The organism is Shimazuella kribbensis DSM 45090 (assembly GCF_000428065.1).
GTDB lineage: Bacteria > Bacillota > Bacilli > Thermoactinomycetales > Thermoactinomycetaceae > Shimazuella > Shimazuella kribbensis.
This window is the reverse complement of sequence record NZ_ATZF01000001.1, coordinates 288,358-403,700: the sequence shown is the minus strand read 5'-3', so window position 1 is coordinate 403,700 and position 115,343 is coordinate 288,358. Positions and strand designations below refer to the sequence as shown.

116 protein-coding genes, 2 pseudogenes and 2 riboswitches (2 of these 120 only partly in view) are annotated in these 115,343 nt (G+C 38.6%); of the genes and pseudogenes, 27 read left to right on the top strand and 91 right to left on the bottom strand.

Annotation, left to right across the window (positions count from 1 at the left end):
* The 6 genes from A3GQ_RS23130 to A3GQ_RS23125 form a co-directional block, all read right to left on the bottom strand.
* A protein-coding gene (locus A3GQ_RS23130) for a nucleotidyltransferase domain-containing protein (protein ID WP_037463606.1) crosses the window boundary here: on the bottom strand, positions 1–352 show its 5' portion. The gene continues 320 nt to the left of window position 1, outside the view; only the first 352 of its 672 coding nucleotides appear in the window; it begins with the start codon at positions 350–352; its stop codon lies off the left edge, out of view.
* A gap of 465 nt (positions 353–817) precedes the next feature.
* Positions 818–1,936, bottom strand: coding sequence for a M20/M25/M40 family metallo-hydrolase (locus A3GQ_RS0102290; protein ID WP_028775674.1), 1,119 nt, complete (start codon positions 1,934–1,936; stop codon positions 818–820).
* Between the two features lie 450 nt (positions 1,937–2,386).
* Positions 2,387–3,928: an acyl-CoA carboxylase subunit beta gene (locus A3GQ_RS0102280; protein WP_028775673.1), complete on the bottom strand. Its 1,542-nt coding sequence runs from the start codon at positions 3,926–3,928 to the stop codon at positions 2,387–2,389.
* A gap of 3 nt (positions 3,929–3,931) precedes the next feature.
* Positions 3,932–4,342, bottom strand: coding sequence for a methylmalonyl-CoA epimerase (gene mce / locus A3GQ_RS28340; RefSeq protein ID WP_028775672.1), 411 nt, complete (start codon positions 4,340–4,342; stop codon positions 3,932–3,934).
* 3 nt (positions 4,343–4,345) lie between these two features.
* The gene (locus tag A3GQ_RS28335; protein WP_342664979.1) at positions 4,346–4,783 is read right to left on the bottom strand and encodes a cobalamin B12-binding domain-containing protein; all 438 of its coding nucleotides are present in this window, start codon (positions 4,781–4,783) and stop codon (positions 4,346–4,348) included.
* Positions 4,767–6,332, bottom strand: coding sequence for an acyl-CoA mutase large subunit family protein (locus A3GQ_RS23125; protein WP_083964048.1), 1,566 nt, complete (start codon positions 6,330–6,332; stop codon positions 4,767–4,769). Before A3GQ_RS23125 ends, A3GQ_RS28335 begins: the two co-directional genes overlap by 17 nt.
* Positions 6,333–6,467: 135 nt before the next feature.
* On the opposite strand from A3GQ_RS23125, the gene A3GQ_RS26590 reads away from it, so the two are divergent.
* Positions 6,468–6,644 (top strand): hypothetical protein, encoded by a 177-nt coding sequence (locus A3GQ_RS26590; RefSeq protein ID WP_156877510.1) that lies wholly within the window; start codon positions 6,468–6,470, stop codon positions 6,642–6,644.
* A 163-nt stretch (positions 6,645–6,807) separates the two neighbouring features.
* On the opposite strand, the gene lipB is transcribed toward A3GQ_RS26590, so the two are convergent.
* From lipB to yqiS, 7 genes are all read right to left on the bottom strand, one after another.
* On the bottom strand, positions 6,808–7,452 hold the full coding sequence (gene lipB, locus A3GQ_RS0102255; protein ID WP_028775670.1) for a lipoyl(octanoyl) transferase LipB: 645 nt from the start codon (positions 7,450–7,452) through the stop codon (positions 6,808–6,810).
* A 32-nt stretch (positions 7,453–7,484) separates the two neighbouring features.
* Positions 7,485–8,723, bottom strand: coding sequence for a dihydrolipoamide acetyltransferase family protein (locus tag A3GQ_RS0102250; RefSeq protein ID WP_028775669.1), 1,239 nt, complete (start codon positions 8,721–8,723; stop codon positions 7,485–7,487).
* Between the two features lie 20 nt (positions 8,724–8,743).
* Positions 8,744–9,727, bottom strand: a complete 984-nt coding sequence (locus A3GQ_RS0102245) for an alpha-ketoacid dehydrogenase subunit beta (protein ID WP_028775668.1) — start codon at positions 9,725–9,727, stop codon at positions 8,744–8,746.
* 18 nt (positions 9,728–9,745) lie between these two features.
* A complete protein-coding gene (locus A3GQ_RS0102240) occupies positions 9,746–10,681 on the bottom strand; it encodes a thiamine pyrophosphate-dependent dehydrogenase E1 component subunit alpha (RefSeq protein ID WP_083964085.1) in 936 nt (311 codons plus the stop codon).
* Between the two features lie 265 nt (positions 10,682–10,946).
* Entirely contained in the window at positions 10,947–12,356 is a 1,410-nt protein-coding gene (gene lpdA, locus A3GQ_RS0102235) for a dihydrolipoyl dehydrogenase (RefSeq protein ID WP_028775666.1), read from the bottom strand.
* Positions 12,357–12,565: 209 nt separating this feature from the next.
* Positions 12,566–13,672 carry a Glu/Leu/Phe/Val family dehydrogenase gene (locus tag A3GQ_RS0102230; RefSeq protein ID WP_028775665.1) on the bottom strand — a complete coding sequence of 369 codons (1,107 nt, stop codon included), beginning with the start codon at positions 13,670–13,672 and terminating at the stop codon, positions 12,566–12,568.
* 11 nt (positions 13,673–13,683) lie between these two features.
* On the bottom strand, positions 13,684–14,601 hold the full coding sequence (gene yqiS / locus A3GQ_RS0102225) for a phosphate butyryltransferase (protein ID WP_051271152.1): 918 nt from the start codon (positions 14,599–14,601) through the stop codon (positions 13,684–13,686).
* 226 nt (positions 14,602–14,827) lie between these two features.
* Between yqiS and A3GQ_RS0102220 the strand changes: the two genes are divergently transcribed.
* The 3 genes from A3GQ_RS0102220 (at position 14,828) to A3GQ_RS0102210 (ending at position 16,532) form a co-directional block, all read left to right on the top strand.
* The gene (locus A3GQ_RS0102220; protein ID WP_028775663.1) at positions 14,828–15,121 is read left to right on the top strand and encodes a DUF2627 family protein; all 294 of its coding nucleotides are present in this window, start codon (positions 14,828–14,830) and stop codon (positions 15,119–15,121) included.
* Positions 15,122–15,204: 83 nt separating this feature from the next.
* Entirely contained in the window at positions 15,205–16,164 is a 960-nt protein-coding gene (locus A3GQ_RS26025; RefSeq protein WP_169818230.1) for a superoxide dismutase, read from the top strand.
* A gap of 131 nt (positions 16,165–16,295) precedes the next feature.
* Positions 16,296–16,532, top strand: coding sequence for a hypothetical protein (locus A3GQ_RS0102210; protein ID WP_156877509.1), 237 nt, complete (start codon positions 16,296–16,298; stop codon positions 16,530–16,532).
* A 112-nt stretch (positions 16,533–16,644) separates the two neighbouring features.
* Here A3GQ_RS0102210 and A3GQ_RS0102205 read toward each other — a convergent pair whose 3' ends face one another.
* From A3GQ_RS0102205 to A3GQ_RS26020, 10 genes and pseudogenes are all read right to left on the bottom strand, one after another.
* Positions 16,645–17,790 (bottom strand): hypothetical protein, encoded by a 1,146-nt coding sequence (locus tag A3GQ_RS0102205; RefSeq protein ID WP_028775661.1) that lies wholly within the window; start codon positions 17,788–17,790, stop codon positions 16,645–16,647.
* Between the two features lie 175 nt (positions 17,791–17,965).
* Positions 17,966–18,130: pseudogene (locus tag A3GQ_RS0102200) on the bottom strand (sporulation initiation factor Spo0A C-terminal domain-containing protein); the annotation flags it as partial.
* Between the two features lie 752 nt (positions 18,131–18,882).
* On the bottom strand, positions 18,883–19,659 hold the full coding sequence (gene spo0A, locus A3GQ_RS0102190; RefSeq protein WP_037463599.1) for a sporulation transcription factor Spo0A: 777 nt from the start codon (positions 19,657–19,659) through the stop codon (positions 18,883–18,885).
* Positions 19,660–19,753: 94 nt separating this feature from the next.
* Positions 19,754–19,912 (bottom strand): annotated as a pseudogene (locus A3GQ_RS0102185) (SpoIVB peptidase S55 domain-containing protein); the annotation flags it as partial.
* 66 nt (positions 19,913–19,978) lie between these two features.
* On the bottom strand, positions 19,979–21,601 hold the full coding sequence (locus tag A3GQ_RS0102180; protein WP_028775657.1) for a recombinase family protein: 1,623 nt from the start codon (positions 21,599–21,601) through the stop codon (positions 19,979–19,981).
* A 151-nt stretch (positions 21,602–21,752) separates the two neighbouring features.
* Positions 21,753–21,905 carry a hypothetical protein gene (locus A3GQ_RS26585; RefSeq protein ID WP_156877508.1) on the bottom strand — a complete coding sequence of 51 codons (153 nt, stop codon included), beginning with the start codon at positions 21,903–21,905 and terminating at the stop codon, positions 21,753–21,755.
* Between the two features lie 92 nt (positions 21,906–21,997).
* Complete coding sequence (locus A3GQ_RS0102170; protein ID WP_028775656.1) at positions 21,998–22,240, bottom strand: hypothetical protein; 243 nt, start codon at positions 22,238–22,240, stop codon at positions 21,998–22,000.
* 300 nt (positions 22,241–22,540) lie between these two features.
* Complete coding sequence (locus tag A3GQ_RS0102165) at positions 22,541–23,536, bottom strand: site-specific integrase (RefSeq protein ID WP_028775655.1); 996 nt, start codon at positions 23,534–23,536, stop codon at positions 22,541–22,543.
* 161 nt (positions 23,537–23,697) lie between these two features.
* Positions 23,698–24,102 carry a SprT-like domain-containing protein gene (locus A3GQ_RS23115; RefSeq protein WP_051271112.1) on the bottom strand — a complete coding sequence of 135 codons (405 nt, stop codon included), beginning with the start codon at positions 24,100–24,102 and terminating at the stop codon, positions 23,698–23,700.
* A gap of 380 nt (positions 24,103–24,482) precedes the next feature.
* Complete coding sequence (locus tag A3GQ_RS26020; RefSeq protein WP_245596714.1) at positions 24,483–26,090, bottom strand: GIY-YIG nuclease family protein; 1,608 nt, start codon at positions 26,088–26,090, stop codon at positions 24,483–24,485.
* Between the two features lie 293 nt (positions 26,091–26,383).
* On the opposite strand from A3GQ_RS26020, the gene A3GQ_RS0102145 reads away from it, so the two are divergent.
* Positions 26,384–26,680, top strand: coding sequence for a hypothetical protein (locus A3GQ_RS0102145; RefSeq protein ID WP_028775653.1), 297 nt, complete (start codon positions 26,384–26,386; stop codon positions 26,678–26,680).
* A 294-nt stretch (positions 26,681–26,974) separates the two neighbouring features.
* Here the strand turns inward: A3GQ_RS0102145 and A3GQ_RS0102140 are convergent, their stop codons facing one another.
* Together A3GQ_RS0102140 and A3GQ_RS0102130 are read right to left on the bottom strand one after the other, a co-directional pair.
* Complete coding sequence (locus A3GQ_RS0102140) at positions 26,975–27,211, bottom strand: hypothetical protein (RefSeq protein WP_169818229.1); 237 nt, start codon at positions 27,209–27,211, stop codon at positions 26,975–26,977.
* A gap of 209 nt (positions 27,212–27,420) precedes the next feature.
* The gene (locus A3GQ_RS0102130) at positions 27,421–28,602 is read right to left on the bottom strand and encodes a hypothetical protein (RefSeq protein WP_028775651.1); all 1,182 of its coding nucleotides are present in this window, start codon (positions 28,600–28,602) and stop codon (positions 27,421–27,423) included.
* A gap of 553 nt (positions 28,603–29,155) precedes the next feature.
* Here A3GQ_RS0102130 and A3GQ_RS0102120 point away from each other — a divergent pair.
* Positions 29,156–31,216 carry an esterase/lipase family protein gene (locus A3GQ_RS0102120; protein WP_028775650.1) on the top strand — a complete coding sequence of 687 codons (2,061 nt, stop codon included), beginning with the start codon at positions 29,156–29,158 and terminating at the stop codon, positions 31,214–31,216.
* 53 nt (positions 31,217–31,269) lie between these two features.
* Here A3GQ_RS0102120 and A3GQ_RS0102115 read toward each other — a convergent pair whose 3' ends face one another.
* Positions 31,270–31,473: a hypothetical protein gene (locus tag A3GQ_RS0102115; protein WP_156877506.1), complete on the bottom strand. Its 204-nt coding sequence runs from the start codon at positions 31,471–31,473 to the stop codon at positions 31,270–31,272.
* 315 nt (positions 31,474–31,788) lie between these two features.
* Here A3GQ_RS0102115 and A3GQ_RS0102110 point away from each other — a divergent pair, with 315 nt between their 5' ends.
* Positions 31,789–32,637: an ATP-dependent DNA ligase gene (locus tag A3GQ_RS0102110; protein WP_028775648.1), complete on the top strand. Its 849-nt coding sequence runs from the start codon at positions 31,789–31,791 to the stop codon at positions 32,635–32,637.
* A 649-nt stretch (positions 32,638–33,286) separates the two neighbouring features.
* Here A3GQ_RS0102110 and A3GQ_RS23110 read toward each other — a convergent pair.
* Positions 33,287–33,556 (bottom strand): YolD-like family protein, encoded by a 270-nt coding sequence (locus tag A3GQ_RS23110; protein WP_051271110.1) that lies wholly within the window; start codon positions 33,554–33,556, stop codon positions 33,287–33,289.
* A 197-nt stretch (positions 33,557–33,753) separates the two neighbouring features.
* Between A3GQ_RS23110 and A3GQ_RS0102100 the strand changes: the two genes are divergently transcribed.
* Together A3GQ_RS0102100 and A3GQ_RS27925 are read left to right on the top strand one after the other, a co-directional pair.
* Entirely contained in the window at positions 33,754–34,245 is a 492-nt protein-coding gene (locus tag A3GQ_RS0102100) for a hypothetical protein (RefSeq protein ID WP_028775647.1), read from the top strand.
* Entirely contained in the window at positions 34,239–34,841 is a 603-nt protein-coding gene (locus tag A3GQ_RS27925) for a Shedu anti-phage system protein SduA domain-containing protein (protein ID WP_083964046.1), read from the top strand. Before A3GQ_RS0102100 ends, A3GQ_RS27925 begins: the two co-directional genes overlap by 7 nt.
* Positions 34,842–34,902: 61 nt before the next feature.
* On the opposite strand, the gene A3GQ_RS0102090 is transcribed toward A3GQ_RS27925, so the two are convergent.
* The gene (locus A3GQ_RS0102090) at positions 34,903–35,481 is read right to left on the bottom strand and encodes a hypothetical protein (RefSeq protein ID WP_156877505.1); all 579 of its coding nucleotides are present in this window, start codon (positions 35,479–35,481) and stop codon (positions 34,903–34,905) included.
* A gap of 876 nt (positions 35,482–36,357) precedes the next feature.
* Between A3GQ_RS0102090 and A3GQ_RS0102080 the strand changes: the two genes are divergently transcribed.
* The gene (locus tag A3GQ_RS0102080; protein WP_028775643.1) at positions 36,358–36,897 is read left to right on the top strand and encodes a hypothetical protein; all 540 of its coding nucleotides are present in this window, start codon (positions 36,358–36,360) and stop codon (positions 36,895–36,897) included.
* Between the two features lie 494 nt (positions 36,898–37,391).
* On the opposite strand, the gene spoIVB is transcribed toward A3GQ_RS0102080, so the two are convergent.
* From spoIVB to folD, 11 genes are all read right to left on the bottom strand, one after another.
* Entirely contained in the window at positions 37,392–38,660 is a 1,269-nt protein-coding gene (spoIVB, locus tag A3GQ_RS23105) for a SpoIVB peptidase (protein ID WP_083964045.1), read from the bottom strand.
* A 183-nt stretch (positions 38,661–38,843) separates the two neighbouring features.
* Positions 38,844–40,541 (bottom strand): DNA repair protein RecN, encoded by a 1,698-nt coding sequence (recN, locus tag A3GQ_RS0102070; protein ID WP_028775642.1) that lies wholly within the window; start codon positions 40,539–40,541, stop codon positions 38,844–38,846.
* A gap of 11 nt (positions 40,542–40,552) precedes the next feature.
* Positions 40,553–40,999, bottom strand: coding sequence for a transcriptional regulator AhrC/ArgR (gene ahrC / locus A3GQ_RS0102065; RefSeq protein ID WP_028775641.1), 447 nt, complete (start codon positions 40,997–40,999; stop codon positions 40,553–40,555).
* 11 nt (positions 41,000–41,010) lie between these two features.
* Positions 41,011–41,862: an NAD(+)/NADH kinase gene (locus tag A3GQ_RS0102060; RefSeq protein ID WP_028775640.1), complete on the bottom strand. Its 852-nt coding sequence runs from the start codon at positions 41,860–41,862 to the stop codon at positions 41,011–41,013.
* A gap of 24 nt (positions 41,863–41,886) precedes the next feature.
* Complete coding sequence (locus A3GQ_RS0102055; RefSeq protein WP_028775639.1) at positions 41,887–42,420, bottom strand: hypothetical protein; 534 nt, start codon at positions 42,418–42,420, stop codon at positions 41,887–41,889.
* 33 nt (positions 42,421–42,453) lie between these two features.
* The gene (locus A3GQ_RS0102050) at positions 42,454–43,272 is read right to left on the bottom strand and encodes a TlyA family RNA methyltransferase (protein WP_028775638.1); all 819 of its coding nucleotides are present in this window, start codon (positions 43,270–43,272) and stop codon (positions 42,454–42,456) included.
* 9 nt (positions 43,273–43,281) lie between these two features.
* Positions 43,282–45,168, bottom strand: coding sequence for a 1-deoxy-D-xylulose-5-phosphate synthase (gene dxs, locus A3GQ_RS23100; RefSeq protein WP_037463596.1), 1,887 nt, complete (start codon positions 45,166–45,168; stop codon positions 43,282–43,284).
* A gap of 147 nt (positions 45,169–45,315) precedes the next feature.
* Positions 45,316–46,212 carry a polyprenyl synthetase family protein gene (locus A3GQ_RS0102040; RefSeq protein ID WP_028775637.1) on the bottom strand — a complete coding sequence of 299 codons (897 nt, stop codon included), beginning with the start codon at positions 46,210–46,212 and terminating at the stop codon, positions 45,316–45,318.
* A 69-nt stretch (positions 46,213–46,281) separates the two neighbouring features.
* A complete protein-coding gene (xseB, locus tag A3GQ_RS0102035; protein WP_245596713.1) occupies positions 46,282–46,518 on the bottom strand; it encodes an exodeoxyribonuclease VII small subunit in 237 nt (78 codons plus the stop codon).
* Complete coding sequence (xseA, locus tag A3GQ_RS0102030; protein WP_028775635.1) at positions 46,515–47,858, bottom strand: exodeoxyribonuclease VII large subunit; 1,344 nt, start codon at positions 47,856–47,858, stop codon at positions 46,515–46,517. The genes xseB and xseA overlap by 4 nt, the downstream gene beginning before the upstream one ends.
* Entirely contained in the window at positions 47,858–48,706 is an 849-nt protein-coding gene (gene folD / locus A3GQ_RS0102025; protein ID WP_028775634.1) for a bifunctional methylenetetrahydrofolate dehydrogenase/methenyltetrahydrofolate cyclohydrolase FolD, read from the bottom strand. The genes xseA and folD overlap by 1 nt, the downstream gene beginning before the upstream one ends.
* A 79-nt stretch (positions 48,707–48,785) precedes the next feature.
* Between folD and A3GQ_RS0102020 the strand changes: the two genes are divergently transcribed.
* The gene (locus A3GQ_RS0102020) at positions 48,786–49,964 is read left to right on the top strand and encodes an endonuclease Q family protein (RefSeq protein ID WP_028775633.1); all 1,179 of its coding nucleotides are present in this window, start codon (positions 48,786–48,788) and stop codon (positions 49,962–49,964) included.
* Here A3GQ_RS0102020 and nusB read toward each other — a convergent pair.
* The 4 genes from nusB to accB form a co-directional block, all read right to left on the bottom strand.
* Positions 49,936–50,343 (bottom strand): transcription antitermination factor NusB, encoded by a 408-nt coding sequence (nusB, locus tag A3GQ_RS0102015; RefSeq protein WP_028775632.1) that lies wholly within the window; start codon positions 50,341–50,343, stop codon positions 49,936–49,938. The two genes, A3GQ_RS0102020 and nusB, sit on opposite strands and share 29 nt — an antisense overlap.
* Positions 50,344–50,437: 94 nt before the next feature.
* Entirely contained in the window at positions 50,438–50,830 is a 393-nt protein-coding gene (locus A3GQ_RS0102010) for an Asp23/Gls24 family envelope stress response protein (protein WP_156877504.1), read from the bottom strand.
* Positions 50,827–52,185 carry an acetyl-CoA carboxylase biotin carboxylase subunit gene (accC, locus tag A3GQ_RS0102005; protein ID WP_028775630.1) on the bottom strand — a complete coding sequence of 453 codons (1,359 nt, stop codon included), beginning with the start codon at positions 52,183–52,185 and terminating at the stop codon, positions 50,827–50,829. The genes A3GQ_RS0102010 and accC overlap by 4 nt, the downstream gene beginning before the upstream one ends.
* A 15-nt stretch (positions 52,186–52,200) precedes the next feature.
* Positions 52,201–52,695, bottom strand: coding sequence for an acetyl-CoA carboxylase biotin carboxyl carrier protein (gene accB, locus A3GQ_RS0102000; RefSeq protein WP_028775629.1), 495 nt, complete (start codon positions 52,693–52,695; stop codon positions 52,201–52,203).
* A 274-nt stretch (positions 52,696–52,969) separates the two neighbouring features.
* Here accB and pepF point away from each other — a divergent pair, with 274 nt between their 5' ends.
* Positions 52,970–54,763: an oligoendopeptidase F gene (gene pepF / locus A3GQ_RS0101995; RefSeq protein ID WP_028775628.1), complete on the top strand. Its 1,794-nt coding sequence runs from the start codon at positions 52,970–52,972 to the stop codon at positions 54,761–54,763.
* A 139-nt stretch (positions 54,764–54,902) separates the two neighbouring features.
* Here the strand turns inward: pepF and A3GQ_RS0101990 are convergent, their stop codons facing one another.
* The 14 genes from A3GQ_RS0101990 to A3GQ_RS23090 form a co-directional block, all read right to left on the bottom strand.
* Entirely contained in the window at positions 54,903–55,301 is a 399-nt protein-coding gene (locus A3GQ_RS0101990; protein WP_156877503.1) for a hypothetical protein, read from the bottom strand.
* A 20-nt stretch (positions 55,302–55,321) separates the two neighbouring features.
* Positions 55,322–56,722, bottom strand: coding sequence for a hypothetical protein (locus A3GQ_RS23095; protein WP_037463592.1), 1,401 nt, complete (start codon positions 56,720–56,722; stop codon positions 55,322–55,324).
* A gap of 758 nt (positions 56,723–57,480) precedes the next feature.
* Positions 57,481–57,990: an SRPBCC domain-containing protein gene (locus A3GQ_RS0101980; RefSeq protein ID WP_028775626.1), complete on the bottom strand. Its 510-nt coding sequence runs from the start codon at positions 57,988–57,990 to the stop codon at positions 57,481–57,483.
* A 209-nt stretch (positions 57,991–58,199) separates the two neighbouring features.
* Positions 58,200–58,760: a SpoIIIAH-like family protein gene (locus tag A3GQ_RS0101975; protein ID WP_028775625.1), complete on the bottom strand. Its 561-nt coding sequence runs from the start codon at positions 58,758–58,760 to the stop codon at positions 58,200–58,202.
* 14 nt (positions 58,761–58,774) lie between these two features.
* Positions 58,775–59,356 (bottom strand): stage III sporulation protein AG, encoded by a 582-nt coding sequence (gene spoIIIAG, locus A3GQ_RS0101970; RefSeq protein WP_037463589.1) that lies wholly within the window; start codon positions 59,354–59,356, stop codon positions 58,775–58,777.
* A 15-nt stretch (positions 59,357–59,371) separates the two neighbouring features.
* Entirely contained in the window at positions 59,372–59,992 is a 621-nt protein-coding gene (gene spoIIIAF, locus A3GQ_RS0101965) for a stage III sporulation protein AF (RefSeq protein WP_028775623.1), read from the bottom strand.
* 4 nt (positions 59,993–59,996) lie between these two features.
* Positions 59,997–61,187: a stage III sporulation protein AE gene (spoIIIAE, locus tag A3GQ_RS0101960; RefSeq protein WP_028775622.1), complete on the bottom strand. Its 1,191-nt coding sequence runs from the start codon at positions 61,185–61,187 to the stop codon at positions 59,997–59,999.
* An 11-nt stretch (positions 61,188–61,198) separates the two neighbouring features.
* Positions 61,199–61,588, bottom strand: coding sequence for a stage III sporulation protein AD (spoIIIAD, locus tag A3GQ_RS0101955; RefSeq protein ID WP_028775621.1), 390 nt, complete (start codon positions 61,586–61,588; stop codon positions 61,199–61,201).
* Between the two features lie 16 nt (positions 61,589–61,604).
* A complete protein-coding gene (gene spoIIIAC, locus A3GQ_RS0101950) occupies positions 61,605–61,811 on the bottom strand; it encodes a stage III sporulation protein AC (RefSeq protein WP_028775620.1) in 207 nt (68 codons plus the stop codon).
* Positions 61,812–61,822: 11 nt separating this feature from the next.
* On the bottom strand, positions 61,823–62,341 hold the full coding sequence (gene spoIIIAB / locus A3GQ_RS0101945) for a stage III sporulation protein SpoIIIAB (RefSeq protein WP_028775619.1): 519 nt from the start codon (positions 62,339–62,341) through the stop codon (positions 61,823–61,825).
* Positions 62,329–63,288, bottom strand: coding sequence for a stage III sporulation protein AA (gene spoIIIAA / locus A3GQ_RS0101940; RefSeq protein WP_037463587.1), 960 nt, complete (start codon positions 63,286–63,288; stop codon positions 62,329–62,331). Before spoIIIAA ends, spoIIIAB begins: the two co-directional genes overlap by 13 nt.
* Before the next feature lie 803 nt (positions 63,289–64,091).
* Positions 64,092–65,423 (bottom strand): helix-turn-helix domain-containing protein, encoded by a 1,332-nt coding sequence (locus A3GQ_RS0101935; RefSeq protein WP_028775617.1) that lies wholly within the window; start codon positions 65,421–65,423, stop codon positions 64,092–64,094.
* 278 nt (positions 65,424–65,701) lie between these two features.
* A complete protein-coding gene (locus tag A3GQ_RS0101930) occupies positions 65,702–67,087 on the bottom strand; it encodes a polymer-forming cytoskeletal protein (protein WP_028775616.1) in 1,386 nt (461 codons plus the stop codon).
* 240 nt (positions 67,088–67,327) lie between these two features.
* Positions 67,328–67,729 carry a CD1247 N-terminal domain-containing protein gene (locus A3GQ_RS23090; RefSeq protein WP_051271108.1) on the bottom strand — a complete coding sequence of 134 codons (402 nt, stop codon included), beginning with the start codon at positions 67,727–67,729 and terminating at the stop codon, positions 67,328–67,330.
* 128 nt (positions 67,730–67,857) lie between these two features.
* On the opposite strand from A3GQ_RS23090, the gene A3GQ_RS23085 reads away from it, so the two are divergent.
* The 4 genes from A3GQ_RS23085 to A3GQ_RS0101905 are packed head-to-tail and all read left to right on the top strand — an operon-like array spanning position 67,858 to position 71,133.
* Positions 67,858–69,108: an MFS transporter gene (locus tag A3GQ_RS23085; protein ID WP_051271106.1), complete on the top strand. Its 1,251-nt coding sequence runs from the start codon at positions 67,858–67,860 to the stop codon at positions 69,106–69,108.
* Positions 69,109–69,147: 39 nt separating this feature from the next.
* A complete protein-coding gene (gene comA / locus A3GQ_RS0101915; RefSeq protein WP_037463585.1) occupies positions 69,148–69,915 on the top strand; it encodes a phosphosulfolactate synthase in 768 nt (255 codons plus the stop codon).
* Positions 69,912–70,622 carry a 2-phosphosulfolactate phosphatase gene (locus A3GQ_RS23080; protein ID WP_051271104.1) on the top strand — a complete coding sequence of 237 codons (711 nt, stop codon included), beginning with the start codon at positions 69,912–69,914 and terminating at the stop codon, positions 70,620–70,622. The genes comA and A3GQ_RS23080 overlap by 4 nt, the downstream gene beginning before the upstream one ends.
* 55 nt (positions 70,623–70,677) lie before the next feature.
* Positions 70,678–71,133, top strand: a complete 456-nt coding sequence (locus A3GQ_RS0101905; RefSeq protein WP_028775614.1) for a DUF441 domain-containing protein — start codon at positions 70,678–70,680, stop codon at positions 71,131–71,133.
* Between the two features lie 30 nt (positions 71,134–71,163).
* Here the strand turns inward: A3GQ_RS0101905 and A3GQ_RS23075 are convergent, their stop codons facing one another.
* The 10 genes from A3GQ_RS23075 to aroQ all read right to left on the bottom strand — a co-directional run bounded on the left by A3GQ_RS23075 (position 71,164) and on the right by aroQ (position 80,963).
* Complete coding sequence (locus A3GQ_RS23075; RefSeq protein ID WP_037463581.1) at positions 71,164–71,904, bottom strand: ABC transporter ATP-binding protein; 741 nt, start codon at positions 71,902–71,904, stop codon at positions 71,164–71,166.
* On the bottom strand, positions 71,901–72,527 hold the full coding sequence (locus tag A3GQ_RS0101895; protein ID WP_245596712.1) for an ABC transporter permease: 627 nt from the start codon (positions 72,525–72,527) through the stop codon (positions 71,901–71,903). The genes A3GQ_RS23075 and A3GQ_RS0101895 overlap by 4 nt, the downstream gene beginning before the upstream one ends.
* Before the next feature lie 124 nt (positions 72,528–72,651).
* Positions 72,652–72,942: a thiamine-binding protein gene (locus A3GQ_RS0101890; protein ID WP_028775612.1), complete on the bottom strand. Its 291-nt coding sequence runs from the start codon at positions 72,940–72,942 to the stop codon at positions 72,652–72,654.
* A complete protein-coding gene (locus A3GQ_RS0101885; RefSeq protein WP_028775611.1) occupies positions 72,939–73,940 on the bottom strand; it encodes an ABC transporter substrate-binding protein in 1,002 nt (333 codons plus the stop codon). The genes A3GQ_RS0101890 and A3GQ_RS0101885 overlap by 4 nt, the downstream gene beginning before the upstream one ends.
* Before the next feature lie 60 nt (positions 73,941–74,000).
* A riboswitch (TPP riboswitch) is annotated at positions 74,001–74,111 on the bottom strand.
* 469 nt (positions 74,112–74,580) lie between these two features.
* Complete coding sequence (locus A3GQ_RS0101875) at positions 74,581–75,831, bottom strand: radical SAM protein (protein ID WP_169818228.1); 1,251 nt, start codon at positions 75,829–75,831, stop codon at positions 74,581–74,583.
* Between the two features lie 150 nt (positions 75,832–75,981).
* Entirely contained in the window at positions 75,982–77,214 is a 1,233-nt protein-coding gene (locus A3GQ_RS0101870; RefSeq protein WP_028775609.1) for an MFS transporter, read from the bottom strand.
* Positions 77,215–77,347: 133 nt separating this feature from the next.
* Entirely contained in the window at positions 77,348–78,667 is a 1,320-nt protein-coding gene (locus A3GQ_RS23070; protein WP_037463575.1) for a glucose-6-phosphate isomerase, read from the bottom strand.
* A 203-nt stretch (positions 78,668–78,870) separates the two neighbouring features.
* Positions 78,871–79,428, bottom strand: a complete 558-nt coding sequence (gene efp, locus A3GQ_RS0101860; RefSeq protein WP_028775608.1) for an elongation factor P — start codon at positions 79,426–79,428, stop codon at positions 78,871–78,873.
* Between the two features lie 22 nt (positions 79,429–79,450).
* The gene (locus A3GQ_RS0101855) at positions 79,451–80,521 is read right to left on the bottom strand and encodes a M24 family metallopeptidase (RefSeq protein ID WP_028775607.1); all 1,071 of its coding nucleotides are present in this window, start codon (positions 80,519–80,521) and stop codon (positions 79,451–79,453) included.
* A gap of 1 nt (position 80,522) precedes the next feature.
* Positions 80,523–80,963, bottom strand: a complete 441-nt coding sequence (gene aroQ / locus A3GQ_RS0101850) for a type II 3-dehydroquinate dehydratase (protein ID WP_028775606.1) — start codon at positions 80,961–80,963, stop codon at positions 80,523–80,525.
* A gap of 118 nt (positions 80,964–81,081) precedes the next feature.
* Here aroQ and A3GQ_RS0101845 point away from each other — a divergent pair, with 118 nt between their 5' ends.
* The 3 genes from A3GQ_RS0101845 (at position 81,082) to A3GQ_RS0101835 (ending at position 83,562) form a co-directional block, all read left to right on the top strand.
* Positions 81,082–82,053, top strand: a complete 972-nt coding sequence (locus A3GQ_RS0101845; RefSeq protein ID WP_028775605.1) for a DUF1385 domain-containing protein — start codon at positions 81,082–81,084, stop codon at positions 82,051–82,053.
* 20 nt (positions 82,054–82,073) lie between these two features.
* Entirely contained in the window at positions 82,074–82,340 is a 267-nt protein-coding gene (locus tag A3GQ_RS0101840; RefSeq protein ID WP_028775604.1) for a hypothetical protein, read from the top strand.
* A gap of 169 nt (positions 82,341–82,509) precedes the next feature.
* Complete coding sequence (locus tag A3GQ_RS0101835; protein WP_028775603.1) at positions 82,510–83,562, top strand: hypothetical protein; 1,053 nt, start codon at positions 82,510–82,512, stop codon at positions 83,560–83,562.
* Between the two features lie 54 nt (positions 83,563–83,616).
* On the opposite strand, the gene A3GQ_RS0101830 is transcribed toward A3GQ_RS0101835, so the two are convergent.
* From A3GQ_RS0101830 to A3GQ_RS0101810, 5 genes are all read right to left on the bottom strand, one after another.
* Positions 83,617–84,573 (bottom strand): patatin-like phospholipase family protein, encoded by a 957-nt coding sequence (locus A3GQ_RS0101830; RefSeq protein ID WP_028775602.1) that lies wholly within the window; start codon positions 84,571–84,573, stop codon positions 83,617–83,619.
* 63 nt (positions 84,574–84,636) lie between these two features.
* Positions 84,637–85,098 carry a transcriptional regulator MntR gene (mntR, locus tag A3GQ_RS0101825; RefSeq protein WP_028775601.1) on the bottom strand — a complete coding sequence of 154 codons (462 nt, stop codon included), beginning with the start codon at positions 85,096–85,098 and terminating at the stop codon, positions 84,637–84,639.
* A gap of 151 nt (positions 85,099–85,249) precedes the next feature.
* Positions 85,250–85,705 carry a hypothetical protein gene (locus A3GQ_RS0101820; protein ID WP_028775600.1) on the bottom strand — a complete coding sequence of 152 codons (456 nt, stop codon included), beginning with the start codon at positions 85,703–85,705 and terminating at the stop codon, positions 85,250–85,252.
* A gap of 100 nt (positions 85,706–85,805) precedes the next feature.
* Positions 85,806–86,549: a metallophosphoesterase gene (locus A3GQ_RS0101815; RefSeq protein WP_051271100.1), complete on the bottom strand. Its 744-nt coding sequence runs from the start codon at positions 86,547–86,549 to the stop codon at positions 85,806–85,808.
* Positions 86,550–86,991: 442 nt separating this feature from the next.
* On the bottom strand, positions 86,992–87,789 hold the full coding sequence (locus A3GQ_RS0101810; protein WP_051271098.1) for a lipoate--protein ligase family protein: 798 nt from the start codon (positions 87,787–87,789) through the stop codon (positions 86,992–86,994).
* 129 nt (positions 87,790–87,918) lie between these two features.
* Here A3GQ_RS0101810 and A3GQ_RS0101805 point away from each other — a divergent pair, with 129 nt between their 5' ends.
* Both A3GQ_RS0101805 and A3GQ_RS23065 read left to right on the top strand, forming a co-directional pair.
* Positions 87,919–88,362, top strand: a complete 444-nt coding sequence (locus A3GQ_RS0101805) for a Dps family protein (protein ID WP_028775597.1) — start codon at positions 87,919–87,921, stop codon at positions 88,360–88,362.
* A gap of 453 nt (positions 88,363–88,815) precedes the next feature.
* A complete protein-coding gene (locus tag A3GQ_RS23065) occupies positions 88,816–90,342 on the top strand; it encodes an MDR family MFS transporter (RefSeq protein ID WP_051271096.1) in 1,527 nt (508 codons plus the stop codon).
* Positions 90,343–90,360: 18 nt separating this feature from the next.
* Here A3GQ_RS23065 and gcvPB read toward each other — a convergent pair whose 3' ends face one another.
* Genes gcvPB through gcvT form a run of 3 tightly spaced genes read right to left on the bottom strand, consistent with a single transcriptional unit; the run spans position 90,361 to position 94,255 of the window.
* Positions 90,361–91,812: an aminomethyl-transferring glycine dehydrogenase subunit GcvPB gene (gene gcvPB / locus A3GQ_RS0101795; protein ID WP_028775596.1), complete on the bottom strand. Its 1,452-nt coding sequence runs from the start codon at positions 91,810–91,812 to the stop codon at positions 90,361–90,363.
* The gene (gene gcvPA, locus A3GQ_RS0101790; RefSeq protein WP_028775595.1) at positions 91,809–93,158 is read right to left on the bottom strand and encodes an aminomethyl-transferring glycine dehydrogenase subunit GcvPA; all 1,350 of its coding nucleotides are present in this window, start codon (positions 93,156–93,158) and stop codon (positions 91,809–91,811) included. Before gcvPA ends, gcvPB begins: the two co-directional genes overlap by 4 nt.
* The gene (gene gcvT, locus A3GQ_RS0101785) at positions 93,155–94,255 is read right to left on the bottom strand and encodes a glycine cleavage system aminomethyltransferase GcvT (RefSeq protein ID WP_028775594.1); all 1,101 of its coding nucleotides are present in this window, start codon (positions 94,253–94,255) and stop codon (positions 93,155–93,157) included. Before gcvT ends, gcvPA begins: the two co-directional genes overlap by 4 nt.
* 144 nt (positions 94,256–94,399) lie before the next feature.
* A riboswitch (glycine riboswitch) is annotated at positions 94,400–94,505 on the bottom strand.
* 322 nt (positions 94,506–94,827) lie between these two features.
* Here gcvT and A3GQ_RS23055 point away from each other — a divergent pair.
* Together A3GQ_RS23055 and A3GQ_RS0101770 are read left to right on the top strand one after the other, a co-directional pair.
* Complete coding sequence (locus A3GQ_RS23055) at positions 94,828–96,540, top strand: DEAD/DEAH box helicase (RefSeq protein WP_051271094.1); 1,713 nt, start codon at positions 94,828–94,830, stop codon at positions 96,538–96,540.
* Positions 96,528–97,355 carry a YqhG family protein gene (locus A3GQ_RS0101770; protein ID WP_028775593.1) on the top strand — a complete coding sequence of 276 codons (828 nt, stop codon included), beginning with the start codon at positions 96,528–96,530 and terminating at the stop codon, positions 97,353–97,355. The genes A3GQ_RS23055 and A3GQ_RS0101770 overlap by 13 nt, the downstream gene beginning before the upstream one ends.
* Positions 97,356–97,709: 354 nt before the next feature.
* Here the strand turns inward: A3GQ_RS0101770 and A3GQ_RS0101760 are convergent, their stop codons facing one another.
* From A3GQ_RS0101760 to A3GQ_RS0101740, 5 genes are all read right to left on the bottom strand, one after another.
* Complete coding sequence (locus A3GQ_RS0101760) at positions 97,710–98,456, bottom strand: amino acid ABC transporter ATP-binding protein (RefSeq protein WP_028775591.1); 747 nt, start codon at positions 98,454–98,456, stop codon at positions 97,710–97,712.
* A gap of 12 nt (positions 98,457–98,468) precedes the next feature.
* On the bottom strand, positions 98,469–99,152 hold the full coding sequence (locus A3GQ_RS0101755) for an amino acid ABC transporter permease (protein ID WP_028775590.1): 684 nt from the start codon (positions 99,150–99,152) through the stop codon (positions 98,469–98,471).
* Between the two features lie 106 nt (positions 99,153–99,258).
* Positions 99,259–100,041, bottom strand: a complete 783-nt coding sequence (locus A3GQ_RS0101750; protein WP_028775589.1) for a transporter substrate-binding domain-containing protein — start codon at positions 100,039–100,041, stop codon at positions 99,259–99,261.
* Positions 100,042–100,199: 158 nt separating this feature from the next.
* Positions 100,200–100,460, bottom strand: a complete 261-nt coding sequence (locus tag A3GQ_RS0101745) for a hypothetical protein (protein ID WP_028775588.1) — start codon at positions 100,458–100,460, stop codon at positions 100,200–100,202.
* An 81-nt stretch (positions 100,461–100,541) separates the two neighbouring features.
* Positions 100,542–101,825 carry an anti-phage deoxyguanosine triphosphatase gene (locus A3GQ_RS0101740; protein ID WP_028775587.1) on the bottom strand — a complete coding sequence of 428 codons (1,284 nt, stop codon included), beginning with the start codon at positions 101,823–101,825 and terminating at the stop codon, positions 100,542–100,544.
* Between the two features lie 87 nt (positions 101,826–101,912).
* On the opposite strand from A3GQ_RS0101740, the gene A3GQ_RS26580 reads away from it, so the two are divergent.
* Positions 101,913–102,086, top strand: a complete 174-nt coding sequence (locus A3GQ_RS26580; RefSeq protein WP_156877499.1) for a hypothetical protein — start codon at positions 101,913–101,915, stop codon at positions 102,084–102,086.
* A 188-nt stretch (positions 102,087–102,274) separates the two neighbouring features.
* Entirely contained in the window at positions 102,275–102,946 is a 672-nt protein-coding gene (locus tag A3GQ_RS0101730) for a pyroglutamyl-peptidase I family protein (RefSeq protein WP_028775585.1), read from the top strand.
* 84 nt (positions 102,947–103,030) lie between these two features.
* On the opposite strand, the gene A3GQ_RS0101725 is transcribed toward A3GQ_RS0101730, so the two are convergent.
* The 6 genes from A3GQ_RS0101725 to A3GQ_RS0101705 all read right to left on the bottom strand — a co-directional run bounded on the left by A3GQ_RS0101725 (position 103,031) and on the right by A3GQ_RS0101705 (position 109,348).
* Positions 103,031–103,663 carry an FMN-dependent NADH-azoreductase gene (locus A3GQ_RS0101725; RefSeq protein WP_028775584.1) on the bottom strand — a complete coding sequence of 211 codons (633 nt, stop codon included), beginning with the start codon at positions 103,661–103,663 and terminating at the stop codon, positions 103,031–103,033.
* 217 nt (positions 103,664–103,880) lie between these two features.
* On the bottom strand, positions 103,881–104,393 hold the full coding sequence (locus A3GQ_RS0101720; protein ID WP_028775583.1) for an adenine phosphoribosyltransferase: 513 nt from the start codon (positions 104,391–104,393) through the stop codon (positions 103,881–103,883).
* A 4-nt stretch (positions 104,394–104,397) separates the two neighbouring features.
* On the bottom strand, positions 104,398–106,707 hold the full coding sequence (gene recJ / locus A3GQ_RS23050; protein WP_037463567.1) for a single-stranded-DNA-specific exonuclease RecJ: 2,310 nt from the start codon (positions 106,705–106,707) through the stop codon (positions 104,398–104,400).
* 61 nt (positions 106,708–106,768) lie between these two features.
* Positions 106,769–107,665, bottom strand: a complete 897-nt coding sequence (secF, locus tag A3GQ_RS26010) for a protein translocase subunit SecF (RefSeq protein WP_169818227.1) — start codon at positions 107,663–107,665, stop codon at positions 106,769–106,771.
* Positions 107,655–108,887: a protein translocase subunit SecD gene (gene secD, locus A3GQ_RS26005; protein WP_083964040.1), complete on the bottom strand. Its 1,233-nt coding sequence runs from the start codon at positions 108,885–108,887 to the stop codon at positions 107,655–107,657. The genes secF and secD overlap by 11 nt, the downstream gene beginning before the upstream one ends.
* A 173-nt stretch (positions 108,888–109,060) precedes the next feature.
* Entirely contained in the window at positions 109,061–109,348 is a 288-nt protein-coding gene (locus tag A3GQ_RS0101705) for a post-transcriptional regulator (RefSeq protein WP_051271092.1), read from the bottom strand.
* 152 nt (positions 109,349–109,500) lie between these two features.
* Here A3GQ_RS0101705 and spoVB point away from each other — a divergent pair, with 152 nt between their 5' ends.
* Positions 109,501–111,060 carry a stage V sporulation protein B gene (spoVB, locus tag A3GQ_RS0101700; RefSeq protein ID WP_028775581.1) on the top strand — a complete coding sequence of 520 codons (1,560 nt, stop codon included), beginning with the start codon at positions 109,501–109,503 and terminating at the stop codon, positions 111,058–111,060.
* On the opposite strand, the gene A3GQ_RS0101695 is transcribed toward spoVB, so the two are convergent.
* Entirely contained in the window at positions 111,057–111,740 is a 684-nt protein-coding gene (locus A3GQ_RS0101695; protein ID WP_028775580.1) for a DUF421 domain-containing protein, read from the bottom strand. The two genes, spoVB and A3GQ_RS0101695, sit on opposite strands and share 4 nt — an antisense overlap.
* Before the next feature lie 130 nt (positions 111,741–111,870).
* Between A3GQ_RS0101695 and A3GQ_RS0101690 the strand changes: the two genes are divergently transcribed.
* Positions 111,871–112,254 carry a TIGR04086 family membrane protein gene (locus tag A3GQ_RS0101690; RefSeq protein WP_028775579.1) on the top strand — a complete coding sequence of 128 codons (384 nt, stop codon included), beginning with the start codon at positions 111,871–111,873 and terminating at the stop codon, positions 112,252–112,254.
* Positions 112,255–112,478: 224 nt separating this feature from the next.
* Here A3GQ_RS0101690 and A3GQ_RS0101685 read toward each other — a convergent pair whose 3' ends face one another.
* The 4 genes from A3GQ_RS0101685 to queA form a co-directional block, all read right to left on the bottom strand.
* Positions 112,479–113,108 (bottom strand): hypothetical protein, encoded by a 630-nt coding sequence (locus A3GQ_RS0101685; protein ID WP_028775578.1) that lies wholly within the window; start codon positions 113,106–113,108, stop codon positions 112,479–112,481.
* A 106-nt stretch (positions 113,109–113,214) separates the two neighbouring features.
* The gene (gene yajC, locus A3GQ_RS28590; RefSeq protein WP_083964039.1) at positions 113,215–113,589 is read right to left on the bottom strand and encodes a preprotein translocase subunit YajC; all 375 of its coding nucleotides are present in this window, start codon (positions 113,587–113,589) and stop codon (positions 113,215–113,217) included.
* 10 nt (positions 113,590–113,599) lie between these two features.
* On the bottom strand, positions 113,600–114,736 hold the full coding sequence (gene tgt / locus A3GQ_RS0101675) for a tRNA guanosine(34) transglycosylase Tgt (RefSeq protein ID WP_028775577.1): 1,137 nt from the start codon (positions 114,734–114,736) through the stop codon (positions 113,600–113,602).
* Between the two features lie 85 nt (positions 114,737–114,821).
* Positions 114,822–115,343 carry the 3' portion of a tRNA preQ1(34) S-adenosylmethionine ribosyltransferase-isomerase QueA gene (gene queA / locus A3GQ_RS0101670; protein ID WP_028775576.1) on the bottom strand. It continues 507 nt past the right edge of the window, so 522 of the gene's 1,029 nt are visible here — the last part of the coding sequence; its start codon lies beyond the right edge, outside the window — the gene reads right to left on this strand; it ends in the stop codon at positions 114,822–114,824.

Genomic DNA, 115,343 nt, shown 5'->3' with positions numbered 1-115,343 from the left:
CGCTCACCTTTTCTTTATTAGGTGGATTCAAGGATAAATTACCGTAGGTTACAATGGACTCAAAATATTTAATCGGATCTGTTGAGCCATTATTCAAATATTTACTATAAAAATCGTCTATTGTTAAACATAATGGATAGGATATTTCCATCTTATGACGAGCAAATAAATCTCTACATTCATTCCCTACTTCTAAGAGGAGTGAAGGATTCAGTTGTTCAAAAATAAGATACACATCTAAATCTGATCCCTCCTTTTCTTCTCCTCTTGCATAACTTCCAAAAATGACAACAGCTTGAATCGATTCGAAACGATTAACCATTGTTGATGTAAATGAGTGGATAATGGACAATACTATCTCTCCTATTGTCTTATAAAATTCAATTATATCAAAACTGATAATGTAAATTTGGATATATTAACATTTGTTGGCCCTTCTTCTTTCATCCAAAATAAATCGGATGATTTCACTAGTCCAATCGATTCAACAAATCCAAAATCGCCTGTAAAACTACATCTTGTCGATCAATATGAATCCAACATTACATCGTCATGCCACGACACTTTCTTTGATATCTTGATTTGATTTTTGGTTCAAGAAGCCAAAGGAAGTGTCGTGAGGATCGAAAAAAAACAAGATAATCAACAAATGTGTTATAGATTGAATTATATGTATTGTCAATAAAATTTATATCGAATAGAAAAAAATAAATAGCCAACCCAAAATTCGTTCGGGTTGGCCTTTGTATGAATATATAAGTCCTATTTTTACACTAAAGCAGTAAAGTATAGGAAGCTACGCTAATTCATTCCCAGATTAATGGGCACTTTCTTGCACTAACGCAACGACCAATTCTGCCGCTTTTACCAACTCTGGAATAGACATCCGTTCATTGGTAGTATGAATATTTTCATAGCCAATACTTAGATTCACAGTTGGAATGCCATATCCAGCAATTACGTTGGCATCGCTTCCTCCCCCACTAACTCCCAAGTGAGGAGTACGCCCAACTTTTTTGACACCTGCAATCGCTTTTTGGACAACTAGGTCGTCTGCTGTAAAAGAATATCCTGGATACAATGATTTGGTCTCGACTTCTGCTGTTGCTCCCATTTGCTTGGCAGTTAATTGGAATGCCATCACCATTTCTTCTACTTGGTGAACCAATTTTTTCTCGTTTCTACTTCGTGCTTCTGCAAATATTTTCACATACTCTGGTACAACATTTGTAGCGATTCCACCTTGAAACATTCCGATATTTGCTGTTGTTTCTTCATCTATTCTCCCTAGTTTCATTCGGGAGATTGCCTGACTTGCAACTTGGATCGCGCTAATCCCTGATTCTGGACTAGAACCGGCATGAGCCGCTTTTCCATGAATTGCAGCTTCAATTTTTACTTGTGCTGGTGCAGAAGTAATAATTTCCCCTACTTGCCCTCCTGCATCAAAAGCAAATCCATATTCTGCTTCCATTAATGATTTATCTAAATGACGAGCTCCCACTAAACCTGACTCTTCTCCAACTGTAAATAAAAATTGTAGATTGCCGTGTGGTATATTCTTTTCCCGTAAAATACGTATACCTTCTACAATAGCAGCAATACCAGCCTTGTCATCACTGCCTAATACAGTTGTTCCATCTGTTACGATATAATCTCCGAGTATCGAGGGCTTTACCCTCTTGCCTGGTGCTACGGTATCCATGTGCGATGTGAAGTAGATGGTTGGAGCATCTGCAATACTACCTGTATAACTAGCAATTAAGTTCCCTGCATTATGTTTGGTAAAGGTAGCGGACTGATCCTCCACAACATCTAACCCTAAAGAAGATAATTTCTCCTTCAAAAAATCACAAATTGCGCGTTCATTTCCCGATTCACTGTCTATTTGCACCAAACGAATAAATTCGTCGATCAACCGATTTTTATTTACCACCGTACTGTATGCTACCTTTTAATATAGGATCTTTTTTCCGTTCTGTTTTCCTTGAACCTATATTTTTCCTCTTTCCACGTGTCGCAATACATTGCGTTTGGTGTAACACTCCAGAGGCGTTAATTCCGACAAGTCCTGCCGTATTGTACCTACTTACCTAGTCAAAATAGGTACATGTAGCTCTCCTTTCTTTTTTTGTCTGCTATGACACCAATAACATAGCTTTTATTCCATTTTTTTATTAATAAAATCACGTTCGTTGTCCCCCAATCGAATAGACCATGCTTTCGCAAATACGAATATGCTCCTTTTGTTAGGAGGAGATTTGCTCAGATTTAAAACGGACAAGTACAGTAGTTATTTATGTCAATTTTTGTTTAATTGTTCATCGCAGAAGTTGAAGGACAGCGCTCTTTATTACAGATATATTATACTTATTTTACAGAATTATTACAAGGGGATGTTACCATGTTTTTTATTAGGAGTTTGAACATGTTTGCGCTCTAACATCTCCAGCGATTGTTTTAGTTTAAGCCTTGTCTCTCTAGGATCAATTACATCATCTACCATACCGTACGCAGCAGCAACATAAGGGTTCGCAAATTGATCTTTGTACTCACTTATCTTAGCTTTTCTCGTCTCTTCTGGGGTATTGCTCTCGTCAATCTCACGCTGAAAAATAATATTGGCCGCACCTTCTGATCCCATCACAGCGACTTCCGCAGACGGCCAAGCAAATACAATATCAGCCCCGATCGATTTGCTGTTCAGTGCTACATAAGCACCTCCATAAGCTTTACGGAGAATAACCGTAATTTTAGGAACGGTTGCTTCAGTATAAGCATATAAAATCTTCGCACCATGCCGAATAATACCACGATGCTCTTGACCAACACCTGGAAAAAATCCTGTGACGTCAACAAAAGTAATAAGAGGAATTTGAAAACAATCACAAAAACGAACAAAACGACTTAGTTTGTCCGATGCATCAATATCTAACCCCCCTGCCATAAATTTGGGTTGATTGGCAACTACCCCTACTGGTCTACCATCTAAATGTGCAAACCCAACAACCAAGTTACGAGCAAATTTTTGATGAACTTCTAAAAACTCACCATTATCAAAAATGTGCTCTATTACTTTTTTTACATCATAGGCCTTCATTCCTTCCGTAGGTACTACATTTCTTAAATCTTCTATCCAATCTTCTTGATCTGGCTTTGCGGAAAATTGTGGTAATGTTCTGTTGTTATCTGGTAAATATTTTAATAAACGGCGAACATTTTCAAAAACTTCCACTTCTGAAGGTGAGGTAAAATGTACGTTCCCACTAATACTAGCATGAATATCAGCTCCACCTAGTTTTTCTGCTGATATTTTTTCTTTGGTAACGGTTTCAATTACTTTTGGCCCAGTTATAAACATTTGACTTTTTTGTTCTACCATAAACACAAAGTCTGTTAACGCAGGCGAGTAAACAGCTCCTCCTGCGCAAGGACCTAATATAACAGAAATTTGTGGTACGACTCCAGAATACATCACGTTACGTTTGAATACATGGCCATAGCCATCGAGCGAGAGTACACCTTCTTGAATTCGTGCTCCACCCGAATCGTTTAATCCGATAATGGGAGAGCCGTTTTGAGCTGCTAAATCCATCATTCGAGCGATTTTCATCGCATGCATCTCTCCGAGTGCTCCTCCAAACACAGTAAAATCTTGAGCAAATAAAAATACTACTCTTCCATCTATTTTTCCGCTTCCTGTTACCACTCCTTCCCCGGGTGCCTCTTCTTTGTCCATACCAAACGAAGTAACTCGATGTTTCACAAAGGGATTTAACTCGACAAAAGTTCCTTCATCAACAAGCATCTCAATTCGTTCTCTTGCTGTTTGTTTACCTCGTTTATGCTGAGACGCGATTCGCTTTTCTCCTCCACCAGCCCGAATCATGTCACGTCTTGCATGAAGTTCATCTATTTTTTTCTGCATCAGTTAGTCCTCCTGTGATTGCGATTGACAAAGCTCAGTTAGTACTTTACCAGTAGAAGATGGATGAAGAAAGGCAATAAGGGATTGATGTGCACCTTCTTTTGGTTCCTCATTTATAAGTGATACACCTTTTTTTTGTAAACTGGAAATCGATTGATGGATATTCTCTACCTCGTACGCAATATGATGAAAACCCTCTCCTCTTTTTTGAATGTGCTTAGCAATAGCACTTGTATCATCTACCGGTTCCAGCAATTCAATCCTGCTTTCCCCTATCTGAAAAAAAGCGACACGAACTTTTTCGCTTTCCACCAATTCTTCACCTAAAAAAGGAAATCCCAATGTATCGCGATAAAATGGTATCCATTTTTCTAATGATTCTACAGCAATGCCAATATGACTAATCTTATGCATGGGTTATCCCTCCACAGCGAACAGTTGTCGAATAAAAGAAATAGTCTGTTTTATTGTACTCCCTGGCGGAAAAATTTCTTTTATCCCTAATTGCTTTAGATTGGGAATATCTGCTTCTGGAATAACACCACCTGCAAAAATAGGAATATCCGATGCTCCCTCTTTTTCTAATAAACGAATGACTTCGGAAAATAGTTCATTATGTGCGCCAGAAAGGCAAGAAAGTCCGATCAGATCTACGTCTTCTTGAATCGCTGTCGTGACGATTTGCGCAGGGGTTTGACGGATACCCGTATAAATCACTTCCATCCCATCATCACGGAGTGCTTGTGCAATAATAAGAGCTCCACGATCATGTCCATCCAAACCCGGCTTTGCGATCAATACACGAAGTGGCTTTTGCATGATTGATTTTCTTTCCCTTCTAAACGGTGTATTCACCAAATATTTCTCGTAGTGTGTTGGAAATCTCCCCGATGGTTGCATAAGCTCGTACTGCATCCAAAATAAAGGGCATAAGATTTTCATCACTCGATGCTGCTTGCCTTAAACGATATAGACTCTCTTCAACTACTCTGTTATCTCTTTGAGCTTTTATTTTGTGAAGAGCATCTATTTGCCGTTGTGATAAAGCCGGGTCTACACGAAGTAATTCAGGCACTTTCTCTTTCTCCAGTTGAAACTGATTCATCCCTACAATAATTTGTTCCTTGGATTCGATTTGTCGCTGTGTTGCAAGTGCTGCTTTACGAATCTCTCGTTGCATAAATCCTTGTTCTACAGCAGAGACAGCACCACCTAGTTCTTCAATCTGTTTGAGATAATCAAGAGCACCTTCCTCAATCTGATCAGTCAAACTCTCTACCACATAGGAACCACCAAAAGGATCTACTGTATCCGCAATTCCACTTTCGTGAGCGAGGATCTGCTGGGTACGAAGTGCAATACGAGCAGAATCTTCTGTAGGTAATGCCAAAGCTTCATCTCGCGAATTGGTATGCAAACTTTGTGTGCCTCCCAACACTGCTGCAAGCGCTTGCAAAGTAACCCGAACAATATTGTTATCTGGTTGTTGTGCTGTCAATGTTGAACCTGCCGTCTGAGTATGAAAACGCAATTGCCATGATTTTGGAGACTTAGCATGGAATCGATTTTTCATGATATGAGCCCACATCCGTCTAGCTGCTCGAAACTTTGCTACTTCTTCTAGAAAGTTATTATGGGCATTGAAAAAAAAGGATAACCTTGGAGCAAATTGATCAATATCGAGATTCGCTCGAAGAGCAGCTTCTACATAAGCCATCGCATTGGCAAGTGTAAAAGCAACTTCTTGAATCGCAGTTGATCCAGCTTCGCGTATATGATAACCACTAATGCTAATCGTATTAAAGAGTGGAGTATGTGTTGTACAGTATTGAAAGACATCTGTTATGAGTCTCATGGAAGGTTTAGGTGGAAAGATATAAGTGCCTCGGGCAATATATTCTTTCAAAATATCATTTTGAATCGTTCCCTTTATTTGTTTCGGATCTACACCCTGCTTTTCTGCAGTAACCATATACATTGCTAAAAGAATAGATGCTGGGGCATTGATCGTCATGGAAGTACTTACTTGATCAAGTGGAATACCTTGAAACAATCTTTCCATATCATGCAGTGAGTCTATCGCTACTCCAACTTTTCCTACCTCACCAATACTCATCGAATCATCTGAGTCGTATCCTATTTGTGTAGGCAAGTCAAATGCAACACTAAGGCCTGTCTGACCTTGGTTCAAAAGATAACGATAGCGTTCATTTGTCTCTTCAGCAGAACCAAAACCTGCGTATTGCCGCATGGTCCAAAGTCTACTTCGATACATACTCGGATGAATCCCTCTCGTGTAGGGATATTCACCTGGCGATTTTTCATGTTTAGTAGTATCGGATTCGTCATATACTGTCTTTAATGGAATTCCAGATAGTGTTTCAAAACTCTTTTTACGATCCATAAGTCATTCCTCCATTGACGATTAGAAAACCTTCTCTTCACAAATCTAAAAAATAGTTTTGGGATTGTTTTTTCATTATCATTATGAGTATACTCTTCTATGTGGATGTTTACGGAAAGCAGGTGAAATTAGTTTATGGAATATTTTATGGTCCCACTACTTGTTATCACCAGTGTTCTTGCAATTATAGGTACCATGTACAACAAGCGAACTGGTAATGCTGCAGGCTTTTATATTGGAGGATTATTTACTTTAGGAACAGTAGTTGTTACCCTTATCTCTCTCTATGATCTATTTATTGGCATACAATAAAAGCTCAGACAGAGAATGCGTTTCGGTTTTGTAGATAGATACATACTTATCTACGAACAACCAAAAATGTGTGATAGGAATCGCGGTAAATCTTTTACCGCGATTTCATTTTTACTTGAACGAACAATTAACTTGACACATGTTTCTAGAAATCCATCATTATTTATGTAAATACTTGTTTCATTGCACTCTCTACTTCTACCACTACCTCATCCATTTCCACTTCTTTACCCAAAATACGAGACATAGAAGTGACTCCATAATCCGTTATTCCGCAAGGTACAATGGTCGAAAAATAACGTAAATCTGTATTAACATTTAGAGCAAAACCATGGCTTGTAATGTAACCCTTTTTATGACGAGCTTTATGAAACTTTACCCCAATTGCAGCTACTTTCTCTTCATTTACCCAAACACCTGTATGTTGTTCCATGCGACCAGCTGTAATTCCAAAAGACGATAATGCAAGTATGATTGCTTGCTCTAAATCTCGGAGATAAGAATGTGCATCGTGTTTCTGGTGATCCAAGTAAAAAATAGGATAACCTACTAATTGCCCTGGCCCATGATAGGTCACATCACCACCTCGATCAATTTCTACTACATCGATTCCTTTGGACTGATAATCTTGTGTGGACAGAAGCAAATGATGAATATGGCTTCCTCTCCCTAATGTAACAGTGTGAGGGTGTTCCAACAATAATAACTGATCTTGTATCTGTCCTTCATCTAAAGCTCGAACCATGTTCTTCTGCTCATCCCATGTAGGCTGATAGGCTACCTTTCCAAGTCGCTGCACCTCAAACATGACAAACACTCTTTTCTAACCAAAATTCCCCATTACAAAGGGGTATTTGCTTGATAGGTTTCCAATCTTTCTTTTACTCTGCCTAGAAATTGTCCCGCCGTCACACCATCTAACACACGATGATCAAGCGATAAGCAAAGATTCATCCGTTGCCGAATCGCAATCATATCTTCGATAACCACTGGCTTCTTTACAATGGATTCAAATGATAGGATAGCTACTTGTGGCTGGTTAATTATTGGTTGAGAAGCAATTGAACCAAAGCTACCAGTATTATTAACTGTAAATGTTCCACCTTGTGTATCTGCTAAACCTAAACTTCCATTTCTTGTTTTATGAATCAGATGTTGCAAAGAACGAGCTATCCCAAAAATATTTTTCTCATCCGCTTGATGGATTACAGGTACATAAAGGCCATTATCGGCTGCAATGGCAACAGAGATATTGATATCTTTTTTCAAGATAATTTTATCTCTTCCCCAAATGGAGTTTACATAAGGAAATTCTCTTAATGTATCTACAGCTGCCTTGATAAAAAATGGCATGAATGTCAGTGGTATTCCATTGGAAGCAAATTCATGTTTATATTTATTGCGAAGGGCTACTAAACCACTCACATCTGCTTCCATCATCGTCCAAGCATGTGGAATTTCCGTCTTGGATTTAACCATTCGCTCTGCGATAGTACGCCTAATCCCCGAGACAGGAACCACCTTATCTTCCACCAAAATCTCTGATGGGAATGTCTGACTTTCTTTTTTCGTATTCTCTACTGGAGTAATCACCTGTTGTTTCGCAGGTTCTACTGATTTGGTAGATTTTGTTTCCACTGCTTTTAGGACGTCTTTTCGAGTGATCCGTCCTCCTTTTCCACTTCCTGACAAAGTACGCAAATCAATCTTATTTTCTTCTGCTAGCCGAAGTACAGCTGGAGAATAGCGATGCTTCATAGATGTGGTATCATCTGATAGATTTGTTTCCTTTACTTGAGTTAACTGGGCCTCTTTGTTAGTTACTTCAAAATGTGTTTCGTTCGCTATCTCCAATTGACAAATAATCTCTCCAACAGCTATAGCTTGTCCTTCTTTAGCAAGGATTTGGCCCATTACACCATTATATAGTGATGGTATTTCTGTATTTACCTTATCCGTTTCCACTTCGCAAATAGGTTCATATTCTTCAACAGGATCACCCGGTTTTTTTAACCATCTCGAGATGGTTCCTTCTGTTACACTTTCACCCAACTGAGGCATGACAATATCAATAGTCATCTATTTCCTCTCCTCATCCACTACAGTTCTGCTAGTTCACGAATGGCAGTCGCTATTTTTTCTGGATTTAGCATAAAAGCCTTTTCTAATTTTGAATTGTATGGCATGGATGGCACATCAGGGCTACAAAGCCGACCAATAGGAGCATCCAAATCAAAAAATGCTTCTTCTGCAATGACTGCTGCAACTTCAGCACCAAATCCACTAGTTTTATTATCTTCATGTACGATGAGAACTTTTCCTGTTCGCTTTGTTGCTTCCAATACTGCCTCTTTATCCAAAGGAATTAGTGTACGCAAATCTAATACATGTACATCTATACCTTCTTCTTCTAATTTTTTAGCAGCTTCTAAAGTATAGTGAACCATTAAACCATAGGTAATAACAGTAACATCTGATCCTTCACGTTTCACATCAGCTTTGCCTATTGGAACAGTGTACGATTCACTTGGAACTTCATCTTTAATTAAACGATATAACTTTTTATGTTCAAAGAAAAGAACTGGATCATTATCTCGGATAGAAGATAGTAACAATCCTTTCACATCATAAGGTGTGCTAGGAGCTACGATTTTTAAACCTGGTACTCCAGTAAATAGCGCCTCTACGCTTTGGGAATGATAAAGCGCGCCATGTATACCGCCTCCGTATGGTGCTCGAATGACCATAGGACACTGGAATGTACCATTCGAACGATATCTCATCTTGGCAGCTTCACTTATAATTTGATTCACAGCAGGCATGATAAAATCAGCAAATTGAATCTCAGCAATTGGTCGAAGTCCGTAAGCAGCTGCACCAATGCCTACACCTACAATCGCGGATTCGGTCAATGGCGTATCTAAAACTCGGTCTTCTCCATAAAGGTCGATCAATCCATTTGTAGCACGAAATACGCCACCACGTACACCAACGTCTTCCCCTAAAATAAAGACGCTTTTGTCACGCTCCATTTCGTCCCGCATTGCCTCTGTAATAGCATCAATATAAGAAATTACAGGCATTTTCTCTCTCTCCTCTCATCAAGCATATACGTGTTTGGACAAATCGGTTGGGTCCGGGTGAGCTGCTGATTCCGCAAATTTAATCGCTTCTGTTATTTCGACGTCTAACTCTTTATTTAAAAATTCTTTTTCATCGAGTGTCCATAACTGATGGTCATCCAAGTACTTTTCCAACACAAATAAGCCGTCTCTCTTTTTTGCTTCTTCCACTTCTTCCCGTGTACGATAAGCTAAATCATCGTCATCACTAGAATGTGGAGTCAGGCGATAGGAAACTGCTTCAATGAGCGTTGGACCTTCTCCGGATCTAGCACGTTCTACTGCTTCTTTCATCACTTCATATACGCCAAAAACATCATTACCATCTACTCGAATACCTGGCATTCCATATCCTTGTCCGCGTTCAGCAACATTTCCCCCAGCCAATTGCTTTTCCAATGGAACAGATATTGCATATAAGTTATTTTCAACCAAGAAAATAACCGGTAATTTATGTACCCCTGCAAAATTCAATGCTTCATGCCAATCTCCTTGGTTACTGGAACCTTCTCCACAAGAAGTAAGTACAACATGATCTTCACCCGTTATTTTTCCAGCATACGCTATTCCAACTGCATGAAGGAATTGCGTCGTTACAGGACTTGAGCCAGAAAGTATACGATAACGATGATCTCCAAAGTGATTTGGCATTTGACGACCTCCGCTGTTTGGATCATCTTTTTTGGCAAATGCAGACAACATTTGGTCTTTTGCAGTTTGTCCAAACAAAAGAACCATCCCTAAGTCTCGATAATAGGGACATAACCAGTCTTTTTGACGATCAAGAGCATATGCTATGCCGATTTGCGTGGCTTCTTGTCCTTGACAAGAGACAACAAAAGGCAGCTTTCCGGCACGGTTTAAAAGCCACATTTTCTCATCTACTTTTCTCGCCAACAGCATATACCGATACATCTCTAATACTTGTTCATTTGTTAAACCCAATTCCTGATGCTTCAAACCAATTCCTCCTTTTAAAATATAAATTTTATCTTATCTACAAAGCGAGACTTGTGCCCTAGGTGCATCAGTGCAACTAGGCCTCTATCTGCGCCTTAAAAGGCTTGTAGGTAGGAAGTTTTTTTAGCAGATGTAGATAGGAGAGGAAGGAGATCTCATCTGCATAAGTGCAACTAGGTCTCTGTCTGCGCCTATCAGCTTGCCAATCGCCAAGTTTTCTTTAGATGCTTTGTGTCGCTTCCCCAAAAACTTCTGAAAATGTCGGGTGAGGAAAAATAACTTGTCCAATTTCCCAAGGTGAAGCATCGAGAAACTTTGCCAAACTAGCTGTGGAAATCAATTCTGTAGCTTGTACACCTATTAAATGAACACCAAGTAAATCTTGTGTCTTTTCATCTCCAATTATTTTAATAAATCCATCTGCATTTCCATAAACCAAAGGCTTACCTAGATATCGAAGAGGATATTTGTTGATCACCACATCATAACCTTGTTCCCTTGCAACCTGTTCTGTTAGTCCAATACTTGCTACCTCTGGCCGACTATAAGTACACCTCGGAACTTGATTTGGATTTAGAAGATCTATGTTTTCTCCTAACATATGATTCACTGCTAATATTCCTTCTCGTGAGGCGACATGAGCCAATTGATACCCACCTATTACATCACCAATTGCATAAATATGCGATTCTGCTGTCTGATAAGAACCATTAATGGGGATAACCCCACCTTCTACTTGGATATTGGTATTATCCAAGCCTAGATCTTCTGTGTTCGCATCTCTTCCTACAGATACTAATACTTGATTAATCGTAATGGTATGTACTGTATCTGCATCATTTTGTATAACATTAAGGGTGACTTGTCCATCATCTGTTTGAACACTATCTCCATCTACACGAGAATTGGTCCAAATCGTAACATTCCGGCCCTCTAATATTCGTTTCATCTCCATACTTATATCTTCATCTTCTTGCGGGAGAATGCGGTCGGCATATTCCACTAATACTACTTGCACACCCATGTCACTTAGCATGGAAGCCCACTCTACTCCAATTGCTCCTCCACCTACGATCAACATAGATGCAGGTAAGTCTTGTAACTCAAGTGCATCGTCAGATGTAAGGATATGTGTATGGTCTACTTCCAATCCTCTTAAATGTCGAGGACGAGAACCTGTTGCTAATAAAACAAACTTCGGGACAAGCATCTCTGCTTCTCCTTCCTGTTTTTCTACTGCAATTGTACCACCTGCTAAGGGAGAGAAAATAGATGGCCCCATTAGTCTGCCTGTACCATGATATACATCAACCTTGTTTCCGCGCAACAAGTTATTCACACCTTGGTATAATTTTGCAATTATATCTTCTTTTCGTTTTTGTACTAATTGCATATCTAAGCGTACTTGTTCAGTAGTGATCCCATATGATGTGCTTTCTTTCATTGCATGGTACATTTCGGCGCTTTTCAAAAAGGATTTGCTTGGAATACAACCTTTGTGTAGACATATTCCGCCTATCTTTTCTTTTTCTACTACTGCTACCTTTAAGCCCTTCTTTGCCGCATGTGCAGCTGCTACATACCCGCCAGGGCCTCCTCCGACCACGACTAAGTCATAATGTTGTGCCATGCACCCACTTCTTTCTCTGAATCAAAATTTTCTTCTATTCCATTTTAAAAAAACGATAATCATCAATGTCTTCCAGTCATTCAAAGTTTAAGTTAAACTTATCAAGATAAGAAAAAATTTACAATTATAACTCTTATCTGTGGAAAAAAATACCTTTTACCTAATGAGCCCAATCCTATTTTTAGATTGGGCTGGTTTTATTGTCAATCCTAACGTGTGTTCTTCTCTAAATTTAATGCATGTCTTGCATTTCGGTTAAATCTGCTTCTCACATGTTTCATCTTTGCTATCCGCTCTTCTGCTAAGTGATTTGCTGCTAAATGTGTAGTTAATCCTTCACGTTTGGCAATATCAAAAATATTTAAAACGGTATCGTATATATTGGCTACCTTTTGCATTACTCGATCTTCATTGTAGCCTGTTAACTCATCCGCTACATGGATGACTCCACCAGCATTAATTACATAGTCTGGTACGTACAGTATGCCTTTTTGTTGTAATAATTCACCATGTCTTGGCTGATGCAACTGATTGTTGGCGGCCCCTGCTACTACTTTGCATTTTAATCGATCAATGGTTTTATCATTGATGACGGCCCCAAGTGCACAAGGTGCATAGATGTCACAGTCTACATCATATATCTCGTCCGGAGCAACAGAAGACGCTCCATATTCTACAACTGCTTTAGCCACTTGCTCTTCATGGATATCAGTAACAATCAAATTTGCCCCTTCTTTTGCCAAGTACCCAAGCAAACGAAAAGCTACATTTCCCACACCTTGAACAGCAATCGTCTTACCTTCTAAAGAAGCACTTCCAAACGCTTCTTGGGCAGCTGCTCTTATTCCCTGATAAACACCATAAGCAGTAGCAGGAGAAGGATTGCCGGCTGAACCAGATGCAGAGGAATAACCTGTGACATAACTGGTCTCCAAATGGATCAGTTCCATATCACTTTCTGTAGTTCCCACATCTTCTGCTGTGATGTAGCGGCCATTTAAACCCTCTACATAGCGGCCAAACATACGAAAAAGAGCCTCACTCTTATCTTTCCGTGAATCTCCAATAATAACAGCTTTTCCACCGCCTAGGTTTAAACCAGCAACAGCCGCTTTGTATGTCATCCCTTTTGCTAATCGCAGAACATCTTCAATGGCATCTTCATCTGATTGGTAGTTCCACATTCTCAGCCCGCCCAAAGCTGGACCAAGGGTTGTATCATGGATACAGATGATAGCTTTTAGACCAGATACTTCATCTTGGCAAAATACCAACTGTTCATAATTACTCTCTTGTAAGCGATCAAACAATTTCATGAGATATCCCTTCATTTCATTCGATTTGAATTAGCTGCTTGTACTACTGCTAAAGCAATAGAATATAACTTTGCTTCTGCGGAGTCCGCGCGTGATGTCAATACAATGGGAGCTTTCGCACCTAGCACCAAAGCACCGATCTTTGCATTTGCAAAATACACCATCGATTTGTAGAGAATATTTCCCGCTTCAATATCTGGAACTAATAAGACATCTGCAAGCCCTGCTACAGGACTATCAATCCCTTTATGTGCTGCTGCTTCAACAGATATTGCATTATCCAATGCAAAAGGACCATCGATAACAGCACCTCTCAGCTGTTTCCGACGATTCATCTGTGCAAGAGCTGCTGCATCCAGCGTTGCCTGCATATTGGGATTCACTACTTCTACGGCTGCAAGAGCAGCAATTTTAGGTTCATCACAACCAAGTGCATAACAAAGGTCAATCATGTTTTCTACAATTTGAAATTTCTCTGGTAAAGTAGGTGCTACATTAAGGGCTGGATCTGTTACATGGATTAAACGATTGTATCCAGGTACTTCAAAAGAAGCCACATGACTAAGAACTCTCCCACTTCGCAAACCTTTTTCTTTATGTAGGATAGCCCTTAAAAAATCAGCGGTTTGTACCATACCTTTCATCACAACATCCGCTTTTCCCTCTCTTACCGCAGTTACTGCACCACTGCAAGCGGCTTGGATACTGGAAGTGTCAACGATCGACTCTTGTCCCCCTAGAACAAGGCCGATCTCCTTACAAATACGCTCAATTTCTTTTTGCTTTCCGTACAATTGAAACTGAGCAATACCATGTTTCTTTGCATCTAGTACTGCTTCTAAAACTTCCTGATCATCTGCTGCTGCAACAGCAACTGTTACGGGAGGCAGTGATTCAGCTTTTGCGAGTATTTCTTGAAATGTCGCCAACTTACTCACAACGTATTCCTCTTTTCTCTATCTGGTTTCCATTCATAGGGTTTGCGAAAAAGACTTTTTGAATACCTACATCCTCCTACCCAAGAGAAAACAAGAGAATCAATCACATTTCTTTACCGATTATGTATGGTTAACAGTACAATCCTATCATACCACACAGGTGGATATCGTGGAGTAAATGGAGTAAAATGAAAACGGACTAGGAAGGAGAAACAGCATGCAAAATCAAGTTTTCCAACGAATCATCGCTATTCTTCTCATGTGTGTTCCTGGTGTGATCAGTGTTTATGGTTGGACACTCATGCGAGATATCCTATTTTCGACAGCAGCTGGGGTTAAATTTCCAATCTTTACATTTGCGATCGGCCTTATTCTTTTTTTACTCGGTTTAGCTATCGTAGGTGGATTTATTTTTTATCGGGATAAGAAACGAAATAAAATCCAACCCAAACTGCTTAAGAAATCAGATGAATATAAAAAAGAAAAACATGCTTTTTTGGATAAAGTTTAGATCCTTGGACAACTCGAGGATCTTTTTTTATGCATGTTTTTTACGACAAATGCATATTTTCCTATTGGAGGGGGATTAGATATATGTCCACTTATCAAGAATGGTATGAAAAATGGCTAAAAGAACCTATCCTTGAAACGATACGTTTTCACCAAAATTGGTTGCTACAAGATCCATATGATTTGGAAAATAATTCTCATCAGACCTTAAAGAAAAGACTAAAAAAACTAGAAACAGAAGTCAAAAGTTCTACTCCTAATCCCAATAGTTATTATCAATATCTGCAAAAATTAGTGGAGATTGAGAGAGAATACACCTCATATTTAGAAGAAGATGGATTTGTAAACTTTTATACTGATGCATATGTAAGTAATGAAGGAAATGATGAAGAAATCACGGAAACACATACATATGACCGAGTACCTATCGGAAAACACCAGCTTCCACCACTTCCCTACGCTTACAATGCACTTGAGCCATATATCGATGAGCAAACTATGTACCTTCATCATGATGAACACCATAAAAAATATGTAGATGACTTAAATAAAGCGGAAATAATGCTAGAAAAAGCAAGGATCACCAATCAATATGATCTGGTTAAACATTGGGAGCGGGAACTCGCATTTAATGGAGCTGGTCACTATCTGCATACCTTATTTTGGGAGACGATGAGACCAAATGGCGGGGGAGAACCGACAGGTTCTTTAAAACGGGATATATGCCGTGACTTTGGTAGCTTTCACCAATTTAAAAAGCACTTTTCTGAGGCCGCAGAAAAAGTGGAAGGTGGTGGTTGGACGATTCTTGTGTATAGCCCACGGTCACATCGATTGGAAATTCTTCAAGCAGAGAAACATCAAAACCTTTCTCAATGGGATGCAATACCACTGTTGCCAATAGATATGTGGGAGCATGCTTATTATTTAAAATATCCCAATAAACGAAAAGAATATATCAAAAACTGGTGGAATGTCGTAAATTGGCCAGCCGTTCAAGAACGCTACCGAAAAGCAAAAAAATTAACTTGGAAGCCTTATTAAACCCTATAGAAAAGCCATTTCCTATATAATGAAATTAAACTACAAGAAAAGAAACGTCGCTGGATATGCATCCCATAAATAATAAGGACTACCCAACTATTGCCAAACTATCGATAGAAGGGGTTGGGATGATGAGTAAAAAAAGAAGAACACGTGACAAAGAAAGCCAAAAGAAAGCAAAACCACGCTATACGAACTATGCACATATCTTTTACAAAGAAGAAGTCGCCCCATTGGAACGGGCATATAAGCGAGCTTTATTAGGGGAGCAATACAAAGAAGCTGAAGATATTTTTATGAAAATTCGGGAAGTAAAGAAGAAACATCGAACAATACTGATGCGCAAACAATTTGTAAAAATAAAATGAACAAAAACGTGGGCGGCCGGGCGCATTCCTTTATGGGGAACGAACCCGGCCGTCTTTATGGGATTTTTTCTATCCCTTTTGTTTTTTTATTGTTTCTCTTTCTCTCTATGCACTATGCAGCGAGGTCGACGTTGAGATCAACGGCTCCCTCGGGACGCGGAGGAAGAAGGATCTCCATGGGGATCTTCTCCTTGGGCCCGAAGGCCAGACCCGCGCCAACAAGTCCTCCCTGAGTCGCGTACACGATCTCCTGAAGATGCTTGTACTTCTTGATTCCGGCGAAGTGGTTGCCGTTTTCGCCCTCAAACGCTGCGATACCAGTCATGGAGATGATACCACGACTGGACGACAACTTCTCGCAGTTCTCGGGGATCAGCTCGTTCATGTCGAAGCCCTTCATGAGGGCCCGACCGAACGGGTTGTTGCAGAAGAGCATGTCCTGAATCAGGTAGAAGAGAACCCTCTTAGCTACCTCTTCGCGAGCAAGGATCCGCTGATACTTCTCGAACCCCTGCTCGGGTTCCAGATCCGGGTTGTACCCCTTCTGACGATCGAAACCAAGCTTGCTCGGCGTCTCGAGGATCCGAGCAAACTCCGCAGACTCCTTCGGAATCTTCCGCTTCAGCTTGTTGAGCTGACGTTCCAGCCACCAACCCGATACCTTCCGAGTTGCGAGAAGCTGAATGCGCTTCTTCAGCGTCTCGTGCTTCTTGCGCACGAGCTTGGCGATTGCAGCAGCAATGGCAGCCACCCAGTCATCCAAGTGCATGAAGCAGTCCTTCGTCTTGTCGATCATGTCGAGGAGCTTGAACTCCCCCTTGTGGGTGTCCATGTAACCGAAGTCGCGACGAGCATCCTCACCGAAGAAGGTGAGGACGAAGTAGCAACCGCTCTCGTCAATGGTGGCAGTACCACAGTCCGACTGGATCGCCAACACGATGGACCCGTACTTCGGCATCAGAAGGCTGTAGATCTCCTTCTGACGCCCGATGAAGTCAAGCATCATGTCTCGGCCGATATGCGCCATGCCTTCGAAAAGGCTAGTCACAATCTGGAGAGATTCCTCGTACTCCCGCCGGTTCTTCTTGCCTTCTTCGGCAGAGTAACCATAGCGCTTCTTGTTGAGGTAGATCGCCAGATCGATGATGTCGTGCCCGCTGAGCTTCGGACCAACGAGCTTGAGCGCCTCAAGAACACTCTGCCACGACTGGATGCAGAGTTCTCCCTTGTCGGGCTCAACTACTCCGGGAATACCCATTTACTATTTTCTTTCTACTAAAGTCCTACCCCTGATGGTGAACTTGCTATCATTATAGTAAATCTTTCATTGTAGAAGCAAATTTATTTTCTCGCTATTTACAAAAATTTAAAAAACCCTTCCAAAATTGAAAGGGTATACATTTCCTAATATTTTGTTATTACATTTGTTTTTTTTAAGCCATTTTATGTTCAATCCGCAATTTATCTGCGACCATGGCGATAAATTCGCTGTTGGTTGGTTTTGCTTTTACTACATTTATGGTATATCCAAATAAATTTTTAATTGAGTCCATATTTCCTCTGCTCCATGCCACTTCAATCGCATGGCGAATGGCTCTACGTGTTAAAAAAGATAAAACGATATCCAACATTTATCAGCTTCGATTTTTTCTATTTTGGTTTCACCATCCAAAATCACAAAGAACCAGAAGCACCAACATATAAATAGGAGGCGTTGAAAAAACACGATTAAAGGCAGAAATGAATGGAGACATCGAATCAGTGGTGAGCTATAGCACAATAAAAAATGCGTTCACTAGAAAAAAAGAAATACCAGAAAAAGTATCGAAAACCATGAAAAGTAGTAGTATCAAAAGCTCTTAAAACCTTAATTGATCCTCTCAACTAAGGAGCGTTTTTATTTCGTTTGGGCTTAATATTCTCAATTCCCCTTGCAATATCTATAGTTATTTCTCTTTCCTGATACAAAAAATTAAGAAACACTTTGATATTCCTCAAATAACTTAAAATTATTGTATCGTTAATTGGTTTATTGGGTAATCGTGTCGAATGTGCACAGGAATAAGCTTTTTTACTTCCATTAAGTCAAATTCACGATTTAGATAAATACCAAAAAGCTTTAATGTCTGTTCATAACTTGCTAGGTTTTTCTTGAAAGATTTTTAGCCTAACAGTAGAAGCTAAAATTGTCCAAAATAAAATACACCGTCCTTTTACCAGATATCCCAGTAAAGGTTGGTGTATAGTTAAACCGCTTTCATATATTCGTTGGCAGCAATAGAATATTAGTTGGTATACTTGCGTTAATATTCCAATAATGTTTCTTACCAAAAGTCACGTTATTACTCAGTTACGCCATTTTATGCTCAATCCGCAATTTATCTGCGACCATGGCAATAAATTCGCTGTTGGTCGGTTTTGCTTTTGCTACATTTATGGTATAACCAAATAAATTTTTAATCGAGTCCATATTTCCTCTGCTCCATGCCACTTCAATCGCATGGCGAATGGCTCTTTCTACTCGACTTGGAGTAGTATTAAATTTTTTAGCAATTCGAGGATATAAGGTTTTCGTGATTGCTCCTAGTAAATCCACTTCATTGTACACCATCGTGATGGCCTCTCTCAAATACAAATACCCTTTAATATGTGCAGGAACGCCAATCTCATGTATAACAGTCGTAATATTTGCATCCAAATTGCCAAGACGGGAAGGTACAGGGATGGTTGCCCTTACACGTGATGTTGTAGGTGTAGCTCCGCCAATCATTTGGCGTATTCTTTCCGTTAGCACGTCCATATCAAACGGCTTTAAAATATAATAAGATGCACCGAGTTCAACAGCTCGCTGAGTAATATTTTCTTGACCAAAGGCAGTCAGCATCACGATCTTTGGTTGGGTAGGGAGATTCATTTGTTGAAGTTGTTCTAATACCCCAAGTCCATCGAGATGAGGCATGATAATATCTAACACAAGTACATCTGGTGCATCATCTTTTATTAGCTCCAACACCTCACCACCGTTATAAGCAGCTCCAATTACTTCCATATCTTCTTGGCTGTTAAAGTGTTCTTTTAATAATTGAGTAAATTCTCGATTATCATCTGCGATAATCAACCGTATCATCTTTCTTTCCCCCTTATCTTTCAAAATGGTTGTTTAACATTTTCGACAAATGAACGAACCTTTCCTTCTTCCTATAATTGCCATTTAAAGAATGTCAAGGTTTTCCGCCTCTATAATGGCAGTCTTTAACCAATATGAAAAAAGCGGTACCCTTTAAGGTATCCGCAATGGTTTGTACATCTGCATCCTTTAGCATCCATTCAATAAATGTGCCATAACCGGCAGATGGATCATTCACAAATACATGTGTAACCCATTGATGACCAACTTTCGTTCGCATTTTAGGCGGCTTAAAGTATTTATTAGGATACTCTCTGTTTTATGACAGCACCAAATTCTTTAAAAGTATTCCGTCCTTCAGAACAAAGTCTAATTCCAATATTGGAGGTCTCTCTTTAAATCCTGGTTTTATTTTTTTCACTTCTACTTCATGAAAAATTGCAGAAAGCAAACCATTACGACGCTCATCCGTTTTTGCTTTTTGGTAGTAATCGAGAATCTCTGTGAGGTTTTCTAGAACGTTTTCACAATTTTCAGCATCCATTTCCTTAGACGCACTTGCTTCATCACTTGCCTTCGATATCTGCTGTTCTTGTGAACGTAATTTAATAACCTCAGATTCAATTTCTTTTTTACGTATTAAAAATTCTTCTCTTGTATACTCTCCATCCTCTCTCATTTCTTGGGCTGCACGTAATCTTTTCTTTGCTTTCTCAATCTTCTTTTGAATAATTAGTAGTTGAGCTTCCCTGTGTTGGATTTGAAATTCGTTCAAATGGTTTTCCGTTCGAATGATTTCATTAATATAGATTGAAAACTCTTCTTTATTCATTCCTACTATATCATTTAATCTAGCTATAATTGCTTTTTCTACTGCATTGTACATAATATTGTTATTACATCCGAGAGTTCGGCATCGTAACAAAGCAATAGTTTCACCATTTTTTGGCTGTGAACTCTTATACATGTGTTTCTTACAATTTTTACATTTGATTAAACCTGTTAAAGTGGATATAGCTTGAAATGTATTTCTACCTTTACGATTTTTCGTACTATTGCCTTTGCGTTTTTCTTGTGCATCTTCCCATACTTCTCTTTCAATAATAGCTTCATGGGCATCTTTCACATAGACATGTTCATCTTCTGGTCTTGCTCTTTTCTTTCCTTTCTCTAATTCCTCAGTTCGATTAAAAAGCACATCTCCACAATAGGCTGGATTTGTCAATATACGTTTAATAACTGAGGCATCCCACTTATCTGAACCTCTTGGAGATTTAATCTTCATACGATATAACTCACTCGAAATTGCTTTATCGCCCATACCCTTACCATCTTTACCATCAAGGTATAGTGAGTATATGAGTCTAATTATGTCTGCTGTTTCCTCTAAAACTTCTAATTTTCGAGTCTTTTTATTCAAGGTGTAACCGTATGGTATTGCGTTTCCACCAGGCATCCATTTCCCCATCATGGCGAAAGCTCTTTTAGCAGATTTTACACGCGCTCGGTATTGATTCAACTCTTGCCTAGAAGTAAAGGTCTGAATGTCAAAGATGGTTGCATTGCTTGCATCATTTAAATCATATGTCCCTGTATCAGTTATAACCTTGGTTCTATTTCTTTTAAAAATTAATTCGATATCTGCGAGATCCTGATGTGCACCCCTAGTAATACGAGAAACCTCTTTAACTGCAATACTTTGAAAGTGACCTTCATCTATCAATTCTAGTAGACCTTTAAAAACCGGTCTATCTTCAATAGTTGAACCACTCTGTACCTCTTTGTAAATCTTGTATTCATCAATACCCATTCTTTTTAGAAAATCTTCCATATATACTAGTTGAGCTGTCAGAGTATCTTCTCCAGTTTGCTTTTCTCTGGTTTCATCAGCCCTTGATCGACGAATATAGAGTGCTACTCGTCCATATTCAGCTTCTTTCAATCGTTTTCCCTCCTCACCTTCATGATTTTATCCGTTGTTGGCCTAATGTGTCAACCTATAAGCCAACTTTATTATATTTTATTCTACAAAGAAAATGTCCCGCTGAAAATTCAACGAGACATTTTATCTAGATATGAATTTATTATTTAAATTACATTCCCAATACAATCTTAGCAATTTCTTTAGCCAATCTTTCTCTATTCTTTTTCCTCTCTTTTTCGCTACTTCTTCTATATCTATATGTGGATTTACAATGAGTTGTTTCATTAGTCATAACTACTTGTTCTTCATTTTTATCTTCCATATGAGCCTCCCTTTTTTACAGCTTGTCGTTTTTTTTAACTTTTATACCTAAATGTAGGTCGTTTAATAAATAACATATATATATGATTATATTTAGCTCTTATCATAGCCTAAACTATTTGTTTCTAATCTATTATCACTCTTCAACTTAAAAGCGATAAGTCTTTCTTGTTTTTCTTTATCTTCCGTATCCCAATTGAATAGGTTATTTTTTGGTACCATTATTGGCATTAACATTTCGATAACCAGCTTACTTCCTGCAAAATAATATATATCATTCGAAACGTATATATGGGTTGCTAAAATATTGGTATAAATTAGATTTTCAATTGGCATTCATCATTACCGTCGTGTCATTCTCAAGGGTAATAACTTTTGTCTTATGTGATAAATTTTCCTGCACAGGACAAACATCATATGAAGACTCGAAACAAAATGCTCCTTCCTTATCAGTTTGTTTTGAGTCTTCATCCCACAAGCAAACAGCCATTTATATTATTATTTATTGATTTATGTCAGTTAAATGGGAGAGCGGCGTTATGTATGGTTTTCCTAGCTCTTTCTTATCTAAGGATAATATCTACCTGTTTTGTGGGAGTTTTAAAATAACTACAAAACTTAGCACCCGTGCCTCACTCATCTTGGATACATATTGTTTATAAGATCTTTAGTCAGAAAGCCCTTTATGTTGAAGTATGTATTTAAATTAAAGCGATCAGCGATAATTTTCAAATCAGAGATAGTAACATCCTCATCATTTTGCACAAGTTGACTTGCTAGATATATCATCCCGCTACGCTGTATCAACTTAGCAGTAAAAGATTTAATGCCTAAGTCATCTCCAATTAACTTGATTCTTTTATAAATAACAAATCTATCTGTTGGTTTGTTTATATCTTCAGAGTTTTTAGTGATAGAGGCTCTGACAACATAATCATTTTGAACTAAATCAGTAAAATCTCTCACATTAGATGCTTCTGTCGACATATTTCCATTCTTTTTAATGTATTGCTTTTGATTTATTGCACCTCTTATAAGTTCCATGGCATGATCACTTACTTTGATCGTCCTCTCAGTAAACTTCGATGGATATCCATTCTCATCAACTTCAAGGCTATTAATAAGATGTAAAGAATTTTTTTCAAAATCACAATCACTAACCTTTAAATTCCCAATTTCTGAAACCTGTTTTCCAGATAGGCCTTCAAATAGCAAACGAAAAATAACAGCATCTTGATAATTAGCGCATTTCTCTTCATACCTGCGAAGCTGTTTTTCAGTTATATACTCTTCTTTGTCAGTTATATACTTATCAAAATCGTCCGAACTTAATTTTCTTAGAGGATTCTTGTCTGTAAGCCCTTGTTCCATACTCCAATTTAAATAACTTGAAATTATTCGTCCATAAGATTCAATAGTGTGTCGATTGTTTGCTTTGAAATCATACAGTATCTTTTCTAATTCCTCTATTGAGAATTGATTTATGTCTTTTCCTAAAGATTCTTCATAAACAAATGTATTATAAAAAATCCTAGAATAATATTTAATTGTTCCTTCATTGTTTGTAACAGATTTAAAAAATTCATTTTTTACTTCAGGATTAAATAAAGAAATGTTATTTTCTTTTTTCATAGATTTTTACTCTCCCATAATTCATTTCATCTCTTATTTCTCATAAAAGCAAAAAATAATAGAATCCCTGCGTAAATTTTTTTACTCATATTGGCTCTCTCCATTAAGCAATCTTTATTTCCTTGTAGATTATATTTGCTTTACAACAACTTGAATGATATCTATTGTGTTTTAAATCTCCTTGCACTCTCAGCTATTGTATTTTGACAATGTTCACTTACATATACATGCGTCTTACCCTTAAGTTTCATGACTCCTGTTTTCACAACACCTAATTTCTTTAGTTCTTTCTCAAAATAAGGAACACCATCATCGTATGGCTTCTCTATCATAAAGCAAGCATAATGGACTAACTCATGTTTTAAAACGTCTATTAATTCAACTTCGGTGTAATTAAAAATTAGTTTTTTTGATAATTCGATTCGAACGGCTTTGGTACCTTCATATTGCTTTTTTCTAAATACTGCTCTCCCGAGTGTTCTGGATAACCTACCATTTAACTGGATAGGTATATTCAAATACAATTCATATCCTTCTTGAAGAAAATCGTTTGCAATTTGAGTCATTCTGTTTCATTTCATTAAAAATGTCATTATTTTTAGCTCCTGTCAATAGCCTAACAGAGACTTCTGCATAATAGGGCCTACAACAACACTTCGAACATTAGTATAATTTGCGAGATTAATCAAATTAGGAGCTGTTCGATGACAAACAAGCAAATGAAAGATCATTTCCTATATTTCATCAAAACCCCTATGCTTTGGTGTCATCACATGAATTCCTAATTAAATCTCATTACCTTCTACTTGTTTTATCCTTCCATAGCAACCTTCCATTCGCCTTTCAAAATTTTGTATAAATAACCCCCTTATTCTTCTTCTACACTAATTACTTCCTCATAAAATTAGGATTTTATAAACCAAGGGAGGACTGACCTCCCTTTTTTTTAACTTGCAACCTCTTCTACACTTTGACTTTGACGATATTCTAAGGCCTTCATGGTTTTAATAAATTCAACAGTTGGATCTATTTTTTGTACCAATTTTTCAAGACCAGTAATGTCTGAGTAAAAGAACTCTTTGCGTAAATTGATTTTATTTACCCTTTGATTCCCTATAGCTTTGTGAATTTCTTTTTCTAACCCAACAGCATCTTCACTAAATATCATTGCATGTACGTCAAATTTGAAAGGTACAGAGGCATCTCCAAGCTCGTCAATACGATCTTGTGGATTCAACCTTCTTGTCATACCTATTTTAAATACGTTTTCTCCGAAAGAACCTAGATTTGATATAACATACACATACCCGGCTTTACCATTTGCTCTTTTTACAATTTCTTCTTTTTTCTCTTCTATTTTATCTACTTGTCCTTCTAGTTCTCTTATTTTTGTTTCTAATGCTTGAATCTTTTCAATGCTTTTTTCATTAATTAGCAACTCTTTATTTTTCAGAATTTCCTTAAGATATTTGCCCTCTTCATCCTCCAATTTTTTACGTTCTTGTTCGAGCATTCTTCTTTCTTCTGCCTCCTGCTTCATTTGCTCTTTAATTCTACGTTGCTCTTCTTTCTCTTTTTCTTTCCGAATATAATATCTATATTCAATATCTATCGCATTTTTAAATAATGGCTTTAACTCTGATAAGAATCGAGTAATCGTTGGTAATATACTTGCATTTCCATTGCCACATATTGTTAAATACTTTTCGATTAGATTTTCAGCATCAGACAATGCTTTCTCAAGATTTGTATAGCTAAGTGTATAGAGAATATTCTGTAATTCTGCTTGAAGACCAATTACCATTAAGTGATAAATGGTTTTATTTGCTTTTGTTGTGTATCTTGATTCATATGAAGTAAGCAATTTTTTTATCTCTCGATTGTTTGCATTCATGTCTTTTCTAAGCATTTTTGAGTCTTTATGATGAAAATCTAATTCAACTATGGTGTTCAAAACACCATCCTCACCTAATGATAAATTCAAGACCTCGATTTCTTCTTCAATTAATCTATAATTTACTGCATTTGGGAATTTTTCAATTAACTCTTTTATTCCAACAGATTCGTTTTTAACTTTTTTTATACTATTATTTAGTCTGGTTAATTGTCTGTCCGACTTTTCAATCTGTTCATCTAATTCATTAACTCTCTCTTCCATTTTGTGATATGAGGCGACGCTGTGTGAAAACATCAACTCACTCAACACTATCCCTATTGGTACACTTAATCCCAACACAAACCCCATAAGACCGTACTCCCATTGTGCGTAAACATTAGACCACCCAATCAATATCACACCTAACCCACTTGTGAGATATGCAGGATAACCTGCGGGACGATTCTGGATATGAGAATTGATAATATTCACACATCCCATAAAAAAAACGAGTTCCGTAGCAATTACCGCCGCGAGATCAATCCTCAAAAATGAGAGCAATCCTTCTTGTGCAAAACCTCCTTCTTGAAAAAGTGTGAGAGTGTGATTGAAACTCACATAAATATTGAGGGTCACAATTGCGAAGCTTACAACGATATTAAAAATTCGCATTTTCATCTAAATGTTCTACTCCCCTCCAACTTTTCTCTTTTCCACCTATACCCCTCCTCACACTGTAAAATAAGAGGGCATTGCAGCCTCTCATCAAAAAAATAAGTTAGCAAAACTCTATATAAATCCATCCTTCTTTTGCATACCTCCATAACATAAATCCAATCCTTAAAAAACTCCTAGTTTGTTTGCCAATCACTACCCTCCCTCTTGTTAAATGTTGAATTATAGAAAAATACAGTTTATAATTTGCTTAAGTGGACTGAATTTCTCAGCCAACTAGTTTGAGAGGTAATGCTATGGCAGACATGCGAGACTTCCCCGAGGTGTACACTGTCGAGATCGATGACAACGGCAGGGAGGTCGGACGCCGGGAGCACCAGATCAGTATCGCTGACATGGAGCGCCTCTGTGCCGAGCATCCTGATCGCTACCGTTGCGAACAGCGTGACGGTCGACGGGTCATGGTCCTGAGTGGATTCGAAAAGGACCACTACTACGTGGAGCAGCGCGTCTACCCGCGCACCGACGAGACGCAGCCTGAGACGGTCATGGTGATGCAGGTCACGGAACAGGGTCTTCGCGCCCGTCTCTAGCAACACCACTCAACGCTCATCCCAAGAATGACATAACTTCAAGGGACGAGTGGGTCTAGGTGTTCACACACTTAGACCAGAGAAAACTATCAAATTTGATATAGATAAAACCTTATGAATTGAGCTTTTTAAACTTAATCTACATACACTGTGTTACAATACCTCTGTAGCCCATCCACTGCTCCTTTACTTATTGGTAAAGGAGCTTTCTTATTAAATTGGAAAAGTTAGCACTTCGACAATGTAATCTCACATAAATATTTAGTTATATCATTATTAATTGCTTTTATGAACTTACAGTTCAAATGCTCTTTTTACTACATTTCTAGCACCTTCCAAATGTTCATAGGCACTAAAATATGGGTCAATTGTTGATTCCTTGTAATCATCAGGTATTTTAAGATCATCAAACCAATAAGTTAAATCGGCTGTTGAAAGATGTTCATTCACTATATCCATTAATAACTTCAAGAAATTGACTACCTCTTCATCCATGGCAGTTTCTTCATATTTAGAAAGTAATACATCCAATCCCACTCGAACATTAATTTTCCCATGAGCAAACCCTCTTAAATATGGATCTTTCTCTGTTTGCCCTTCTTTTAAGGGCAGATGTCATTGCTTTGTCGTTCCATTGTCTTAATTCTTTGAGTATCTCTCCTACTAACATTCTGCACATCTCCTCTTGTTAAACCGATTAATCAATTTATATTATACCATTATTTATAGCTTTTGTCAAGCTAATTAAATGTGCATCCATAATATTTCTGCAATTCTCTAATTCTTTGTACATACAATTTTTCAAAGTATAAAGCATAATACCCTTTATCAAAAACAAAATCAGTATCATGTTTCTTGTGAGTAACTTGCTTACCACCAAGCTCTTCTATAAAAGGTTTCTTATATTTTTGTTCGAAAAATCTATTCATTCTTTTCTGTGCTTGATTTATTACATATGTACTTCTCCCATTGTGATAATCTACTTTATTTTCATCCAAAAATAGTTCTTCGTCTTTCTTAAATTGCTCAATGACCTCTCTATTAAACTTCTCTAAGTATCTGATAATTTTTTTCTTCCTAGCTTTCAATATAATGGCATAACTTATATACCAATAATCTAATCCTAACTCATTTCCATTTTCATCTTTTATGCTTTTTAGTTCTACCTTCCATTCCTTTTTGTAATTCTGTACTTTTTTTGCATTTGGAAATTGATTCAAGTACCAATCATTCACATCGTATTTCTCCATTAATTCAGATTGATGAGTCAAGATTCTCTTTACTGTCTCCTCGTGCAAATTAATTGTTTTCCCATTTCTCTCTATATGACCTTTGTACACAGGAAAGTATTCAATAATGTTCGCTTTACTCATTCTATTTAGCGTATTGACTAAATGGTTTTGAATAATTTTTAAATCATATATATAATCATTCAAAATTCTGTCTTCACCTTCAAGGATAATATTATTATCTATTAATTCCTGCAAACAATTTTGCTTATAACCCTCATGATATTTTGCAGGTAATAATTCGTACATTTTTGGTGTAATTAAACCAAAATCCAAACACCATTTACTTAATATTTGGGCCGTTTTTGACACTAAACCTTGCTCCAAAACTGAAACAACCATGATATCCATGTTTTTTGTATATGGAATACTCCAAGCACCATTACTAATGTTACCACCTAACTCTCTTCTTCTTTCTGCTATTTTTTTTCTTTTACTTCCTAAGATATATTTTGTCTTCGTACCACCTTTACCAACCGTTTCAACACTCTCATATCTCTGTTCTAAATCTTTCACAAAACGCAAAAAGACATTCTTCATTAATTTTTTGTTCTTTTCCATGTGACTCTTAATAACCTCGTCCCCTTCAATTGCAACTATTTGTTCTTGGGTAAATTCTATTTTTTGACTCAATAACAAAACTCCTCTCATTCTCAGATTGAAAAAGATACAAAACTCACCTTCAATAATAATTATATTAAATATATATTGTTAGTGACTTTTTTATCTTTTTTTATCAGCATAAGTATATTATATAATTATTTTATGCTTTTGTCAAGTCCACACATCACTATCCCCTTTATTTATAAGCATTTATAACCAAATTAAACTTAAAGGGGGTGCTAAAGCTCCAATTTTCATCCGCCTCGCTCCCGAAAATTTCCGTTGACGCTACCACCCCCTTCGACCCCCTCAGCGTCCGTTTTATATCAAAAATTATGTTTGATAACAAAATCGACTTTCATTATTTGATATTTAAATTCTTTTATTCTTAATTATTGTTCTAATATTTATTTTCAAATATAATGTAATAGTAAGATAAAATTTTCGGGAGTGGTGTTGTGAAAACATCTCAATAATACTGTCAATACTTTTAGTATGGGCAATATTTCCACAAATTTTAATTGCTCAAGCATCGGAAAAAAGAAAAATCAACTCAATAGATTTATTTAAAGATTCAAACTTAATGCTTGAAATTGGAAAAAAAACAAAACAAAATCAAAAAGAACTCCAGTCAAAAGATACTGATACAGACGGTTTGAACGATTCGTTCGAGAAGGAGAACTATCTTAATAGGCAAAAAAAAGATACCAATAGTAACAAAATATTAGATGATAAAGAGGATACTGATAAAGATAAACTAACTAATCTAGAGGAACAAAAATATAATATTAGTGCAATATCAGATGATACTGATTTAGATCAGTTAAGTGATTATGATGAAATAAAAAAATACCACACAAACCCAAATAAATCCGATTCTGATAAAGATAATATTACCGATGGTATAGAAGTAAATAAATTCCACACAAACCCCTTGGTTAAAGAACCAGAAAGTAAATTTACTAATTCAGCAAATCTTCCTAAAAACAAATGGAACATCATAGGAAAAGCCAGTGGTATAGGCGATCTCTCAGGTCGTTATATGATAAGAAATTCCCCTATTCTCCTCATAAATCAAATGAAAACAATTAGCTCTTTTGATTTATATGCATCAACTGATATAAGCTTTGAAATCGACATTCCAGTAAATAGTACTGAAAGCGATCTAAAGTTATATCGATATGTTTATCAAAATCAAACGAAAAAGAAACAAGTAGTATCACTCCAATTGATTCCCGATCAAACATTTGACCCCAAAACAAAAACAATTCATGCTGAATTTAATGGTGGTGACACATTTGTTGTTTTATCTGAAAAAGAAATGACCAATGCATCTCCCAAAAAGATTGAATCACACTCCTCAAAATTAAGCAAAGAAGGGAAGGTAAAAGGTTTACCTAATATAATCATTAATCCATCTCAAATTTCAAAAGATGGCATATTGAGCTTTAAAAAAGAAGTTACAGTAAATACAAAATATACAAGTCTAAAGAATACAGAACCAAAGAATACGAACTCAAAGAAAACAAAACCAAAAACTACAAAACCAAAGACTACAAAAGAAAACTTAATAGCTCAGTATAAAGTTCAAAATGTTGAAACTGAAAATGGGATTGAATATGCAAGCGTAGTGCCTCTCAACCAAGAAACTGGATTAAACAGTTTAATTTTGCTTCATGGTTACAGAGCGCTCGGAGTTGCTGGAGGAACAAGCGAATCTGTCGGTTTTACTAACAACTGGACTCAAAGCGATGAAGATTACACAGAAGCAGAAACCGATATTCCAAGTTCCCAAACACTTTCAGGAGCAACATATCAATCAGGTGATAAGTTAAAATATGATAATCCAGATGTCCAATTTATAACTGGTAATATATCAAGTGAAAAAAATTATCTTGGCCCAGCTTTAGCTGATGTATCAACCATTGGATTAGAAGATTATCCAGACTATACCCCTAACCATGATTTATTCATCTTTGAATATGATAATGACGACGAAAATATCCATAAAAATTCAATTTATCTCAATAGTTATATTCAAAATCTGAGGAATATCGGGAAAATACCTACAGATGCGCATGTCAATATTGCTGCTCATAGTATGGGGGGGTTAGTAGCAAGATATCTTGTTGAAAATCTTGATCTCCAAACGGATAACGATATTGATGTTGGTCTCCTCATGACTATTGGAACGCCGTATTTCGGTGTCTCAGCATTGTCTGATTGGTTTGGTGGAGATATGGATCGATCAACGAGTTGTCTTTGGAATGGAGGTAATACAGAAACAGGATGTGAAGAATTAACTGGAACCCATAGTATTGAAACATCTTACATCGCTTATGCAGGGCAAAATGATGTGGTGGATTCAGGAAACCTAACTTCTCTAATTTACGCTCCTAGTTATTGGGATATTCCAGGTTCATATAATGAGTATTTTCAGAACACACTAAATACAACTAGCGATTTGGATGATAACTTTGTAACCATTGACACTGCACTGGGATCAGATGAAGATTTTGGTAATGTAGATGCTATAGATGTCGATTATAGGTATCTAGTGTCAGGTTATTTAGGCAGCCACAGCGCCATGCTAACCTATGATAGCTTACAATGGAATATCTATCTTGATAGTTATTATAATTGAGATCTCTCACTCTATCAAAGATAAAGATTCGGTTAGAATGGTCAATGAATTTCTCATTGACCATTTTTTCTTCTTAAATAGCAAATATAAACCACTCCAAAAACAATTGAAATCAAGTGACTGATTGCCCAAAGACCAATACCAACTACTTCTAATTCTAAGTGGTCAGATATACTGGTGAACACTACTATTAAAAATAGTGTACTTACAAATAAGAAAATGATCCAAATTGGGATAGACCACAACCAAGGATTCATCGGTTTTTTTATTTCTATTATTTTGACAAATACGAGAACTAATAAGACAGTGGCTATTATATAAATAATAATATTTTCCATAAACAATTTGGAAATACCTAATACAAAATCTTCAATAGATTTTAATATAATCTTCTCCCCAACTCTCCATATTAAAAACGCAACAATAGTTACAAGATATCATTAGTTTAAGTCTATCACAGAAGTTAGCAGTAAATAATCAATCTATTAAAAATGCTGTATAAAGTAGAACTGCCAATAATCCACTAAATACATCACCTATACGCAATGTTAAAATTTGTATAGGTGATAATTATGTACATTTCTCCCATGTTACTCCAAAGAACAGACAAACCACTCAATAACTATGACAATATATGCGAACTCAAAATAGATGGAATCAGACTCATACTCTCCACTGTTGGAGATAAAACAAACCTATACACTAGACACAACACCCCTTGTAATACTCAATTTCCTGAACTATTAGATATCGGCCTACCTCCTGATACCATCTTAGATGGAGAAGTTTGTGTGACTGATAACCAAGGTAAACCTTGCTTCGAATCAGTCTCCAAAAGATTTCAAACCTCTAATACAAAGAAAATAGACATCCTCAAATATCAATTACCTATCCAGTATTGTGTTTTTGATGTCATCAGGTATAAAGGCAAAGATGTTTACAACCTTCCGTTACTAGAGAGAAAAGAAATACTCAACGATATCACTGAGAACAATCACATTTCACTTGTACGATGGATGGACGGAGATAATTCTGAAGAGCTGTTTAATCTAGTAAAACAAGAAGCGTTAGAAGGTATTGTGGTTAAACGCAAAAACTCAAGCTACCAGATAAACAAACGCTCTTGGGATTGGCAGAAGATAGTTAACTATCAATACTACCAAGTTGTTATAATGGGTATTAAAAAAAGAGAGCATGGAGTTTTAATATCATTCCCTAATGAAGCATCAGCAGGAACTATAGAATTTCCCTTTCCTCCAAAAGAACGAAGAGCGCTATGGGGTTTAATTAATCAATTAAAGTTAGATGAAGATAAGAATGTAATCTATCTCGACTCCAAGTTAATGATAGAGGTTAAATCACGAGGTGTAACAAAGAACGGTTACATTAGAACTCCAAGTTTCCATAGATATTGCATTTGAATAAAGCAAAAACCTACTTTTTAAAGTAGGTTTTCTTTTCCACTTGTAATGGGACTACTAGTGAATTGTGAGAATTTGTTTTAACTAAATAGCTCATTAATAGAAGTGGAGTCCAGCCACTTCTATTTTTATCAGGTACTTATGGAGTTCAAATTAGCACTATTTCGTTTAGAATATTAGCAATACGATCTTTGATTGTCAAGATTTGAAAATAGATAATCTAATCTATTAAAAAGTTTATTTAAATAATGCGTCGAAAAATTCCGTTGAGTATTAACATTGAGATAAGTACAATCAGAAATGGCCGTGAGAGCCTCTAGAATCGATTCTAAGCGACGGTCGAGATACTCTAATAAGGACCCGCTCGTTTTTAGATATTCTCCAAATGTAAGTACATAATACTCATGAAACTCTACTACTTCATCTCGAATTCTTGATATATTCTTCTATTACTTTCTTCAACGTTCATATATTTCATTGCCACCCTTCAAATAATATATGCCTATATAATTATTCTTCAAAAGAGTATCATTTACCTATTAATTTTGTATAATGATTTTCAAAAAAATCCCGTCCATTCTAATGAACAGATAGGATTTTTATTATTTTTTTCAAATAAAACTTTGACAGACATACTTCCATTACTGAGTTATATGTACTTTCCTAAAGTATCAATCTTATCGATAAATCCACAAAACTGTTTTTCTTCATATTCACCTGCGTATGTAGCTAGCACTGGTTGTTCTAACTCCAATGCTTCTTGCAAGATATATGACATCTCTTCCAAAGCTTGTTCATCCAATTCAGGTGGAATAAATCTTGCGGCTTCTTTTCGTTGCTTTAGTATAGCCTCTCTGTGCTCAACCAAGAACATTCTGATGCTCTCCCATAAAATATTCGATCTATCTAATTTACTCATCCAGAATATCCCCCAAACGTAGGATTGTATAAAACATTATATACAAACACACGTTCAGAAATTACTGATAATATATTCTGCGTCATTTGCGTTAAGACCGTTTCCTTTCCAAATTCACTTTAATCAATACCATCAGACTTACATATCTGAATAATCTGATATAAGATACCACTATTAAACCAAAAAGGGAGACTAGTATGCAAAGAGATATATTGAGTTATGTGAAATTCTATAAGTATCCAGATTTTATTAAAGGGAAGTTTTATTATTTAGACAGGGATTCAATTGATCATAGATTTAGTTATATGGATATTCCAGAAATTGTAGCATCTCACCCTGATAAAAAAGAGCAAATCTTTTTTCAATATGATCTAGAAAATAAATCGGGACATTATTTATATCCATGTAACAAAGATAAGGAGATAAAAATCTTATTAAAAAATTTGGCTATTTCCGATAAGATATTAGAACTAAGACCGATGATAGACTATTATAAAAAGCTAAAAACAATTCATTCAATTGCTTCTTTTATGGAATGGGAAAACTATCTTGATAACCAAATTGCAATAACAGGTGATCAGTTAGAACCTTTTATAAGAACTAAAGGAACATTATCTATTAGTGAGTACTTTATAAAAACTCTTAGAACTAGAACAAGCGACATTCTGACAATGCCAATCAAATACTAACTGAATTAGCCCTATACAATCATACAATCCTCAAAAATGAAGAGGCAAAACTATCTAGACTTACACAAGAGCTTTTAGATAAAACTATCAATAATGTAATAGATAAAGGTGTTCAGAGGCAACAATATGATTTTCTGATCAGCGAATTTGAAAACAATTTAAGTAAAACACTTTCTGAAAAAGAATGGCAAAATTTTATCTATGAAAATTTCAGATTGCTATTTCCTGAATTTATTAAAATAGATAAAGAGAAAAAATTAACAACTATAGATCAAGATACTAAGTATATTGACTTTATTCTTCAAAACGATACAACCGAATTGCTATTAGAAATAAAATTACCAAATGCAAAAATTATGAGCGATTCCAAGGATAGAAATAATCACTACCTTGTGTCAGGAGTCACAAAAGCAATCCTCCAACTCCAAAGATACATCTCATCATATAGAGCAGAGATATTCAAAACGAGTAAAGAAAAATACTTAAAAGCACTATTGTTAATTGGAGAAGATAAAAATACAGATATAAAACAAAATAACGATTGGAATCTTGCTAGGAACATGTACAAAGATATTGACATAATAACGTATACATAGGTGCTGAAAAAAATAAGAAACATAAGAGATATTTTGAAATAACTTCAAAAGTAGAGTCCCATCATTGGGACTTTTCGTTTTCTTTTAATCTTCGATAGTTCGTTATTAACCTTAGTTCTTCTTGTACTCTTTTCAAACCTTTCTCACTACAAACTCTATATCTTACTTCAGGGCCTCCAGCATAATAATGCAATGTAATAGTATCGTCCTCAAATTCAGGGATGGGAAGTTTCCATAAATCCTGAACGACTTCTATTAAATCCTCATAATTACAAACAAATTCGATAGCACAATATTCTACGCATATCCTAAACCATGTCAACGAATCATCCGTCTCACGATCTCTAAAAAAACGAGCAGCTTTTTCGGGAAATCCTAATGCTAGACCTAGTTGATAAAAGAATTCAGGAGTACCACAGTCTAAATTCTTTATACTTGATAAAAAGTGATCTTTAATATTTTGATTAAGAAAATACATATGTTGTGGTTGAGCTAGACCCATCTCTATATCAAGTACATGCGGATAACTAAGTAATTGAGTTCTTATATCCTCTGTAATCTTCTCATCGTCTACGTTACAAATAAGACTAGGTTTGTAACCCTTTAGGAAAGAAGTCAACGTAGTTAATTCTTCATCCAAAAACATCACCACTCTTCTTCAGTATCATCTTTCTATTTCTTGCTTGACATGTAGTTCATTGTGTCTATGATTTCCTTGGTGTCTACCTCTAGGATTCTTGCTGAATCTCTAATCTGACACCATCTTTTATTCGATTCAATAAATTCTGGAGATCCTTCCACACCAACAATCATATCTATTCCTTGTGATTCCATAATTTGAACAATTGTTTTTGATTTGCGACATTCTTCTTCCCATAGGCTGATACTCACGACTTGCCACGGGAACCTTTTATATCTATTTGGATTATCGGCATAATTGCGTAAATAGCGAATGAAGCTCTCTGTGCGTTTATCTAAATCAGTTAAATACGATTCGGTTAAATCATAAAATAACGAGTAATCAATCTCAATGAATTTAGATATAATAATCGCCTCCTGTATAAGTTAATTATTATACAAAAATTCAGTTAAATACTTTTAAATCGAAATTTCGTTGTAACTCAATTTGGACATAAACATGAAACCAATTTCATAGAATTGGGGCCCAAAACATTTTGTAAAAATCCTACGCTAAGAGATTCAAAATGAAAACAGTCAATTTTCTCTATGCTTAGATGAATCTCCTATCATGTTGGAATAGTTGAGAAATTCATGATTTAATTTCTTTCTCAGTGGTCTGAGATTATGTAAAATAATCATCCGATCAAAGTTAAATTTGTATTCTTCTAAGAGATCATGTTCCACAGTGTGCAGGACCATTTTTTAGATATTGTTCGTAAAAATATGATAGTTCGTGCATTTTCCGTTTGATTATTCCCTTTGTAGTTGAGATAATGAAAATAATTTCAATTCGTCACGTATAGGATGTCAAATAGGCGTCCGGGAAGGTAGAGCCTTGCGTTACAACCTTAAGGCCACACTCAAGTCAATCATCAGGCGGGACGTCAAGGTTGATGTCCACCAGCTTTCTCCCGTTGAGGGTTGGGAGCTGAGTGCCACCGCCACCGCGGAGACACTTATGATCCACTTCGAGTGGGGAGTTCCCGAGGAATTGAAGCCGGAGGAATTGTCCCCGACCATGGTTGTGGTATGGGACGCAGACCACAAGTGGACCAAAGACTCTGTGTTGTACTTGCAGTGTGGGTGTAATGATGAGGACACAGACGGGATCGTTGTGTACGATCTCAAGGACCTGACCATCGGCCAGATCGCGTGGGTCGAGGCCCGAAATGGTCTTGTCATCGTCCAGCGACTGGATGATGACCTGTTCTACCACACTTATGTCCCGAATGTCACTCCCACTCGCCTCTTCTGGAGGGGAAAGGAGCGGTGGCACAACGGTAGCTATCACTATCTGGTGAATCGAGTTCACCGTACGTTCGGAGGGGGATACGACATCTACTCCCCCTGTGTGCCGGAGGTCAAGCCCAACTAGGCATGAGCCGCCCACCCTCACCCGTGAGGTATCAAAGGGCGGGCAGAGCTCCATTCACGCGTGACGCAACGTCCCCGTATGGGATCGTTCCAACCAAGGATCGATTCTCCGTACGGGGATGGCGATTTTTAAGGAATTTTTCCATTCATCGATTTTAAAGTGAATTAAATATCAGATATATAAAATATAGTCCGATAATCATCTGTGGGCTTATTTTTATAGACTTTCATGTCGCTAAGAGCGACACCACAAAGGAATGAAAATAAAGGTTGTCGAATTTCCTGAGCAGAGGCTTAGCGTAGGTTTTTTACAAAATGTTGGCGGCACCCCATGCCCATCAAGTTAAGCGATTGCCAAATCCTTAAACAAAAAAATGAGGACTTTTTTCTGAGTATGCTCTAGAAGAAGCAGATCATTTTTTCACTTTGGGGTATTCATATTTCTTAGCTTGATGGCTATGTGCCGGTACCCCTAATTGAGTACAGACCCATCCATTACGTTCCCAAAGAAAAAAGAGACACTTTATTGAAAATGTCTCTTTTTCCTATTTTGTGTTTTAAAATGGTGCTGCCATAATTGCTAAAAACGCTTGATATTACTGGTCTTCCAAAAGGCGGCTTAAAGTAGTTCACAAATACATGTGTAACCGCACCTATTATTTTGCCATTTTGTATAATTGGACTTCCACTCATCCCTTGCACTATCCCCCCGGTAAGGCTTAAGAGTCGTGGATCAGTCACTTTTAAAATTAGTCCTTTTGTTGAAGGAAATCGCTGTTTGTTCACACTGACAATCTGAATCTGAAAGGATTCTACTTTTTGACCATTAACAACTGTTAAAATACGAGCTGGTCCTTCTTTTACTTCTTCTTGTAATCCTACTGGTATGGGAGCATTGTATAATCCTTTATTTGGTAATTCTTTCATTCTACCGAATATCCCAAACGGAGTGTTGCGTACGATATTCCCGAGAATTTGATCCTCATCTGTAAAAATAGCTCGCTTTTCACCTGGTTCACCTGATTCACCTTTTTGAATCGAAGTAACATGCGAACGAAGGACTTTCCCTTGTCCCACTACAATCGGTTGTCCCGTATCCACATCCGAGATAACATGACCAAGAGCACCATATTTATGTTCAACAGGTTCTAAAAATGTTAATGTACCAACACCAGCAGCACTATCACGGACGTACATTCCCATTCGGTGAATTTGTTCCTTTTGATCCTTAAGGGGCTTTAAGCTGATTTTATGCTTTACATTTTCTCTTAAGATCGTAAAATGAAGCTTTTTGTTGGTTTTCCCCGCTTCTTCTGCCATAAGGCCGATCATCTTGATACTTACTTCAGATTGACCATTCACACTCAGGATCGTATCTCCTACTTGTATCCCCGCTTTTTCTGCTGGCGAAATATTACCAGAGGATGTATGCACCAGATTATAACCAACTACCATAATTCCTTTGGATTTTAATTTGATTCCAATGGATTGACCGCCTGGAATCACTTTTTTAGGAGAAACAACTTGTACCTTTGCGCGTTTTACGGGTATTTTTCCAATGTTTAGGGTAGCATAAGAGATACCCTCTACATCGGTATTATACGCAACAGGTAGATGAGATGTCTTGGTCAATAATTCTCCATTTACCATGCGAACTTTACTTGGAAATGCTAAAAATTCTTGCCATGTAGGTGACAAACTCACAACTGCCAGGAGAAGGACAAATAGAAGACCTAAACATCTTTTTAACCATTTTTGCTGCACATTACCACTCTCCTGCGAGTTCTACCTATTCCTTCGCACTCGAGATGGCTGTGACATTAATGTGCCCGTGAATGAGATCCCTTATAAGTTACAAATGCTTCCTTAACCTATATTTCATTGATTAACATTCACAAATAAGTACATATAAAGGCTGTTTTCATACAACAAGCTCACTCGTCATAATTATTGTCTGGCTTTGACTTTATTGGCTAAGAACAACATTTCTGCTGCATGTTGTTTTGTTCTAGCTGTTACTTCTGCACCCCCAAGCATTCTGGACAATTCCATAATTCTCCCTGCTTTATCCAACTTGGTTACCCCTGAACTAGTTTTTTGTGCTTCGATTTGTTTGGAAACATAAAGATGGACATCTGCCATACATGCGACTTGTGGCAAATGAGTAACACATAAAACCTGGTTTTCTAAAGCCAATGTAGCGATTTTTTCTGCAATAGCTTGCGCAGCTCGTCCACTAACTCCTGTATCTACTTCATCAAAAATGAGCGTCCTTACTTGATCTCGTCCACTAAAGATACATTTAAGAGCAAGCATAATACGAGATAGTTCCCCACCCGATGCGATTTTTGCCAATGAACGAAGCGGCTCTCCAGGTCCAGGTGAGAGTTGAAACTCAACTTGATCCATACCTGTATAGGCAAAAGTTTCTTTTTGATAATGATTTGGATAAAACGAGACATGAAAGACACTAGAACCCATCATTAAATCCGAAAGTTGTTTCTCCACTTGTATTTCTAATTGCGAAGCTGCTTGCTTTCGAAGCCCTGTTAACTTCAAGGCTTTTTCCTGTAGCTGTTCTTTTAGTTGTGCCTGTTTCTCGTAGAGGTGTTCTTTATTTTCTTCTACGTTTAAAAGACGCTCTAACTCTGCCTCTGCTTGCCCTAAATATGTCAAAATCTCCGCTGTTGATTCTCCATATTTACGTTGCAATTGACGGATGACATGTATCCTCTCATGAACTTCATATAAGCGTTCTGGTGAGAAATCCAAATTATCTTGGTACATATCCAAATCTCTTGCTGCTTCTTCTAATTGAAAAGTAGCTGCCTCCATACTGTCCAATGCTTCTTGAATGGTTGAATCCAATTCACCTACTTCTTGAAGGTAAAACACAGCACGACGTAACTGTGTGATGCCGCCGCCTTCAGAAGAAAGAATTTGATACGCACTAGACACACGAGAAGCTAACTTTTCTCCACCTGAAAGTCGCTTTTCTTCTTCATGTAATGCTTCTTCTTCCCCTTCAACCAAACGAGCATCCTTGATTTCGGAAACTTGGAATTGAAGCATATCTACACGTCGTTCCATTTCTTGCTGATCTATATTTAACTGATCAATCATTTTTGTTATTTCTTGATATTGTTGATAATATGCTTGATACTCATCGCGTATAGGTATAATTGCAGATCCACCAAACTGATCCAACCATGCAAGATGCTCTTCAACTTGTAGTAATCCTGTATGTTCATGTTGTCCATGTATATGAATAAGGTAGTTTCCCAACTGCTTTAGCATGGTCAACGTGATCATACGCCCATTTGCACGACATGTGCTCTTCCCGTTTGCTGCAATCTCTCTGCGAATGAGAAGGTATTCCTCTTCACTTTCAATATCCCATTCTTTTAATAGTGTGATTGCAGGATGGTCGGATGGAAAGTCAAAACTAGCCTCAATAACAGCTTTTTGTGAACCATGTCGCACAAAATCACTGGAAGCCCTACCTCCAATGATCAGCCCAAGAGCATCTATCAAGATGGATTTTCCTGCCCCTGTTTCTCCTGTTAATACGTGAAATCCTTGATCAAATGTCAAGTTGATATTTTCTACAATGGCAAATTGATGGATGGACAGTTCTTTTAGCATAACATCTTCTCCTACAACATGTCTAAGAACCGATTCACGATATCTTCAGCTATTGGTTTGGAACGACAAATGACCAATATGGTATCGTCCCCTGCGATTGTTCCCAAAATTTCGTCCCAATCCAAATTGTCCAGCAGTGCAGCAATTGCATGTGCATTCCCAGGCAACGTATTTATTACAACCAGATTTTCTGCGGAATCAATCCCAACAAATGATTCTTGTAACAACCTTTTTAACTTTTGTAAAGGATTAAAACGGCGATCAGCTGGCAAAGAGTATTTATATGCACCATTGCTTAGTGGCACTTTTACCAAATGCAACTCTTTTATATCACGAGAAATCGTTGCTTGAGTAACATTATACCCAGCAAGTTTTAGCTCAGCTACCAGATCATCTTGTGTCTCAATATCTTTACTGGTAATAATTTCTCTAATTCGAATATGACGTTGTGCTTTCATGTAAATCGCTCCTATTGCTCTTGCAATTTTTTGCGGATTACTTCAAAGAAAGTACGTTCTTTCCATTTGATTAAATGTGTGGAACAAGGAGATTTTCTCACGCGAACGATATCTCCGCTCTCTAACGTAAACCCTTCTTGACCATCTATTGTAACACCAATCTCATTATGATTTGCTGTAACTTCCACTTCTAATGTACTTTCAGCCGGCAATACTAATGGCCTTGATGCCAAAGTGTGTGGACAGATAGGCGTTAACAATATACATTCTAAACCTGGCCAGACAATGGGGCCTCCACAAGATAGGGAATACGCAGTTGAGCCTGTAGGTGTGGAAACAATCACTCCATCTCCAGAATAAGTACCAACAAAACTACCATCCATTTTCACGGTACATGTAATCATCCGGCTAAACGATCCTTTGGCTATACCAATATCATTTAAAGAAATACCTCTTTTTATCACTTCATCTTGACGGATGACTTCAGCTTCTAGCATGAGTCTTTTTTCTACACAATACTCACCAGCCAAAATCCGATCAACTGATCCAGAAAGATCTTCTGGTTCAGCTTCCGATAAAAACCCAAGATACCCCAAGTTAATTCCTAAAATAGGTATGCGAGATCCTGCTAATTTTCGAGCAACTCCTAATAGAGTACCATCTCCACCGAGTACAAAAGTACAGTCGACATGAATGGGGAAATCTTCTAACGGAATCCCTTTTTTTTCTTGACCAATTGCCTTAGCCAAATCTATATCTAAGCAAACAGTGGCACCTTTGTATTTGATCAAATTTGTTAATTTTTTAGCTACGATTAATGCAGTAGGTTTTGTCTGATTCGCCATGATGCCTATTGTTTTCATCTGTCCACCTCAAGCTTACTCGTGTCATTTTTGTATTATCCACATAAAAACCATACCTATGAGAAAGGTAACAACATAGCTAATAGGGAATTTTCTCCTCGCTTCGTATAATGGCGGATGAGAGAAATTCACCAGAGAAATTTTATTTTTTGATTTATCTACATAAACAATACCTGCTGGTCGATAAAGCAAAAAAAACGGTAAAAGATGGTCTCGAATTGCCGCTCCAGTACGACGCAGCGGTTTTCTTTCCTTTGCTATCAAAACAACATACAACAAGTCTTCTTTCATTGCCAAATAATCGATAAACATCCTGCTTTCATACGGAGCTTTATCTAATTCAATGGAAATAGGAATTTTTTTCCTACCTTCGATAGGCTCATATCCAAACTCACGGAGCAAATCAGCGATATCTCCTTTAATTGGTTTTGGATCTTTTTTTGATTTATTCATGATCATGTCTTTTGCAAATTGAAAGGAAACCCATTTTCGTACAATAAGAAACAGTATAAAAAGGATGATAAGTACTAAAACAAATGTATCACCTGATTGAGACACACTCTCTCCCCTCCCTTTTAGTATGTTGTTTCTTTATTCTTCTAAGGGTGTAGATCGGTGAGCATCTTGTAATACTTGTTCAATAATGGCATCTGAGTAAAAAGGACGTTCATCCTTTTCCTTTATCAGATACGCTAAAAACTCGATATTTCCTTTTCCTCCTCGTATGGGGGAGGAAGTAAGACCAGAAACCAAAAAACCTTCACGTAAAAACATATCTATTGTCTTTTTCAACACTTGACGATGAATGGCAATATCCCGTATAATCCCCTTTTTCCCTACCTGGTCTTTTCCCGCCTCAAATTGTGGTTTGATCAATGATACCACTTCACTTTGATCAGGAATCAACTTTTTTAAAGTTGGAAAGATATGTGATAGAGAAATGAAGGAAACATCAATCGTAGCAAAATTGGGAGTGGGACCTATTAAATCTTCCGTTTGAAGGTAACGAAAATTCGTTCGTTCCATCACTTTTACTCGATCATCATTGCGAAGTTTCCATGCGAGTTGCCCATATCCAACATCAATGGAATATACATAAGAAGCTCCATTTTGTAAAGAACAATCCGTAAATCCACCAGTAGAAGCTCCGATATCCAAAACCACTTTATTTTCCATTTGTATGGAAAATACTTTTATCGCTTTTTCTAGTTTTAACCCGCCACGACTCACATACGGGTGTATATCTCCTTTAATATGTATCGTACTATCTATCGGATATTTTGTACCAGCTTTCGTATGAGACTCGTTGTCTACAAAAACAAGCCCAGCCATGATGGCCCGCTGGGCTTGTTCCCGACTGGGATAATATCCTTTTTGTACAAGGAGAATGTCTAATCTTTCCTTAGCCATTCGATTACCTCAGATCTTTTGAATATCAGGGACACAACATTTTCTTGCTGCTTCCGCAATCCCTTCTGTAGTTAAACCAGTTTCTGCTCTTTGTTCATTAATACTTCCGTGCTCCACATAATAATCAGGAACACCAAGGACCGATACCTGCTGAACTTTGTTTTGCTCGGCAAAAAATTCCAATACTGCGCTTCCAAATCCACCTATTTTTGTACCTTCTTCAACAGTAACAATTGGCATTCCTTCATGGTGTATAGACAATAGTAACTCTTCATCCAACGGTTTTGCAAAACGAGCGTTGACCACTTTTGCTTGAATACCTTCATTCGCTAACTGGTCAGCTGCTTCCACAGCAAGAGGAACCATATTGCCAAATGCGAGAATCGCTACATGTTTCCCTTCACGAATGGTTTCAAATTTACCAATTGGAATGAGCTCAAACTCTTCATCCATTGACACTCCTACACCTGCACTTTTGGAATACCGCACAGCTACTGGGCCTGATTCGTACTTGGATGCAGTATACAGCATATGTTGCAACTCATTTTCGTCTTTGGGCATCATAATAACAAGTCCAGGTTGAGACCTCATAAAACTGATATCGTAAACACCTTGATGTGTCTCTCCATCTTCTCCAACAAAACCAGCACGATCCACTGCGAAAACTACATTTAAGTGCTGACGACAAACATCATGAATAAGCTGATCATAACCACGCTGTAAAAAGGTAGAGTAAATGGCTAAAACAGGTTTTAAACCTTGGGTAGCTAAACCAGCTGCAAAAGTAGTGGCATGTTGTTCTGCGATACCTACATCAAAACAACGATCCGGGTAAATCTCTTGAAATTTATCCAATTTGGATCCTGTAATCATAGCAGGTGTAATTGCCACTATTTTTTTATCTTTGTCTGCCAGTTTTATCATCGTATCTCCAAATACAGTTGGATACGCTGGAGCTCCTGCCTTCTTCTTTTGAAACGCACCTGATTCGATTTTATACGTTCCAACCCCATGATAATTAACAGAATCTTCTTCTGCTGGTTTATAACCTTGTCCTTTTTTGGTAATCACATGAACAAGAACGGGGCCTTTCGTATTACCTGCTTGACGTAAACACTCCATTAATTCTTCTACATGGTGACCATCTACTGGACCTAAATACGTAAACCCTAGTGTTTCAAATAGAACACCTGAGACAAGCAAAAACTTTAAGCTATCTTTTACACGCTCTAATGTTTTAGCAAAAGGTTGCCCGATCGTAGGTATTTTTTTGAGAACTTGTTCTACTTCAGCCTTCATTTTATTATAATGTCGATGGGTCCGGAGTCTACCTAGATAGTTATGAAGTGCACCTACATTTGGACTAATCGACATTTCATTATCGTTCAATATCACAATTAAATCTTTTTGTTCTTGTCCAATATGGTTCAGTGCTTCTAAGGCCATTCCACCGGTTAATGCTCCATCACCAATAATTGCTACTACTTTGTTTTTGTCTCCTATAATATCTCGAGCAGCTGCCATGCCCATTGCTCCAGATAAAGAGGTGCTACTATGGCCTGTTTCCCAAACATCATGTTCACTTTCACTCATTTTTGGGAAGCCACACAACCCTTTGTATTGCCGCAGTGTAGTAAATTGGTCGCCTCTACCTGTCAACAGTTTGTGTACATAAGCTTGATGACCTACATCCCATAAAAACTTATCTTCTGGGCTGTTAAACAGATAATGCAATGCGATTGTTAGTTCTACCACGCCAAGATTGGATGCTAAATGCCCACCTGTACTAGAAAGACTATTAATAAGAAATTCCCTTATTTCTTCCGCTAGTTGAGGAAGCTGATCCTCTGATAGCTTTTTTAAATCTGCTGGTGTTTGAATATGCTCGAGGAGCAAGAAAGACCGCCTCGCTTTCAAAGTTGTATGTTCCTTCAGAAAAGGCCGGTCTAGGAGAGACCGGTAAAGACGAACATTCCTATGTAGCTATGTCACAAAGGTGTTCAAACTGCTAAATATTAAAATTAATTATAGCATAGGTGAAGGTTACCTGTCCCGCATGAGTAAATAATCGGCCAGTTCTAACAATCGTGTTGGGTTTAAATCTTTTCTGTCTTGGATTGATATTCTTGCTGAATGTATGCACTCTTGCAATCTTCTTTTCGATTCCTCAATTCCAAGTAATGCTGGATAAGTGGCTTTGTGATTGTGCTCATCACTGCCAACTGGCTTACCAATTACAGCTTGATCGCCCACAACGTCCAAAATATCATCTTGAATCTGAAATGCTAATCCAAGTTGATACGAAAAGGTCATTAATGCATCCAAAGTTTCTTTATTTGCTCCAGTGATCAAAGCCCCTATCCGAATAGAAAATGTAATAAGATCACCTGTTTTTCGTCGGTGTACTTCCTCTAATTCTTGAAGGGTAATCGATTTATTCTCATTTCCCATATCTTGTACTTGGCCATTTATCATCCCTCTAGCCCCAGCATATCGAGTAGCATCTTGGATGATTTCCAAAGCTATGGGAGCTGATAAATTCGCGGCATTTGCTCCACTAGCAAGTAAACCAAAAGCTTCTGTTAATAAACCATCTCCTGCAAGTATGGCCATTGCTTCGCCGAATACTTTGTGATTGGTCCATTTTCCTCTACGGTAATCATCATCATCCATAGCAGGCAGGTCATCATGGATTAAGGAATAGGTATGTATCATCTCAATGGCACAACCAAATGGCAATGCAATTTTAGCATCTCCACCCAATGCTTCTGTAGTAGCAATAGTTAGCACAGGTCGAATACGTTTTCCTCCTGCAAGCAATGAATACCTCATAGATTCCTTTAAGTTATTCGGTATGTCTATCCAATTCCTACTCATATGATCCAATTCTTGATGGACCATTTCTGCTGTCTTTTGTATATATGCTTTTGCTTCGATCATCCTCTTATCCTTTCCCTCATCTGACCCCATCATGAGTTAGACAACAATATTCCTCGTAATCCAAAATATCTATGAATTTTCTTCACGAATTGGTTGAAATGGCTTCTTTATCCAGTCACCATTCTCTTCAACCAATATTTCCACTTGTTGCTCCGCCCAATCCAATTTTTTGCGACAAACACCAGCTAATTTGGTTCCTTCACCATAGAGTTGAATAGCTTCTTCCAATGGAATATCCCCTTGTTCCAATTGAGCTACTACTTCTTCTAATCGTTCCATTGCCTTTTCAAATGTTATCTCACTCATTTTTTCTCCTCTTTCTTCCATACTTGACACTTTAGTTTTCCTTCTGCAAACTGTATATCGAGTAAATCTCCTGGATTCACTTGATCCGTTGAGGTAACTAATTCATCTTCTGATAGACGATAAACCAACGAATATCCTCGTTTCATCACTGCAAGTGGGCTAACTGATTCTAACCGGGTAACAAGCTGAGAAAATATCTTTTCTTTTCGCTCTAAAAATTGCTGAAAGAGTAAAGTTTGCTCTCTAGTAGTTTGCTCTAATTTTATTTTTGCATTTACTACTTTCGTTTTCGGCTGATTTGCTTTTAACTGGTGATTCGCTCGCTCTAATCTTCTCTCTTCTCTTGCATAGTTAGTGGTTAAACCCTGTTGCATCCGTCTAGTCAAGTATTGAAATTTTTCTTGATGAGGGATTAATTTCCGATCTGGATGTTGAAAAATAGGGCGTTCTACTAAATGTTTAACATCCATTCTTCTCGTATCGATAAATTTTTTTGGTAACGTGAGCAACCTCGTGTTGAGATTGATAAATCTCATCTTTAGATCATCTTGATTGGGAACCGCTAACTCTGCTGCTGCTGTTGGTGTCGCAGCACGTACATCTGCCACCAAATCACTTAAGGTCGTATCTGTCTCATGACCCACCGCAGAAATAACAGGTAAGGTAGAGTTGGCAATACTTCTCACTACTAATTCTTCGTTAAATGCCCATAGTTCTTCAATAGAACCGCCGCCTCTACCTACGATTAACAGATCCACTTCTGCACGTCGGTTCATTTCGCCTATGGCATGAGAGATCTCCCATGCTGCTACATCTCCTTGAACTTGTACAGGATACAGCAGGACTTTTGCCTGAGGATATCGACGTTGTAACGTTGTAATCATATCTCTTACAGCGGCTCCGTGAGGAGACGTAATCAATCCAATACTTTTCGGATGCAAAGGAAGGCTTTGTTTTTCTTGCTGAAAAATCCCTTCAGCCTCTAATTGCTCTTTCAAGTACTGAAAACGAGTAAATAAATCTCCCTGCCCACTATTCCGCATTTCGAGTGCACGAATCTGAACTTGTCCATCTCGATCATATACATCTAATTGTCCACGTATAGTAACTCGATCGCCATTTTTTGGTTTAAACAGCAAATAGCGGGCAAATCGAGCAAAAAAGACTACTCTCATTCTTGCAGACTCATCTTTTAAGGTGAAGTACATATGGCCACTCGCATGATGAGTAAAGTTAGAAATTTCACCTTCCACACGGAGAGATTGTGATTTGGCATCTTTGGTAACAAGTGAGGTAAGATGGGCCACTAACTGACGTACAGTCCATACCTCTTTTGCCATTATCGTGCATGCCTTTTTGCTGACTCAATCGTATTTGCCATCAACATTGTAATTGTCATTGGACCTACTCCACCAGGTACAGGAGTAATCGCTGATGCTACCTCACTCACTTCGTCAAACTTCACATCTCCAACTAATCCATTTTCGGTGCGATTCACACCCACGTCAATAACTACAGCACCATTTTTCACATGTTCTTTGGTGATCATTTCTGCACGGCCTACCGCTGCAATCAATACATCGGCTTGTTTGGTAATCGAAGCAAGATCAGCTGTTTTGGAATGACAGATCGTAACTGTTGCATCAGCTTGCAATAGCAACAGAGCTACTGGTTTCCCAACAATATTGCTCCTACCTACCACAACAGCATGTTTACCTTGTAAGGGAACATCAGATCTTTTAAGTAATTCCATGATACCTTGAGGTGTACAGGATAAAAAAGTTTCTAAACCTGTTACCATACGACCTACGCTCTCTGGATGAAAACCATCTACATCTTTATCAGAAGCAATTGCTTCAATAATACGCTGTTCTGCAATTTGTTTTGGCAAAGGAAGTTGTACTAAAATGCCGTGAACGGATTTATCGTTGTTGAGTTCTTCCACTTTTGTTAGAAGTTCTTCTTCGCTGATCGTGTCTTCCAAACGAATCAAAACGGACTCCATCCCAATCTCCTCTGCAGCCCGAATTTTACCTTTCACATAAGACTCTGAGGCTGGATGATTTCCAACCAAAACCACTACTAATTTAGGAAAAATCTGATTTTTATGCAACTCACTTACTTCTACTTTTAGTTCTCTACGAATTTCTGAAGCTATGTCTTTTCCGCTAATTATTTTTGCTGGCATTCTAGTTCCACCTCTTTATATAATATCTATAGTTTACCATTTGTTTGGAAATCACGTAACCAATCCTAGGAGAAATAAAATGAAGCAAATCTTCGCAGACCTGCACATACACATCGGACGAACAGAAAGCAATTTGCCTGTCAAAATTACCGCCGCTCGTGATATGACTTTTCACCGAATCGTACAAGAAGCTAGTAATCGTAAAGGAATATCGATGATTGGTATCATTGATGCACACTCCCCTGCCGTGCAAGCAGAGATCGAAGCAGGGATCATGAACGGAACCTACATGGAACATCCCTATGGAGGAATTCTATATTGTAATACTTTATGTATTTTAGGGGTGGAAGTGGAGTGCAAAGAAGCACACACAGGCCCTTACCATATGCTCGCTTATTTTCCAACCCTAGCAAAAATAAAAGAATTTACTGCTTGGATAGCACAACACATGAAAAACGTTCAACTTAGTACACAAAGGCTATATCAACCTGTATCATCTTTCATCAAAAAAGTGAAAGATTTACAAGGTTTAGTTGTCCCTGCACATATTTTCACTCCATTTAAAAGCTTGTATGGTAGCGCAACGACTTCTATTGAAGATCTGCTAGACATCACTTCATTGGATGCTGTCGAATTAGGGTTGAGTGCAGATACGACCATGGCAGATCAAATATCAGAGCTAGCATCTCTACCTTTTCTAACAAATTCAGATGCTCATTCTTTGCCTAAAATAGGGCGCGAATATAACAAATTTTTATTAGAAGAAGCTAATTTTCAAGAACTTAGTTATGTCCTAAAACAAAAGCAAGGAAGGAAGATTCTTGCAAATTTCGGGTTGAATCCTTTTCTTGGTAAATACTATGAGACTTTCTGTTCGACCTGTAAACAGCAAAAAACTTCCTCCACTATATTTTGTTCCACTTGCGGTAAGAAAAAAGAAGTGACAGGAGTAAAGGACAGAATCGCCATGATTGCTGATCAACCTACCACATCGCCAACATTTCGGCCTCCCTATATCCACCAGATACCTCTTGCTTTTCTGCCTAAAGTAGGACCAAAAACGATTACAAAGTTGATAGAGCATTTTGGTTCAGAAATGAATATTTTACATCATGCTTCGTTGCAAGAGATATCCGAAATCACCAACACCCAACTAGCAAATCTTATTTGCCAAGCTCGAGAAAATACATTAGCTGTGCAAAAAGGTGGCGGCGGGACATATGGGAAAATTATTTCGTTACTTCCAATTCAGCAATGACCTTACCTAAAATACCGTTTACAAAGCGGCCTGCTTCGTCTCCGCTAAAAGCTTTAGCTAAATCCACCGCCTCGTTCACCACTACTTTTGTAGGTATCTCTTTTTGAAAAAGCAATTCATACACAGCCAAACGTAATACTGCTCGATCTACAATGCTCAGTCGATCTAGAGACCAACCACTCTTCACATATCGACGAATATAAGGGTCAATTTCCTCCAAATGCGATGCCAATCCAAGACGCACTACTTCATAATATCCTCTATCTTCTTCGGTGAGCTTTGCCTCGTTAGGAGCAAAGATATCACCTTGATCTTCTGGGTGAACCAATTGTTGGTATTGACGCTGAATAACAAGTTCTCGAACTAACCTACGACTCATTTTTTCACCTCCAAAAAAATCCGAGCCAAAAGGCTCGGTTTCTTAGTTACAACTACACTTTATGGTACAAAAGAACCAATACTTTTTTCTACTCTTATTTTAATCGACTTGGCTTCTCTTGCTTCTCTTTCGCTTTTTCTGGCTGAGGAACGCGAATACCTTCTACTTGAACAATAACTTGATCAACTACAATACCTGTCATCGCTTCAATCGCTGACTTTACTTGTTCTTGTACTTCCTGCCCCACATTAGGAATATGGTAACCATATTCCACAATAATGGATACTTGAATTGCTGTTTGCTCGTTTAGAGCTACTTGAATACCTTGTCGTAAATTTTTGCGGCCCAGCAGTTGATTAATATCACCAACTACTCCACCTTTCATTCCACTGACACCTTCCACTTTGGAAGCAGCCATACCAGCAATTATTTCAAGCACTTCTGGTGCAATTTCTACTTTTCCTAAAGGACCTAATCGTTCCATCATAATTCACCTTCTTCGAACAAGTTTATCCCTTCCAAGAACTGAATATGAAAATCTCCCTCTACAAAATTAGGTTGAGACATCATTTTAATGTGGAAAGGAATGGTTGTGTGCACTCCCTGAATAGCAAATTCAGTAAGTGCTCGGCTCATTCTGGCAACAGCCTCATTTCTATCTTTACCCCAAACAATCAATTTTGCAACCATAGAATCATAGTAGGGTGTAATAATATATCCCGGATAACAGGCACTATCAACCCTTACTCCTGTACCACCTGGCGGGAGATAAAACTGGATCGTGCCAGGTGAAGGAATAAAATTCTTCTCTGGTCGCTCTGCATTTATTCGACACTCAATAGCCCAACCATTAATTTGAATGTCTTCTTGTGTAATAGAGAGAGGATGACCTGCTGCTACTAGAATTTGCTCTTTTACTAAGTCTACACCAGTAATTAACTCTGTAACAGGGTGTTCTACTTGAATACGTGTATTCATCTCCATAAAATAGAAATTTTGATCACGATCAAATAAGAACTCAATCGTACCTGCTCCAGAGTAATTAACGGATTTAGCAGCAGCAATTGCTGCCTGACCCATTTTTTCTCGTATCTCTGGTGAAATTGCGGGAGATGGAGCCTCTTCAATCAATTTTTGATATCTCCTTTGAATGGAACAATCTCTCTCCCCTAAATGAATCACATTGCCATGGTTATCTGCTAAAACTTGAATCTCGATATGACGAGGCTCAACCAAAAACTTTTCCAGATAAACTCCAGGATTTCCGAAGTTAGCTTCAGCTTCTTTTTGTGCAAGGTTTACCGCATTTACCAGTTCTTCTTCACTGTAAACCACTCGCATTCCTTTTCCGCCACCACCTGCAGTGGCTTTTACAATTACAGGAAAACCAATGTCTTTTGCAGTGGAAAGTGCTTCATTGATGTCTTCGATCACACCTTCTGTACCAGGAACAACAGGCACACCGCTTCCCATCATGGTATCTCTTGCGGTTGTTTTATCTCCCATTTTAACAATTGCTTCTGGACTGGGACCAATAAAAGTAATATTACAGCTTGCACATAGCTCTGCAAAAGCAGCATTTTCAGCTAAAAATCCATATCCTGGATGAATCGCATCTACTTCTAACAACGTAGCTGCACTCATAATATTTGTCATGTTCAGATAGCTGTCACGGGCCATAGCTGGACCAACACAGTAAGCTTCATCAGCTAATGTGACGTGCAAAGCTTCTCGATCTGCTTCTGAAAAAATGGCTACCGTTGCAATTCCTAATTCGCGACAAGCACGAATAATCCGCACTGCGATCTCGCCACGATTGGCTACTAATACTTTTTTAAACATTATCTGCACCCCTTCCTAAGAAGGCTTTACGAGAAATAGTGGTTGGCCATACTCAACTAACTGACCATTTTCAACTAGTACTTTGACAATGGTACCACTTACCTCTGCTTCCAGCTCATTCATCAATTTCATCGCTTCTACGATACATACTACAGATTTACTATTAATGGTGTCTCCTTCGCTTACATAAGGATCAGCATCTGGAGAAGAGGCATGGTAAAAAGTACCTACCATTGGTGAAACAATTTTATGTAAGTTTGTATCTGTTGATTCCTCTGCTGTAACTGTATTAACAGGTTGTGTTTCTTCCACTGCTGGTGAATTTACCACAGCTTGTGGGGTAAATGAAGGAACAAAAGGAGCAGGGGCTGTAACTTGCCCAGTTATCACTTCTGGTTTTGCTTTTTTAATCGCTACTTTTTCTCCATCTTTCTCTAGTTCAAACTCATCGATTGAAGATTCATCAATTAAACGTATAAGTTCACGGATCTCATGCATTTTTAGTGTCATTGTGCCTTTTTCCTCCTTGAAAACATTACGCTCTTATCATATCCATTTTTCTCACAAAAGGCTAGTGTGATATCCAAAAGCCCTAAAGGATAAAGATTCCTATCCAATCATTTATTTTTAAATTCTACATTTCCATCCGAAACCGAAATTCATCTCTACATAAAAGCAAAAGGAACTGTTCTTCTGGTCGCTTTTGTGTATGCTCCAATCTTTAGATAAGTTATAATAAAAACAAAGTTGTACAAAAATTATTGTCCCTTAGGAGGACCATTCGATGTCCAAATTACCATTACGTTCTGAACAAGATAAAGCATACCAATGGAGATTAGAAACTATATTTCCAACAAATGCTGCTTGGGAGGAAGAATTTGCTGCTGTAAAAAAACTTATTCCTTCGTTACGACAATTCGAAGGAAAATTAGCAGAATCCGCATCTGCATTTTATAAAGCATTGTCCACACGAGATGAGCTATCTTTGCGAATTGGCAAACTATTCGTGTATGCACGTATGCGTTACGACCAAGATACTACAGATTCTCATTACCAAGCATATAACGATCGAGCTTCCACATTAACGACAGAAGCAGGAAGTGCACTTGCATATTTACGTCCCGAGATTCTCGCTATTGATCCTGCCACCATCCAATCTTTTCTTCAATCCGAACCAAAATTGCAAGTATACGCTTATGAACTTGCGGAATTAGATCGATTCCGCCCACACGTTCTTTCTACAAAGGAAGAAGCTATTCTCGCTGAGGCTAGTGAGGTTTTAGGGGCATCCAGAAATACATATGGTCTTTTAAATAATGCAGATATGAAATTTCCAACTATCCAGGATGATGAAGGAAAAGACATCGAAATCACACATGGCAGAATGATTCAACTGTTAGAAAATACAAATGCTCGTGTTCGTAAAGACACATTTCATGCTGTTTATGATACATATGGTGGTTTAAAAAATACATTTGCTAGCACACTATCTTCCCACGTAAAAAAACACAATCTTGTAGCTCGTTTACGTCACTATGATTCAGCACGTCAGCGTTCTCTCAGTGGCAATAATATTCCAGAAAAAGTGTATGACCAATTAATTGCCATTGTTCACGAAAACTTGCCATTGTTGCATCGCTACATCAAACTACGGAAAAAGGCAATGGGTGTGAAAGAACTGCATATGTATGACCTTTATACCCCTTTCATCAGCCATACACCTAAAAAAATAACGTATGACCAAGCAAAAGAAACTGTTATCCGAGGACTTGCCCCGCTTGGAAAAGAATATACCAGTACACTTCAACAAGCTTTTCGAGATGGATGGATTGATGTCTACGAAAACCAAGGAAAACGAAGTGGTGCTTATTCTTTTGGTACTTACGGGACTAATCCATTTGTATTGATGAATTGGCAAGATAACATGGATAACATGTTTACTTTAGCTCATGAATTAGGACATTCTATGCATAGTTTCTATACTCGTAAAACACAGCCATATGTATATGGAGACTATTCCATATTTGTGGCAGAAGTTGCTTCCACTTGTAACGAAGCAATTTTAAGTGACTATTTACTTCAAACAACCACAGATCGTAATGATCGGCTTTATCTCTTGAATCATCAAGTAGACAAGTTTCGTGGAACGGTATTCCGTCAGACCATGTTTGCAGAATTTGAATTACTTATTCATCAGCGAGCTCAAAACGGGGAAGCACTTACAGCAGAAACGTTAACAAAGATGTACTATGAATTAAACAAAAAATATTTCGGGGACGAGATCATGGTAGATGAGCAAATCGGATTAGAATGGTCACGCATTCCACATTTCTACTATGACTTCTATGTCTATCAGTACGCTACAGGAACGAGTGCTGCTATGGCACTGGCTAAGCAGATCTTAGAAGAGGGCAAACCAGCAGTTGACCGCTATCTCACGTTCTTGTCATCTGGTAGTTCCGCAGGTCCAATTGAAGTCTTGCAGCGAGCAGGTGTAGATATGACCAAACCTCACCCCATCCGCTCTGCATTTGATGTATATGAAGGTTACTTGGATGAACTAGAAGAATTGTTATAAGCTCTGAAAATGAAAATACACCCCCTGAAATAGATATTAAAAACCTCCTAGGGTGATCTAATCTATTTTCAGGGGGTGCTTTACGTTCAGCAAGAGAAGACAAACTTTCAGACTAAGGCAAACTAGATATGAAAATCTGCTATTCCCAAATCAAATCTCTATTTAACTTTCTCGTTTCAAAAAAGTGTTTAAATGCCGCTACAACATCCGAAAACTCCACGCAATATTCTGCTGGAAAATCTATTCCAATTTGTTCCGATGTAATATAAAGATATTCATCATTTGGAGTGACATGTGGATTCACCAACTGGCTAGTCCCGAGTTGACCATCTTCTGGATAGAACTCGACTGCATATATCCGTGTATCCTCTTCCAAATCACCGCCGCAAACCATTAAAGATCCGGTCCCTGTTAATCTGAGATCTGCTTGAGTGAACGTCTCACCATCTATACAGCTTAACACCTGATAAATCCGTTCCCAACTGGGGTTATCTATCGTTTGGGATTTTCCTTCTATGTTTAAAATCCACTTTTCCATTCCAAAAACTCCTTCTTTGTTTACCAAGATACTCTTCGTTTACCGGGTCTAGGTGTAATTGTTTCTTTTCCTGCAGGTGTGATCACAACTAACTTGTCTAACCCTACTTCTTCAACTAATTGCTGTACTCCTCTAGAATCACCACAAGCAGTGCAAAATGGGCGATCTACGACTAAAGTTGCTGTACCGCCTAATATATTGTGCTGCTTTCTGTATTGATATAAATTCCAAAAAGCATCACCTTCCGCATGAAAAACGGTCTGATTATTTGTAGCACTCATACTTCTTTGACCACCACTTTTTAACCAAGCTGTCCTCATTGCTTTGTATCCGCCTTGGTCGCTGCCCCAGCCATTTCTTCCCCATATTTGTACTCCATCTGATTTTAAAACGGCCACTGTCTGCTCCGCCTTCAAATATTGTAATTCCTTTAAAACATAATCGTTTCCAATCGCTGGAATTCCTAGCTCTTTACGTACTCTTGCCACCGTATTCAAGTCCATTTTTTCAGAAGCAGGACGAATTTTAGGTACATTATTCACTTGTTTTATTACTTTCCCTTGAATTATCGAGCCATCTTTTGTTTGATATCTCCCTTTACTTATCTCTGCTGGTTTCACATTTTGTTTGATGTGCTCAATAAACTGGGATAAAGACTTTACAAATTTTTGTTGATCCTTAATCACTTTATTGATTCTTTTTTTGTACTCGATATAGATTTTACAAATACAAGTGGTGGTGATTTTCTTTAGTTGGGGAGAGAGGTATTCCGTAGTTACCGAACATTGACAAGTGTCACTTTTACCTTCTGCATAGGCTGGCGTAATACAAAAGATTTTGCTTATGGTACTGGAGATTTCATTTGCTTTCGAAGTTTTCTTTCCAATATCTATGCTGCTTTTAAAAAGTTCCGGTAATTGTTGATACATTTTGATTTCATCGCTGGCAGCCGTAATGAAATCGTTTAATGCCTGTTTTGCTACAGGTTGGTCCTTCTTAGGTAACTTTCCTATATCACCTTGTAATAAGAGAGCTTTTTTATTTATGTCTTGAAGATATTTTTGTTTCTTGTTCGTATAGTCAACAAGTTGATTGTTTACTATTTTTGCATATTCATTTTGAATTTGATCGGGTTTGAGTTCTCCAGAAAGTACCTTCTTCTGAAGCTCTTCACTAATTTTTTGGTAGTTGGAGAGTTTTACAGGAAATTGCACTTTTTGATATATGGCATATCTTTGATTCACAAGGCTCAGAAAATTGTAGTTGAAGGCTGTTGAATCGATCTGACTCTGCGTATAAGGAACAAATTTTTTCGGGGCAACCTTGTCTGCTGATGGAATACATCCTGTTAATAAACTAAAAGTAAGAACCAAAAAACATGAAAACTGTACGATACGCTGGAAAAATTTCTTCTTATTCATCAAATCCTCCTTTATGGATAGGTCTTACACTGGAAAACGATGGTTACTATCAGATTCACAAATCAAAAAAGTAAGATAAAATGCGGTATACTTTCCAACTATTAATTTTTTTACCTATAATTACGCTCAGGATCGATATCACTTATGTTCTATCCATTTCTTGCATACATCTATATCATGTTTTTGCATTTTTCTTCATCTGAAAAAAATTGTAATCGCAACTCACAATGACAAACTTTTGTTCATCCACAGAATAACGAATAGATTTTATTCCATAGATTTTATTCCATAGCTTTTTTTATCAAATATCAAAGGTATGTGGGCTTTAGGAACAAAGGGCAAGTTACATTCACGACAAACCCATCTGTGAAAAGATTGGGAATAAAAACGCATGGGAATCTCACATTTATACATTCTAATAGTCCCCTTTTATAAATACTGCATGAATTTCATCATTATTTGGAGTTCTTATCCTTTATTCCTAATTATATCATTTTAGATATTCCTAAAAGGAACAATTTTCATTTTAATCAGAATCTGAAGTAGATCAGGAACTATCCAATTAAGGCTTTGATAAAGCACCTGCACATGTAGTAGAAGAGGAACGGAATAAAGAGAAGGATTAACTTATATGAAGGTGATCCAGAAGGCTAATGCAAAATAAAATATAGAGACTCCAGATATCTGGAGTCTCTATATTTTTTATCCCTAATGAAACCTTTTTCTATAAAGCGCAATAACATTCATGAAAATTGTAATTATGATAGTGCTCTCAAATGTTCCTCTAATCGATCGAGTGTCTGGGTAATTCCTTGCTCCATCCCCATATCCAATACGGATTTAAGCGCTTCAGGAGATTCATATTTTGACTTCGTTATCAGTTTTGTCTTACCTTCATGTTCTATAAATAAAACAGTAATTTCACTTGAAGGCATACCTTCTACTTCATTGGCATCCGCATCGGAGAAGTAATCCGTGTAATGGATCTTTTCATCAACTACAATCTCATGATATATCGCTTTCCCCCAAGATTCCATGCCATAAAAATCCCCTTGATTTTTATCCATACACTTCATGCAATAGTGCCAGATGCCTTCCTGTCGAAAATCGATATTACAAACCGTAAGCACCCATCCCTTTGGACCCCACCAGTTTTTTAGATGGTCAGGCTCAGAATAAGCTTGAAATACTAATTCACGTGGTGCATCAAAAACACGCTCTAGTATAAATGTTTGGCCTTCTACTCTGGAAATTGTTTTATTTGACATAGGGAAATTCCTCCTGCAATTTGTTTTTTCTTACATTTTTTATTTTCATAAAGTGTTTCTTCTGTAAACAATATAACCGAAATAGAATATTCCTGTCAAGGAATATTCTATGATTATTTTCTCCCTTGATGTTTTCTATAATGACTCCACAACAACTTGTCATTCAAGTAAATAATATTACATAAAAAAGAAGCGTATGGAAACGCTTCCTATGCTTTATATGCAACAGATATTTGACTTGCAGCGACCTGCATTTGTTTTTGAGCCATTGCGATAATCTCCACTGCTTTTTTTCTACTCAAATCTTTGCTTTGCACAATGATATTGACATGATTGTTATTTTGCATCACGACTACATCTTGAAATCCTGTTTCTCGAATTTGTTCTTCCAACGTTGTCTCTGCTTTGTCTAACTTGTTCATCTCCTCAATTTTGGTGTTTGCAGTTTCTAATTCCTGCTTGGTAGATGTTGGGTTCATCAAAACTTGATAGTATCCTTCTAACTGTTTTTCTCTTGTTGTATTGCGTTGCATATGGTAACTAACAAAATAGTCACTAGCTTCGCTTGTTTCTTTTTTCATCGTCACAGGCTTCTCCAACGCTTTGATATCTACTTGAACCTGGCCTTGTTTGACATTACCCATCTCATCAATACTTTGAATAGCAGGGCCTGCTGGTTGATCCGGTCCTGTTACAATATAGTAAGCAGAAAGTACCACCATCAAAGTTAACATTGTTACTAACCACATTGTTTGACGATTCATTACCATTCTTTTTCTCCTCCTCAACCTCTTGGCAATACAGAAATCCGATACGACGGTACGTCTAAAATTCGTTGTACTGCTTCCATTACAAGTGCTTTAACTTGAAGATTTTCCACACCTCGAGCAACAACCAGTACTCCTCTCACTCTCGGTTTTAATCGTTTGATAATGATAGGTTGTTCACCTCGATCTGTTCGATAAACAGAAGTTTTTTTATCTACATTGTTTTGATTCACCGATCTGGAGCCACCTTTGGTGTCTGATTCACTCGTTGTTTGTTCCGATTCATGGATATCTGATTGGAGTACTTCTTCTTCCGTAGAATCTATATTTACAACCACAGACACATCACTTACTCCGACTACTTTACTTAAGATAGTGGAAAGTTCATTCTCAAATTGTTCCTCGTAACCTTTCATCCCATTTTGCTGTAAGCTACCAGTTGGTTTGGAATCACTTTGTTCCGTTGTTAATGGATTAGAAGTTGCGTCTTCCTCTTGAGTAGTTAAAAAAGAGGAAAAAAGAAGAATACCAACCCCAACACAACCTACCAAAATGAGATAATGCCATTTTTTTTGTTTTGGTAACCATTTTTGGAGCATGTCCCTCACTCCTACTTAAGGGCTGAAAACCTGGACATTGACTTGTTTTGCATCTATGTTCCAAGTACTCCCTATAAAATACTGAAGTTCTTGTTGCATTTTTGTATCCTGTTTGATAGATTCTTCACTTGTCATTTCTCGATTTACATCAATAGTTTCAATCGGTTTTATGGCTTCTGAAGAAGCATCTTGTTGCACTTTTATTCCGTGTACATCTATTCTCTTAATCACAGGTGTCTCTTTACTAAAATCGGCAGTAACTTTGGCGCTCACCACCTTTACGTTGTATTTTTGAAATACCTGCTTACGAATCCAAGAAGTGATCGTATTTTGGAATTGCTTTTTTATTTCTGCATGTTGCATTTCTGTAAGCTGTATACTATTCTCTTTGATTTTCTCGAAAGATGTATACTGATCATTCTGCAAAGCAGGGGCAAATAAAGCAGATAACTCGGACCACTTATCTTCACGAAGTACCAATTGCAAAACAGGTTGAAGAATGGATACGACGATGATTAAGCCCATGATCAATTTGACATACCGTTCCAATGAAGAGCTTGGGAGTAACAGATCAATAAAGGTAGCGATAAAAATGATCAAAATTATTTGTCTTATCCAATCACTAACCCACTCCATCCCTTTACCCCCTTATCATCATGGAAAGATTCCCAGCAGATATCACGATTGTAATCGAAAGAAAAAACATCAACCCTACTGCAGCTAATGCTGCAAAAACATAAAGTAATGTACGTCCAATGGTTGCAAGACTCGTGATGATCGGACTATTGCCAAGTGGTTGCATAATTGCTGCCGAGAAATTGTAAATAAAACTCAATGTCAGTATCTTTAGTGCTGGAAAGGCACAGATCAACAGTAAGATGATAACACCAGCTAGCCCGACACTATTCTTCACCAAAAGGGATGCGCCAACCACTGTATCTGTCGCATCGGCAATTGTCCGTCCTACTACTGGGACAAAGTTACCACTAATATATTTTGCTGTACGGATAGTTATGCCATCAGCAACCGCAGTAGTAGCTCCTTGAACAGATAAAACACCTAAAAAAAGCGTCAACAGCACTCCCAAAACTCCAATACTTACTTTCCTCATCAAATCTGCCAATTGATTTACTTTGTATTTTTCCGACAAACTGCTTACAATATTCAAAATGGTGGAAAAGAAGAGTAATGGTAAAACAACAGTGTAAATAACTGTACCGATCACATGAATCATAAAAATAATGAGTGGATGAAAAAAAGTAACAGAACTAATATTACCCATCGTCGCTAGAAGAGCTAGAAGTAAAGGAACCATTGCTAGCATAAAATCAACCATTCCACCAATGGCATGTTTTGCTGCTGCGATTGCAACGGAAAAACTATCTACTGCTAAAACGATGAGAACCATAAACACCACTGCATATGCTACTTTACTTACTTGATTTCGCTCAAAAGCAGTTTGTAACGTTGCCAAAATCATACTAAAAACAGTCAAAACAATAATACTTCCTAAAAGCTTGCCTCCTTGCAAAACTTCATGAAAAAAGTAATTCATAAAAGCCAACAATATACTTTTCCACGTAAATGATTTTTGTTTGGTCAACAACTCCATTAAACTCGGAAAATCTTTGTCTTGAAAATATTGTCCATAAGTAGAACGCAGTTGCCCCCAAAAAGTTTCTACTTCTGCTAACTGCATTTGATTAAGTTGTGAGCGAATCAAATTCTCATTATTTTGCGTTGGTCCTAGACTTTCTGTCGCATACGTAATACTTATCGATACAAGAAAGAAAAAACAGGTGAACAGGAGGATGCTTAACACTCTGGTCATACTAATCCTCCTCAAGTTGGCAAAACTTGCATGACTGTCTCAATGATCACCGTAATAATAGGAATCGCCATCACCATAATTAAAATTTTGCCTGATAACTCAATCTTTGCTGCAATCGATCCTTGACCAGCATCTCGAGTGACTTGTGCACCAAACTCCGTTATGTATGCAATACCAATAATTTTTAGAATAGTGGTCAAGAAAAGTTGGTTCACATGAGCCTGTACAGCCAAATGCTCTAAAATTTTAACCACTTCTGCTATTTTTCCGGCTAATGCAATGAAAATGATAATGCCGGTGAAAGTAGCTAGAAGAAAGGCGAAGACGGGTTTTTGCTCCTTAATAACAAGGACTAAAAAAGTAACAATTAACCCAAGCCCCACCACCTGGATTATCTCCAAGCGGATCGCCTCCTCTTCACGATCGGAACAAGAAGACATTTTTTATCGTTGTAAATAGATCTTGGAGCAACGTAACGATCATAAAAAGAACAACACCAAATCCAAATAAAGTAACCCAATGAGCAAAATCTTCTTTTCCCATCTGCTTCAATACCGTATGAATCATTGCTACAATAATCCCTATTCCAGCTATCTGAAAAACAGTGTCGACATTATAAGGCATTTGGATCTCCCCTAGTACAACAAGATAATCAGGAGCGCTCCTGCAAGGACACCTAGTGTTCGAGCCATCTTTTCATACTGCATTTGTTCTTCTCGAGCTTTTTGTTCTTCTACTTGTAGATTTTGTTTTACTAAAGCTAGATGAGTGAGTTGATTATGACGGTCCGAGTTCCCAAGCGTCTTGCAAAACTGCAAAAACACTTCTTTTTCACTTGTTTTCATCGCAGTAGTAGGCCACCAATCTTGCACTGCTAACTGCAAACAATCATATGTCGCCGCACCATCCATCGTGGTAAGACGCAGCGACATCAAACGAAACAAGTCACTGATCTGTTCGAGTTTTCGGTCACCAATGTTTTGACACGCAGACGACAAGTTTCTACTTCCATAACCAATCTCTGTTTCTAGGATAGCTAGTGCCCCTATCAAACGACGAATTTGTTTTGGACGAGCAGCTAATCTTGCAGCAAAAACGAGACCAATACCAGTTGAAGCGAGAAGAAGAAGGATACAACCTATCAATTTGAGCACTGTTTGCTCCGCAAAGGCTCACATTTTCCATCATATACTGCTTCGATGGTTCCAGGACCTGCCTTACGACTTAACAAAACGATACGTTCAAAAACTCCCTCTTCAATTAATTCTCTCAAAATAGGCCGTTTTCGCACTTCTTCGATCGAACTACCATGAGCTGTCGTGAATAGATGGACACCAGCATAAATAGCTTCGTGAATGGCATCAGCATCTTCTTTGCGGCCAATCTCATCTACCACTAAAACTTCTGGAGACATCGAGCGTATTAGCATCATCATGCCCTCTGCTTTTGGACAAGCATCAAGTACATCGGAACGAGGACCTATATCATGTTGTGGTACTCCTAAAACACATCCAGCTATTTCAGAACGCTCATCTACAATGCCGACTTTTCTAGCTCTACATCCTTCTCCCGTACTAACAATACGTACAAGATCTCGTAACAGGGTGGTTTTCCCACAACCCGGCGGGGATACAATCAACAAGTTTTTAATTTCATCTTGATGAATGATACTAGGGAGAATCACAGTTCCAGCGCCTTTAATTTGTCTTGCTATACGAATATTAAACCCGGTTATATCTCGGACATGTTTCACTTTTCCACCTTCTGTGATGACCTTCCCAGCTAATCCAATGCGATGCCCACCTTCCACGGTGATATAGCCGAGTCGCAGTTCTTCTTCCAATGCATAGAGGGAATGATTACTAATCAAATTCAATAGCTTGTGACATTCCTCTCGAGTGGGCAACACACTATCTTTGGCATCTAGTTTTAGTTGCTGGTTACTACTAACAAACCATGTTTTTCCTGCAGCTATTACCTCTAAAGGGCGTTCTTGTCGAATTCTCACTTCCTCTAATCCAGATAAGATTGTTCTAGGAAGCGATTGTATTCGATTTCGAAGGGATAGAGGCAAAACTTGATAAATTGGCTTTAAATCCATATCACACCTCAATTCCCACTCAAACCTGTTTTATCATCATGCTTATGGTAGACATGCTTCCTTTATGCTTGATGAAAGAAAAAAACTGCTAGAAAAATCCAGCAGTTTTTTAGTAAAGACCATAACCTATCAAATGAAATTGATAACCATCTCACTTCATTGGTACATTTTTAGTTAATAAGAACGCTTGACACTCCATACGGTTAAAGCCATTCTTGGGACGGTAGTCTCATGACTACTTCATTACCAAGCTAACCCCGTGAGCCCCACGGTTCATTACAACAGAATAGTCCTACTGCTTGGTTTTTCGCATTTCAAACTATCCAATAAATGTAATTGATGGTAGTTTATTATCAGAATGTATGTTTGTAAATATATTTTCTGAAAAAAGTGTTGGACTTGTGAGAGGGCTGAACCCTTTCTCGTCCAACGCTTACTTTCATCCCACGATTTAAACCGTGAGTTTTCTCACTCGCAATCTATAAATTTTATCTCATCTACAAAGTGAGACTAGGAGCATAGCGACTTAGTGAGACTTGTGCCCTAGTCTGAGGTGCAAAGTGAGACTAGGAGCATAGCGACTTAGTGAGACTTGTGCCCTAGTCTGAGGTGCAAAGTGAGACTAGGAGCATAACGACTTAGTGAGACTTGTGCCCTAGTCTGAGGTGCAAAGTGAGACTAGGAGCATAGCGACTTAGTGAGACTTGTGCCCTAGTCTGAGGTGCAAAGTGAGACTAGGAGCATAACGACTTAGCGAGACTTGTGCCCTAGTCTGAGGTGCATAAGTGCAACTAAACCTCTGTCTACGCCTTAAAAGGCTTGTGGGTAGGCAAGTTCTCTTTACTGATATTATCCATTGTCATTTGCATCTCATACATCTCCACTGTACATGCAACAAATTTATCTGAATCTATATCTTGATACACTTTCGCTGCTTGGAAAATGGCATCATACGCTAAAGTTGGCAATTGAAATTTGGTTGCCAGATCTCTAGCTTTATGAAAATACATCATGGCTTCCGATGCTTCATTACGAACCAAATAAACTTGTCCCATGGCCAAATAAGCACGAACCAAATCTTCTACCTCACGATACTTCGTACCAAGTTGGATTGCTTTTGTTAAAAGTACACTTGCTAGTTCGTACTCCTTCTGTTCTTGGAGTAATTTCCCATAGAATGTATAAGTTGAAATAAGGGCAGACTTATCTTTTACATGAAACTCAAATACTTGAGAGGTGCGGAAACATACTTCTGCAAGTTCATATTGACATTGGTGAGCATATATCTTTCCTAGATCTCCCCATAACACACAAAGAGCATCATATTGATTATTTTGTTTTGCCAATTCAATACCATCTTCTGCATACATGCGAGCTTCTTCCCATAACTCGGTGGAAAGTAACAATTTCACTCTTATTTGAAAAAACCCAAGAACTAAATCAATTTGTGTCATTTTATCCAAATAGGACCAGTAATCCTTCATCATTTTTAAAGCTTCTGCTGTTCTTCCTTTTTTTAATAAATAATGTGCTTTGTTTTGAATCAAAGAAAATTTGGTATTTGTTTCATCTAGTTTGATGTGAAGCCCTTTTTCTACATAAGCTAATGCTTGATTCAAGTCATTCCGGTGGTATGCAGTACGAGATAATTCATCATAACAAGCAGCTTCTAATTCACTTGATTCCATATGCAATCGACTTAATCGTATTGCTTCATAATAAGAATGAATCGTTTTTTTCCACTCTTCCAAGTGATGATGACACTTTCCTTTTAAAAACATGACACGGGCTGCTAGTGGATGATGGTCCGCTAATTTCAACCCGTTTAATTCTGTAAGCGCTTTCGATTCTTCGCCGCAAACAATCCATGACTCCAATGCCGTCAATTGCAGAGCAATATGTTCGTCTTTCTTTTGTAAATTCTGTTCGAGTATCGTTAGATCAGAAAGGTTAATTCCTAGTTTTTGAAGAAGATAATTTACTTTTTCTTGCTTTACATGGGCAAAACCACGTTCAATATTACTAATCGTAGATACTGATATATTTTCATCCGCTAAGTCTTCCAGACGAAGCCGCTTATCTTTTCGATAATTACGTATTGCCTCTCCTACCAAATTGAGATCTACAAATACCATACTTTTTCCTCTCTCTCCTCAAAAGGAAATAACCCTAATGATTTATCATCTAGGGAATTTCATTTCCAAATAACCAATTTCAAATGTATTGTACCATATTTATATGTATTCTGAAAACACTAAAAATATAAAAAAATGGATTTCTATCCATTTTGTTTGTTATTATATCTATCTCTCCAATAAGAAGATATTAGTATTGATGTTTTTATATTTTAATTTTGGGGGCTCCTCCGCTTGGTGCGGAGGAGCCCTTAATAGTATCCTCTCAGAACCTTCTATCAGCTAAACGGCCACCACCAACGACGGCGTGAAGCACGAACAATCGAGGTCCCGATGGAGCACAGCTCTCCAGACAGATACCGCAACCGGAGGACTGCTTCCTTAGAAAGACGATCACCAGTGTCAACCTTCAGCTCGTTGACAACACCCTGAGCCTCGATCTCCCACTTTTCTTGTTCGGAGATACAAGTCAAGGTGAGCGTCTTGGACAAACGCAGTCCATTGACCATGCCAGCATCGTACTTGTGCTGGATCACCTCATTGGTAGACATCGCGCGGAGAAGACCAGCAGTGATCTTGAATCCTGCATACGTAATCTCACCGGCGAAAACATCTCCGCCACGGATATTCGCATAGAGGGACACCTGCTGTTCCGCCTTAACCAAGGCTGCGTTGCAGTTACCGATAGTGACGATCTGGGCTTTCTTGATCGAACCCTTGCTGTAGCCTTCGATCAGGACCTCGTCGGCTTCCAGATCACCTTCGCTGTCACAACGGATAACGATCTTCTTTGCCTTGATCGAACCCTTGCTGTAGCCTTCGATCAGGACCTCGTCAGCTTCCAGATCACCTTCACTGTCGCAACTAATGGCGATCTTCTTTGCCTTGATCGAGCCCTTGCTGTAGCCTTCGATCAGGACCTCGTCGGCTTCCAGATCACCTTCGCTGTCGCAACGAATGACGATCTTCTTTGCCTTGATTGAACCCTTGCTGTAGCCTTCGATCAGGACCTCGTCGGCTTCCAGATCACCTTCGCTGTCGCAACGGATGACGATCTTCTTTGCCTTGATCGAGCCCTTGCTGTAGCCTTCGATCTCAACCGTCTCAGTCGCTTCCAGATCACCTTCACTGTCGCAACGGATGACGATTTCCTTTGCCTTGATCGAACCCTTGCTGTAGCCTTTGATCAGGACCTCGTCGGCTTCCAGATCACCTTCACTGTCGCAACGGATAACGATTTCCTTTGCCTTGATCGAACCCTTGCTGTAGCCTTCGATCAGGACCTCGTCGGCTTCCAGATCACCTTCGCTGTCGCAACGGATGACGATCTTCTTTGCCTTGATCGAGCCCTTGCTGTAGCCTTCGATCAGGACCTCGTCGGCTTCCAGATCACCTTCACTGTCGCAACGGATGACGATCTTCTTTGCCTTGATCGAGCCCTTACTGTAGCCCTCGATCAGGACCTCGTCGGCTTCCAGATCACCTTCATTGTCACCATGGATGATGATCTTCTTTGCCTTGATGGGCTTCAGGTTGTTGCCTTCGATCTCAACCCAATCGTGCACATCAAGAAGGGAGCCGTAGTTGTCTCCTTCGATCTTCGCAGTAAGAAGACCAGAGTAATCCGTATTGTTCGATCCCGAGATGTTCAAGTGAACAGCCATGTTACTAACACTTTCTCTGAGGAAATACTACTAAAAGAAGGAAACCTTCTATTATTTTTATATTATCAGATATTCTTGGTTTGGAATATAAAATTGCGACGCAGTATCATGAAAAAAAGCGAGAAATCTTCTCGCTTGAAAATATGAATAAAATGGAGATCGAGATTCACTCTATGTTAGTTTGCCTCAACTTACAATATAGGTCATACTCTCAAAAGTTAAGCAGGCGTAATTGTGAGTTTAATCCTCTAAATCTCCCAATGTTTCTGCATCACTTGCATCTTCAATGGTAAGAGTTGTATGACAGTTCGGACATAGCAAATCGATTTCTTCATCTTCTAAATCATCGAGATCTACAGCTACATCTTCGCCACATTCAGGACAAGTGATAAGATAGCTGTCTTCGTCATCCTCTTCATCATCATACACTAGCAGTTCCAAATCATTTAAATCCTCATCAATGGCTTCTGCATACTCCTCTAACTCTGCTTGACGAATGTCTAGTTTTTGTGTTGCTTCTACTAGTTCATCCACTACACCAATCAATCGTAAAAGTGCTTTAGCATCAGGACTATTACCAGTTGTTGATCCTTCTAAAAGCCCTTCAACATAAGATATTTCCCTGCGGAGTCGATCATACATGGCTTATCATCCTTTTCGTAATTAGATAAAACTAGTTTCGCCAAATGCAGATTTATCCATTCATGATGCATATAAAACAGGAATATCCAAAAAATAGTATCAATGAACGATAGAAGAGGTGCATTCCAATGATTTCAGCCAAGAAAGCTGGATGGGGAACACTACTCACATTATGTAGTATTCCTATCGTAATGGTTCTCGGCAATTCCATGCTTATTCCTGTTTTCTCCACTATCCAAAGTGTTTATGGAATAAGTCCATCTAAAGTGGGTTTACTTATTACTTTATTCTCTTTTCCTGCTGCCTGTATGATCCCAATAGCTGGATTTCTAGCAGATCGAATCGGAAGAAAAAAAGTGATTATATTTAGCCTCCTTCTCTATGGAATCGGAGGAGTCCTAGCTGGTCTAGTGGCCATCATGGGCGGGGGCTTTGGTTTGCTTCTTGCTACAAGAGTCATCCAAGGAATCGGTGCCGCAGGTACTGCTCCGATTGCGATGGTACTTACCAGTGATTTGTTTGAAAATGCAGAGCGAAGTAGAGCACTTGGTACAATAGAAGCAGCAAATGGAATGGGAAAAGTAATAAGCCCCATTCTTGGTTCAGTAATTGCACTCATAAGTTGGTATGCAATGTTTTTTGTATTTCCGATTCTTTGTATTCCTGCTGCTATTTCCCTTTGGAGACTGATACAAGAACCAAAGATGGAAGACGCTCCAAAAATACATGCTTATTTAAATCAAATAAAACATATTTTCCGTCATCACGGACGATGGCTCAGCATTGCTTTTTATGTTGGAGCAATAACGATGTTCACGATGTTTGGAACACTTTTTGCGCTCTCCCATTTTTTAGAGAATTCGTATGGTATGACAGGTATAAAAAAGGGACTTTTTCTTGCCATACCTCTTTTAGCCCTTTGTATTACGTCCTATTTAACTGGAAACCACATCAAAGATCAGATCGGCAAAATGAAACACTATATTTTAATTGGACTTATCTTATTATCCGTTCCTATGCTGGTCGCTCCATGGACTCAGCATCGCTTTGTGGTGATTGGCCTTTTTGCTGTAATTGGCACAGGTGCAGGATTGATTTTACCTTGTTTAAATATGATGATTACATCTGCAATTCGTTTAAAAGAACGAGGAATGATCACCTCATTGTATAGTAGTGTACGATTTTTTGGAGTCGCCTTAGGTCCTCCTGTTTTTGGAGCATTGTCATCAAGACCATTTGTCCTATATTTTGGTACATCAGGCCTTATTTTGTTGGGATTGGTCCTAAGTTTTGTCTTGATACATCGCCCTCAACGCATACGCGGAAAAGATGATCGATCTCGTATACTTGTCGTAAAAAAACAGCTGCATCCCTCTTAACTGGTTAAGATACAATAAGACTAAGGGGGAATCTATAAAATGGAATGGACGATTTCTGAAAGATTTGTAAAGCCACGAGCCAATGGTGTAACGATGGTGATGGACAAAGGTCTTGGTATCCAAGCATTTGAAGATTTGCTCTCTCTAGCAGCTCCATACATTGACTTTATCAAGCTTGGGTTTGGGACCTTAGCTCTTACACCAGAAAAAATTGCTTCCAAAAAAATAGCATTAGCAAAAAAATACAATGTTGCGATCTATCCAGGCGGGACATTTTTCGAGATTGCATATCTAGAAAAAAAGGTAAATCCCTATTTCCAATGGTTACAACAATTTGGTTTTGAGTGGATCGAAATCTCCAACGGGGTGGTCGATTACCTTCCAGACGAGAGAAATCTACTTATCCGAGATGCAATCGATAAAAAATTTCAGGTCATAACAGAAATCGGAAAAAAACAGGCTGGCAGTAAAACAGAACAACATATGTTAATAGATCAATTCACAGCAGATAGAAAGGCAGGCGCATCCTTTGTTATTATTGAAGGCCGAGAGACTGGAGAGGATATTGGAATATATAACAAACAAGGTGAAGTGGATATCACCTATGTGAAAGAAGTACTGCGTACAATAGATAACTCCAAATGCATTTGGGAAACTCCTAAAAAGGGACAACAAGTAAAAATGATTGAACTTTGTGGAACAGATGTCAATTTAGGTAACATCGCACCAGCTGACATCCTTTCGGTTGAATCGCTCCGGCAAGGTCTTCGAGCAGATACTTTGTTACAAAAGAGGAATCCATCATGAATGTATCCATCATTTTGTACCCAGAAGAAAGAGATTACACTGAGATTTTACAAGGAAAAACAGTAATCGTATTAGATATCCTCCGTGCTACAACCAGTATTGTGACGGCAATGGCACATGGTGCAAAGCAGATAGTACCAGTGAGAACGATTGAAGAAGCCCTCACTTTTAAAGATTCAAATGTATGGATAGCAGGTGAAGACAACGGATTGAAACCCGAATCATTCGACATGGGAAATTCTCCTTATGAATACCGAGTAGAAAAATTAGCTGGAAGGACAATTGTTTTTCGGACACGAAACGGAACACAAGCAATTGTACTATCAAACCCAGCAGATCATTTGCTAATTGGTGCTTTTGTCAATGCTGAATCCTGTGCCAAAAAAGCTGCTAGTTTCCAAAAAGATATTGTTATTTTTTGCTCTGGAACGAGAGGAGAATTCTCATTGGAAGACAGTGCTGCTGCGGGTTACCTTGCTTCTCTTCTTACAAATCAATATAACGCACAATTAGATGATGCTGGACTTTTATTAAGTCATTCTTTCCCTCTTATCCAGCAGAATGATTTTGCTTTGTTAAGGCACAGTAAATCATCTCGAAGGCTAAGAACCATTGATAAACCAAATGATATAGAGGACTGCCTTCAGATGAATTGTTATGATATTGTACCAATGGTAAACAAAGGTATTATATCGCTTGATTCATAAGTTTTGCTGCTTGTACATACATTGGTAACATGTCTTCTCCGATAGGAGCATTTGTATGTATGCAAACTTATTACTCGTCTTGCTTATTATAGTTGGATTAATTGGACGCTCTCCTATCATTGCAACTGCAGCGAGTTTTCTGCTTATTTTAAAACTTCTTAACCTGCAACATTTCTTTTCTGGTGTAGAAAGGCGAGGTCTGGAGTTTGGTTTGTTGTTTCTTACCATTGCTGTTCTCGTCCCCTTTGCATCTGGAAAAGTTTCCATAAAAGATATCGCTCAAATTTTCACGACACTACCAGGGATACTTGCACTTGTTGGAGGTGTCCTTGCTACTTATATGAATGGAAAAGGATTGGATTTACTTAAATTAGATCCCCAATTAGTCATTGGTCTTGTAGTTGGTTCCATCGTTGGAATTGTATTTATGCGTGGTATTCCTGTAGGTCCCCTCATGGCTGCAGGAATAACTGCGTTTTTATTGAAAATTTTTCAATATCTGGCTAGATAGCGATTTTAAAACAAAAAACAACAGACCCAATTAGGTATGTTGTTTTTTTAGTTGGTATTCTATTTTTTGAACAAACTCCCAAAAACCAGTTGTTTCCCGAGCTTGAAATCGCTCCGATCGTGAAAAAGGATTGATGATCTCCTCTGGATTATTTTTTAATAGAGTAGGAAAAAGGAGAATTCGATCTGTGAGTAAAACTGCTTCTTCAATTTGATGCGTGATTAATAGAAAAGTTTGATCGTTATCCATTAGACTAGCTAACCATTGCTGCATCTTTTGACGAGTGAATGCATCGAGAGAAGCGAACGGCTCATCCAAGCAGATGAAAGATTGGCCACTGGCCAATGCCCGCAAAAAGGACACTCGTTGCTGCATACCACCAGATAACTGATGAGGATAGTGATTGGCTACTTGCGCTAAATCAGCTTTTTCAAGCCAATGCATCAAAGGAAAGGAAAGTTGAGATCTTCCAAGTTTTCCTCCAAACAAAATATTCTCTTTCACGGTCATCCACGGGAACAAAGAACTATCTTGGGGCATATATCCTACCAAACCACGCTTTGTTATTTCTTTTTCATTGATCCATATCTTTCCCGATTCAGGAGGATAAAGAGCCCCAAGTAAATAAAATAGTGTACTTTTCCCACATCCTGATGGTCCTAAAATACTAACGGATGATCCTGATTTCACTTCCAGTGATACTTGATCTATCAACCATTGCGACTGCCCTTTGTACCGAAACGAAACCTGATCTAATCTTACATTGCTCATATCCATTTCCTCTTGTGCTTCCACCAATTTTCTAATACACGAATACATATATAGAAGCAGGCGCTTAAACAAACAATGGTTAGAATAGCGACAAAAACTCGATCTGTCCGAAATGAACTTGCCGATTGAGTCATCACCATCCCTATCCCGTGCTCAGTTCCCAGCCATTCTGCAACTACAGCCCCCATGACACTATAAGTGGCAGATAGTTTGCAGCTAGAAAATAAAACAGGGATAGCAGATGGAAAAACAAGATATCGAAATTTTTCCCATTTTGTCGCCCCAGACATCTCCATGTATCGTAATAAGTTGTGGTTCACTTGTTCAAAAGCATCGAGCAAGGAGATGGTAATAGGAAAAAAACAAACCAATACGACCACGAAGAGCTTTGCAGTTACACCAAAACCAAACCAGATCACCAGCAAAGGTGCTAACACAATAATTGGTATGTTTTGACTGAATAAGAGTAGTGGTGTCACCATTTTTTTTAACCAAGGCGAAAAATAAAGCAATACAGCTACGCCCACTCCTACCAAAATGCTAAATAAAAATCCAAGACCAGCAATGATAAACGTAGCTCTCACATCTACAAGATAAGAACTACTTTTTAAGGATTGCCACATTTCCTTCCCCACCTGAAAAGGACTTGGCAATTGCCAAACAGGAAAATCCCCAAAGTAGGTGACAGCTTCCCAAATCATGATTAAGACAACAAGAGAAAGCAATAAGGAGGATACCGAATGTTTGTTATTCGTCATATTTATGAGTCAAGGTAGAGATGGTAATTCCTTCAGGTTTATGAAGGAGCTTCATTTGAAACATTGTTTGGGTAGCACCTAAATCCAACACTCGGTTGTTCATATCCGTTATCAGCTGCAAAAGCGACTCCCAGTCTCCTTCCACAACGGTATCCAAAGCTCCCACACGATAGTTTAAACCAGATGCTTGTATCATTTTTATTGCTTCGTCTATGAGCGCAATAGAAATAGATCTATCTTTGTCTTGTGGTAATATTTGAATGCTAAGTAAGGTATTCATTTTTTCTCTCCTTCTTGAGGAATAAATTGATTGGTGAAAGCTTTTTTCGGATCAAAATTTCCTTCTAGTAATTTATGATCTTTCATCCATTTGGCATATCCACTCCATACCGATTCTTTTTGAACACCCCAGCTTTTCGCATCCGCTTGATATTTGTCACTCAGCCATTTTTGACTTTGATGAACCAATTTGCTATCCAATGAAGGATTTTGTTTCACCAAAATGTCTGCTGCTTTCTCAGGTTGGGAAATGGCAAATTCATATCCTTTGCTCACTGCTTGCATAAATGCTTTTACTGTTGTTGGATCTTGTTTGATTTTGGATTCAGAAGTGATGAGAACTGGTGTATAGTAATCCAATTCTTTGGACTGTTCCGCAAGATAAATCATGTTAAGTTTGATGCCCTTTTGTTCTGCTTCGATCCCCTGCCATCCGTAATAAATCCAATAAAAGTCAATCCCTTGCTGTATGGCTGTAAAAAAATCAGTAGAACCTGCATTGGTAATTTTGACTTTGTTTATATCCCCTTGCTGTTTCTCCATCAGAGACTGTATCATTGCTTTTTCTACAGGAGAACCGAACCCTCCATATTCTTTTCCTTCAAAATCTTTCGCTGTTTTGATATTGGATTTTGGGAGAGAAGCAAATCCAGAAGTATTGTGTTGAATCACAGCTGCGATCGATACAACTGGTACTCCTGCCACTCTCGCTTGCGTAACTCCTTCTTGATAGCTCACGCCAAAATCAGCTTTCCCCGAAGCTACTAACTGCTCTGCGGTAGATTTACCCGGCTGAATGATACGAACATGTAATCCAGCTTGTTTAAAATATTGTTTTACTTGTGCAACGTAAAGGCCTGTGTGATTGGTATTTGGGGTCCAATCCAATACAACCGTCACTTCTTTTTCTTTTTTCTCTGCGCTTTCCGTTGAACAAGCAACCAATCCTAAGAAAAGAACTACGATAAACCCAATAATGCCAAGCTTTTTACCGTTCAACCTAAACCCTCCTAAGTAAAATAAAAAACCATCCTGATCCAAGGATGGTTTAGACGCACACAAAAAAACACAAGTCCTTCCTACGCCGGCATTATCCGGATCAGGTGAAAGGGTCAGTACATGGGTGTACTATCTCAGCCGGCCAAATCTCCAGCCCCCCTGGTTTTTCTATTCATTTTTCAAATGGATTATATATCTTATTCTATAATTTGTCTAATAAAATGTATGAATCAAGCAGAAAATAGGAAAAAAAGTTTTCAAAACATATTGATTTTTTGTTTGTAACCCTGTACAATGAAGTTGTCAGTCCCACAGCAAACAGACAAAAATGCTGTTGGGAGTCCATCTAGCCTTCCGAGAGGAGGTTAAGATGCAGAACCCGTACTTCATGGCTTCCCTCAACTCCGAGCCCAGCGAGTCGCTGGAGGAGAAGGTCGTCCCCGCAATCTTCAACAGCGCGGTCGACGAGGAGGAAGAGGTCGTCGTCTAGTAGGACGCAAGTAGCTCCATGAGGGGTTACTGGCCCCCCTTCAGCATGCTGAAGGGGGGTTCTACATTTGGTTTCCCATTTTTAATATAACATGTTGTGCCCCCTAGGATAATCCTAGGGGGCTAACTGCTTCTCCTCGCTCTTTTGTTTTTATGCTTGGAGTTGACGCAGTTTGTTCATTCGCTCACTTTCCTTCGAGATGTGAGTGAAGAAGACCTTTAGATCCTCGCAATACACAGATGGATTATCGAAACTCCCATTCTTGTAACGGTGGGCATAGTTCCCCCCGCCACACTTTGTGTTGAAGATGCAGTCTCTGCACACCTTGGGCACACCCTTCTTGCCCAACTGGCGATCTTTAATCCCCTGAAGATTTAGGGCTTCGTTGAATGTCGAAGTTGCTACATTCAGCCCTGTATAGGGAGCATTTGCAAATGCAGACTTGAGATCGTCATCCAACTCCATGGAGCCATCCGTCTCGACCACAATGGCACCAAATGGAGACAGCCCGATTTCATCACTTCTACTCTGTCCCATTCGATTCACAGAGATCATCGATCGGAAGAGCGGAATGATTGGACCTGACGGATCCCACTTCCAGCAGTCAAAAATCTTGCACAACCAATCCCCTAGCGGGGTTACCCTATCAGGCACATGGTCGGAGTTTGATACTGTCAGCTTCTCCCCTTGCTGAACGAATTTCTGAACGAACCTCTTCCACCGTCCGATTTCCGGCATCGGCGGAGGAGAATCGTGATTCGCATGAGGAATGAGGAGAATAACTTTAAAGGGAACAGCATCAGAAAGCGGACGGAATTTTTTAAAGGATGGATAGACCATCTCTGGATCGGTATTCACATTGATTGTACACAGAAGACCTGCGTACACATAAAACCCATCAGCCAGCCTCGGACGTGCGGCAAGAAGCTTGATACCCCTTACCGTTCGCTTAAATGCAGGCTTGCCACCTTTCGTTACTCGGAGATGGTTCAACTCAGGAGTGCCACCATCCAGACTGACACCAATGGAGATACGCTCATCCTCCATCTCTCGGATGTTCGCCTCGGTGAGGAGGGTTCCATTCGTCTGAACAGTTGCCTTGACCTGACAATCCTCGCCAACCGCATGCCGAATCTTGCGGATGTAGGTAATCATGGTAAGTTTACCAGCAGAACGAGCCAAGAAAGGCTCGCCTCCATGAAAAATCACCCTGATTACCTTCAGACCATGCGCTCGAACATGCTCTGCAATCGCCCGAGCGGTGTCCTCCATGACCTGATCGGTTACGACTAGGGGCTTCTCTTTCCAGCTCTGATCCGCCCCAAAGTACACATAACAGTATTTGCACCTCAGGTTACAGTCACTATAAACCTTCAGCACAAAATTTGTGATTGGAAACATGGCCTTTCTCTCTACCGTCCACCACCCCATCACTTTTTTCGTCTGAAGTGACGGGATGGAGCGGATTTTAGCTCAAAGGAATCTATTAGATTCCTGAATCCAAGTGTTAATCAACAAACGGGAAACTCTGAATGGAGAATCCCATTTTCATCAGGGAGTTTTCTTCGCTTTCCTCCAATTGGTAGGGGAAGAGATCAGGTTCCTCAACCTGACCTTGTTGTAGTAAACGATGCCGATCAGTGTGAACACCATCAGCGGCAACATCATTCCCAGCATGGTCATGGAAACCATCGCCACAACACAGCCGAGGCTCAGGCTGATGCTGCGGACAAAGAAGTAGGTGTATGCACCTCTTCCCTTCTGCGGAGACTGGGTAATCTCCAAGTAGGTGAACACTCGTACCGCCACACCGATCAAGGCAGCACCGATGATACACAGCGCAGCAACTCCCGTCCAGATGAACAGAAGAGCGATTGCAAACGCAACCAATGTACCGTTGGACACTTCCCAGCTAATCCGCTGCTGAGTGGCTTTGTCTTTCTTTTCCAGCCACTGTGACAGCCTTACCTGAAGCGGGCCACACAGTCCATTGACGAGCTCTCCACAGAAGATCATCGCTACAGCGACCCACTCCTCCATAAAGAACACAGGCCACATCCTCACCGCTTGCGAACCAGCAGCCACCAAAACGTACTTCCACGAAAAATGAATGGACTTGTCCTTGGTGAGAAGCTGCTGGTAGAACGGAAGGCGATCAGTCAACGGCTCCGTAAACTGTTGCTCCTTGACGGCCACCTCTTCCTTCATGTCCTTCACCACAAATGCTGCACAAACGAGAGCAGACATGGACACCGCAAACCATACCGTTGTCCACCCATGATTGACCATAAGAATGGCAATGGCAGCAGAGGCTGAAGCCACGTTATTGAGTGTACCCCAACAACTACGACCTCGACCCCGTGACTTATTGTCATCAGGAACGAAATCCATGTGAAGGCTAGCTGTAATGCTGATAACCGGGAAGTATCCGATCGCCATCAAGATGTACACCAATGTAAACAGCCCAAAGCTATTCACAAAGTTGAGAGCGATCGTTCCCATCATCATCAACGCCAGTCCAATAAGCAGAACTGCTTTCCTGCTCATCGTCCGACCAAGAAGACCGGAAACCCCAGCGAAGAGAGTGCCGAACAGATAAAAGAAGAGGAGGATTCCAGGAACAACCTCTTTTCCTACCTTTTCAGCGACCAACAGATTTGCTCCGAGGATGGTAAACGTCACCCAAAAGGCAACGAAGCTCCCCAGAATATTCGTTTTCCACGTACTTGGGTTAGCCCACTGGAAGGGCTTTTTGAAATCGATATGCGGTAGCAACAAAGCCATTATCTTTCTCTTTCTATGAGTCCTACATATCAAATTCATCATACCACAAAAAAATAAAAATATTCCGTTTAATAATCCTTAATCAAAAAAAAGCCTCTATTTTATTCAAAATAGAGGTTGCTTTCACACCTATTTATTTTTTTGGTTTTCCTAACAACGCAAACATATGCTGTTTATACGCTTCCACACCTGGTTGATCAAAAGGATTTACCCCTTGCAAATAGCTACTGATCCCACAAGCTTTTTCGAAGAAATAAACCAGTTGTCCAAAGACAAAGCTGGATAATTCGGGAACTTTCACTATTAAATTAGGAACACCGCCTTCCGTATGTGCAAGCAATGTTCCTTCAAAAGCTTTTTCATTCACAAAATCCATTGGCTTTCCTGCCAAATAATTTAAACCGTCCAAATCTTGATCGTCTTTTGGAATCGTAATTTGATGTTCCGATTTATTGACATATAAAACCGTTTCAAATAGATTGCGTAAACCTTGTTGAATATATTGACCCATAGAGTGTAGATCTGTTGTGAATTGAACAGATGCAGGAAATACCCCTTTTTGGTTCTTTCCTTCACTTTCACCGAATAATTGCTTCCACCATTCTGCAAAATAGGCCATTGCAGGCTGATAAGTGACGAGCAATTCCGTCGTATACCCTTTGCGATATAGTACTTGACGAGAGATGGCATATTGATAACAACTATTTTTATCCCACTGTGCTAGAGAATAATCATTCATCGCTTGTGCAGCTCCAGCTAACATCGCGTCTGTATCAAGACCAGATACAGCTAGCGGTAGTAGTCCTACAGGAGTTAGGACAGAATACCTTCCTCCGATATCATCTGCGATCGTGAATGTTTCATATCCTTCTTCATCAGCTAAGCTTTTGAGTGCACCTCTTGATCGATCCGTTGTCGCATATATTCGTTTGCTCGCTTCTTCTTTCCCATAACGTTTTTCCATATATTCTCGAATAATCCGAAAAGCAACCGCTGGTTCTGTTGTGGTACCAGATTTGGAAATGACATTGACACTGATATCTTTTCCTTCCAGCAAGGAATATAAATCTTGCACATAGTCACTGCTGAGATGATGTCCTAGAAAATATACTTCTGGTCCTTTTCGACTTTTTTTGGGCAATTGATTATAAAAACGATGGTGTAGCATTTCAATAGCGGCTCTGGCACCTAGGTAAGAACCACCTATCCCGATTACGAGCAATACATCCGAGTTTTCGCGAATCCTTTTTGCTGCTGTTTTCAGACGACTGTATTCATCTTTATCGTATGTTTTTGGCCATTTTACCCATCCGAGGAAATCCGAACCTGCTGCTTCCGAGATTTCTCCTTGCAATTTTTTGTCTGCTAACCCCGCTTCTGCTGCTAATTGACTTAATTCCTTTTCTTCCATAAAAGAAAGGGCGTGTTGATAATCAAAATGGATGGAACTCATTGAAAGACCTCCCATGAGTAAGCTATATGTATATTGAATTCACTAATATTTACCTACATCATCATACCATATACAAGCGGAATTCAATTCTTTTGTACAGAATGTAATCATGAATCAAATCTATATTACCCCTTACAGAATCCAATAATGCGAATAAAAACACAAAAAAATAGATCGCGCAAAAGCGCGATCATCCATCTTAACTATGCTCTAGAAATATAAGCACCATTACGTGTATCAACGATCAAACGATCTCCAACATTTACAAAAAGAGGGACTTGAACACTAAAACCAGTGGATAATTTGGCTGGTTTACTTCCGCCTGTTGCCGTATCGCCGCGAATGCCAGGATCTGTTTCTACAACTTCTAGCTCTACGGTGTTTGGCAACTGAATTCCAATCGTTTCTTCCTTGTAGGAGACAATCTGGACTTCCATGTTCTCTTGTAAAAAGTTAAGTTCATACTCTAAGCGATCTTCTGTTAAACTGATTTGATCATATGTCTCATTGTCCATGAAGGTATAATCGCCAGCACTTTCATATAAAAACTGCATTCGACGTGTTTCTACTAACGCTTTTTGAACTTTTTCTCCTGCTCGAAACGTTTTTTCTTGGATATTTCCATTACGCAAGTTACGAAGTTTGGATCGAACGAATGCTGCTCCTTTTCCTGGTTTTACATGTTGAAATTCGATTACAGACCAAACATCATTGTCGATTTCGATCGTTAGACCAGTTTTAAAATCGTTTACACTAATCATAATTGCTATTTCACCTTTTCACCTATAAAATAATTAATTCTTTTGATAAACTCGTCAACACTTTGTATCCTTCTGATGTAATGAGAATATCGTCTTCAATGCGTACACCAAACTGATCCTTTATATATATGCCAGGTTCTACTGTGACAACCATTCCTGGTTCCAAAGTATCTTCACTGGATTTTCCGATCCTCGGAAATTCATGGATGTCTAATCCGATACCGTGACCTGTACCATGACCAAAACAATCTCCATAACCAGCCTGACTTATGTAATTTCGTGCGATAGCATCTGCATCACTAGCTCGCATACCCACTGATAAACTTGCAATCGTTTTCTCATTTGCTACACGTACAAGTTCATAGATTTCTCGTTGTTTCTCAGAGCAGGAACCTATGGCGATCGTGCGTGTGATATCAGAAGCATATCCTTGATAGTAGCATCCAAAATCGAAGGTCACCAATTCTCCTTCAGCAATTGCTTTGTTAGAAGCTACCCCATGTGGTAAAGCGGAACGAGCCCCTGAAGCTACTATCATATCAAAAGATAGACCACTTGCACCACGTTCTCTCATCAACCATTCCAATCGAAGAGCAATTTGTTTCTCTTTCATACCAGGTGATAACTCCGTCAACAATTGCTTAAACGAATCTTCCGCGATTTGGATTGCTTCTTGTATATAAGATAATTCCTTTTCTTCTTTTTGTCCACGAATCTCCTCAATAAGGTTACTGGAGGGTAGTAAGATTATTTTATCTAGGACAGTCCGTAATTCCTCATAGTCTGAAAAAGTTAGGTGATCTGTTTCGAAAGTAAGAGCAGTAATTGCTAAACGGCGGCAAGTATTGGCTACTTCGAGAAACATTTGATTACCAATATGCTCCACTACTTGAAAATCCGGTGCTTGTTCTCTTACTTGTGATAAATATCGAAAATCGGTAATGAGAAATGCATCATCAGGCGTTACTAAGACAACACCTGATGACCCTGTAAAACCACTTATGTAATAGCAATTACGACGATTGGTAACAAGCAAGGCTTCTATATCATGTTTCTTCATCTCGTTTTGCAATTTGGTTAATCGTTGATTCATCCTAGACTCCTTCTATCCACTCTCGCACCGCTTCCAATGCTAGATCATAGCTTTTTGTACCAAAACCAACGATCTGCCCCTTACATGCTGGCGCTATAACAGATGTATGACGAAAAGGTTCTCGAGTATGGACATTTGATATGTGTACTTCAATTACAGGTACCGAAACAGCTTGTATAGCATCAAAAATAGCATAACTATAATGAGTGTAGGCTCCTGGATTCATAATAATAGCATCATATTTACCCATCGACGCGTGGATTTGATTTATCAATTCCCCTTCTATGTTAGATTGGAAAGTATCCACATGACAACCCCATTTTTCCCCTTTTTCCATTAAACGATTATTCACATCATCTAGTGTTTCCGAACCATAGTGTTCAGGTTCTCTCTTTCCTAGTGTGTTTAAATTAGGACCATGCAAAACCAAGATACTTGGCATTCATTCCCCTCCTTGTCTCTTCCATATCTTATCATATTGTTGTTTCGACTATGGGTTTAGATAAATATGGTACAATAGGAGAAACTTAAATTGCAGGAAATATTAAGGTGGTGCATCTATGCCTGAAAACGTTGTCCCTTATGGCGGACAAGCCGTCATCGAAGGCGTTATGTTTGGGGGACGAAATACCCAAGTTACAGCAGTTCGACGTAAGAATGGTGAAATAGAAACACTCGAATTAGAAAAAAAACAAATTCCATGGGTCAATACCCTTAAAAAAATCCCTCTTCTTAGAGGCTTAGTCTCTTTGATTGAGGCTAGCGCCAGTGGTGCCAAACATCTTCAATATGCTACTGAATTGTATGAACAAGATGAAGAAGAAGGAACTACAGCAAAGAAAGTAGAAACAAAGAAAACAGGAAAACTTGAAATGATGATCGGGGTGGCGATCATTGGTGTATTATCTCTCATTATAGGAAAAGTTATTTTCACTGTACTACCGGCTGCCTTAGCAAGTTGGATTTTCGACCCCTATATTAAAAATATGATCTTACAAAATTTGATTGAAGGCGGGATTAAAACAATCTTGCTCCTCAGTTACTTGTGGGGAATATCTAGAACACCTATCATGAAACGCGTTTTCCAATATCACGGAGCAGAACATAAAGTAATTAGTGCATATGAAAACTTAGAAGAATTAACGGTTAAAAATGTACAGAAGTACTCGACTTTACATTACCGTTGCGGCAGTAGTTTTATGATTTTCACAGTCATTGTTGGGGTAATAGTATATTCTTTCTTCACATATGATTCTGTCTGGGATCGTGTCTTAACTAGATTGCTTTTGTTACCAGTCGTGATTGGCCTCTCGTTTGAAGTATTAAAATTAACGAATGCCGCTCGTGATATTCCTATCCTGCAATATCTTGGATATCCAGGACTCTGGTTACAAAAATTAACTACTCGAGAACCAGATGATGAACAAGTAGAAGTAGCAATTGCAGCCTTTCAACGTATGCGCCAATTAGATGAAGCCTATATCACTAAAAACCAATCCTCCTCGACTGTGAAAGAATCTGTTCAAACCTAAGCGAAAGGGTGAAAAGATCCATGAAAAGAGAAACCTCACAAAAAGTGGCTACATGGATTATATTTTCGTTTATTGGTATTGCACTCTTGACAAAACTAGTTCAAAATCCCATCCCTACACTTGTATTTCTCGCATTCGTCGGAGCAATATTTTATTTATATAAGTTCCCACCAAAATGGCTCACGAATCTCACAAATCAAAGTAGAAAAACAAAAGTAGCATCAAAAGGGAAAAAACGAAAAAAATATCCATTTCGAGTAATAGACGGAAAGAAAAAAAGCAGTTAGGGTAAAAAAACACCCATAAAAGAGATTAATACTCTTCTATGGGTGTTTTCCTTTTATTTGTTAACAATTTCATCACCAATTCAACGAATACCAAATTGACTTTTACGAATGTTTGTACTAAAATTAAATGCGTACATATGATTCCATTTTTGCAATAAGGAGAGACACCATGGCGAAAATCACCGAAAAAGATACAAAAGCTACAATACTTAGTGCATTACGTCTAGCAGAAAAAACAATAGGCGAGTTAGAAAAAGGGAAACTAAAAGCGGAACAAGAAACGACACAAAAGAAAGCCACAGAAACGATAAAAAAAGCAGATACGATGGTAGAAGTAAGTATGGAAGACAAAATCACGGATCTTTCCAAATCCATCAATCAAATTCTCGGTAAAATAGGAGAAGATATTTCGACAGAAGCAAGCAATCTTCAAACAATTAAAGATGCCATCGCATTAAAAGAAACAGAGTTAAAAGATTTATTTGGAATTGAAAAACAAGCCAATACATTAGCCGCTCTTGTAGATGCACATCAAGAACTAAAATTAGCACAAGAAAAAGAGTTAAAAGAAGCAAAAGAAGAAGCTACAACAACACTAGATAATATTGAAACTTTAATCAAAACCAAAAATGAAGAATATCACGTATTAATCAAAGAACAAGCGAAAGAGTTGCAACAAAAGCAAAAACGAGACGATGATGAATTTATTTATAATGCTGCAAGAAGGATAAAATTAGAGAATGATAAATTGGAAGACGAACTGACTGCAAAAAGAAAAGAGTTTCAATTGGAATTAGATAATAAAAACGCAGAACTAACAGTGTATAATAAATCATTGGATGAACGACAAGTAGAAATTGAAAAACGGGAAGAGAAAATCGACAAATTGGATGCAGAAATAGAAGCTTTCCCTGCTAAACTTGCAGAAGTTAAAGCTGAAGCAGATGCAAAAGCAAGTGCTGAGATTAAGAGAGTTCTCGCTATTCGCGAATCAGCAATGAAGAAAGAAGTAGAAGCAGATAAACGTATTCTTGAATCAGAAAGAGATAACTTGAAAACGCAACTCGAAGCTTCTTTGCAAGTAAATGGCACCTTACAAGCAAAACTGGATGAAGCATACAAACGTATTCAAGAAATGGGTATTCAAATGGTATCTAGTTCCAATGAATCCAAGGCATTTGACAAAATTGCATCCCTTGTTTCTGAAAAAAATAGCAAATAAGCAACAAAAAAAGTCCAAGTTCTCTTCCAATGAACTTAGACTTTTCTTTCTTTATTAACCAATAAATCTTCGTTTATTTTTATTATTTGATAAATCCATCTTACTTCGCATTTCCAAATATCCAGAGAAAGTAAATTTGGTAAAAAAGTCCTCTGCTGCTTTTACTCCTGATTGAAACAAAGCTTCACGTTTTTTCATATCGATGGAAAAATCAGTTATTTTAACATTTAATGATGGTACAGTTATCGTTCTTACTTGATCTTGTTCCCGAATATTCCGATTATCATGAGCATCCATCATTGTTTCAAAAAGAGCTTTAAACATACTGACAGGACTATCGATATTATGTCCTGTTGGAGGATCATCAGAAGTTAATCGAAAACCAAATGTTGGCCATTCCGGGTTATTTGAATCGAACAACCAAATAGGATAATTGCTCAGAACCGCACCATCGACCAAATAACAACTCTTGTTAATTTGGTTGTTTTCCAATCGGGCTGGTTCAAAAAAGAAAGGAATACTGCAACTCATTCTTACTGCTTTGGCTACTGAAAAACAGGAAGGATCATGTCCATAAACAGCTAAATCTTGAGGAAATACGAGAAGGTTTTCCAGTGTGATATCGGAAACAATAACATGAAGCTTTGTCTCTTTTGACTCTAAATCTTTAAACGTCTTTACACCTTTTTGTGCTAATAAGTGTTCCAACCATTTTTCCAATCGATTTGTTGGATGAAGTCCCTTTTTAAACCAAAGACGGGCGCCAGGTCCAAGGAATGGAATATAATCATACCAAGTTGGAGCCAAAAAATCAGCAAAGTTCTTCTGGATCATGATTTCATATAGTTCTTGACCTGAGTAACCAGCAGCAAGAAGTGCTGCCAGTATTGCTCCTGCAGATGTTCCTGCTACCCTTTTCCAGCGATAACCCTTTTCTTCTGCCACACATAATGCACCAACAAGGCCGATACCTTTGACCCCACCACCCTCAAAAACTGCATCTGCCCACATCCATTACACCTCCAAGCCTTTGTACCAATATATGTAGAAAACAATCCCCTAGAATAAAATTATCTAGGGGATTGTTTTCTCCTGAGATTTAAGATCTTCCAGATCCTCATAATCATCAGTTTCGGATGTGATTTTTAATTGTTGTTTTATTGTTCCATTCTTTTCTATCACTTCAACTAAATTTTCGATACACGTAATGGAATTCCAACTGAGATGATGCTCTATACCTTCCACATCATCATATACAAATTCTTCTTTTACACCAATTAATCGAAGGAATTGTTCTAATAATTCATGTCGACGAACCAAACGCTTACCCATTTTTTTCCCTTTTGCAGTAAGCATCAAACCTCTATATTTTTCGTAGACCAAATACTGATTTTGGTCCAATTTTTGCACCATTTTGGTCACCGATGAGGGATGCACTTCCAACGCTTCTGCGATATCGGAAACACGGGCGTAACCTTTTTGATCAATTAATTTATAAATATTTTCCAGATAGTCTTCCATGCTAGGCGTTGGCATGTAAGCAAAACCCCCTGAGACATGTTTAATAAATAGCAAATACTATTTTAACACAATTCATGAACAGATCGTAAGGCGAAATATTTACATCCATTTGCTAACTACGTAAAAATCAAACATTTTCAAAATCATGTGTATTTAAAACCATTTCTTATACAGTATGAGCAGCAAGCCGAATATAATCTACAAATACAGTACCTTTTACACTCGAGAAGACAACAGAAACAGACCTTGTCTGAGCTGGTGGGGGAGGAACAATATTAAAATAAGATTTAAATGCGAGCTTTTTTGCCCGTGGCAGGATAATTTGTAGTGGTGTAGACCGTATAATATTCCCGTGATTATCCAAATAACTAACTGTTGCAAATAAATTCGCATTCAAACCGCTTGGAGTCACATTCAGTAGCCGAAAATACAAATAATAAGCACAGCCTTTTTGGATGGTAAGAGCTTGCCTTTGTTTGAGTACACTTCCAGTTCGTAATAGCGCAGAAGAATCATTTTTATATACAGGGTTCTTTACTATTTTCACATTAGTTCCCGTCCAAGGTGCTAGCCCTGTTCGAAAACCGCCATTAACAATAATATTTGTATTGGTACAAGCCATCAAAAACTCCTCCCATTCCTCTGATCTACTACTTTATGCAAAGGCGGTATGGAGTGATTGGGGCGAAATACAAATCAAGCCTGTTTTACGCAACAGGCATTTACGACATTATCTGTATGGGGGAAAAATGCAAAGCATCACAAGATACTAGTTTCAATTCGATCCCATTAATTTTTCCTTCTATTGCATCAAAAATAGACTTACCATGCAAATGACCATAAATACAATATTTCACTTCATACTGCTTCATCAATTCCCAAAATCCAGAAGTGGTACTATTTTTATTAATAGGTGGATAGTGAAGCATTACGATGATTTCCTTGTAAGAATGCCTTGCTACTGCTGTCTCCAATGCAAGACGTAGTCTTCCAACTTGACGATCATATATTTTCCGATCATCCTCTTCCACAAAATAACGATCAGTTGGCAACGTCCAACCTCTTGTCGCGCAAATTAATTTCCCTTCTACAATGGTAAAATCAGCATCAAGCCATTCCATGTCCGCAGGAAGAATATTTCTAATTTTGTTTTTGCTATGATAGTAATACTCATGATTACCTGGAGATAACACTTTATGACCAGGCAGCTGAGACAACCACTCTAAATCATGTAAAGCATCTTTTTGCTTTAATGCCCAACTAATATCGCCTGGGATAAGTACCGTATCGCTATTCGTAATACTTTTCCTCCAGCTATCACGGATTCGATCATAGTGTTTTTCCCAGCCAAATAACTCCATTGGTTTTGTTATATCATTTTCCGGATCTATTTGGTCAATATGTACAGGTTTATTAAAAGAAAGATGGAGGTCACTTATTGCAAAAATGGCCACTCGATTACCCATTCCCTTCTATACTTATCTTCATTATAGTCTTGCAAGTGGAAAACCCACGGTTTGAATCGTGGGATGAAAGCGAGCGTCAAACGAGGGAGGTTTCTACCTCTCACAAGTCTGGCAAATTTTTCAAAAAAACACTTTACAAACATACATTCTGTTGTTAAACTATCGACAGTTGCTCTTTGAAAAGTGGATAGGATATAGGGTTGTGTAAACCAATCGTTTTGCACGTAAAATGCTATGCGTACCGAAAAATGGCTAGACTGAAATGCGAAAACCAAGCAGTAAGTCTATGCTATGACGAAAGCAACAAAACTCTGTTCAACCGTGGGACACACGGAGCTAGCTTGGTAATGAAGTAGTCATTAGACTACCGTCCCAAGAATCCCTTGGCTTCAGCCATGTGGAGTGTCAAAACAGGAATGTATCACAGGATTGAAGCAATTCCCTATCTTTTCTCATTCCACGCACTTGTACTATATTTTGTTTCTGCTAGTTCCTTGGCAAGATTCCATTCATAAGGAGTAAGCTTTTGTTCCTCTAATGAAATAGCTAGTCCCTTTTCAAAACCGGATAGCATAGCATGGATTACCTCACCGATAGTGACCCGCCTTCCGCACAACTGCGATAAAGTCCCCAAGTTTTCTTCAAAACTTTTTTGACTTTGTTCTGACGGAAAGGAAAAAATATCATAAAAATCTTGCCAATGAAAGTCGATCAATATACTCCCATGTTGTAACAAAACACCATGTTGTCTTGTCTGTGCACTACCGATAACCTTTCTTCCTTGTATCAAAAATTCCTCTGAACCAGGAGCATCGAAACAGGCGGCGGAGGATATGTTTGTCTGAATAGAAGAATTTGTATCATCCACTTTTAACATCATATGATTTACACCAAGCTCCAAAGCTTGGTTGATTTTGCGATAAGTCCCTTTAACTGAAGATGAAACCAAATTATACTTTTCAGAAACGATTACACTATAGGTAAGTTCTTGATCATGGAAAACCGCTCTTCCACCAGTGAGCCTTCGAACAAATCCAAGGTTTTTTTCTTTTCTTGTTTCATGATCTATATGTTTTTTCGCATGTTGAAAATACCCGATACTCAAAGTTGCAGGATTCCAACCATAAAAACGGATAGTAGGTGGAACCAAATCTTTACTATGTGCAAGTAAGATCGCTTCATCCACTGCCATATTCCAATCAGGATTGCCTACTTCATAGGAAATATATCTCCATTTCATACTCATTTCTACTCCTTTTTCTAGATCACAGTATATCAAAAAATAAGAATAAGTTCCTAATCCTCTGGAGAATTAGGTGTTATAAAAGTGGGCATACATAAAATACTATACAGGAAGGAGCCTATACAAATGAATCCATCTTTACAAGAAGCACTCAATAAACAAGTGGCAAACTGGAGTCTTCTCTATACCAAATTTCATAATTATCATTGGTATGTGCAAGGGAATACCTTTTTTGAACTTCATCAGAAATTTGAGGAATTATACCACGAAGCGGATAGCACTTTGGATGAATTAGCAGAAAGACTTCTGGCAATCGGAGGAAAACCTGTAGCTACTTTTCCGGATATTTTAGCTAATACTAGCCTCCAAGAAGCTAGTGGAAACGAAAGATCCGAACAGATGGTTCAGCAAATCGTAAATGACTTTGAACAAATAACGAATGAACTTCGTGACGGAATACAATTGGCAAATGAAGCAAATGATGATCCAACTGCTGATTTATTAACAGGTATCTTAACAAAAATAGAAAAACATAGTTGGATGTTTGGCGCATACCTAGGAAACGAATAATCAGCCGCTAGTGAAAGAAAAAACGTTTCGATTATGGTTCCAATAATCGAAACGTTTTTTTATCATTTTTGCACCGAGAATACCTCCATCTTCCAAAAATATGGGTATTCTCGGTGCGTCAGACGAGGGAGGGTTTCAACCCTCTTGCAAGTCTGATCCTTTTTCTAAATACGCTTCCGCCAATTGCCCCATGATCTTACTTGCATCTGGTGGGCTTGTAGTTTTTTAGTCACAAATAGTTTAATTGTTATTTCCAATTGGGTTTAAGTTAAAATCAGCCTACACCTCCTGATTTTTATTATTTCAGAGGAAATTCTTCTTCAAAAAACAATATCCTCGTCTTGATCGAAAATCGTTTCTTAGTAACACGAAATGTTATATCATTACTGTATAAGAATTCATCTAAAGTCTAATTTTCTATGTTGCGACGAAAGAAACGAGGTTACAAAAATCATGACTTCCTACACACCAACGGAAACACTATCCGCAAACACAACAAAAACAAAACGAACACACGTTTTTGTTTTTCTGCTCATAACGATGTTTATGATATCGATTGAATCGACCATCGTAGCTACTGCTGTACCCGAAATCGTAGCAGAATTAGGAAATTTCTCCGCTTATAGTTGGGTATTTTCTTCTTTTTTATTGATGCAATCTGTCACTACTCCAATTTACGGTAAACTATCTGATATTTTCGGAAGAAAACCCATTTTTTTAATTGGTACGATTATATTTTTAATTGGATCATTGCTATGTGGAATGGCAACATCGATGGGACTCCTTATCTTTTATCGTTTTATTCAAGGTATAGGAGCAGGAGCTGTCATGCCAATTGCTACCACACTAGTAGGAGATTTATATTCTCTTGAAGAACGTTCCAAAATACAAGGTTACTTATCTAGTGTTTGGGGGATTTCTTCTGTAATCGGGCCACTTGCAGGTGGATTAATCGTCCAGTATGTCAGTTGGGCATGGGTATTTTGGGTCAATATTCCACTTGGTATCGCAAGTTTAATTGGAATTAACATGTACTTACATGAGCAAGTGGAGAAAAAGAAACCATCAATCGATTACCTTGGTGCGAGCTTATTCTCGATTTCCGTTTCCGCTTTAATGCTGATTTTGATTGAAGGTGGCTCCAATTGGGGTTGGACCTCATTTCCTACGATCTCTTTATTTGTAGTCTTTGCCATTACGATGGTGCTTTTTCTCAAATGGGAAACCATCGCTAGTTCTCCAATGATGCCACTATCCTTATGGAAAAATAAGCTTATCGCGGTTTCCAATATATCAACACTATTAGCTGGTGCATCGATGATCGGATTGGCTAGTTTTCTACCTACTTACGTCCAAGGAATTATGGGTTCATCTGCACTTGTTGCAGGATTTGCGTTAACCGCAATGTCTGTAGGATGGCCAATAGCCGCAAGTGCCACAGCAAAATTATTTCCTAAAATCGGCTTTCGTTACACTGCTATCCTAGGTGGTATTTTCCTTATTCTTGGTTCTATCTTTTTTATTACCCTCGATCCAATGAAAGGTCCTATTTGGGCCGGAATAGGTTCATTTGTCATTGGTGTGGGGATGGGTTTTGCCACCTCTACTTTTACCATTTCTATCCAAAGTAGCGTTGGATGGGAAACAAGAGGTGTAGCAACCGCTTCTAGTATGTTTATGCGATCCGTAGGTACTACATTAGGGACAGCCATTCTTGGAGGAGTTCTCAATCTTCAACTGAAAAATTACTTAGGACAACATCATGCAAGTAATTTAAAACTTTCTTCGATTGATGCAGCAAATATTTTACTTGATCCCATCAAAAAAGGGCAACTGAGCAATGAAGCTCTTCACCTTCTTCAGAATGGACTACAAACAGCTCTACATACAGTATTTTGGGGCGTCGGTATTTTTGCAGTTCTTACTTTTTTCTCCACTTTATTTTTTCCTTCTATTCAACTGAAAAAACAGCCGGAATAATCCCGGCTGTTTTTGTTATTATTCCTTTGTCCATCGTAGCTTTGGTTTACGAGCAGCTAATACTTCATCCAAACGTTTTACTAATGTATGGTGTGGTGCTTCTTGTACTACCTCTGGTGTTTCTTCTGCTTCTTTGGCAATTTGAATCATGGTGTCGATAAAATGATCCAATGTCTCTTTACTCTCTGTCTCCGTAGGTTCAATCATCAAACATTCTTCCACTATGAGCGGGAAATAGATCGTAGGAGGATGAACGCCAAAATCTAATAGGCGCTTCGCTATATCCAACGTGCGTACACCTGATTTTTTTTGACGATTGCCAGAAAGGACAAATTCATGCTTACATGCCTGATCGAAAGGTAACTCATAATAATCCTTGAGCCTTGCTTTCATGTAATTTGCATTGAGTACGGCATTTTCGGATACTTGACGAAGTCCCTCTGCACCCATCGTGCGAATATAAGCAAAAGCTCTTACTAAGATGCCAAAGTTACCATAAAAACCTTTGACTCTACCAATGGAATTTGGAAGATCAGACTCAAGATAATAGGTTCCATCTTCTCTTTTGGCTGCAAGAGGTTTTGGTAAAAATGGTACCAATTCTTTTTTTACACCAACTGGGCCTGCTCCAGGTCCGCCTCCACCATGTGGTGTAGTAAAGGTTTTATGCAAATTAAGGTGTACTACATCGAAACCCATGTCACCAGGTCTTGCGATCCCTAAAATAGCATTGGCATTTGCTCCGTCATAATAAAGCAATCCTCCTGCTTGATGTACGAGATTTGCAATTTCAACAATCTCTTCTTCAAATAATCCCAATGTATTTGGATTTGTCAACATTAACGCAGCAGTATCTTCACCTAGTACTTCTTTTAACGCCGCGACATCAACAAGTCCCTTATCATTGGAAGGAATGGTAATTGTTTCAAATCCAGCAACTGTTGCACTAGCTGGATTGGTCCCATGAGCAGAATCAGGAACAATTACTTTGTTTCTCTGTCCTTCTCCCTGACTTTGATGATAGGCTTTGATCATCATGAGCCCTGTCCATTCCCCTTGTGCTCCAGCTGCTGATTGAAGAGTCACTCCATCCATTCCGGTTATCTCTGCGAGGTCGTTTTGTAGTTCATACAATAATTGCAGTGCACCTTGTACTGTTTCTACTGATTGGTAAGGATGGATCTTAGCAAAACCGGATAATCTTGCAACGTCTTCGTGCACTTTTGGATTATACTTCATCGTACAAGAACCAAGAGGATAAAATCCGTTATCTACACCATGATTTCTACGAGATAGTTCCGTGTAGTGACGCATTAAATCGAGTTCGGATACTTCGGGAAGTTCAGCTGCTTCTACTCGCATATACTCTTTTGGAAGTTCTTCTACTTCAGGAACATCTAATACTGGTAAACTATGAGCAATCCGTCCTGTACGACTCAATTCAAAAATGAGGGATTTATGTGCATTCATACTAGTAACTCCTCCAGTGCGCGACATAATGTTGCTATATCCTCTTTTGTACGCTCTTCTGTCACTGCAATCAGCATATGATTAGCTAGTTCAGGATAAGCCACTTCTAGTTCATATCCTCCAATAATGCCATATTGCAGCAACTTATGATTGATTTCAGAAATAGGTTTGGAGATACAAATCACAAACTCATTATAAAAAGGTGTAGTGAAAACAACTTCTACCCCATCAATCTTGCTCAACTCTTGTTTTGCATAGTGTGCCTTATGGAAATTCTGCCTCGCTACCTCTTGCATTCCTTCTTTCCCCATCGAACTGACATAAACCGACGCTGCAAGGGCATTTAAAGCTTGATTGGAACAAATATTGGAGGTTGCTTTATCCCGGCGAATATGTTGTTCCCTTGCTTGCAGAGTTAGAACGAAACCTCGATTCCCCTCTTCATCTACGGTTTCTCCAACGATTCTCCCTGGTATTCGACGCATTAACGCTTTTGTTGTGGCAAAATATCCGCAATGGGGTCCGCCATACGACGCTGGTATGCCAAGTGGTTGTGCATCTCCAACCACAATATCTGCACCAAACTTACCAGGAGGCTTTAACATCCCTAGGGAAATGGGATTACTGCTTACTACAAACAACCCTTTGTTTGCATGTGTAAGTGTTGCTATTGCATCTAGATCTTCCAGATGTCCAAAGAAATTTGGAGATTGAACAATAACAGCTGCTGTCTCAGAACTTACTGCTTCTGATAAAGCTTTTACATCTGTTATTCCGTTCTCATAAGGGATCTCTACTACTTCCAATCCTAACCCATGTGAACTTGTAGCAAGTATCTCTCTTGCTTCTGGATGTACCGCACGAGAGATAAGGATTTGTTTCCTTTTCGTAACTCCAGAAGCAAGATTAGCTGCTTCTGCTAACGCTGTTGGACCATCATACATAGAGGAATTGGCCACATCCATACCTGTTAATTCTGCAATCATGGTCTGAAATTCAAAAATAGCTTGGAGTTCTCCTTGGCTGATTTCCGGTTGGTACGGAGTATATGCAGTGTAAAACTCAGAACGAGAAATAACATGACCTACTACACTAGGAATATGATGGTCGTATACTCCAGCACCTAGGAAAGAGGCATGCGTATCGGTTGACACATTTTTTCCTGCCAATTTCCGCATATGACGCACCAAATTCGATTCTGCCATAGGAGCTGGCAGATTCATTTCCCCTTCAAATCGAACTTCAGATGGGATCTCGCTGAATAATTCTTCTACTGTATCTACCCCTATTGTTGTTAGCATTTCGGATCGATCTTTCTCAGTCATTGGTAGATAACGTTGTTTCATCCTCTTACCCTCCTGTAAAAAGGTGTTGGTACAACTTTTGCTTTGACTCGTTTCCCTCTAATTTCTACTTCGAGTTCTTGATCTATCTGTGCATAAGTGGGATCAATTAAAGCCAGACCAATATTGCGTTTGGTCATTGGAGATTGGGTACCTGAAGTAACTTCACCAATTAATTGATTTTCTACGTACACAGGATAATGACTGCGCGGTATTCCACGCTCGATCATCTCCAATCCTACTTTTTTACGCTTTACACCTTCTTCTTTTTGGATAGACAAAGACTCAGATCCAATAAATTCACCTTTATTTAATTTCACTGCAAATCCCAAACCAGCTTCTAGTGGAGATATTTCAGCGGAAAGTTCTTGACCATAGAGTGGAAGTGCTGCTTCCAATCGCAAAGTATCTCTCGCACCAAGACCACAAGGAATCAACTGATATTCTTCACCAGCCTCTAATAATTTCTCCCACAATGCAATTGCTTCTGTTGCATTAACATACAATTCAAATCCATCTTCTCCTGTATATCCGGAACGAGAAACCAAAGTTCGGATTCCGCAAATATCTATGTTCATCGCAAACTGAAACGGAGAGAGGATCGCAAGATCAAACGTTGTGCAACGCTGTAAAATGTCTTCTGCAAAGGGGCCTTGTAACGCTAGAAGCGCCGTTTCCGATGATCGATCGATCAATTCCACTTGCTCTTCTTGAATCTGACTTTTTAGCCAGTCTATATCTTTTTCTATATTAGATGCATTGATAACAAGCAAGAATCCATTTTCTTTAATCTGATAAACTAATAGATCATCTACTGTTCCACCATCAGGATAACAGAACAAAGCATATTGTGCCTGACCAACCGTTAGTTTGGAAATATCATTTGTTATAACTTTATTTACAAACTTTTTAGCATCAGGCCCACTAACCTCCACTTCCCCCATATGAGAGACGTCAAATAAACCTGCTCGTGTTCGTACTGCTTCATGTTCTTCTTTGATACTAGAAAATTGAACAGGCATCTCCCATCCGCCAAATGGAACTAGTTTTGCTTCTTTTTCATACACAGAATAAAGCGGTGTTCGTTTTAATGTTGTCATCTCGCACCTCCATATCTTCTACACAAAAAGGACAGAGAAATCCCTTTTTAAAAAGAATTTCTCTGTCCTTGATACCTGAGAGTTCGGTTCTAATTGGTGAACCTGCCCCTTTGGTGGCTTTTTACAAAGCACTCTCCAGAGTGACGTCCAACGAGCCTCCTTTTGCCTGAGAGATTCACCTTATACAGGTTTGCTCCTTCGGCGCCAACTACCACCTATGATGGTGTGTGGTCTCTCCTCTCGTCATCAACCGTCAAATTGTATGTATCTGTCACCTTCATTTTGCCATAAAATCCGATCATTTGCATGCTTTATTTAAAAGATAGTACGTCTTTTTGCTTTTCATTTCTATTTTTAGGCATTTAGAGCAACTACTAACATCCTTTTTTTCACTTCTTATCCCTTTTTTAAATTGAACTGCACCCCAGATATCATAACCGCAAGTCAGTTTGCTTTTTCTTTGTATGAACATCCATTTTTCCTTCCTATATTCATGAATCATGCATTATTTACCAAATATCAACTCATACTACATAAGTAACAAACTACATTTATCTATATGGAGGAGAAAAATGAATACACCTCCGATTCGTTTTCATCGAGAGTGGTTATCCCTCTTTCAAGATAAGGTCGAAACAGATGCAGGGTGGGCTAACTGGGATCGATTTCAACTTGCGATTGAAGCAGCAGAAATATCTGCAGTGCCTTCTTTTGACACTCTTCTTTGTCTTGGACAACTTCAAGGTATTGAACCACTCCCCCATCAAATTGATGTGACCAAACGCGTCATCCAAGAAATGAGAGGCCGTGCAATTCTCGCAGATGAAGTTGGATTAGGAAAAACAATTGAAGCTGGGCTCATTTTAAAAGAGTATCTCATACGCGGTTTGGTACAAAAAGTATTGATTCTGGTTCCTTCTTCCCTTGTCTTGCAATGGACAAGAGAACTAAATCAAAAATTTCAAATTCCCGCTGTTGCTCAGAAAAAAGCATGGATGTGGGATAAGTACGATATTGTTGTAGCTTCTATGGATACCGCAAAACGCGATCCACATCGCGAAATCGTCTTAAATCAACCCTATGATCTTTTGATTGTGGACGAAGCGCACAAACTAAAAAATAGACGCACAAAAAATTGGCTATTCATCAGTGAAATGCAAAAAAAATACTGCCTATTGCTAACTGCCACACCTGTTCAAAACGAAATGGAAGAACTCTACAATCTAGTATCACTCTTAAAACCTGGTCAACTTGGCAATGAATCCCGTTTTAATAAGGATTATGTAGCAGGCAAGAGAATGGCGAAAAACGAAGAACAGTTGAGGCAGGAAATCAGTCAAGTTTTGATACGCAATCGTCGAAAAGAAAGCAATCTCCCACTGACAGAACGAATCGTCCAAACTATTCCAATACAACTCACATCAGAAGAAAAAGCGCTCTATGACGGTGTGAGTAGTTTCGTTCGTGATCGCTATCAAACAGCCGCAGACCTGAAAAGCATGCTTTCGTTATTGGTATTACAAAAAGAAGTATGCAGTAGCCGAGATGCGGTATTTTTAACGTTATTCAAATTGTTTAAAAAAGGAAATGAAGAGGAGAGCACGGTTCCACCAGAGGTTCAACACTTGATACAACTATTACGAGCTGTCACTACCTCTTCTAAAGCAGAAGCCGCTGTTAAATTAATTGAGAGTATTCCAGACAAAGTCATCTTATTTACGGAGTATCGAGCTACACAAGAAATGTTAATTCGAGCACTGGCAGCAAAAGGAATCCAAGCTGTTCCCTACCGAGGTGGATTTAATCGAAACAAGAAAGATTGGATGATGGAACTTTTCCAAAAACGAGCTCAAGTAATGATTGCCACAGAAGCTGGAGGAGAAGGAATTAACCTTCAGTTTTGCCACCATATTATTAACTACGACATGCCTTGGAATCCAATGCGCGTCGAGCAACGAATTGGCAGAGTACATCGATTGGGACAAAAAAACGATGTACATATATATAACTTTGCAACTGAAGGAACAATTGAAGAACATATTATTTGGCTACTCCATGAAAAAATTGCTTTATTTGAGTCTGTGATCGGAGAGTTAGAAACCATTCTCGAAGGATTGGAAAAAGACCATTCTTTGGAAAAGAACCTGATGGATATTATGGTATCGAGTGAGACAGAAGAAGAAATGCGAAATCAACTGGGGCAAATCGGTGATAAATTCCAACATGCGAAAGAAAAACATTTGAAAGAACAAACTAGAAAAGAGGAGTTATTGTGGACCAAGTAGTCCTACGTGAATTCACGGAACGATATTTACAAGCCAACAATTGTCATATTATCGAATCTGCCCCTTCTTTTTTACATACGCAATTATCCATTGAGGCAGACAAGGATTTGGTTAATCGTCCCTTTTACTGGATGTACGTAGAAAAAATGAATTTGCCTGCTAATCCGGTACAACTTTGTTTTGTATTCGATCCTGAAAACCCTCCTGAAGGAAAACGAGCAGAGTATTTATTTTATGGTTCTCCTCGATTTCGTCAACTTTTACAATCGGCACAAAATCAAGGTAAATACGTACGGCTTTATCAGGAACCAGCTCGGTGGACTCAATTTTCTTCTTTATCCAAAGGTTATACTCCTTGGGTATCTGTACATTATCTGATCTCTTATGTTTGTGATCAAAAAATGGACCGGATCGTTTCGTTGGGTATCAATCTCCAATCTGGCGAAATAAAGAAGGATTTTGGTGATGTGCTCCAAACATATAAATGGACACATAAATTGCCAGAACGAAGATATACATTTAGTCCACGTATGAGCATTCAAGAAGCAGTTGGAGAATTGGAATATGTCCTAACAGAAGAATTGACAGAGGAAGACCATCAATGGGCAGAAGAGGCTGATAAGAGATTACGAGATGAACTAAATCAAGTAACCGCTTTTTTTCCGATTGAAGAGAAACAGACAGACGAACAAAAAGCAGCGAAAACAGCTCGACAGCGTGAATGTATTTGGCAGTATCACCCTCGGATAGAAGTAAAACTAATTTCTGCTGGTTTTTTTTATATGGAACAACAAACGAATGAACAAAAAGGCTAAGCTTAAAAGCTTAGCCTTTTCTCTATCCAAATGATCTAACGATCCTTATATACTGCGGCCCGGACGGATGTCCGAGCCTCTGTCTTAGTTCTGCGGCTTACGCAGATGGGTGTGGGCTACGCCATACCACACTGCGAATGCAGCAAGAACCAGACAGAGAAGGATGGTAAACCCGACTCCCAGAGGAATCTGGGCGAGCATAATCACCACCACTCCGAGGAGGACTCCTACCGCAAGGATACTTCCCCACAGGGAGCCACGATCCTTGGAAGTGTTAGGTGAAATCTCTTCTTTTACCATTCTGATCCTTTCAGATCTTGCAATTATAAATAGTATACAAATTTCATTCGAATCTTACAACTGGGTAAATCTTTCCAAAAACTGCTTTGTGCGTTCTTTCTGGGGTCTTTCAAAAAGTTCCGATGGTTTCCCTTCCTCTACTATTTGTCCCTCATCGATAAAAATGATGCGATCCGCAACTTCTCGTGCAAAAGCAAGTTCGTGTGTTACAATAATCATCGTTTGCTGTCCAGTTGCTAATTGTCTAATCGTTGTTAACACTTCTCCTACTAACTCTGGATCAAGCGCAGACGTAGGTTCATCCAAAAGAAGCACTTCAGGCTCCATAGCAAGAGCACGAGCAATAGCAACTCGTTGCTGTTGTCCTCCTGATAGTTGATCAGGGTATGCATTTCTTTTATCATGCAAACCGACTTGCTTTAGTAATACATCTGCTAACGATTTCGCTTTACTTGCACTTATCCCTTTGACCTGAATAGGTCCTTCCATTACATTTTGTCGTACAGTCATGTGCGGAAAGAGATGGAAACTTTGAAATACCATCCCTGTTTTTCCTCTTAACTGCCTCATCTCCCTATTTGGTATTTTCTTCTTTTCTTGAAAAGTAAGGACAGAGTTTTGAAGTTGAATCGTACCCGATGTTGGCTTTTCCAGTAAGTTTAAACATCGCAAAAAGGTAGATTTCCCAGAACCACTCGGTCCAATAATTGCTAATACTTCGCCTCGGTCTACTTGCACATCTATCCCCTGTAAAACGACTTGATCACCAAAACGTTTGACCAAATTGGTAACTTGTATCATACTCTGCCCCCCTTATTTTGCAAACTTTCCATACTGATCTTCTAAGCGATCTTGAACCCATGCAAGAATCGTACATACAATCCAGTAAAAAAAGGCAACCAAAATATACATCGTCAAATAATCAAACTCTCTTCCGCCTATGATTTTAGCTTGGTATAACATCTCTGGTACAGTGATCATAGAGAGCAAAGATGTATCTTTCACCAAACTGAGCAATGTATTTGCAAGTGTTGGTAAAGCCACACGCAATGCTTGCGGCATAATAATCCTTCGCAATGCTTGGCCATATGTCATATTAATAGAATATGCCGCTTCCCATTGACCTTTGGGTATAGATAAAAGTGCTCCACGAAAATTTTCTGCGGAATATCCTCCTACATTCAAAGATAATCCAATAATTGCAGCAAGAAATGGACTCAAATTCAACCCGATCACGGGCAATCCAAAATACAAAATAAATAATTGCACCAACAATGGCGTTCCACGAATGATCGAAATATACATTCTTGCTGGATACCTTAGTATCTTCGAAGAAGACATACGCATCAAAGCAATAACCAGTCCAAGTATTAACCCAACAATCATGGTAATCAACGTGATGATGATCGTATATTTCAATCCTTGAAAAACAAACCAAGCAGAACCTTTGGCTAACTGGATATCAAATAAATTTTCCCATTGAATCGCATCCAATATTTCTTCTCCTCTAGGTACTATTCTCTTTGTCTATTCTTCTCTATCTTCGTTACAAGTAAACGGAAAAGTAGCTTAATATCTCTAAGCTACTTTTCCTCTTTCATCTTTATTTCGATGCATCTATCCCAAAATATTTAATAGAGATTTTCGCAAGTGTACCGTCTTTTTTCATATCTTCAAGCGCTTTGTTTACTTCATCTACTAACTTTTTGCTTTCTTTTGGAAAAGCAAGCGCTGAGGAAGATTTCTCTACTTGTTCCCCCACTGTTTTCAATGGAAGCTTGGTTTTTTTCATCATTTCTGCAATTGCTAATCGATCATTCATACTCAGATCAATTCTACCAGCTGCCACATCACGCATCGCACTCATCATATCTTCATAAGGTACGATGGTTGCCCCTGCATCTTGAGCCATTTTCCCATAGTTACTAGTGGTAGTTTGCCCTGCCTTTTTTCCTTTCACATCTTTCAAAGATGTGACCGTCTTATTATCATTTTTCACGACAATTTGAGCGTAAGAAATCGTATAGGGAGAAGAAAAATCAAATTTCTTTTGTCGCTCAGGTTTAATCCCAACCTGGTTTGCAACCATATCAATTTTACGTGAGGAAAGGCTAGTAAGCATACCATCCCAAGGAATTTCTTTAAACTCTACTTTTAACCCCAATCGTTTCCCTACTTCACGAGCAACTTCCACGTCAAATCCAGTAAGCTTATTGGTTTTTTCATCATGATAACTAAATGGTTTATAAGTTCCTTCTGTCCCAACAAGCAATACGCCACTTTCTTTGACTTTTGTGTATGTATCATTGGTTGTACCAACACTACATCCAACTAAAAAAGAAAATACGAGTAGATAAGAAGCAATCCATATCAGACGTTTCATCATACTATGACTCCTCTTAAACTTTATTAATAAAGCATGTTCTAAACTAATATTATTATACATAATGAGGATTTAAAGTCAACAAAACCAACTTGATAAGTCGGAATAAAAATAAAAAGTGAGATCACTGGGTACATCCCAGATCTCACCTTGACCTAACATTAATATCTTTTTCGATTTGAATTTGGTAGATTTTCGCTGTTTTGCACAAACAGCAATTGGGTTTCCACATCATGAATTCTTTCTTGAAGATACCGTATCTCTTGGTTTAGACGATAAAATTCCTCTTCATATTGGTTCTCTATGTGATCCATTCTTTTCTCCATCTCACGAGTTCGAATACTGTATCGATCTTCCAACATTTCATAGCGTCTATCTACGCTTTCCAAGAGAACACGAATAATTTCGTGTAATTCATTCATGCAAAGCACCCCTTCTCCATATCCCTATCAACCACCAAATAATACCATCTATTTCATCCCTTCATCAAGCAGGAGTTTAGCCTAAAAATGTGGAATAAAGCTGGCCGAATCTCCTCTACCAAATAATTGTTGGTACACTTTCATGGCATACGAATCCGTCATCCCAGCAATGTAATCACACACTACTCGTGCCTTATCTGTGGTTGATATACCAGCTCGAATGGTAGAACGATCATTAACGGGAAGTAAATTCGGTTCGTTCATCATCGCTTCAAATAATTGTTTGATCACAAATCGTCCTTTCCATGCCATCGTCTGGACTGTTTGGGAGTATACCACTTCATCAATTACTAACTTTTTCAGAAGTGTCAGTAGCTCAAATCTCTCTGACATCAGTACGACTTTATATTTTAACCTTGGAGACTCAGTGGTTATGTTGTTTTCTTTGAGTTCCACTCCAAACACAAAATAAGAAATCAGTGCAGATATCAGTTGTTTTAAATCGTATTTAAAATGATCCGTTCGTAAAAAATGTTTTTGAAACTCGGGAAAAGAAGATAACACTTCAAGTAGTTTGGATGAATGTATAAAACCAAGATTAATGGCATCTTCTACATCATGAGTCACATAGGCAATATCATCTGCAAGTTCAAGCAAAGAACATTCCCATGCTTTTCTTATCGTTTTTTGAAATCCTTCAGCAGTCGGTTTCCAACCCATATAATATTTCTTTTCATCTTGTGACAGAGGATCCATCATCCAATTAAATGCTTCTTCATCAGATTTATAAATATTTGCTTTTGGTGGTATGGATTTATCTGAATTCGTTCCTATCGCATCATCGAGTATAATGGGATATTTTACGATAGAGTAAAGAAGAGCACGTGTTAGATTTAGCCCAACAACTTTATCCCCTTCAATTCGAGATAAGATACGAAACGTCTGTGCATTTCCTTCAAATCCACCATAAGAATACATACAATCATGCAGTGCTTGTTCTCCATGATGACCAAATGGAGGATGTCCCAAATCATGAGCCAAGGCTGCTGCTTCTAGTAGCGATACATCAAGAGAATAATCATTCCCTAGTTTTGGATCATTCGTATTTAAAAATATAACAATACTACGAGCAATTTGAGCTGCCTCCATGGAATGGGTAAGTCTTGTCCGGTGTAAGTCCCCTGCTTCCGAACCAATTACTTGTGTCTTTGCTTGCAGTCTGCGAAAAGAGGCACTATGTACAATTCGTCCATAATCACGTTCAAATGGATCTCGTGTTTCCAAAGGAGATGTAAAGGTAGATTGTCTTCTGGCTAAATCATCTTGTGTATAACATCTATTTTTATCATTGGAATATATAATCATATTCTCAGCTCCATCTCAAAGAAAGTTGCAAATACTTATGCTTTTTTCTACTATTTAATAGTAGAAGTTTGTCGAAGGGAGTATGAAATGGACTTTTTTAGCAAAACAGTTGATGATTTTCGTGAAGTAGACTGGGGTTTCCCTGAAATAAAATTACCCATGTTTGAAAACTTTCATCCCTTTTCCAACGAACAAGATTTTATCGTAATGATTGTTTTTATTATTCTACTTCTTTTACTCATTTTATCTCAACAAAAATAAAAAAGTACAATCCAATAGGTTGTACTTTTTTATTTTTCACGAAACCGAGATCATAGTACAAAGAAACGAGATTAGTGATGAAAATGAAATCTTCACATGATTCTAAATATGATAAAATAATACCTATATCTGCTACTATGCACAGCAGATATTCCAAATACACGTGTCAAAAAGAAAGGTAAGAACTCGTGTCTGCAAAGCGCATCTTGGTGATGGGATATGGCGGATACTTCTCCGGAGAAAGAAATTACCTGAGGAACCTTGCCTTTGAGGCAATGGAAAAAGCAACCATCCCTCTGAGGAATGCTGGTCTGTACGATTTTCGCTGCATCGAACTGTCAGGAGATGGGACCTTCCAAGAGGTATATTCTCTGATTCATCAGGAAATGGAGAATCATCGACCCGAGATTGTACTGATCGCCGGTACTCGACTGAGTGCAGATGCAATCTATCTCGAAGAGAGAGCACATAACCGCTACGTGGAAAGGTATTCCTCCTTTGTAGTCCCTCAGAACAGTGAAAACAAACTGCTGGAAGAGGGGGCATCTTCCTATAGGACACTGCTTCCCCTCTGCAGGATTTGTTGTAAGCTGCGAGAGGATGAGTCTCTCTCCGTCGAAATCCGTCACTCAACGGATGCTGGCGGCCATGGATGCAACGCAGCCCTTTACGCTGCCTTGCATATCAGCAACCAACTCAATCATAAGGCAGGTATTACGTTTGTCCACATCCCATTTACCCGAGAACAAGCGGATCTGATCTTCGAAAAGACAAAAGAGACAAAACCGTTCGTTGATTCCGACGTTCAGATCCAAGCGATTTCACGGATTATCGAAGTCTGTGCAGAAGTAGACTTCTAGCTCTACATCAATACAAAACGACCGGCTAGTTCGCAAGAAACTAGCCGGTCGACTGATTTTCAACAAGTTTTAAGAATGAACTTTCTACTTAGAAAAGTCCTTTGCAACTTCTCTTGCTCTTTCAATTGCTTTTGCTACAATTCCTTCTGCTTTGCTTGGATCAAAAGCCATACCTTCCGATACGACGGTTTGAATATCTGTAATTCCTAAGAAATTTAATACTGTTCGAAGGTAACGATCGCCAAATTCCAGCTCCTTAGTAGGGCCTTCAGAATAAAAACCACCTCGTGCTTGAATGTGCACTACTCGTTTACCCCCCAGCAATCCAACAGGGCCGTTTTCGGTATATTTAAATGTTTTACCTGCAATACAAATCGCATCAATATACGCTTTTAATTTTGGTGGAAAAAAGAAATTCCAAAAAGGGGTTACAAATATATATTTATCAGCAGTAACAAATTCATCTGTAAGCTCTGCGATCCGCTCTACTTTTGCTTTTTCTTCTGAAGAGAGATCCTCTCCCTTTGCCAATTTACCCCAACCACTAAATACATCTGCATCAATCATAGGAATATCCATGTTATAAAGATCAAGATGTGCCACATCGTCATTTGGATTACTACTTTGATATTCTTCTAAAAAAGCCTTACCTGTACGTAAACTAAATGATTCGGCAACTGGTTTAGGATTTGCCGTGATATATAAAACTTTTGCCATCTGGTTCTACCTCCGAACAAAATATCTACTTTTACATCGTTTTCAACATTCTTTGATTTACTATTTCCTATATCATCATGAACTATGTATCAGAGGGGAGGATGGCGATTTCTGTTCTATTTACTTAAAGATACTACTACAAGGTATATAATTTATCGTTTTCTATCATTTACAAGCACAAAACCCCAAGAATAATTTACTATTCTTGGGGTTTGTTTTAATATTGGACCAGCGAAGTAACATCAAGCTCACCTAGTTTTTCTCTTCCATTCAAATAGGTTAACTCAATAAGAAAGGCTGCACCGATAATTTCAGCTTCCAATTGTTTTGCCAACTCTAGAGTGGCAGCAATGGTTCCTCCTGTAGCCAACAAATCATCAGCAATAAGTACTTTCTGTCCAGGTTGGATAGCATCTCTATGCATAACCAACGAATCTTGTCCATACTCCAAATCATAGGTTACTTCGATGGTTTCAAATGGTAGTTTCTTCGGTTTGCGTACAGGTACAAACCCAACACCTAGTGCATATGCTAATGGAGCAGCAATAACAAATCCTCTTGCCTCTGGTCCAACGATGAGATCAATTTCTTTCTCTTTGTAGATATCTACCAATTGATTGATCATGGATTGATATGCTGGACCATTTTTAAGCAATGTAGTAATGTCTTTAAAGCGAATACCAGCTTGTGGAAAATCCGGAATGACTCGAATGGTATCCTTTAAGTTCATAAAATTATGCCCCTTTAATTGTTTTACTTAATTCACGATAGGAAGAATAGATAAGTGTTTGCAGTACTTCTGATTGGTCTATTCCTTGTTGATAAATTTTTGATTCAGATAAATCTCGTTTCACTGGATTTGCAAATATATTAATTTCATCTTCCATAATCTGAATAAATTGAAGCTCGTGAAATACATCCATTAAGAAACGAACTACTCGGCCAGATAAACCCAATCGCTTACTTAGAGCATCTACACTTGCTTGCATTGGTAGTTTAGTTGATCTCTTTGTCCATAAAGTTTGATACAATAGTTTACATTTTTCACGATCAGGCACATTGGGAAGTCGATAAGAGACATCTTCATCACCAAAACATACATAGATCCGCTCTATATTGGATAACTGTTTCATAACAGCTTTAAAACGTAACACAGACGGTGGTGCATCTAATAGAGCAACATGAGCAAAAGGCAAATCCGATGGGATGGATTCATCCCAAGTATAGATCTGTCCTTCTTCTAAATTTGTATACCTCACTTTATTGGAAGAAATACATAAGACAGGATTTCCAGCAAATTCTGCAATTCGTTCTTCTTTGCGATTGGTACGCCAATCGAATATTTGCAAATGATTTATGGCTAAATCACGTATTAGGATTTGAGCTTTTCTCCGACCATTCCACTCATTTACTTGAAGCTCCCCGACTAATTTCGTATTTGCACCTACAGTCAATTGGTCTGCCAATTCACTACATCGAAATCGAATAGCCTCTAGCCTATTTCCCTCAACATCTTTCAAATGAAGTTTAAGATGATTGGATTGCCCACCCATCCAGTCTATTTTCACAGCCTCCGATTCCTCAATTTGGAAAAGAGGAACAGGATTGCCCATGCCATATGGTGCTAATTGTTGCAAGGAATCAATCAAATGGGTATTGGCATCAGCCAATGATATTTTTTCTTCGATCCAAGTCTGCTTAATGTAGTCTTCACTAGAAAGCCATTCTTCGGCAAGCTCTGTTAGCTTTTCATGAAAAGTCAACAGATGTTCTTCCGATAACGACATTCCAGCGGCCATTTCATGCCCACCGTAAGTGGAAAGCAATGAATTTACTTCTGTTAATGCTTTGTGCAAGTGAAAACCTGGGATACTTCTAGCCGATCCCTTGATTAGACCTGTTTTCTCATCTTTCCCTAAGACAATGGTTGGTCGATAGAAAGACTCTACTAGTCTAGATGCAACAATTCCTACTACACCTAAATTCCAATCTTCTTTGTATACCACTATCACTTTTCGATGGAGGTCTGCATCTGCCTGTACTTGAGCCATGGCTTCGGTTGTTGCTGTATCCACAAGAGCTTGACGTTCAATATTTTTCTCATTTAATAACATTGCCAATCGTTTTGCTTGCGATTTATCGTCTGTTATTAACAATTCTACTGCTTCACTTGCCGATGAAAGCCTGCCAATCGCATTAATACGTGGTCCTATCGAAAATCCAACATGACCTTCATTCGCTTTTTTATCAATACCTGAGACATCCATTAACTCTGTCAGTCCGATATTTTTCCGCTGATTCATACAGGCTAGACCAAATGAAGCAAAGACACGATTTTCCCCTTTTAATGGTACAAGATCTGCTATCGTTCCCAATGCAACCAAATCTAACCATTTGGTTGGAACTTCGCCTAGTAATGCGGTTGCCAGCTTTGCTGCTACACCGACTCCTGCTAGTTGTTTATCTGGATAGGTACAAACGGGTTTTTTCGGATTAATCACAGCTAAGGCATCTGGAATAGTTGCGGAAGGCTCATGATGATCTGTTATGATAAGATCTAATCCAATCGATTTCGCAAACAAGGCTTGCTCTACTGCACTGATGCCTGTATCCACTGTGATCATTAATCCAATATCTTGATCCTTTGCCAGCTGAATTGCTGCTTGATGTAATCCATATCCCTCGCGAAAACGGTCAGGAACATAGTAATCTACATTTGCTCCTAGATAGTGAAAGACGTGCACCAACAAACTAGTACTGGATACACCATCCACATCGTAATCACCATATATCCGTATTCGTTCTTGATTTTGGAGAGCCAAACGAATTCTGTCTACTGCCTTAGCCATATCATGCAAAAGAAAGGGATCATGTAAATGATCGAGTGATGGCTCTAAAAAACGTTTAATTTCTTCTTTCTTTCTCAAACCTCTGCCAATTAAAATTCGAGCAATCAAGGGGTGTAAAGAAAGTTCATCTGCCAACAAAGAATACTCCCCATTGCTTACTGATACTTTCTTCCACTTAGATTTGGGATGTAACAATGTCTCCCCTTCCTCCTTCCTCTCTTAAAATAGAAAACCGCGAATTTCGCGGTTTTCCAAACTACGCCGATACTGATTTTTTCTTCATCGATCTCCATGTCCAAACCACCCAGATTTGGCTAGCAATAAAGATGGATGAATAAGCACCTGAAATCAAGCCCATAATCAAAGCGAGTGAGAAATTGCGAATACTTTCTCCACCAAGAATAACTAATGCGAGAGCAGCTAGTAAAACTGTAACTACGGTATTTATTGATCGAACTAATGTTTGACGGATACTTTCGTTCACCATATCGGAAAGCTCATCCCATTTTTTAGGCTGTAATTTTTGGAAATTTTCTCGTATTCGGTCGAAAATAACAATCGTGTCATTAATGGAATAACCGATAATCGTAAGTATCGCAGCGATAAATACGACGTCCACCTCGATTTGAAAGATCGAGAAAATACCGATGGTAAATAAAGCATCGTAAAACAAGGTGACGACCGCTGCAACTGCAAAACGATGTTCAAAACGAATGGAGACATAGATGACAATTGCAACACAAGCTAACAAAGTTGCAATAATCGCATTCCTTGCTAACTCGCGACCGATGACTGGATCTACCACTTGAGATTGAATACTCACTTTAGTCGCAAATTGTTTATTAAATGCATCTTCCACTTTCGAGATTTTTGCAGGTGTAATCGTTTCCGATGTTCGGAAAATAAGAACATCTGACTTTTTACCACCTACACGTGCATTTGGATTTTCATATCCTAATTCAGTCAGAGTTTTCTTCGATTCCTCAATATTTACCCTTTTACCCATCGAAATATCCAATCTTGTTCCACTTACAAAGTCGATTCCTAAATTCAACTGTTGGACAAACAAGGAGACAACTCCTGCAATGATAAGCAAAACGGAAATACCAAAAAACAACTTCCGCTTTCCTACAAAATCTAAGTTATAAATCACTAATCTCATCCTCTTTCACGTTAAACCAGCTTGGCTTATTCATCAGGTTAGATTGAACTAACAAATTAACCATGATACGGGATAGTGCTACAGCGGTTAACAGACTCACAATGATTCCCGCAATCAATGAAACAGAAAATCCCTTTACTGCAGCAGTACCAAAGTAAAAGAGTAATCCTGCGGCAACAATTGTAGTTACGTGAGCATCAATAATGGTAAGAAAAGATCGTTTGGAACCTATTTTTACAGCAGTACGAACACTTTTGCCGTATCTTAATTCTTCCCGTATACGTTCATTCATAATGATATTTGCATCCACTGCTATCCCAATTCCAAGAATAAACGCTGCAAGTCCTGGAAGTGTCAGTGTCATATTAAGCGCATCAAAAACCAATAAAACAAGATACCCGTAAGCAATAAGCGTAATTACTGCTACCAAACCAGGTAAACGATAGTATCCGATTACAAAAATAAAAATCGCCAATACTGCATATGCTCCTGCTTTTAAGCTATCTTTTAAAGCTTCTTCCCCTAGACTAGCATCAACAGCATAACTTTGTATCTCCGTAAGTTTGATGGGTAATGCTCCTGCATTTAACAGACTGGCTAAATCTTGTGCAGCTTCTGGAGACTCTTGTCCACTTATCTGAGCTCTACCGCCAGGGATTGCTTGAACGATTGTAGGAGCACTTAATTGATTTTCATCTAAGTAGATGGGCATTGATTGACCTATGTATTTACGTGTTATCTGTTCAAATTTCTTTGCATTCGTCAATTGAATTTCTACAACTGGTTGATTATTTTGATCATAACCTACTTTTGCACTATCTGGTTTTAATTCCGTTCCCTTTAGTAAAATCTTTTTACCTGTAGGATCACGGAACGTTAATTGTGCTGGTTTACCAATGATATCTCTCGCCTTTTTCTGATCTTTGACTCCTGCAATTTGCACTCGAATTCTGTTTGGCGGCTCAACGGTGATATCTGGTTCTGTTACTCCTAAAATATCTATCCGATTTCGTATAGCACTTGCCGTTTGATTCAAAATATCTGTATTCACTTTCTGATTAGGAGCGGCTTGATAGAGCACTTCAAATCCACCCTGCAAATCCAATCCTTTTGTAATTCTACCCCAGATTGTTTCTGTCGTAGCCAAAACAGTTCCGAGAATGATTACAGAAAGGATGATGAATATCACAATTCTCCCACGCTTTACTTTCATTCTTCATACCCCTTCATCTACTTAAAAACGTTTTCTAAAAAAAATACAATCCCATTATCCCAGCAGAAGAATAACGTTGTCAAACGCACAACTACCCTTGCCAATAATTAGAAAATACATTTTCTTTACCTTAATAAAAATAACGACCCTCAGCGGGCCGTTTTTCCGGCTGGCTAATCCGCTTTATATACGCTCAGCATCAACCAATTCATAAATCGATTTGCTTTTAAAGACATGATGTCATTTACTAAGCGATTTAATCGTGGCCAACCACGTCGATAACTTTCGGAAACACATTCCCATACTTGCTCTCCAGTAACGTCTTCATACCCATACATACGAAACTCCGCTGCTTTACTATCACATAAATCCTCAATACAACTTTTCAATTCTTCTTCCGTCAATAATTCGACATCATTTCGGTTTTTATTGATACTCACTGCTCTTAACGATTTTGCCATTATTATACCATCCTCTCTTTCTATAACTATCCATGGCAAAAATTCGACATCTACTATGTCGCTTCCTGCTAATTAATAACTTTCAGACATGGAACTTAAGGACAAGGCATACAAATTTACAAAGGATCATGTGAACGAGAAGGGGAGGCAATATGTCCAAACAAGGCTTTCTATATGGGACTATTATCCTAGTTGGTGCAGGGTTTATCACAAAAATACTAGGTTTTGTTTATCGCATTGCCTTATCTCGTATTATCGGAGAAGAAGGAATGGGATTGTTCCAAATGGTTTTTCCTATTCTAATCTTTGCTGTTGTTGTCACGACAGCAGGCGTTCCTGTAGCTATTTCCAAGTTAGTTTCAGAAGCGGAAGCAAGAGGAGAAGAAGATCGTATTCCTGCAATTCTTATTGTATCAATCTTTATCGTATTGTTCACCAGTGTAATCATTGCCATTTCTATCTTTTTTGGAGCTTCAAAAATAGCTCATATCTTGCTTACGGATGGCAGAACTATATATGCACTTTTAGCGATAACACCTGTGATCCCCATTATTGCGATATCTTCTATTTTTCGGGGTTACTTTCAAGGTCGACAAAATATGAGTCCTTATGCAATCGCTCAAATATTAGAACAAATGGTAAGAATATTTACCGTTATTTTTTTAGCTCAATATTTGCTGCCTTTTGGACTTGCTTATGCTGCCGCTGGCGCTATGTTAGGAATGGTAGTAGGAGAATTTGTGGGAATGATCTACATTTACATCAGTTATCGAAGAGATAAAAAATATGTGCCATTACACCTTTTTCGACGTCCGAAACACCTAAGACGCAGCATCAAAGAGATTTTACGTGTCTCTGTACCAGTTACCTTAAGTAGAATGATTGGTTCCTTTTCTTATGCACTTGAGCCGATCGTCGTAGCACATAGCCTAGCCCTTGCTGGAATCACTTCTTCTGTTGCTACAGCATTATATGGGAGATTAGAAGGAATGGCAATACCATTGATCTTTTTTCCGACCTTTATCACCTATGCGTTAACCGTTTCGCTTGTCCCAGCAATCAGCGAAGCTGCTGCTCAAAACCAACCAAAATTAATTGAACATCGATTACAACAAGCTATTCGTCTCTCCTTGTTAATAGGAGCTCCCTGTACCGTTTTTATTCTCTTATTAGCTGAACCACTATCTGTATTACTCTATCACAAAAAAGAGATCGCACACATGATATATATCATCGCTCCTGTGTCATTTATTCATTATTTGCAAGGTCCTTTTGCCTCCGTACTTCAAGGACTAGACAAAGCAAATGTTGCAATGCGCAATACGATCATTGGTGCGGTCTTGAAGATTCCCCTTATTTTCTTGTTAGCATCTCAACCGGGACTAGGGATATACGGAGTAGCAATAGCCATTAATATTGGAATCCTCTTAGTAACTGGGCTGCATTTTATCAGTATACTAAAATATGTGACTATCTCTATTCACCTGAAACCAATTTCTAAATTAACTTTTTCCGTACTCGTCATGGGAGCAGTAACATTTTATTTGATTCAGCAAGAAGGTACGCCTTTGTTACAAAAAGTATTGCTAACGAGTTTAAGTAGTTTTGGCATTTATTTCATTTGTCTATTGATCTTTAGCCTTGTACGTAAAGGAGATGTTAATCGGATTCCCTATGTTGGTAGATGGATCGCCAAAGTACTACCTCATTAATGTTTCTTATCTTTCGCATCCACAAATAGCTTCCCTTCATAATTGACACTAACATAAAAAATATCTTGGAGCTCTTTGTAACCTTTTTTACGGAGCTCTTTTTTCAACCAAAATCGGTTTTGACCAAGCTGTTCCAATCCTTCTTCCAACACTTTTCCTTCCAACACAACAGGAATAGGTGGGTGAAATGTCTTTAAGTTACGTAAATTTAAATCCTCTTTGGTTACAGGATGTTTTTTGGTCTTCGGAAAAACACTTAACTTTCCAGAAGTTTCCAATATCGCAAATTCTACATCGCCGATATTAGAAATATTTTTTTCTCTTAACTGCATCATTAAATCATCCATATTGTATCTACTCTTTGCCATCACATTATCTAAAATCTTACCATGCTGAACGATAACAGTAGGTTCACCATCGATGAGATGACGAATGTTTCTACTTTTTAACATGATAAAAGATAACAAGATTTGCAACCCAACAATCGTTAATATAGGAGCAATTCCCATCAATAACGCTAATTGCTTATCTTCAATTAACATCGCAGAAAGATCGGCTATCATGAAAGAGACAATCAAGTCAAAAATCGATAGCTTCCCAATCTCTCTTTTTCCCATCAATCGCATCATCAATAAAATAAAAAAATAAATGAATATTGTTCTGAGTATCAAACTTACCATGATCGATAGCTCCCTCTTAAGCTCATGTCGTTTACTATTCTTACCCTAGACACAGATTCTATGAAAAAACTAGTCATAAAAACCAGCTTCTTCCCATAGGTTGTACCAAGAATATTTAGGAGGTTCGATCATGCTGAAAGAGACATTACGAACAGGTTGGCATTCACCCATGGTAGCGGGACAAATGATTTTATGGGCGTTTATTTTCGTATTATCATTGATCACAGCACTTTTCTTACGATTTAGTAGTCTGGAGACAAGTAGCTTACCTACAATTACCTTTTGTATAAATGCCGTATCTTTGTTATCTGCAGGCTTTATTTCTGGTAAGAGATCAGGAAAAAAAGGTTGGTATTATGGAGGACTTCAAGGGATTATTTATACATTATTAATTTGGCTAGTCGCATTTCTCGCCTTTGACACCAGCATGCGAGTAGATCCGCTAATATTTGGTATATTTGCTTTTGGCATTGGAGCTTTAGGTGGAATTTTCGGGGTAAATACAGCAAGATAAAAGGAGCTGACCATATGGTTAGCTCCTTTTTTTTTTATCTATGTGTATCCGTAACTTGTAAAAGTGGGGCGGCATCGTGGTAAAAACCTCAATGCCGCGCACCACAGGGATTCCAATCCCGGGGCAGAGCGCTTCGGATTTGGTGAGCCATAGCTTGCCGATGGTCTCACCAAAGACTTCCGAGAACTTGTTATGGATCACTCTCTTGCTAGATCTCTGGGAATCTAATCCCTGAACGCGGGCAGAGCGCTTCGGATTTGGAGTGCCATCAGCTTGCCGATGGTCTCACCAAAGACTTCCGAGAACTTGTTATGGATCACTCGCCTGCTAGATCCCTCGGGGATCTCAGTCCGAGTCCAATCGTCGATAGATCGATAGACAGCATCGAATCCGACCCTGGTCCACTCACCCTCCGCCTCCATCAGTATACGCCGGAAGCGAATCTCTTGGAATTCCGCCCATTTCTCACTCTGTACAGAGAAGTAGGTGAGCCTACCGCGGTAGTGTCCCATGTAAGGTTCGTTATGGGAATACCTCGGCAGCCGGGGACGAACGTCGAGTTCGATCAGCTTGCCAACGATCTCACCAAAGGCCTCGAGGAACTTGTCATAGATCTCTCGCCTTTCGGACCCCTCAGGCATCTGACTGACAGTCCACTCACGCAGTCGGACGCTGATTTCATGGATGGAGATTCCATTCTCCGACTTGATCGATTCATCCCATCCGAATCGATCCCTCTGGAAGTTGATCCACTCTTCCTCGTCAACCTTGATGTCGTTGAAGACACGTTCATAGTGATCATTGTTGCTGATACTTCCCCAGGGTGTGTTTTTTTTGCCATGTGCACCGCACATCAGGTTTCTCCCTGTGGTTGAATGTTTGTGCTTTATTTTATTAAAACATATTACGCATCCTCTGTCTGTGAAAAAAAAAGAGCCCTTATTTGGACTCTTTTCCTACTTATTTGCTTTCTTCTTTTTCTTTTTGAATTTCTTTGTCTTCTTCTGTTCCTTCTAGATATCTTTTTTCTTTATCTTTGGGAACATCTGCTGCTGGGGATTCTACCGCTTCCGCTTTATCCGAAATCTTAGATTTGATCGCACCGCGTTCAAATACAACACGAGTGGTATCACTTACTTTCAAGGTCACACGACTTTCGTTCAACTCTACGATCGATCCGTGTAATCCTCCAATGGTAACTACCTTATCTCCCTTTTTCAAAGAAGTAAGCAACTGTGCTTGCTCTTTACGCTGTTTATTTTGAGGACGAATCAACACAAAATAAAGAAGCGCAAACATCACGACAATATAAACAATACTCCATGAACTACCCATTTGTATCCTCCTAAAATGCTTTTTCTGGATTTAGTGAACCATAATACTGCAACATAAATTCTTTTTGAAAATCAAGGAGACGATCCTCCACAATCGCTTGTCTTACTTGTTTCATCAAGTTCAGTAAAAAATGCAGATTGTGATAAGTGGTAAGTCGTAATCCAAAGGTTTCGTCGGCTTTGATCAAATGACGCAAGTAAGCACGTGAATAATTGCGACAAGTATAACAATCACAGGCAGGATCCAATGGTCCATAATCACGTTCAAACTTTGCATTACGAATCACAAGTCGACCTTGGCTCGTCATGGTTGTACCGTTTCGCGCAATTCTCGTAGGTAAGACGCAGTCAAACATATCCACGCCGAGTATTGCACCTTGGATGAGTGCATCTGGTGAGCCCACACCCATCAAGTATCGAGGCTTATGTACAGGTAAAAGAGGAGTAGTCACTTCCAAAGTTTCATACATAAGTTCTTTGGATTCTCCTACGCTCAATCCTCCAATCCCATAACCGGGAAAATCGAGTTCCACTAGTTGCTCTGCACTTTGTCTGCGTAAATCAGCATACATGCCACCTTGCACAATTCCAAAGAGCGCTTGGTCTTCCAACCGCTTATGTGCTTCTTTACAGCGTTTCGCCCACCGATAAGTCATTGCAACAGAGTCTTCCACATACTTGCGTTCGGCTGGATAAGGTGCACATTCATCAAAAGCCATGATGATATCTGCACCAAGGGCATTTTCGATCTCCATTACCTTTTCTGGAGATAAAAACAACTTTTCTCCACTTAAATGGGAACGAAATTCGACTCCCTCTTCTTTGATCTTGCGTAGATTACTCAAGCTAAAAACTTGAAAACCTCCACTATCAGTCAATATAGGTCGATTCCAATTCATGAAGGAGTGTAGTCCACCAGCTTCTGCCACAATCTCATGTCCTGGACGTAAAAATAAATGATATGTATTACTTAAAATAATCTGTGCTTCCATCCCAACAAGCTCTTCTGGACTCATCGTTTTCACGGTAGCCTGTGTGCCTACGGGCATGAAAATAGGGGTCTCAATAGTACCGTGTGGAGTATGTAACTTTCCCAATCTAGCTCCAGATTGTTTACACACTTTCAATAATTCGTAACGAACAGCCAATGTTCCTGTTCCTTTCTTCGATAACTCTAGGTGAAATTACACCATATCCATTATACACCAAAGCATCCTTCGCTCAACCTTCAATTTATTCAATTAGCATTGCATCTCCAAAACTAAAAAATCGATATTCCTTATCCACTGCTTCTTTGTAGGCTTTCATAATCGTATTTCGAGAACTAAAGGCACTGACTAGCATGAGTAAGGTAGATTTTGGAAGATGAAAATTTGTAATCAATGCATCTACGATTTTAAAGGTGTAACTTGGATAAATAAAAATATCTGTCCACCCACTAGTTTCACGAAATCCTTCCGATTGATTTGCGATTGTTTCTAATGTACGCACTGTTGTTGTACCAACTGCAATAATTCTTCTTCCGTCAGCTTTCGCGCATTTAATTTGTGTTGCAACCGCATCAGATAACTCATAATACTCACTATGCATGGTATGATTTTCAATTTGATCTACAGCTACTGGGCGAAATGTTCCAAGACCTACATGTAACGTAACATAACCTACTTCCACGCCTTGTTTTTGTAATTTGCTGAGTAATTCTTCGGTAAAGTGAAGGCCTGCTGTTGGAGCAGCAGCAGACCCAATTTCTTTGGA

Bases quoted from the DNA above. Each gene is read 5' to 3' on its own strand.
- A3GQ_RS0101805 (WP_028775597.1), top strand. From the start codon at position 87,919: ATGAATCCATCTTTACAAGAAGCACTCAATAAACAAGTGGCAAACTGG.
- A3GQ_RS23115 (WP_051271112.1), bottom strand. From the start codon at position 24,102: ATGACTCAAATTGCAAACGATTTTCTTCAAGAAGGATATGAATTGTAT.
- gcvT (WP_028775594.1), bottom strand. From the start codon at position 94,255: ATGACAACATTAAAACGAACACCGCTTTATTCTGTGTATGAAAAAGAA.
- spo0A (WP_037463599.1), bottom strand. From the start codon at position 19,659: ATGATACGGTTGATTATCGCAGATGATAATCGAGAATTTACTCAATTA.
- A3GQ_RS0102050 (WP_028775638.1), bottom strand. From the start codon at position 43,272: ATGGCTAAGGAAAGATTAGACATTCTCCTTGTACAAAAAGGATATTAT.
- A3GQ_RS23090 (WP_051271108.1), bottom strand. From the start codon at position 67,729: ATGTATGATCGACTCCGCAGGGAAATATCTTATGTTGAAGGGCTTTTA.
- A3GQ_RS0101720 (WP_028775583.1), bottom strand. From the start codon at position 104,393: ATGAACTTAAAGGATACCATTCGAGTCATTCCGGATTTTCCACAAGCT.
- A3GQ_RS0102010 (WP_156877504.1), bottom strand. From the start codon at position 50,830: ATGATGGAACGATTAGGTCCTTTAGGAAAAGTAGAAATTGCACCAGAA.
- A3GQ_RS0101875 (WP_169818228.1), bottom strand. From the start codon at position 75,831: ATGTTTCCAATCACAAATTTTGTGCTGAAGGTTTATAGTGACTGTAAC.
- xseA (WP_028775635.1), bottom strand. From the start codon at position 47,858: ATGGCAAAAGAGGTATGGACTGTACGTCAGTTAGTGGCCCATCTTACC.
- A3GQ_RS26585 (WP_156877508.1), bottom strand. From the start codon at position 21,905: ATGGAAGATAAAAATGAAGAACAAGTAGTTATGACTAATGAAACAACT.
- A3GQ_RS0102205 (WP_028775661.1), bottom strand. From the start codon at position 17,790: ATGGGTATTCCCGGAGTAGTTGAGCCCGACAAGGGAGAACTCTGCATC.
- aroQ (WP_028775606.1), bottom strand. From the start codon at position 80,963: ATGCCAAGTATCTTGGTTTTGCATGGTCCTAATTTAAACACACTAGGA.
- A3GQ_RS0102250 (WP_028775669.1), bottom strand. From the start codon at position 8,723: ATGACTATTGATATTGTCATGCCTCAGTTGGGTGAAAGTGTAACAGAA.
- spoIIIAA (WP_037463587.1), bottom strand. From the start codon at position 63,288: ATGGATTTAAAGCCAATTTATCAAGTTTTGCCTCTATCCCTTCGAAAT.
- efp (WP_028775608.1), bottom strand. From the start codon at position 79,428: ATGATTAGTGTAAACGATTTTAAAACTGGTCTAACGATCGAAATCGAC.
- A3GQ_RS23070 (WP_037463575.1), bottom strand. From the start codon at position 78,667: ATGAGTTCCATCCATTTTGATTATCAACACGCCCTTTCTTTTATGGAA.
- A3GQ_RS0101905 (WP_028775614.1), top strand. From the start codon at position 70,678: ATGTATGCAAACTTATTACTCGTCTTGCTTATTATAGTTGGATTAATT.
- A3GQ_RS23065 (WP_051271096.1), top strand. From the start codon at position 88,816: ATGACTTCCTACACACCAACGGAAACACTATCCGCAAACACAACAAAA.
- A3GQ_RS23055 (WP_051271094.1), top strand. From the start codon at position 94,828: ATGAATACACCTCCGATTCGTTTTCATCGAGAGTGGTTATCCCTCTTT.
- lpdA (WP_028775666.1), bottom strand. From the start codon at position 12,356: ATGGCACAACATTATGACTTAGTCGTGGTCGGAGGAGGCCCTGGCGGG.
- spoIIIAE (WP_028775622.1), bottom strand. From the start codon at position 61,187: ATGACCAGAGTGTTAAGCATCCTCCTGTTCACCTGTTTTTTCTTTCTT.
- comA (WP_037463585.1), top strand. From the start codon at position 69,148: ATGGAATGGACGATTTCTGAAAGATTTGTAAAGCCACGAGCCAATGGT.
- A3GQ_RS23075 (WP_037463581.1), bottom strand. From the start codon at position 71,904: ATGAGCAATGTAAGATTAGATCAGGTTTCGTTTCGGTACAAAGGGCAG.
- A3GQ_RS0101695 (WP_028775580.1), bottom strand. From the start codon at position 111,740: ATGGTAAGTTTGATACTCAGAACAATATTCATTTATTTTTTTATTTTA.
- A3GQ_RS0101705 (WP_051271092.1), bottom strand. From the start codon at position 109,348: ATGGCAAAATCGTTAAGAGCAGTGAGTATCAATAAAAACCGAAATGAT.
- A3GQ_RS0102120 (WP_028775650.1), top strand. From the start codon at position 29,156: ATGCTTGAAATTGGAAAAAAAACAAAACAAAATCAAAAAGAACTCCAG.
- A3GQ_RS26025 (WP_169818230.1), top strand. From the start codon at position 15,205: ATGTCCACTTATCAAGAATGGTATGAAAAATGGCTAAAAGAACCTATC.
- gcvPB (WP_028775596.1), bottom strand. From the start codon at position 91,812: ATGAATGCACATAAATCCCTCATTTTTGAATTGAGTCGTACAGGACGG.
- A3GQ_RS0101810 (WP_051271098.1), bottom strand. From the start codon at position 87,789: ATGAAATGGAGATATATTTCCTATGAAGTAGGCAATCCTGATTGGAAT.
- xseB (WP_245596713.1), bottom strand. From the start codon at position 46,518: ATGAGTGAGATAACATTTGAAAAGGCAATGGAACGATTAGAAGAAGTA.
- A3GQ_RS0101750 (WP_028775589.1), bottom strand. From the start codon at position 100,041: ATGATGAAACGTCTGATATGGATTGCTTCTTATCTACTCGTATTTTCT.
- A3GQ_RS0102240 (WP_083964085.1), bottom strand. From the start codon at position 10,681: ATGTATCGGTATATGCTGTTGGCGAGAAAAGTAGATGAGAAAATGTGG.
- A3GQ_RS0101740 (WP_028775587.1), bottom strand. From the start codon at position 101,825: ATGATTATATATTCCAATGATAAAAATAGATGTTATACACAAGATGAT.
- A3GQ_RS0101855 (WP_028775607.1), bottom strand. From the start codon at position 80,521: ATGAATCAACGATTAACCAAATTGCAAAACGAGATGAAGAAACATGAT.
- accC (WP_028775630.1), bottom strand. From the start codon at position 52,185: ATGTTTAAAAAAGTATTAGTAGCCAATCGTGGCGAGATCGCAGTGCGG.
- A3GQ_RS0102165 (WP_028775655.1), bottom strand. From the start codon at position 23,536: ATGAAAAAAGAAAATAACATTTCTTTATTTAATCCTGAAGTAAAAAAT.
- A3GQ_RS0102210 (WP_156877509.1), top strand. From the start codon at position 16,296: ATGAGTAAAAAAAGAAGAACACGTGACAAAGAAAGCCAAAAGAAAGCA.
- A3GQ_RS0102040 (WP_028775637.1), bottom strand. From the start codon at position 46,212: ATGATCGAAGCAAAAGCATATATACAAAAGACAGCAGAAATGGTCCAT.
- A3GQ_RS0101895 (WP_245596712.1), bottom strand. From the start codon at position 72,527: ATGTGGCAATCCTTAAAAAGTAGTTCTTATCTTGTAGATGTGAGAGCT.
- A3GQ_RS0101690 (WP_028775579.1), top strand. From the start codon at position 111,871: ATGCTGAAAGAGACATTACGAACAGGTTGGCATTCACCCATGGTAGCG.
- A3GQ_RS0101930 (WP_028775616.1), bottom strand. From the start codon at position 67,087: ATGGCTGTTCACTTGAACATCTCGGGATCGAACAATACGGATTACTCT.
- A3GQ_RS0102110 (WP_028775648.1), top strand. From the start codon at position 31,789: ATGTACATTTCTCCCATGTTACTCCAAAGAACAGACAAACCACTCAAT.
- spoVB (WP_028775581.1), top strand. From the start codon at position 109,501: ATGTCCAAACAAGGCTTTCTATATGGGACTATTATCCTAGTTGGTGCA.
- mntR (WP_028775601.1), bottom strand. From the start codon at position 85,098: ATGCCAACGCCTAGCATGGAAGACTATCTGGAAAATATTTATAAATTA.
- A3GQ_RS0101870 (WP_028775609.1), bottom strand. From the start codon at position 77,214: ATGGCTTTGTTGCTACCGCATATCGATTTCAAAAAGCCCTTCCAGTGG.
- A3GQ_RS0101745 (WP_028775588.1), bottom strand. From the start codon at position 100,460: ATGAATGAATTACACGAAATTATTCGTGTTCTCTTGGAAAGCGTAGAT.
- A3GQ_RS26580 (WP_156877499.1), top strand. From the start codon at position 101,913: ATGGACTTTTTTAGCAAAACAGTTGATGATTTTCGTGAAGTAGACTGG.
- A3GQ_RS0102115 (WP_156877506.1), bottom strand. From the start codon at position 31,473: ATGAATCCTTGGTTGTGGTCTATCCCAATTTGGATCATTTTCTTATTT.
- A3GQ_RS0101890 (WP_028775612.1), bottom strand. From the start codon at position 72,942: ATGAATACCTTACTTAGCATTCAAATATTACCACAAGACAAAGATAGA.
- gcvPA (WP_028775595.1), bottom strand. From the start codon at position 93,158: ATGAAACAACGTTATCTACCAATGACTGAGAAAGATCGATCCGAAATG.
- nusB (WP_028775632.1), bottom strand. From the start codon at position 50,343: ATGAGTCGTAGGTTAGTTCGAGAACTTGTTATTCAGCGTCAATACCAA.
- A3GQ_RS23080 (WP_051271104.1), top strand. From the start codon at position 69,912: ATGAATGTATCCATCATTTTGTACCCAGAAGAAAGAGATTACACTGAG.
- A3GQ_RS0101980 (WP_028775626.1), bottom strand. From the start codon at position 57,990: ATGTCAAATAAAACAATTTCCAGAGTAGAAGGCCAAACATTTATACTA.
- A3GQ_RS23125 (WP_083964048.1), bottom strand. From the start codon at position 6,332: ATGGATCGTAAAAAGAGTTTTGAAACACTATCTGGAATTCCATTAAAG.
- secD (WP_083964040.1), bottom strand. From the start codon at position 108,887: ATGAAAGTAAAGCGTGGGAGAATTGTGATATTCATCATCCTTTCTGTA.
- A3GQ_RS0102145 (WP_028775653.1), top strand. From the start codon at position 26,384: ATGGCAGACATGCGAGACTTCCCCGAGGTGTACACTGTCGAGATCGAT.
- spoIIIAC (WP_028775620.1), bottom strand. From the start codon at position 61,811: ATGCCTTATAATGTCGACACTGTTTTTCAGATAGCTGGAATAGGGATT.
- A3GQ_RS0101975 (WP_028775625.1), bottom strand. From the start codon at position 58,760: ATGGTAATGAATCGTCAAACAATGTGGTTAGTAACAATGTTAACTTTG.
- A3GQ_RS0101990 (WP_156877503.1), bottom strand. From the start codon at position 55,301: ATGGAAAAGTGGATTTTAAACATAGAAGGAAAATCCCAAACGATAGAT.
- A3GQ_RS23095 (WP_037463592.1), bottom strand. From the start codon at position 56,722: ATGAATAAGAAGAAATTTTTCCAGCGTATCGTACAGTTTTCATGTTTT.
- lipB (WP_028775670.1), bottom strand. From the start codon at position 7,452: ATGTTTGAGGTGCAGCGACTTGGAAAGGTAGCCTATCAGCCTACATGG.
- accB (WP_028775629.1), bottom strand. From the start codon at position 52,695: ATGACACTAAAAATGCATGAGATCCGTGAACTTATACGTTTAATTGAT.
- ahrC (WP_028775641.1), bottom strand. From the start codon at position 40,999: ATGAAAGCACAACGTCATATTCGAATTAGAGAAATTATTACCAGTAAA.
- folD (WP_028775634.1), bottom strand. From the start codon at position 48,706: ATGCCAGCAAAAATAATTAGCGGAAAAGACATAGCTTCAGAAATTCGT.
- A3GQ_RS0102245 (WP_028775668.1), bottom strand. From the start codon at position 9,727: ATGCCTGTAATTTCTTATATTGATGCTATTACAGAGGCAATGCGGGAC.
- A3GQ_RS0102100 (WP_028775647.1), top strand. From the start codon at position 33,754: ATGCAAAGAGATATATTGAGTTATGTGAAATTCTATAAGTATCCAGAT.
- A3GQ_RS0102280 (WP_028775673.1), bottom strand. From the start codon at position 3,928: ATGCAGAAAAAAATAGATGAACTTCATGCAAGACGTGACATGATTCGG.
- A3GQ_RS0101840 (WP_028775604.1), top strand. From the start codon at position 82,074: ATGAAAAGAGAAACCTCACAAAAAGTGGCTACATGGATTATATTTTCG.
- pepF (WP_028775628.1), top strand. From the start codon at position 52,970: ATGTCCAAATTACCATTACGTTCTGAACAAGATAAAGCATACCAATGG.
- A3GQ_RS23085 (WP_051271106.1), top strand. From the start codon at position 67,858: ATGATTTCAGCCAAGAAAGCTGGATGGGGAACACTACTCACATTATGT.
- yajC (WP_083964039.1), bottom strand. From the start codon at position 113,589: ATGGGTAGTTCATGGAGTATTGTTTATATTGTCGTGATGTTTGCGCTT.
- A3GQ_RS0101830 (WP_028775602.1), bottom strand. From the start codon at position 84,573: ATGTGGGCAGATGCAGTTTTTGAGGGTGGTGGGGTCAAAGGTATCGGC.
- A3GQ_RS0101685 (WP_028775578.1), bottom strand. From the start codon at position 113,108: ATGTGCGGTGCACATGGCAAAAAAAACACACCCTGGGGAAGTATCAGC.
- A3GQ_RS0102170 (WP_028775656.1), bottom strand. From the start codon at position 22,240: ATGCCAATTGAAAATCTAATTTATACCAATATTTTAGCAACCCATATA.
- A3GQ_RS0102220 (WP_028775663.1), top strand. From the start codon at position 14,828: ATGCAAAATCAAGTTTTCCAACGAATCATCGCTATTCTTCTCATGTGT.
- recN (WP_028775642.1), bottom strand. From the start codon at position 40,541: ATGCTAAAAGAACTGTCCATCCATCAATTTGCCATTGTAGAAAATATC.
- A3GQ_RS0101845 (WP_028775605.1), top strand. From the start codon at position 81,082: ATGCCTGAAAACGTTGTCCCTTATGGCGGACAAGCCGTCATCGAAGGC.
- A3GQ_RS0101835 (WP_028775603.1), top strand. From the start codon at position 82,510: ATGGCGAAAATCACCGAAAAAGATACAAAAGCTACAATACTTAGTGCA.
- A3GQ_RS0101760 (WP_028775591.1), bottom strand. From the start codon at position 98,456: ATGATACAAGTTACCAATTTGGTCAAACGTTTTGGTGATCAAGTCGTT.
- A3GQ_RS0102230 (WP_028775665.1), bottom strand. From the start codon at position 13,672: ATGAAATTGTTTGATCGCTTACAAGAGAGTAATTATGAACAGTTGGTA.
- A3GQ_RS26590 (WP_156877510.1), top strand. From the start codon at position 6,468: ATGGAATATTTTATGGTCCCACTACTTGTTATCACCAGTGTTCTTGCA.
- A3GQ_RS0101820 (WP_028775600.1), bottom strand. From the start codon at position 85,705: ATGGCTTGTACCAATACAAATATTATTGTTAATGGCGGTTTTCGAACA.
- A3GQ_RS0101725 (WP_028775584.1), bottom strand. From the start codon at position 103,663: ATGGCAAAAGTTTTATATATCACGGCAAATCCTAAACCAGTTGCCGAA.
- A3GQ_RS0102020 (WP_028775633.1), top strand. From the start codon at position 48,786: ATGAAGCAAATCTTCGCAGACCTGCACATACACATCGGACGAACAGAA.
- spoIIIAF (WP_028775623.1), bottom strand. From the start codon at position 59,992: ATGGAGTGGGTTAGTGATTGGATAAGACAAATAATTTTGATCATTTTT.
- A3GQ_RS23110 (WP_051271110.1), bottom strand. From the start codon at position 33,556: ATGAGTAAATTAGATAGATCGAATATTTTATGGGAGAGCATCAGAATG.
- A3GQ_RS0102060 (WP_028775640.1), bottom strand. From the start codon at position 41,862: ATGAAAACAATAGGCATCATGGCGAATCAGACAAAACCTACTGCATTA.
- A3GQ_RS26020 (WP_245596714.1), bottom strand. From the start codon at position 26,090: ATGAAAATGCGAATTTTTAATATCGTTGTAAGCTTCGCAATTGTGACC.
- A3GQ_RS0101935 (WP_028775617.1), bottom strand. From the start codon at position 65,423: ATGGTATTTGTAGATCTCAATTTGGTAGGAGAGGCAATACGTAATTAT.
- spoIIIAG (WP_037463589.1), bottom strand. From the start codon at position 59,356: ATGCTCCAAAAATGGTTACCAAAACAAAAAAAATGGCATTATCTCATT.
- A3GQ_RS0101815 (WP_051271100.1), bottom strand. From the start codon at position 86,549: ATGGGTAATCGAGTGGCCATTTTTGCAATAAGTGACCTCCATCTTTCT.
- mce (WP_028775672.1), bottom strand. From the start codon at position 4,342: ATGCATAAGATTAGTCATATTGGCATTGCTGTAGAATCATTAGAAAAA.